The sequence below is a fragment of the Bradyrhizobium sp. 192 genome (assembly GCF_023100965.1).
GTDB lineage: Bacteria > Pseudomonadota > Alphaproteobacteria > Rhizobiales > Xanthobacteraceae > Bradyrhizobium > Bradyrhizobium symbiodeficiens.
In genome coordinates, this window is sequence record NZ_CP064690.1 from 6,941,573 (window position 1) to 7,052,535 (window position 110,963).

Annotated in this window: 113 protein-coding genes, 1 pseudogene and 1 riboswitch (2 of these 115 running past the window's edge); of the genes and pseudogenes, 59 read left to right on the top strand and 55 right to left on the bottom strand. The window is 65.1% G+C overall.

The features are described 5' to 3' along the window. The 4 genes from IVB24_RS32490 to IVB24_RS32505 form a co-directional block, all read right to left on the bottom strand. Positions 1-1,360, bottom strand: partial view of an MATE family efflux transporter gene (locus IVB24_RS32490; RefSeq protein ID WP_247770451.1) — the 5' portion only. Its footprint begins 47 nt before the window's first position; only the first 1,360 of its 1,407 coding nucleotides appear in the window; its start codon is at positions 1,358-1,360; its stop codon lies off the left edge, out of view. Positions 1,361-1,427: 67 nt separating this feature from the next. After that, complete coding sequence (locus IVB24_RS32495) at positions 1,428-3,227, bottom strand: ABC transporter ATP-binding protein (RefSeq protein WP_247770452.1); 1,800 nt, start codon at positions 3,225-3,227, stop codon at positions 1,428-1,430. A gap of 369 nt (positions 3,228-3,596) precedes the next feature. Continuing rightward, entirely contained in the window at positions 3,597-5,180 is a 1,584-nt protein-coding gene (locus IVB24_RS32500; protein WP_247770453.1) for a DHA2 family efflux MFS transporter permease subunit, read from the bottom strand. Between the two features lie 204 nt (positions 5,181-5,384). Continuing rightward, the gene (locus tag IVB24_RS32505) at positions 5,385-6,698 is read right to left on the bottom strand and encodes an HlyD family secretion protein (RefSeq protein WP_247770454.1); all 1,314 of its coding nucleotides are present in this window, start codon (positions 6,696-6,698) and stop codon (positions 5,385-5,387) included. Between the two features lie 197 nt (positions 6,699-6,895). On the opposite strand from IVB24_RS32505, the gene IVB24_RS32510 reads away from it, so the two are divergent. Together IVB24_RS32510 and IVB24_RS32515 are read left to right on the top strand one after the other, a co-directional pair. Next, positions 6,896-7,531, top strand: a complete 636-nt coding sequence (locus IVB24_RS32510) for a TetR/AcrR family transcriptional regulator (protein WP_140480888.1) — start codon at positions 6,896-6,898, stop codon at positions 7,529-7,531. Between the two features lie 53 nt (positions 7,532-7,584). After that, the gene (locus IVB24_RS32515) at positions 7,585-7,926 is read left to right on the top strand and encodes a DUF6665 family protein (RefSeq protein ID WP_094977322.1); all 342 of its coding nucleotides are present in this window, start codon (positions 7,585-7,587) and stop codon (positions 7,924-7,926) included. Between the two features lie 18 nt (positions 7,927-7,944). Here IVB24_RS32515 and IVB24_RS32520 read toward each other — a convergent pair whose 3' ends face one another. The 7 genes from IVB24_RS32520 to IVB24_RS32550 all read right to left on the bottom strand — a co-directional run bounded on the left by IVB24_RS32520 (position 7,945) and on the right by IVB24_RS32550 (position 15,962). Then, the gene (locus tag IVB24_RS32520; protein ID WP_094977321.1) at positions 7,945-8,673 is read right to left on the bottom strand and encodes a Crp/Fnr family transcriptional regulator; all 729 of its coding nucleotides are present in this window, start codon (positions 8,671-8,673) and stop codon (positions 7,945-7,947) included. 72 nt (positions 8,674-8,745) lie between these two features. Further along, on the bottom strand, positions 8,746-10,101 hold the full coding sequence (locus IVB24_RS32525) for an amidase family protein (protein ID WP_247770455.1): 1,356 nt from the start codon (positions 10,099-10,101) through the stop codon (positions 8,746-8,748). Between the two features lie 61 nt (positions 10,102-10,162). Beyond that, positions 10,163-11,170, bottom strand: coding sequence for an ABC transporter substrate-binding protein (locus IVB24_RS32530; protein ID WP_247770456.1), 1,008 nt, complete (start codon positions 11,168-11,170; stop codon positions 10,163-10,165). Between the two features lie 31 nt (positions 11,171-11,201). Further along, the gene (locus IVB24_RS32535; protein ID WP_247770457.1) at positions 11,202-12,041 is read right to left on the bottom strand and encodes an ABC transporter permease subunit; all 840 of its coding nucleotides are present in this window, start codon (positions 12,039-12,041) and stop codon (positions 11,202-11,204) included. Next, the gene (locus tag IVB24_RS32540) at positions 12,038-13,336 is read right to left on the bottom strand and encodes a M20 family metallopeptidase (protein ID WP_247770458.1); all 1,299 of its coding nucleotides are present in this window, start codon (positions 13,334-13,336) and stop codon (positions 12,038-12,040) included. The genes IVB24_RS32535 and IVB24_RS32540 overlap by 4 nt, the downstream gene beginning before the upstream one ends. A gap of 243 nt (positions 13,337-13,579) precedes the next feature. Further along, positions 13,580-14,767, bottom strand: coding sequence for an extensin family protein (locus IVB24_RS32545; protein ID WP_247770459.1), 1,188 nt, complete (start codon positions 14,765-14,767; stop codon positions 13,580-13,582). 325 nt (positions 14,768-15,092) lie between these two features. Then, a complete protein-coding gene (locus tag IVB24_RS32550) occupies positions 15,093-15,962 on the bottom strand; it encodes a DUF2147 domain-containing protein (protein WP_247770460.1) in 870 nt (289 codons plus the stop codon). Positions 15,963-16,162: 200 nt separating this feature from the next. Between IVB24_RS32550 and IVB24_RS32555 the strand changes: the two genes are divergently transcribed. Beyond that, the gene (locus tag IVB24_RS32555; protein ID WP_247770461.1) at positions 16,163-16,939 is read left to right on the top strand and encodes a DUF2147 domain-containing protein; all 777 of its coding nucleotides are present in this window, start codon (positions 16,163-16,165) and stop codon (positions 16,937-16,939) included. Positions 16,940-17,197: 258 nt separating this feature from the next. Further along, positions 17,198-18,664, top strand: coding sequence for a FecR domain-containing protein (locus IVB24_RS32560; RefSeq protein WP_247774222.1), 1,467 nt, complete (start codon positions 17,198-17,200; stop codon positions 18,662-18,664). 210 nt (positions 18,665-18,874) lie between these two features. Here the strand turns inward: IVB24_RS32560 and IVB24_RS32565 are convergent, their stop codons facing one another. Both IVB24_RS32565 and asd read right to left on the bottom strand, forming a co-directional pair. Next, positions 18,875-19,444: an NUDIX hydrolase gene (locus IVB24_RS32565; RefSeq protein ID WP_247770462.1), complete on the bottom strand. Its 570-nt coding sequence runs from the start codon at positions 19,442-19,444 to the stop codon at positions 18,875-18,877. A gap of 67 nt (positions 19,445-19,511) precedes the next feature. After that, positions 19,512-20,375, bottom strand: a complete 864-nt coding sequence (gene asd, locus IVB24_RS32570; RefSeq protein WP_247770463.1) for an archaetidylserine decarboxylase — start codon at positions 20,373-20,375, stop codon at positions 19,512-19,514. Between the two features lie 35 nt (positions 20,376-20,410). On the opposite strand from asd, the gene IVB24_RS32575 reads away from it, so the two are divergent. After that, the gene (locus tag IVB24_RS32575) at positions 20,411-22,075 is read left to right on the top strand and encodes an aminotransferase class III-fold pyridoxal phosphate-dependent enzyme (protein ID WP_247770464.1); all 1,665 of its coding nucleotides are present in this window, start codon (positions 20,411-20,413) and stop codon (positions 22,073-22,075) included. 146 nt (positions 22,076-22,221) lie between these two features. On the opposite strand, the gene IVB24_RS32580 is transcribed toward IVB24_RS32575, so the two are convergent. The 3 genes from IVB24_RS32580 to IVB24_RS32590 form a co-directional block, all read right to left on the bottom strand. Continuing rightward, positions 22,222-22,881, bottom strand: a complete 660-nt coding sequence (locus IVB24_RS32580; protein ID WP_094977309.1) for a hypothetical protein — start codon at positions 22,879-22,881, stop codon at positions 22,222-22,224. A 124-nt stretch (positions 22,882-23,005) separates the two neighbouring features. Next, entirely contained in the window at positions 23,006-23,695 is a 690-nt protein-coding gene (locus IVB24_RS32585; protein ID WP_166468359.1) for a methyltransferase domain-containing protein, read from the bottom strand. A 35-nt stretch (positions 23,696-23,730) separates the two neighbouring features. Then, complete coding sequence (locus tag IVB24_RS32590; protein ID WP_247770465.1) at positions 23,731-24,783, bottom strand: glycosyltransferase family 1 protein; 1,053 nt, start codon at positions 24,781-24,783, stop codon at positions 23,731-23,733. 274 nt (positions 24,784-25,057) lie between these two features. Between IVB24_RS32590 and IVB24_RS32595 the strand changes: the two genes are divergently transcribed. Then, positions 25,058-25,774, top strand: a complete 717-nt coding sequence (locus IVB24_RS32595; protein WP_140480904.1) for a L,D-transpeptidase — start codon at positions 25,058-25,060, stop codon at positions 25,772-25,774. 115 nt (positions 25,775-25,889) lie between these two features. Then, positions 25,890-26,309 (top strand): c-type cytochrome, encoded by a 420-nt coding sequence (locus IVB24_RS32600; RefSeq protein WP_247770466.1) that lies wholly within the window; start codon positions 25,890-25,892, stop codon positions 26,307-26,309. A 214-nt stretch (positions 26,310-26,523) separates the two neighbouring features. On the opposite strand, the gene IVB24_RS32605 is transcribed toward IVB24_RS32600, so the two are convergent. Then, positions 26,524-26,781 carry a hypothetical protein gene (locus IVB24_RS32605; RefSeq protein WP_247770467.1) on the bottom strand — a complete coding sequence of 86 codons (258 nt, stop codon included), beginning with the start codon at positions 26,779-26,781 and terminating at the stop codon, positions 26,524-26,526. Beyond that, positions 26,774-27,568 carry a thioredoxin family protein gene (locus tag IVB24_RS32610; RefSeq protein WP_247770468.1) on the bottom strand — a complete coding sequence of 265 codons (795 nt, stop codon included), beginning with the start codon at positions 27,566-27,568 and terminating at the stop codon, positions 26,774-26,776. The genes IVB24_RS32605 and IVB24_RS32610 overlap by 8 nt, the downstream gene beginning before the upstream one ends. A gap of 90 nt (positions 27,569-27,658) precedes the next feature. Here IVB24_RS32610 and IVB24_RS32615 point away from each other — a divergent pair. The 7 genes and pseudogenes from IVB24_RS32615 to IVB24_RS32645 all read left to right on the top strand — a co-directional run bounded on the left by IVB24_RS32615 (position 27,659) and on the right by IVB24_RS32645 (position 36,107). After that, positions 27,659-28,878 (top strand): annotated as a pseudogene (locus IVB24_RS32615) (helix-turn-helix domain-containing protein). Between the two features lie 29 nt (positions 28,879-28,907). Continuing rightward, positions 28,908-29,546 (top strand): PQQ-binding-like beta-propeller repeat protein, encoded by a 639-nt coding sequence (locus IVB24_RS32620; protein WP_247770469.1) that lies wholly within the window; start codon positions 28,908-28,910, stop codon positions 29,544-29,546. Between the two features lie 139 nt (positions 29,547-29,685). Further along, positions 29,686-31,254: a DUF4403 family protein gene (locus IVB24_RS32625; protein ID WP_247770470.1), complete on the top strand. Its 1,569-nt coding sequence runs from the start codon at positions 29,686-29,688 to the stop codon at positions 31,252-31,254. Positions 31,255-31,585: 331 nt separating this feature from the next. Continuing rightward, positions 31,586-32,695 (top strand): ABC transporter ATP-binding protein, encoded by a 1,110-nt coding sequence (locus IVB24_RS32630; protein ID WP_247770471.1) that lies wholly within the window; start codon positions 31,586-31,588, stop codon positions 32,693-32,695. Positions 32,696-32,738: 43 nt separating this feature from the next. Further along, positions 32,739-33,797 carry an ABC transporter substrate-binding protein gene (locus IVB24_RS32635; protein ID WP_247770472.1) on the top strand — a complete coding sequence of 353 codons (1,059 nt, stop codon included), beginning with the start codon at positions 32,739-32,741 and terminating at the stop codon, positions 33,795-33,797. Positions 33,798-34,020: 223 nt separating this feature from the next. Beyond that, on the top strand, positions 34,021-35,283 hold the full coding sequence (locus tag IVB24_RS32640) for an ABC transporter permease (protein ID WP_247770473.1): 1,263 nt from the start codon (positions 34,021-34,023) through the stop codon (positions 35,281-35,283). Continuing rightward, positions 35,280-36,107, top strand: a complete 828-nt coding sequence (locus IVB24_RS32645) for an ABC transporter permease (protein WP_247770474.1) — start codon at positions 35,280-35,282, stop codon at positions 36,105-36,107. The genes IVB24_RS32640 and IVB24_RS32645 overlap by 4 nt, the downstream gene beginning before the upstream one ends. A gap of 66 nt (positions 36,108-36,173) precedes the next feature. Here IVB24_RS32645 and IVB24_RS32650 read toward each other — a convergent pair whose 3' ends face one another. Both IVB24_RS32650 and IVB24_RS32655 read right to left on the bottom strand, forming a co-directional pair. Further along, positions 36,174-36,698: a PRC-barrel domain-containing protein gene (locus tag IVB24_RS32650; RefSeq protein WP_247770475.1), complete on the bottom strand. Its 525-nt coding sequence runs from the start codon at positions 36,696-36,698 to the stop codon at positions 36,174-36,176. A 217-nt stretch (positions 36,699-36,915) separates the two neighbouring features. Beyond that, the gene (locus tag IVB24_RS32655; protein ID WP_247770476.1) at positions 36,916-37,488 is read right to left on the bottom strand and encodes a hypothetical protein; all 573 of its coding nucleotides are present in this window, start codon (positions 37,486-37,488) and stop codon (positions 36,916-36,918) included. Positions 37,489-37,668: 180 nt separating this feature from the next. Here IVB24_RS32655 and IVB24_RS32660 point away from each other — a divergent pair, with 180 nt between their 5' ends. Both IVB24_RS32660 and IVB24_RS32665 read left to right on the top strand, forming a co-directional pair. Then, positions 37,669-38,439 carry a response regulator gene (locus IVB24_RS32660; RefSeq protein ID WP_094977295.1) on the top strand — a complete coding sequence of 257 codons (771 nt, stop codon included), beginning with the start codon at positions 37,669-37,671 and terminating at the stop codon, positions 38,437-38,439. Positions 38,440-38,453: 14 nt separating this feature from the next. Next, a complete protein-coding gene (locus IVB24_RS32665; protein WP_094977294.1) occupies positions 38,454-39,779 on the top strand; it encodes an ATP-binding protein in 1,326 nt (441 codons plus the stop codon). Position 39,780: 1 nt separating this feature from the next. Here the strand turns inward: IVB24_RS32665 and IVB24_RS32670 are convergent, their stop codons facing one another. Beyond that, positions 39,781-39,981 carry a hypothetical protein gene (locus tag IVB24_RS32670; protein ID WP_140480913.1) on the bottom strand — a complete coding sequence of 67 codons (201 nt, stop codon included), beginning with the start codon at positions 39,979-39,981 and terminating at the stop codon, positions 39,781-39,783. 238 nt (positions 39,982-40,219) lie between these two features. Between IVB24_RS32670 and IVB24_RS32675 the strand changes: the two genes are divergently transcribed. The 9 genes from IVB24_RS32675 to IVB24_RS32715 all read left to right on the top strand — a co-directional run bounded on the left by IVB24_RS32675 (position 40,220) and on the right by IVB24_RS32715 (position 47,378). Continuing rightward, on the top strand, positions 40,220-40,765 hold the full coding sequence (locus IVB24_RS32675) for a lytic transglycosylase domain-containing protein (RefSeq protein ID WP_247770477.1): 546 nt from the start codon (positions 40,220-40,222) through the stop codon (positions 40,763-40,765). A 134-nt stretch (positions 40,766-40,899) separates the two neighbouring features. Further along, a riboswitch (TPP riboswitch) is annotated at positions 40,900-41,028 on the top strand. After that, positions 41,016-42,038 carry an FAD-dependent oxidoreductase gene (locus IVB24_RS32680; protein WP_166475951.1) on the top strand — a complete coding sequence of 341 codons (1,023 nt, stop codon included), beginning with the start codon at positions 41,016-41,018 and terminating at the stop codon, positions 42,036-42,038. It overlaps the preceding riboswitch by 13 nt. Continuing rightward, the gene (gene thiS / locus IVB24_RS32685; RefSeq protein WP_247770478.1) at positions 42,029-42,226 is read left to right on the top strand and encodes a sulfur carrier protein ThiS; all 198 of its coding nucleotides are present in this window, start codon (positions 42,029-42,031) and stop codon (positions 42,224-42,226) included. The genes IVB24_RS32680 and thiS overlap by 10 nt, the downstream gene beginning before the upstream one ends. 171 nt (positions 42,227-42,397) lie before the next feature. After that, complete coding sequence (locus IVB24_RS32690; protein WP_247770479.1) at positions 42,398-43,180, top strand: thiazole synthase; 783 nt, start codon at positions 42,398-42,400, stop codon at positions 43,178-43,180. Continuing rightward, on the top strand, positions 43,167-43,775 hold the full coding sequence (locus IVB24_RS32695) for a thiamine phosphate synthase (RefSeq protein ID WP_247770480.1): 609 nt from the start codon (positions 43,167-43,169) through the stop codon (positions 43,773-43,775). Before IVB24_RS32690 ends, IVB24_RS32695 begins: the two co-directional genes overlap by 14 nt. A gap of 24 nt (positions 43,776-43,799) precedes the next feature. Next, entirely contained in the window at positions 43,800-45,698 is a 1,899-nt protein-coding gene (gene thiC / locus IVB24_RS32700; protein ID WP_247770481.1) for a phosphomethylpyrimidine synthase ThiC, read from the top strand. Between the two features lie 27 nt (positions 45,699-45,725). Then, positions 45,726-46,283 (top strand): hypothetical protein, encoded by a 558-nt coding sequence (locus tag IVB24_RS32705; RefSeq protein ID WP_247770482.1) that lies wholly within the window; start codon positions 45,726-45,728, stop codon positions 46,281-46,283. Between the two features lie 124 nt (positions 46,284-46,407). Further along, positions 46,408-46,599: a hypothetical protein gene (locus IVB24_RS32710; RefSeq protein ID WP_247770483.1), complete on the top strand. Its 192-nt coding sequence runs from the start codon at positions 46,408-46,410 to the stop codon at positions 46,597-46,599. 236 nt (positions 46,600-46,835) lie between these two features. Next, a complete protein-coding gene (locus IVB24_RS32715) occupies positions 46,836-47,378 on the top strand; it encodes a mismatch-specific DNA-glycosylase (protein WP_247770484.1) in 543 nt (180 codons plus the stop codon). A gap of 221 nt (positions 47,379-47,599) precedes the next feature. Here the strand turns inward: IVB24_RS32715 and IVB24_RS32720 are convergent, their stop codons facing one another. Continuing rightward, positions 47,600-48,037: a VOC family protein gene (locus IVB24_RS32720; RefSeq protein WP_247770485.1), complete on the bottom strand. Its 438-nt coding sequence runs from the start codon at positions 48,035-48,037 to the stop codon at positions 47,600-47,602. 175 nt (positions 48,038-48,212) lie between these two features. Here IVB24_RS32720 and IVB24_RS32725 point away from each other — a divergent pair, with 175 nt between their 5' ends. Together IVB24_RS32725 and IVB24_RS32730 are read left to right on the top strand one after the other, a co-directional pair. Beyond that, entirely contained in the window at positions 48,213-48,863 is a 651-nt protein-coding gene (locus IVB24_RS32725; protein WP_247770486.1) for a glutathione S-transferase family protein, read from the top strand. 66 nt (positions 48,864-48,929) lie between these two features. Further along, the gene (locus IVB24_RS32730; RefSeq protein ID WP_247770487.1) at positions 48,930-49,625 is read left to right on the top strand and encodes a glutathione S-transferase family protein; all 696 of its coding nucleotides are present in this window, start codon (positions 48,930-48,932) and stop codon (positions 49,623-49,625) included. Positions 49,626-49,747: 122 nt separating this feature from the next. Here IVB24_RS32730 and IVB24_RS32735 read toward each other — a convergent pair whose 3' ends face one another. Then, complete coding sequence (locus IVB24_RS32735; RefSeq protein WP_094977282.1) at positions 49,748-50,182, bottom strand: hypothetical protein; 435 nt, start codon at positions 50,180-50,182, stop codon at positions 49,748-49,750. A 531-nt stretch (positions 50,183-50,713) separates the two neighbouring features. Between IVB24_RS32735 and IVB24_RS32740 the strand changes: the two genes are divergently transcribed. From IVB24_RS32740 to IVB24_RS32750, 3 genes are all read left to right on the top strand, one after another. Beyond that, positions 50,714-51,097 (top strand): RidA family protein, encoded by a 384-nt coding sequence (locus tag IVB24_RS32740; RefSeq protein ID WP_094977281.1) that lies wholly within the window; start codon positions 50,714-50,716, stop codon positions 51,095-51,097. Between the two features lie 152 nt (positions 51,098-51,249). Next, entirely contained in the window at positions 51,250-51,510 is a 261-nt protein-coding gene (locus IVB24_RS32745; RefSeq protein WP_094977280.1) for a hypothetical protein, read from the top strand. A 237-nt stretch (positions 51,511-51,747) separates the two neighbouring features. Beyond that, positions 51,748-51,999 (top strand): hypothetical protein, encoded by a 252-nt coding sequence (locus tag IVB24_RS32750; RefSeq protein ID WP_166475960.1) that lies wholly within the window; start codon positions 51,748-51,750, stop codon positions 51,997-51,999. A 102-nt stretch (positions 52,000-52,101) separates the two neighbouring features. On the opposite strand, the gene IVB24_RS32755 is transcribed toward IVB24_RS32750, so the two are convergent. Both IVB24_RS32755 and IVB24_RS32760 read right to left on the bottom strand, forming a co-directional pair. Further along, entirely contained in the window at positions 52,102-52,656 is a 555-nt protein-coding gene (locus IVB24_RS32755) for a transposase (protein WP_247770488.1), read from the bottom strand. A 61-nt stretch (positions 52,657-52,717) separates the two neighbouring features. After that, on the bottom strand, positions 52,718-53,215 hold the full coding sequence (locus IVB24_RS32760) for a molecular chaperone DnaJ (protein WP_094977278.1): 498 nt from the start codon (positions 53,213-53,215) through the stop codon (positions 52,718-52,720). Positions 53,216-53,326: 111 nt separating this feature from the next. On the opposite strand from IVB24_RS32760, the gene IVB24_RS32765 reads away from it, so the two are divergent. Both IVB24_RS32765 and IVB24_RS32770 read left to right on the top strand, forming a co-directional pair. Then, a complete protein-coding gene (locus IVB24_RS32765; protein ID WP_094977277.1) occupies positions 53,327-54,094 on the top strand; it encodes an SDR family oxidoreductase in 768 nt (255 codons plus the stop codon). A gap of 184 nt (positions 54,095-54,278) precedes the next feature. Then, entirely contained in the window at positions 54,279-54,527 is a 249-nt protein-coding gene (locus IVB24_RS32770; RefSeq protein ID WP_094977837.1) for a helix-turn-helix domain-containing protein, read from the top strand. Here IVB24_RS32770 and IVB24_RS32775 read toward each other — a convergent pair. Then, positions 54,524-54,766: a hypothetical protein gene (locus IVB24_RS32775; protein ID WP_094977276.1), complete on the bottom strand. Its 243-nt coding sequence runs from the start codon at positions 54,764-54,766 to the stop codon at positions 54,524-54,526. The two genes, IVB24_RS32770 and IVB24_RS32775, sit on opposite strands and share 4 nt — an antisense overlap. A 156-nt stretch (positions 54,767-54,922) precedes the next feature. On the opposite strand from IVB24_RS32775, the gene IVB24_RS32780 reads away from it, so the two are divergent. Then, on the top strand, positions 54,923-55,501 hold the full coding sequence (locus IVB24_RS32780; RefSeq protein ID WP_247770489.1) for a collagen-like protein: 579 nt from the start codon (positions 54,923-54,925) through the stop codon (positions 55,499-55,501). 71 nt (positions 55,502-55,572) lie between these two features. On the opposite strand, the gene IVB24_RS32785 is transcribed toward IVB24_RS32780, so the two are convergent. Together IVB24_RS32785 and IVB24_RS32790 are read right to left on the bottom strand one after the other, a co-directional pair. After that, positions 55,573-55,794: a hypothetical protein gene (locus IVB24_RS32785; protein ID WP_094977274.1), complete on the bottom strand. Its 222-nt coding sequence runs from the start codon at positions 55,792-55,794 to the stop codon at positions 55,573-55,575. A 98-nt stretch (positions 55,795-55,892) separates the two neighbouring features. Beyond that, the gene (locus IVB24_RS32790; protein WP_247770490.1) at positions 55,893-56,159 is read right to left on the bottom strand and encodes a DUF2277 domain-containing protein; all 267 of its coding nucleotides are present in this window, start codon (positions 56,157-56,159) and stop codon (positions 55,893-55,895) included. 129 nt (positions 56,160-56,288) lie between these two features. Here IVB24_RS32790 and IVB24_RS32795 point away from each other — a divergent pair, with 129 nt between their 5' ends. The 4 genes from IVB24_RS32795 (at position 56,289) to IVB24_RS32810 (ending at position 58,980) form a co-directional block, all read left to right on the top strand. Continuing rightward, the gene (locus IVB24_RS32795) at positions 56,289-57,365 is read left to right on the top strand and encodes an alpha/beta fold hydrolase (RefSeq protein WP_247770491.1); all 1,077 of its coding nucleotides are present in this window, start codon (positions 56,289-56,291) and stop codon (positions 57,363-57,365) included. Positions 57,366-57,516: 151 nt separating this feature from the next. Next, entirely contained in the window at positions 57,517-57,870 is a 354-nt protein-coding gene (locus tag IVB24_RS32800) for a hypothetical protein (protein ID WP_247770492.1), read from the top strand. 43 nt (positions 57,871-57,913) lie between these two features. After that, positions 57,914-58,327, top strand: coding sequence for a DoxX family protein (locus IVB24_RS32805; protein WP_247770493.1), 414 nt, complete (start codon positions 57,914-57,916; stop codon positions 58,325-58,327). A 50-nt stretch (positions 58,328-58,377) separates the two neighbouring features. Then, positions 58,378-58,980, top strand: coding sequence for an MSMEG_1061 family FMN-dependent PPOX-type flavoprotein (locus IVB24_RS32810; protein WP_247770494.1), 603 nt, complete (start codon positions 58,378-58,380; stop codon positions 58,978-58,980). Between the two features lie 129 nt (positions 58,981-59,109). Here IVB24_RS32810 and bfr read toward each other — a convergent pair whose 3' ends face one another. The 3 genes from bfr to IVB24_RS32825 all read right to left on the bottom strand — a co-directional run bounded on the left by bfr (position 59,110) and on the right by IVB24_RS32825 (position 60,446). Beyond that, positions 59,110-59,598 carry a bacterioferritin gene (gene bfr, locus IVB24_RS32815; protein WP_027529403.1) on the bottom strand — a complete coding sequence of 163 codons (489 nt, stop codon included), beginning with the start codon at positions 59,596-59,598 and terminating at the stop codon, positions 59,110-59,112. A gap of 132 nt (positions 59,599-59,730) precedes the next feature. Then, on the bottom strand, positions 59,731-60,003 hold the full coding sequence (locus tag IVB24_RS32820) for a (2Fe-2S)-binding protein (protein WP_094893810.1): 273 nt from the start codon (positions 60,001-60,003) through the stop codon (positions 59,731-59,733). 161 nt (positions 60,004-60,164) lie between these two features. Beyond that, on the bottom strand, positions 60,165-60,446 hold the full coding sequence (locus IVB24_RS32825) for a hypothetical protein (RefSeq protein ID WP_247770495.1): 282 nt from the start codon (positions 60,444-60,446) through the stop codon (positions 60,165-60,167). 136 nt (positions 60,447-60,582) lie between these two features. On the opposite strand from IVB24_RS32825, the gene IVB24_RS32830 reads away from it, so the two are divergent. Together IVB24_RS32830 and IVB24_RS32835 are read left to right on the top strand one after the other, a co-directional pair. Further along, positions 60,583-60,906: a hypothetical protein gene (locus tag IVB24_RS32830; protein ID WP_162308707.1), complete on the top strand. Its 324-nt coding sequence runs from the start codon at positions 60,583-60,585 to the stop codon at positions 60,904-60,906. 238 nt (positions 60,907-61,144) lie between these two features. Further along, positions 61,145-61,429, top strand: a complete 285-nt coding sequence (locus tag IVB24_RS32835; RefSeq protein WP_247770496.1) for a hypothetical protein — start codon at positions 61,145-61,147, stop codon at positions 61,427-61,429. An 80-nt stretch (positions 61,430-61,509) separates the two neighbouring features. Here IVB24_RS32835 and IVB24_RS32840 read toward each other — a convergent pair whose 3' ends face one another. Beyond that, positions 61,510-62,736, bottom strand: a complete 1,227-nt coding sequence (locus IVB24_RS32840; protein WP_247770497.1) for a lytic murein transglycosylase — start codon at positions 62,734-62,736, stop codon at positions 61,510-61,512. 7 nt (positions 62,737-62,743) lie between these two features. Beyond that, positions 62,744-64,393: an energy-dependent translational throttle protein EttA gene (gene ettA, locus IVB24_RS32845; RefSeq protein ID WP_247770498.1), complete on the bottom strand. Its 1,650-nt coding sequence runs from the start codon at positions 64,391-64,393 to the stop codon at positions 62,744-62,746. A gap of 232 nt (positions 64,394-64,625) precedes the next feature. Here ettA and IVB24_RS32850 point away from each other — a divergent pair, with 232 nt between their 5' ends. Further along, on the top strand, positions 64,626-64,841 hold the full coding sequence (locus tag IVB24_RS32850) for a hypothetical protein (protein ID WP_094977266.1): 216 nt from the start codon (positions 64,626-64,628) through the stop codon (positions 64,839-64,841). 130 nt (positions 64,842-64,971) lie between these two features. Further along, a complete protein-coding gene (locus tag IVB24_RS32855; RefSeq protein ID WP_247770499.1) occupies positions 64,972-65,934 on the top strand; it encodes a D-2-hydroxyacid dehydrogenase family protein in 963 nt (320 codons plus the stop codon). A 58-nt stretch (positions 65,935-65,992) separates the two neighbouring features. Here the strand turns inward: IVB24_RS32855 and IVB24_RS32860 are convergent, their stop codons facing one another. Continuing rightward, entirely contained in the window at positions 65,993-67,201 is a 1,209-nt protein-coding gene (locus tag IVB24_RS32860; RefSeq protein ID WP_166477180.1) for a L,D-transpeptidase, read from the bottom strand. Between the two features lie 321 nt (positions 67,202-67,522). Between IVB24_RS32860 and IVB24_RS32865 the strand changes: the two genes are divergently transcribed. Beyond that, entirely contained in the window at positions 67,523-68,329 is an 807-nt protein-coding gene (locus tag IVB24_RS32865; RefSeq protein ID WP_247770500.1) for a hypothetical protein, read from the top strand. Positions 68,330-68,562: 233 nt separating this feature from the next. Here the strand turns inward: IVB24_RS32865 and sseA are convergent, their stop codons facing one another. The 3 genes from sseA to IVB24_RS32880 form a co-directional block, all read right to left on the bottom strand. Next, the gene (gene sseA / locus IVB24_RS32870) at positions 68,563-69,420 is read right to left on the bottom strand and encodes a 3-mercaptopyruvate sulfurtransferase (RefSeq protein ID WP_247770501.1); all 858 of its coding nucleotides are present in this window, start codon (positions 69,418-69,420) and stop codon (positions 68,563-68,565) included. A 160-nt stretch (positions 69,421-69,580) separates the two neighbouring features. Further along, positions 69,581-69,994, bottom strand: a complete 414-nt coding sequence (locus IVB24_RS32875) for a rhodanese-like domain-containing protein (protein WP_247770502.1) — start codon at positions 69,992-69,994, stop codon at positions 69,581-69,583. A gap of 152 nt (positions 69,995-70,146) precedes the next feature. Then, positions 70,147-71,322 (bottom strand): VWA domain-containing protein, encoded by a 1,176-nt coding sequence (locus tag IVB24_RS32880; RefSeq protein ID WP_247770503.1) that lies wholly within the window; start codon positions 71,320-71,322, stop codon positions 70,147-70,149. 123 nt (positions 71,323-71,445) lie between these two features. Here IVB24_RS32880 and IVB24_RS32885 point away from each other — a divergent pair, with 123 nt between their 5' ends. Beyond that, positions 71,446-71,691 carry a GlsB/YeaQ/YmgE family stress response membrane protein gene (locus IVB24_RS32885; RefSeq protein WP_018318587.1) on the top strand — a complete coding sequence of 82 codons (246 nt, stop codon included), beginning with the start codon at positions 71,446-71,448 and terminating at the stop codon, positions 71,689-71,691. A 95-nt stretch (positions 71,692-71,786) separates the two neighbouring features. Further along, positions 71,787-72,629 (top strand): MoxR family ATPase, encoded by an 843-nt coding sequence (locus IVB24_RS32890; RefSeq protein ID WP_027529387.1) that lies wholly within the window; start codon positions 71,787-71,789, stop codon positions 72,627-72,629. Between the two features lie 114 nt (positions 72,630-72,743). On the opposite strand, the gene IVB24_RS32895 is transcribed toward IVB24_RS32890, so the two are convergent. From IVB24_RS32895 to IVB24_RS32915, 5 genes are all read right to left on the bottom strand, one after another. Beyond that, a complete protein-coding gene (locus IVB24_RS32895) occupies positions 72,744-73,037 on the bottom strand; it encodes a BrnA antitoxin family protein (RefSeq protein ID WP_094977259.1) in 294 nt (97 codons plus the stop codon). Continuing rightward, the gene (locus IVB24_RS32900) at positions 73,024-73,284 is read right to left on the bottom strand and encodes a BrnT family toxin (protein ID WP_094977258.1); all 261 of its coding nucleotides are present in this window, start codon (positions 73,282-73,284) and stop codon (positions 73,024-73,026) included. Before IVB24_RS32900 ends, IVB24_RS32895 begins: the two co-directional genes overlap by 14 nt. Positions 73,285-73,467: 183 nt before the next feature. Continuing rightward, positions 73,468-75,114, bottom strand: a complete 1,647-nt coding sequence (locus tag IVB24_RS32905; protein ID WP_247770504.1) for a GMC family oxidoreductase N-terminal domain-containing protein — start codon at positions 75,112-75,114, stop codon at positions 73,468-73,470. Positions 75,115-75,131: 17 nt separating this feature from the next. Continuing rightward, positions 75,132-75,725, bottom strand: coding sequence for a GNAT family protein (locus IVB24_RS32910; RefSeq protein ID WP_247770505.1), 594 nt, complete (start codon positions 75,723-75,725; stop codon positions 75,132-75,134). A 159-nt stretch (positions 75,726-75,884) separates the two neighbouring features. After that, on the bottom strand, positions 75,885-76,811 hold the full coding sequence (locus tag IVB24_RS32915) for an SMP-30/gluconolactonase/LRE family protein (RefSeq protein ID WP_247770506.1): 927 nt from the start codon (positions 76,809-76,811) through the stop codon (positions 75,885-75,887). Between the two features lie 249 nt (positions 76,812-77,060). Here IVB24_RS32915 and IVB24_RS32920 point away from each other — a divergent pair, with 249 nt between their 5' ends. After that, positions 77,061-78,164 carry a mandelate racemase/muconate lactonizing enzyme family protein gene (locus IVB24_RS32920; protein WP_247770507.1) on the top strand — a complete coding sequence of 368 codons (1,104 nt, stop codon included), beginning with the start codon at positions 77,061-77,063 and terminating at the stop codon, positions 78,162-78,164. A 9-nt stretch (positions 78,165-78,173) separates the two neighbouring features. Here the strand turns inward: IVB24_RS32920 and IVB24_RS32925 are convergent, their stop codons facing one another. Beyond that, positions 78,174-78,527 (bottom strand): hypothetical protein, encoded by a 354-nt coding sequence (locus IVB24_RS32925; protein ID WP_094977834.1) that lies wholly within the window; start codon positions 78,525-78,527, stop codon positions 78,174-78,176. A gap of 184 nt (positions 78,528-78,711) precedes the next feature. Here IVB24_RS32925 and IVB24_RS32930 point away from each other — a divergent pair, with 184 nt between their 5' ends. After that, entirely contained in the window at positions 78,712-78,936 is a 225-nt protein-coding gene (locus tag IVB24_RS32930; RefSeq protein WP_094894014.1) for a hypothetical protein, read from the top strand. Between the two features lie 280 nt (positions 78,937-79,216). Here the strand turns inward: IVB24_RS32930 and IVB24_RS32935 are convergent, their stop codons facing one another. After that, positions 79,217-79,873: a glutathione S-transferase family protein gene (locus IVB24_RS32935; protein WP_166475972.1), complete on the bottom strand. Its 657-nt coding sequence runs from the start codon at positions 79,871-79,873 to the stop codon at positions 79,217-79,219. A 164-nt stretch (positions 79,874-80,037) separates the two neighbouring features. On the opposite strand from IVB24_RS32935, the gene phaZ reads away from it, so the two are divergent. Beyond that, positions 80,038-81,261 (top strand): polyhydroxyalkanoate depolymerase, encoded by a 1,224-nt coding sequence (phaZ, locus tag IVB24_RS32940; RefSeq protein WP_247770508.1) that lies wholly within the window; start codon positions 80,038-80,040, stop codon positions 81,259-81,261. A 6-nt stretch (positions 81,262-81,267) separates the two neighbouring features. Here phaZ and IVB24_RS32945 read toward each other — a convergent pair whose 3' ends face one another. Genes IVB24_RS32945 through IVB24_RS32970 form a run of 6 tightly spaced genes read right to left on the bottom strand, consistent with a single transcriptional unit; the run spans position 81,268 to position 89,009 of the window. Further along, on the bottom strand, positions 81,268-83,136 hold the full coding sequence (locus IVB24_RS32945; protein ID WP_247770509.1) for an ABC transporter ATP-binding protein: 1,869 nt from the start codon (positions 83,134-83,136) through the stop codon (positions 81,268-81,270). A 9-nt stretch (positions 83,137-83,145) separates the two neighbouring features. Continuing rightward, positions 83,146-84,072 carry a glyoxylate/hydroxypyruvate reductase A gene (locus IVB24_RS32950; RefSeq protein ID WP_247770510.1) on the bottom strand — a complete coding sequence of 309 codons (927 nt, stop codon included), beginning with the start codon at positions 84,070-84,072 and terminating at the stop codon, positions 83,146-83,148. 7 nt (positions 84,073-84,079) lie between these two features. Continuing rightward, entirely contained in the window at positions 84,080-85,408 is a 1,329-nt protein-coding gene (locus IVB24_RS32955; RefSeq protein ID WP_247770511.1) for an FAD-binding oxidoreductase, read from the bottom strand. A gap of 55 nt (positions 85,409-85,463) precedes the next feature. After that, positions 85,464-86,339 (bottom strand): ABC transporter permease, encoded by an 876-nt coding sequence (locus tag IVB24_RS32960; RefSeq protein WP_247770512.1) that lies wholly within the window; start codon positions 86,337-86,339, stop codon positions 85,464-85,466. Positions 86,340-86,342: 3 nt separating this feature from the next. After that, entirely contained in the window at positions 86,343-87,293 is a 951-nt protein-coding gene (locus IVB24_RS32965) for an ABC transporter permease (protein ID WP_247770513.1), read from the bottom strand. Positions 87,294-87,320: 27 nt separating this feature from the next. Continuing rightward, positions 87,321-89,009: a peptide ABC transporter substrate-binding protein gene (locus IVB24_RS32970; protein ID WP_247770514.1), complete on the bottom strand. Its 1,689-nt coding sequence runs from the start codon at positions 89,007-89,009 to the stop codon at positions 87,321-87,323. A gap of 220 nt (positions 89,010-89,229) precedes the next feature. Here IVB24_RS32970 and IVB24_RS32975 point away from each other — a divergent pair, with 220 nt between their 5' ends. Continuing rightward, positions 89,230-89,862, top strand: a complete 633-nt coding sequence (locus tag IVB24_RS32975) for a cupin domain-containing protein (protein WP_166468315.1) — start codon at positions 89,230-89,232, stop codon at positions 89,860-89,862. Positions 89,863-89,991: 129 nt separating this feature from the next. After that, on the top strand, positions 89,992-91,854 hold the full coding sequence (locus IVB24_RS32980; protein WP_247770515.1) for an ATP-binding protein: 1,863 nt from the start codon (positions 89,992-89,994) through the stop codon (positions 91,852-91,854). A gap of 10 nt (positions 91,855-91,864) precedes the next feature. Here IVB24_RS32980 and IVB24_RS32985 read toward each other — a convergent pair whose 3' ends face one another. Beyond that, the gene (locus IVB24_RS32985) at positions 91,865-92,890 is read right to left on the bottom strand and encodes an AraC family transcriptional regulator (protein ID WP_140480950.1); all 1,026 of its coding nucleotides are present in this window, start codon (positions 92,888-92,890) and stop codon (positions 91,865-91,867) included. Between the two features lie 189 nt (positions 92,891-93,079). On the opposite strand from IVB24_RS32985, the gene IVB24_RS32990 reads away from it, so the two are divergent. The 4 genes from IVB24_RS32990 to IVB24_RS33005 all read left to right on the top strand — a co-directional run bounded on the left by IVB24_RS32990 (position 93,080) and on the right by IVB24_RS33005 (position 97,339). Next, complete coding sequence (locus IVB24_RS32990) at positions 93,080-93,529, top strand: cupin domain-containing protein (protein WP_247770516.1); 450 nt, start codon at positions 93,080-93,082, stop codon at positions 93,527-93,529. A gap of 101 nt (positions 93,530-93,630) precedes the next feature. Continuing rightward, positions 93,631-95,121: an NAD(P)/FAD-dependent oxidoreductase gene (locus IVB24_RS32995; RefSeq protein ID WP_247770517.1), complete on the top strand. Its 1,491-nt coding sequence runs from the start codon at positions 93,631-93,633 to the stop codon at positions 95,119-95,121. Between the two features lie 89 nt (positions 95,122-95,210). Then, on the top strand, positions 95,211-96,278 hold the full coding sequence (locus IVB24_RS33000; RefSeq protein WP_247770518.1) for a hypothetical protein: 1,068 nt from the start codon (positions 95,211-95,213) through the stop codon (positions 96,276-96,278). Between the two features lie 65 nt (positions 96,279-96,343). Further along, on the top strand, positions 96,344-97,339 hold the full coding sequence (locus IVB24_RS33005; RefSeq protein ID WP_247770519.1) for an NAD-dependent epimerase/dehydratase family protein: 996 nt from the start codon (positions 96,344-96,346) through the stop codon (positions 97,337-97,339). 30 nt (positions 97,340-97,369) lie between these two features. On the opposite strand, the gene IVB24_RS33010 is transcribed toward IVB24_RS33005, so the two are convergent. After that, a complete protein-coding gene (locus IVB24_RS33010; protein WP_247770520.1) occupies positions 97,370-98,161 on the bottom strand; it encodes a transporter substrate-binding domain-containing protein in 792 nt (263 codons plus the stop codon). Between the two features lie 227 nt (positions 98,162-98,388). Here IVB24_RS33010 and IVB24_RS33015 point away from each other — a divergent pair, with 227 nt between their 5' ends. Both IVB24_RS33015 and IVB24_RS33020 read left to right on the top strand, forming a co-directional pair. After that, positions 98,389-99,582, top strand: a complete 1,194-nt coding sequence (locus IVB24_RS33015) for an efflux RND transporter periplasmic adaptor subunit (protein WP_247770521.1) — start codon at positions 98,389-98,391, stop codon at positions 99,580-99,582. Between the two features lie 12 nt (positions 99,583-99,594). Then, positions 99,595-102,744, top strand: coding sequence for a multidrug efflux RND transporter permease subunit (locus IVB24_RS33020; RefSeq protein WP_247770522.1), 3,150 nt, complete (start codon positions 99,595-99,597; stop codon positions 102,742-102,744). A gap of 94 nt (positions 102,745-102,838) precedes the next feature. Here the strand turns inward: IVB24_RS33020 and IVB24_RS33025 are convergent, their stop codons facing one another. Next, positions 102,839-105,106 (bottom strand): cation:proton antiporter, encoded by a 2,268-nt coding sequence (locus IVB24_RS33025; protein ID WP_247770523.1) that lies wholly within the window; start codon positions 105,104-105,106, stop codon positions 102,839-102,841. 70 nt (positions 105,107-105,176) lie between these two features. On the opposite strand from IVB24_RS33025, the gene IVB24_RS33030 reads away from it, so the two are divergent. After that, complete coding sequence (locus tag IVB24_RS33030) at positions 105,177-105,326, top strand: hypothetical protein (RefSeq protein WP_247770524.1); 150 nt, start codon at positions 105,177-105,179, stop codon at positions 105,324-105,326. Positions 105,327-105,341: 15 nt separating this feature from the next. Beyond that, on the top strand, positions 105,342-106,946 hold the full coding sequence (locus IVB24_RS33035) for an IS1182 family transposase (protein ID WP_247769570.1): 1,605 nt from the start codon (positions 105,342-105,344) through the stop codon (positions 106,944-106,946). 203 nt (positions 106,947-107,149) lie between these two features. Here the strand turns inward: IVB24_RS33035 and IVB24_RS33040 are convergent, their stop codons facing one another. Then, positions 107,150-108,322, bottom strand: a complete 1,173-nt coding sequence (locus IVB24_RS33040; protein WP_247770525.1) for an MFS transporter — start codon at positions 108,320-108,322, stop codon at positions 107,150-107,152. A 53-nt stretch (positions 108,323-108,375) separates the two neighbouring features. On the opposite strand from IVB24_RS33040, the gene IVB24_RS33045 reads away from it, so the two are divergent. Continuing rightward, on the top strand, positions 108,376-109,200 hold the full coding sequence (locus tag IVB24_RS33045; protein WP_247770526.1) for a helix-turn-helix transcriptional regulator: 825 nt from the start codon (positions 108,376-108,378) through the stop codon (positions 109,198-109,200). A gap of 224 nt (positions 109,201-109,424) precedes the next feature. Here IVB24_RS33045 and IVB24_RS33050 read toward each other — a convergent pair whose 3' ends face one another. Beyond that, positions 109,425-110,396, bottom strand: a complete 972-nt coding sequence (locus IVB24_RS33050) for an IS110 family transposase (RefSeq protein ID WP_247768358.1) — start codon at positions 110,394-110,396, stop codon at positions 109,425-109,427. 476 nt (positions 110,397-110,872) lie between these two features. Between IVB24_RS33050 and IVB24_RS33055 the strand changes: the two genes are divergently transcribed. After that, on the top strand, positions 110,873-110,963 hold the beginning of the coding sequence (locus tag IVB24_RS33055; protein ID WP_247770527.1) for a malonyl-CoA decarboxylase. Its footprint extends 1,262 nt past the window's final position; the window shows 91 of its 1,353 coding nt (coding positions 1-91); it begins with the start codon at positions 110,873-110,875; its stop codon lies off the right edge, out of view.

Here is a 110,963-nt window from a genome sequence, read left to right on the forward strand (position 1 = left end):
GCTCTGGGACCGCCTCCTTCGGCGCCGACGTCAGGCGCTTCCCGAACTCGCGGTGCAGCAGCCACAGGCTCAAGCCCGCCTGCAACATCGTCGCCGCGACCGACAGGTACCAAACGTATTCCATGCGAAAGCCCGGCCGCGTCGAGAGCCAGATCGCCGGCAGCGAGTAGGTGAACACGCGCGTCGCCGAGCTCAAGAGCACCGGTCGGGTGTTGCCGAGGGCCTGGAACATGCTCGAGCAGGTGAAGATCAGCCCCTGCGCCACCATGTTGAGCGATATGATCCGCAGGAACAGGTAGGCGATGTCCATCGTCTCGGGGTCATTCGAGAATCCGGCGAGCAGCAGCTCCGGTTTCAACTGCGCAAGGATCATGAAGCCGGTCATCACGATCGTGACGATCAAAGCAGCCTTGACGAAAGTCTCCCGCACGCGCGCAGCGTTGGCTGCGCCGACGTTCTGGCCGGCGATCGGCCCGGCCGCCAGCCCGACCGCAAGCGCCGGCATGTTGATCAGGCCGAGCACGCGCTGCCCGATGCCGAAGCCGGCCTGCGCCGCCGCGCCGAAATCGCGCAGCACATAGTAGACCACTGCCATGAAGATGAACATCATCGCGAACTCGCCGCCGGCGGGCAGGCCGACGTTGAGAATGCGCTTCAAATGGTGCGGCTGCGGACGCCATTGCGCAGGATTGAAAGCGACATAGCGCTCGACCTTGCGGAAATACGCCAGCAGCATCAGAGCGCCGATGGCAACCGCGATCGAACTCGCCAGCCCCGCGCCGGCGACGCCAAGCGCGTAGCCGGTGCCCCAGCCCGAGATCAGCACCGGCGCCAGCGCGATGTTGATGATAACAGCGACGACCCGCACCAACATGGCGGGACGCACGATGCCGGTCGCACGGAGCGCGGACGCAATCACTTGCATGACGAACTCCAGAGCGAGCGCCGGCATGAACCACAGCAGATAAATGGTTCCCGCCTCGATCGTGGCCTGGTCCGCGGCGATCGAACGCATATAAAGGCGCGACAGCACCGCTCCCGCGACCAGGGTCAGCAGGCCGAACAGCACCGACAGCGCGACCGCCTGGTTGAAGATCAGATTGGCGTCCGCCCGATCCTTGCGTCCCACGGCATGTGCGATCAGCGCGACCGTGCCGACGCCGAGCACCTGCATCAGCCCGTTGACGAGAAAGCCGGCGTTGCCGGCCGCAGCGACACCCGCGACGGCGGCATCGCCCAATCCCGACACGAAATACAGATCGACCAGCTGGCAGATCATGATCGAGATCATGCCGGCCATGATCGGCGGCGTCATGACGAGGATGTGTCTCACGATGGAGCCGTTCGTCAGGTCTTTCATCTCATTCCATCCTTGACGCATTCCTTGGCGCCGTGACTGCGGGACTTTCGTCCCGCAGCCGCCCGCCTCACTCCGCCGCTGCGACGTGCCCGAGCTCGACCACCTGGCGCTCGAACAGGCCGCGATAGATGCCTCCCGGCTTGCCCGCGAGCATGGCATGGGTGCCCTGCTCGACGATCTCGCCGCGGTCGAACACCAGGATGCGATCGAGACTGCGCACCGTCGACAGCCGGTGCGCAATCACGATCGAGGTCCGGCCCTTCATCAGCCGCTCCATCGCCTCCTGAATCAGCGCCTCCGATTCCGAATCGAGGCTCGAGGTCGCCTCGTCCAGGATCAGCACCGGCGCGTCCGCCAGGAAGGCGCGCGCCAGCGCCACGCGCTGCCGCTCGCCGCCCGACAGTTTCACGCCGCGCTCGCCGACCAGCGTGTCGTAACCCTTCGGCAGGCGCAGGATGAAGTCGTGCGCGTTGGCAAGCCGCGCCGCGTGCTCGATCGCCTCGAGGCTGGCCCCGGGCCGGCCATAGGCGATGTTCTCGGCCAGCGAACGGTGGAACAGGATCGGGTCCTGCTGCACGATCGCGATCTGGTTGCGCAGCGATTGCTGTGTAGCCAATGCGATGTCCAGCCCGTCGATCAGCACGCGACCGCCGGTGACGTCGTAGAGCCGCTGTACCAGCTTGACGAAGGTGGTCTTGCCGGAGCCGGAGCGGCCGACCAGGCCGACACGTTCACCGGCCCGGATCGTCACCGACAGCCCGTCGTAGAGCGGCGCGCGATGGCCGCCATAGTGGAACGTCACGTCCTCGAACACGATCTCGCCGCCCTCGATCGCTATCGGCTGCGCACCGGCCGCATCGGCGATGCCGATCGGCTCGGCATGGATCGCCACCAGCTCGTCCATGTCGTTGACCGAGCGCTGGAGGTTGTTGATGTGCATGCCGACGTCACGCAAATAGGCGTGGATGATGTAGTAGCTGGTCAGCACATAAGTCACGTCGCCGGGCGAGGCGCGTCCCGACATCCACAACAGCACCGCGCCGCCGATCACGGACGTGCGGAGGCAGAGCAGCAGCGAGAGCTGCGCCATGGCCGTGTAGTTGTAGCGCAGCCAGGTGCGCCGCACCCGCACCCGCCATCGGTTGATGACACGGGCGAGCCGCGAATCCTCGCGCGCCTCCGCGCCGAACGACTTCACCACGGCGTTGCAGGTCAGGGCATCCGCAAGCGTGCCGCCGACCTTGGTGTCCCAGGCATTGGAGATGCGCGCTGCCGGCGCGATGTAGCGCGTCGAGAACACGACGGTCACGGCGACGTAGAAGAACGCGCCGACCGCGATCACCGCGCCGAGCGAGGCCCAGTGCATCCCGATCAGGACCATCGAGCCGATCAAGACCAGCAGCGAGGGCGCGAGCGCCATCAGGATGGTGTCGTTGAGCAGGTCGAGCGCCCACATGCCGCGCGTGATCTTGCGCACGGTCGAGCCCGCGAAGGAGTTTGCCTGCCAATCGGTGGAGAAGCGCTGCACGCGGATGAAAGCCTCCTGTGCGACGTCCGACATGGTCTTGAGTGTGAACGGCACGATCGCCTGCAGGCCGGCCAGCCGCAGCACCACGGACGCGGCGCCCAGCGCCACGATGGCGCCGAAGGCAATCAGGGCGGCATGCCGCGCATCAGGATCGGACGGGCCGCGCGTCAGCGCATCGACCAGCCGACCCGAGAAGACCGGCATGAACAGGTCGGCGATGGTGGCACCCAGCAAGCCGCCGGCCACGATCAGGCCCCGTCCCGGCTGCTTCAGCCAGTGCCGGAACACGAAGGGCAGCACCAGGCGGATCGCCGCGGGCTTTTTTGACAGAGCGGTCATGGCATCATCCGGCCGCTTCTGGCGCGGTCCGGCTCCATCGATGGACGCAGGCCGGCCGCGAGGGCCGGAACAGCGTCACTTGAGACTGAATTTGACTTGGGAAGCGGAGCGATCGGGACTTTGTGCCCAATCGAAGCTGGCGGAAGAGGCCTCTAGGAGGCCGAGCAGATACCGAGCCAGAACATCATCGAGCGCGGGCGGGCGATCTGCGAATGCGACGAAATCATGCAAATCTCTCCCCGGTTCGAATGAATGAGGTGCGCTTTATAGATGCGTCGTTTTCGGTTTGCAACGGGGCCCGCGCGATATCACGGACGAGTGTTGCAATTTGGTTCCTCCTTCGAACGAAGGACGTCAGGCGAAGCGCGGTCAATGCGCGTCGCCGCCGCCGGTCAGCGAGGCCGGCTTGTTCAGCAGCGTCACCAGCAGGGTGAGGCCGAGATAGAACAGCGTCAGCACGAAGAAGGCGTCGCCGAAGCTCATCACCACGGCCTGGCGGTGCACGAGCTGGGAGAGCTGCTTCATCGCCATCAGCGTGGAATCGCCGAGCCCCTGGAACTTCTGCATGAACATGGTCAGCGTTTCGGTCGCGGTCGCATTGCCCCAGGTCACGCGCTCCTGGAGGCGGGTGATGTGCAAATCGGTGCGGTCGTTGAGCACGGTGTTGATGACGGCGAGGCCGACTGCGCCGCCGAGGTTGCGCATCAGGTTGAACAGGCCCGAGGCGTTCTTCACCCTGTCAGGCGCCAGCGTGCCGAGCGCGATGTTGTTGGTCGGCACCATCGCGAACATCATGCCGATGCCGCGCAGGATCTGCGGCACCAGCAGCTCGTAGAAATCGTAGTCGCGGGTGATCCAGGTCATCTGGTAGGAGCCGATCGCGAACACGACGAGGCCGAATGCGATCATGTAGCGCATGTCGAGCTTCGTCATGAGCCGGCCGACCAGCGGCGCGACCAGGAACATGGTGATGCCGGAGACGAACATGGTCTCGCCGATCATCAGCGCGCTGTAGCCGCGCACCTCGGCGAGATAGCGCGGATAGATGTAGGTCAGGCCGTAGAGGCCGATGCCGATGCAGAACTGCAGGAGACAGCCGATCGCGAAATTGCGATCCGAGAAGGTGCGCAGATTCACGATCGGCTCGGCCGCCGTGAAAACGCGCCAGAAGAAGGCGATCGCCGAGATGGCGCAGATCCAGGCGCAGATCGCGACCGAGGTGTCCTGCATCCATTCATATTGCGGCCCCTCTTCGAGCACGTATTCCAGCGTGCCGAGAAAGCCGGCCATGAACAAGAGGCCCCACCAGTCGAAGCGGTCGAGCAGTTCGAAATGCGGCTCGTCGAAATCGACCAGCGCGAGCACGCCGATGGTGATGCCGATGCCGGGCACGACGTTGATGAAGAACAGCCAGTTCCACGACATCAGGTCGGTGATGTAGCCGCCGACCGTCGGCCCGATCGTCGGTGCGAGGGTCGCGACCAGTCCGATGATGGGACCGACGATGTGGAATTTCGATCGCGGGAACACGGTATAGGCCGAGGCGAACACCGTCGGGATCATGCCGGCGCCCAAAAATCCCTGCAATGCACGCCAGAGGATCATCTCCTCGATGGTGGTGGCGAAGCCGCAGAGCAGGCTCGAGGCGGTGAAGCCGGCCGCCGAGATCGCGAACAGCAGCCGCGTGCCGAAGGCGCGCGACAGGAATCCCGACAGCGGGATCGCGATGACCTCGGCGATCAGATAGGCGGTCTGGACCCAGGAGACTTCGCTGGAGCTCGCCGACAGACCCGCCTGGATCTCGCTGAGGGAAGCCGAGACGATCTGGATGTCCAGGATCGACATGAACATCCCGAACACCATGATGATGAACGCGAACAACCGCTTCGGCGCGATGCGCTCCGAAGCGGGGTCCGCCATCATGGCGGGTGAAGCGGTGGTGGCGTTGGCCATTGTGTCAGCTCTGACTGAAGCAAGCCGCGAGGTCGGTGCACCTCTCCCGCTTGCGGGAGAGGTCGGCGCGAAGCGCCGGGTGGGGGCTCTCTCCGCTTGGGGATTGTCCCGTTGCGGAGGCACCCTCTCCCCAGCCCTCTCCCGCAAGCGGGAGAGGGAGCGCACCTGCGTGAGAGGTGGCGGCGCGGCTCATGTCACCAAATCCTACTGCGGATGGATCGCGGTGGGATCGTCGAGGTCGACCTCGCTGTCGGCGTCGGCCGCGCCCTTGTTGGTGTCGACGGTCGCATAGACCGACATGCCGGCACGGAGCAGGTTCTGCTTCGCCACCGACTTCGGCACGCGGATGCGGACCGGCACGCGCTGCACGATCTTGGTGAAATTGCCGGTGGCGTTGTCGGGCGGCAGCAGCGTGAACACCGAGCCCGAGCCCGCCGCGATGCTGTCGACGACACCGGAGAACTTGCGCATGCCGTAGGCGTCGACCTTGATCGTCACCGGCTGGCCGGGACGAATGCGCCTGAGCTGCGTTTCCTTGAAATTCGCGTCGATATACACGTTGTTGAGCGGCACGATGTTGCCGAGGCGCTGCCCGACCGCGACGAAATCGCCGATGCTGACCAGACGGTTCGAGAACGTGCCGTCGACCGGTGCACGCACGGCGGTGAAGCCGAGGTCGCGCTCCGCCTTGGCGAGCGTGGTCTTGAGCTCGGCGAGCTGGGCTTGCGCTTCGGCCTGCTGCGCCTTGGCGACATCGACATTGCTGATTGCAACGTCGTAGGCGGCCTGTGCCGCCTTGACCGCGGCGGCGCCCTGGTCGCGTCCGGCTTCCGAACTCTCGAACACGGCACGCGAGGCAAACCCCTTGTTGCTCAGGGCCTGCTGGCGTTCATAGTCGAGATCTGCGCGCTTGAGTCCCGCCTCGGCCGAGACGAGTTGCGCCTTGGCCTGCGCCACCTGGCTGTCGAGCGCGGCGATCTGGCGGCCGATGCGATCGATGGTGGCCTGCTGGGTCGCGATCCTGGTCGCGGCGGCATCGACCGCGATCTTGTAGTCGCCGTCATCGATGCGGAAGACGATGTCGCCGGCGCGCACGGTGGTGTTGTCGCCGGCCAGGATCGAGGCGATGTGGCCGGCAACGCGCGCACCCAGCATGGTGTTGTTGGCGCGGACATAGGCGTCGTCGGTGGAGATATAGAAGCGTCCGACCAGCGTGTAGTAGCCGGCATAGCTCGCGGCCGCGAGCGCCAGCACCAGGCCGACACCCATCAGCACGAATTTGCGCTTGCCGGATTTGGGAGCGCCGGCGGCCGGTGCGTTGGGCGCAGGTGCGGCCGGCTTGTCGGTCACGGGTTTCTCCGGCGCCTCGGCGGTGCGGCGCTTGGCTTCCTCGGCCAAGTGAGAGCGCAACTGCTCGGCAAGGGGCGCAGCGTCCTCGATCGCAGCACCACCGTCCGCGTGATCCTCCACCGTTTCCTGGCGAAGGACGCGCGCCGCCTGGTCTCTCGATACGGCCATAAAGGCCTCCCCAAAAAAAAGCGCGATCAAGGAGAGCCGGCGTGCGGCCCGTTCCCTCTCGCCAAATCCAAATATCATTGACCGAACGGTTCGGTCAATATACATAATATTCCCGGCCGGACCCTACTGACGAGAATCCTTTATTCGGGTTTCATGGCCGCAGACCCGACTCAAAAACCTTCCGAGACCCTGAACCAATGGTTGTAGCCGGCCGCGATCATCTGCACGTCATCCAGGAGGAGGACGGCTCCAAACGTCGCCAGATCCTGGACGGCGCCCGCAAAGTATTCATGGATCTCGGCTTCGACGGCGCCAGCATGGGCGAGATCGCGCGCGCCGCGCAGGTCTCCAAGGGCACGCTCTACGTCTACTTCGCCGACAAATGCGCGCTGTTCGAAGCCATCCTCGAACAGGAAGCGCTCCAGTACGGCCAAGTCGTGTTCAATTTCGATCCCGCGCGCGATGCCGAAACCACGCTGAAGGAGTTCGGTCTCGCCTACCTTCACCTGGTCTGCCGGCCCGGTGGCGGATCGGCGATCCGCACAGTGATGGCGATCGCCGAACGCATGCCGGATGTCGGCCGCCGCTACTATGCGCGCGTGCTCGACAAAAGCATCAACCGCCTCTCCGCCTATCTCCAGGCCCGCGTCGCTTCCGGCAATCTCGAGATCGACGATTGCGACCTTGCCGCCTCGCAGTTCATGGAATTGTGCAAGGCTTCCCTCTTCCTGCCGTTCGTCTTCCAGGCCGCGCCCGCGCCGTCGGAGGAGCGCATGACCGAGGTGGTCGACAGCGCGACGCGGATGTTCCTGGCAGCGTATCGGGCGAAGTAGCGACAAGCCGGTCATGCGTTGCAGGCCATTCGGACGGCGCTATATTTGGGTTCATGTCCCGTGATCTTCGCCCGCCCGTCGATATCCTTCATTACGAGATCGTTCAGGAACAGGCCTCCGCGCTTGGACGGATGGGTCACACGCTCGAACAGGCGCTGACGCGCTTGCGTGAGTTCGACGCCGCCCATGCGCTCCCGGAGTTGCCCGCCTCGCTGCAGCCGGCCAGGCGCAAGCTGGTGATGGAAGCCGGCCAGGCGCTCTGGATGCTGGTGGTGCAGCGGGAGTCATCCGGCCTGCGCGACAGCCGCCATATCATGCGGACCTACAACGTCCCGGCCGAGGTGCAGCGGTGCATGGGGCTTGTTCCCGCACCGACGAAGCCGACGTCGAAATGACATTTCACGCAGCTTGCGCTAATCCGGCACCTGCTTCCTCAATGCCGCGAGGTCGTTGACGACCATCTTGGTCGGCCCGGTCGCGATGATACCGTCGTCCTGGAGTCGCCCAAGGATCAGACTGATCGACTGCCGCGTCGCGCCGATCATGCGCGCGAGATTGGCTTGCGTGATCCGGCCGAGCGAGATCGGCCCGCTCTCGTCCTGGGCCGCGTTCTCGCATAGCTTCACCAGCAGCAACACCAGCCGTTCGGCCGCCTTCTGCCCAGCAAGCATCTGCGCCAGCATTGAATAGGTCTCGCCCTTGAAGCCGAGGCACTCGATCAGCGCGACCGCAAAGGATGGCGACTGCGCGATCAGGCGGCGGATCGCATCCTGGTCGAGGTGCAGCGCTTCGACACGGCCGAGCGCGCGTGCCGACCAGCTATGACGGTGATCGCCGAGAATGTAGGGTGCACCGACGAAATCGCCGGCCTCCCAGGTTGCCAGCATCAGTTCGCGTCCCTGCGTGCCGGCATGGGTGCTTTCGACGATCCCGCTCAGGATGATGTGGATGCCGTTCGCGGCCTCGGATTCCCGCAGCAGATATTCGCGGTTCTGGTAGATGGCCAACCTGCCGGTCCGCATCACCAGGTCGAGATCGGGCTTTTCCAACGCCTTCAGCACGTAACGTCCGCTCCGGGCCCTCCGCACATCCGTGCAAGGCTCAGCCGGATCGGCCACCTCATGCGCAAGACTGCGCTCCACGATCGGTCTCCCTTCGAGCGACGGGCCGAAGGCTAGGTGGTCTCTGGTCAGATTGCAACGCGGCGCAAACGCTCAAGGCTGGGCTGTCGCTCCCATGAACGCGCAGGCGAGGTCCGCAAGCAGACGCTCCCGCCCGGCCGGCGCGAGGTATGTGACCCCGTAAGGCACGCCGACCCCCGTTACCGCGTTCGGCACCGCGATTGCGGCGAGCCCGAGCGGATTGGCGAAGTTGGTGTAGTAGCCATTGTTGAAATTGGCCGTCAACGGGTCGCGCGCGACGTCGTCGATGCTCAATACGGTGCCGACTGTCGGCACGACCAGCGCATCATGGCCCCGCCAGAAGTCGGACAGCGAGCGCCGAACTTCCTTGACCTTGTAGAGCGCACGGTAGGCGTCAGCCGCCGTGAACTTCCGGCTCCCGACGACGAGATCGCGCACGATCTTGACGCCGGCATCCGGATTGGCGTCGAGGAACGCGCCAACTGAAACATCCCGCTCGGCGAGAAACGGTCCGAAGAACATCAGATCGTTGATCGAGGTGAATGGCGCGAAATCAGCCCGAACAACCGCCATGCCGAGTTGCCGCAACCGGCGAAGCCCGTCGCCGAACAGCCTCTCGGTCTCGGCATTGCCAAAGAACTTGAGCTGATCGACGCGCGGTGTCGCGAGCTTCAGGGGACGCGCCGGTGGCGCCTGCTCGGTCCAGCCGGCAAAATCCGCCGGCGAAAAGCCATCCTCGGGATCGCGGCGTGCCAGCACGCGATAGACGTCGTAGCCGTCTCGTGCACCGCGCGTGTAAAGCGAGATGGTATCGAAGCTTCGGCACGCATAAACCATGCCGCGCTGGCTGAAGGCGCCGGGCGCCGGCTTGAAGCCCGTAACGCCGCAATAGGACGCCGGCACCCTGCCCGATCCACCGGTATCGGTGCCGAAAGCAAATGATGACGTGCCGGTCGCGACCGACACCGCCGCGCCAGAACTGGAGCCGCCCGGGATGTAATCCGGATTGTGCGGGTTGCGCGCAACGCCATAGGGCGAGCGCACGCCGACCAGGCCGGTTGCAAACTGGTCCATATTGGTCTTGCCGACATAGATTGCTCCCGCAGCGATCGCGTCGGCCACGACCGGACTCGTATCCTTCGCGACATAGGCGAATTCCGGACAGGCCGACGTCGTCTGCTCCCCCGCGACGTCGATGCAATCCTTCACCGAGAAGACGAGCCCATAGAGCGGCAACTTATCGATCTCACCGCTGCGCGCGTCGAGCGCACGAGCAGCGGCCATGACGTTCTCGGGACTTGCCGTCGATATCCAGACGCCGCTCTGATCGGCGCCGTTCAGACGCGACAGCACATGCGCGGCGACATCGGACGGCTTGAGCCGGCCGCTGCGATAGGCGGCGCGGAGTTGGCAGGGCGAGATATCCATGTCGGTCACGTGCTTGCAAGGACAGGAGGTGCCGGCGAGAACGAGACCGCCGGCACCGGTTTTAGCGGCCGATCACCTTCTCGATATAGGCCGGCTGGATGAAGGCCTCGAAGTCGGCACGCGGCAACAGCTTCGGCAGACGTTCCTGCTTCACCAGGAAAGCGGCAGTCGAGACCAGCGTGTCGACGAACTTGCCCTTCTTCGCGGACGTGCCGAGATACTCGTCCGTGAGCTGCTTGCTGCAGGGGACCATCCCGGTGCCCTTCATCATGCGCGTCGCGTCCTCAAGCGGAAGGGAAAGCTCCTCCGCGATGATCTCGGCGGTCTTGTCCGGATTCTTGAGCCAGAAATCGATGCCTTCGCATTCGGCCTTGACGAACTTCTCGACGTAGGACGGATATTTCTGCGCGAACGCGTTCATGACGACGCCGATGTCCCAGGTCGGGTAGCCGCGCTTCGCCATCTCGCCCGAGGTGACGAGGATCTTGCCGCCATTCTTCACGGCCTTGTCGAGGTTTGGCTCCCAGAACCAGGCGGCGTCGATGTCGCCGCGAAGCCAGGCCGCCGCAATGTCCGACGGCGCGAGGTCGAGAATCTTCATCGAGGCGGGATCGACGCCTTCGTCTTTCAAAGCCTGGAGCAGCAGATAGTGTGTCGTCGAACCGAAGGGCGCGGCGACGGTCTTGCCCTTGAGGTCCTTGAGCGAGGTGATGTTCTTGTCGGCACGAACCACCATCGATTCGACATAGTCGAGCATGTTGATGACGAGGATGCCCTTGATCGGCAGCGCCCGGGTCGCGCCGATCGCGGTCGGTGGGTTGCCGAGGCCGCCGAAGTCGACGTCACTGCCGGCGATCGCGCGCAGCATGTCGCCGCCACCACCAACCTTCACGTATTTGATGTCGACGCCCGGCATCTCCTTGGCGAGCAGGCCGAGATGCTTGGTGACGAGCTGGGCATTCACCAGATTCAGATAGCCGACGGTCACTTTCGCCGGCCTGTCTTCGGCGCGCGGGGTGGACGTGAACGCGAGCGTGGCAAGTGCGAGCGTGGCAACAAATCTCTTCATCGTATCGATCTCCCTCGATCAGAAATGAATTTCAGGCCCATGGCATCAACAGTTTCGCGATCCCGCGCATGATGAGATCGAGCACGACGCCGGTGAGGCCAAGCACGATCAGGCCCATGATCACGACGTCGGACAGCAGGAACTTTGCAGCATCCCAGATCATCCAGCCGATGCCGGCTGATGCCGCGACGATCTCGGCAGCGACCAGAACGGTGTAGGTGAAACCGAGCGAGATGCGCATGCCGGCCAGGATCAAGGGCCCTGCGGCTGGCAGATAGACGTGGAACAGCAGATGGCGCCGGGTCGCGCCGAGTGACTGTGCGGCACGCACGTAGACGGGATCGACGCTCGTCACGGCCTGGATCGTCGAGATGACGATACCCGGCAAGCCGGCAAGGAACAGCAGCGACAGCTTCGAGCTCTCGCCGATGCCGAGCCACATCACGAGCAATGTATAGAGTCCGAGCGGCGGCAGCGGCCGGTAGAATTCGATCAGCGGATTGAGCAGCGCGCGGGCGTTGCGCGACACGCCCATGAGGACGCCGAGCGGAATGCCGACGAGGCAGGCCAGCGCGAAAGCCGTGAGGATGCGATACAGGCTGGCGCCGAGATGCTGGAGCAGCGTCGCGCCCTGGTAGCCCTTCGTCATCGTCTTGATGAACGCGGCCCAGACCGCCTGCGGCTTCGGCAGGAACAACTCGTTGGCCCAGCTCATCTCCGTGACAATCGCCCAGCAAGCCAACAGCACGGCAATCGTGAGCATCGAGAGCAGGACCGATCGCGAGACCTTCGGGACCCTCAGCCGCAGATTGCCGCGCCGCGTGCGATCTGCCGAGATCGGAATGGCCATGTGGCTTGCCTCGACGCTCATGCACGCACGCCCAGGATCTGCATGATGGTCAGCGCGTAGATCCGCGTCGCCATCACCGACTTGGTGATCGAGATATTCTCGTTGTCGACGGCCCAGCCGTCCTCGCCGGGCCCGAACGTCACTGCGTTGATGCCGGCCTCACGAAAGCGGATCGTGTCGTTGAACGCGTTCTTGCGGTTGACGCCGGGTTCGCGGCCCATCAGGCGCCGATAGACCGCGCGCAGGGAGCGGCAAGGCTCTTCCTCGACCGGCACCGGTTCGGTCGCGTTGACGAACAGCGAGCCGGGCACCTGGCGCACCCCGACCTTGACGTCGTTGACGCCAGCGAATGTCTCCTGCCCTAGACGCTCGATGTCGGAGATCACGCTTCCAAGCGTCATGCCGGGCACGATGCCGACCACCGCGAGCGTGATCGTGCAGGCATCGGGTGAGAACTGCATCTCGCCGGGCAGGCCGCCGCGGATACGCACCACCGAGCAGCAGGGCGGCGTGTGTCCCATGAACTTGCTGGGCACGTGCGTGAAAGCCATCTCCTTCAGCTTCGGCAGGAGCTTCGCCGCCTCCATGATGGCGTTGACGCTGATGTCGGGGCGCCAGATATGCGACTTGATGCCCTCGACCGTGACCTCGACCAGGCAGTGACCTGAATTGGCCACCGAGAGGTTCATGCCCCAATCCTTGCTGACGTCGCCCCAAGCAGTCGGCTCGGCGGTGATCTCGTAGTCGGCAGTGAGGCCGACCTTGTTCAGCATGTAGATCGAGCCCTCGGTGCCGTTGCGCTCCTCGTCGACGGTGTAGCAGCACATCAAAGTGCCCTTGAACCTCACCCCTTCCTCCATCAGCGCCTGCACCGCGAGCAGCGATGCTGCAAGGTTGCCGCGGGTGTCGGAGGTCCCGCGCGCGTAGAGCAGATCGCCGTGGCGCGTGGCCTTGAAAGGATCGAAATCCGTCATGTGCCATTTCTCGGGCTCGGCCACCGGATAGGTGTCGAGGTGATCGTTGAGGATCAGCGACGGCGCGCCCTCCTGCCCCCGGAGCACGCCGAGCACGTTCGGCCGGTGCGGCTGCGCACTGTGCTTGGTGACCTCCATGCCGAGGGCTTCGAGCTTGCCCGCGACCAGCATTGAGATCGCCTCTTCCTCCGCCGGCGGCAGGTCGGGATCGAGCGGATTGCCGGAGCGCGGCTGGCCGGTGCGGATCAGCTCCGATGCCAGTTCAAGCCAACGCTCCTCCGTGATACGCGAGAGCACGCGCTGCTCGAGATCGGAGTACGGCGGGGTGACGGGCATCTGCATGACGGGTTCCGTGGGCTCACAGCGCCGGCAGCGCCGCTTCGTTGCAGCACCTCATTGCAGCGAATGTGCCAACCACGGGAAAAGCCCGGCGGGGCGCGAATAGCGATAACTATTCAATGACTTGACTGAAAATCACGACCGCGCAAATTTTTGCGCGCCAACTACGCTTTGCCGAACACACAGCGCTGCTTGAACAGACCGGTCTCAGCGGGTGGGCGGCCGGTCCAGATCCGGCGAAGGCACCTAATCGTCGGCGTAGTCGTCTTCCTGGTGCTTGCGCGTCGCGCTCTTGCGCGCACCGAGCGAACCGGTGACGGACTGATCGCCCGCATTGGCATAGGGGCGACGCGACTGCGCGCGCGAGGCGACCTCTTCGCCCGAGACGGCGGCGGGCTGGCAGATCAGGCGGCGGCTGGCGCGGCGCATCAGATCGACGTGGATGTGATCGTAGTGATAGACGTTCGATCCCGGCGCGAGCACGGTGGTGAAATGCGCGCAGGCGCCCGACTGCACGTCACGCAAGAATCCCTGCTCCTCCGGCATGCCCCGCCAGCCGTCCTTCACGGTGACGCGGCGGCCGTCGGCGAGTACGAATGCGGCAATGTCGAGCGCGTTGCCGAAGGCGTGCTCGGAGATGTGTGAATGCGGATTGCCGTTCATGCCCCGGCATGAATAGGCGGAGATCTGCTTGATCTCGGCGACGCGGACGCCGAACCAGCGCATCGCAGACGGCTGCACCGTGTCGGCGAGCCAGCGGTCGAGTTCGGACACGATCGGACAGGCGAGTGTCGCGGTCGGCTTGATCGCGACCGGACCGACGGCGGTGACGGGGTTGCCCTGCGCCGGACCGAGGCGCGGCGGCGGCTGCTGCGCAGGCGCCTGCGAGTAGGGCGCCGGCCGTGCCGGATAGCTCGGCGAATTCATGTAGCGCGCAGCGCCCGCGGCATCGGTGCCATCGGACGGCAGATCGATCTCGTCCTCCTGCGCCGCCACGCCGGGCGCGTTCAGCGACATCGGCCCGGACGATGCACCATAGCCGGCGGGCTGGCGCACCGCGGCTTCAGGATAGTTCGACCGTTGCGGAGAGGACGATGCCGGATAATTCGACCGCGGCTGTGTCACCGGCCAGCGCGGTTGGCCGCCGATGCTGCCCGGCGGACGCAGCTCTTCGTCGGCAAAGCCGTAGCTGCTCGAGGCCTCGCCGATGGCGGCGACCTTGAGCGGAAACTCGGCGCCGCACATGCCTGGCCCGGAGATCGGGTCGATGCGAACGAGGTCCGGCCCCTCTTTCACCGCGCCCGATTTCAGGCAAGCGGCTTCGGCCTCGGCCCGCCACGGTTCGCGTTCGGCCTGGAAGAAGCCGCGTCCGCAACCCGCTAGCGAAACAAGGACGATGGAGCCGACGAGATACAAACGAACTCCGCGCGTCATGCACGCACGTTCGGTGAATTTACTTAAAGACTCTTCAACGCGTTGATTTCAGGGTTCTTTAACCATAAGGCCTCGCGCGCGCCCGAACCTGCCGCCACCGAGCGACAGCAGGGCTGACTGTTTCGGACATAGACTCTCTGTTAACCATGAGGCTCGCGCGCAAAGCGGCGCGCGTGGCGGAGAGACCCCAGGAGCAACGTCATGACGTTCGCCGGGAGACTGAGCGTTGCCACCGCGTATCTCGCCATGGCCTTTGTCGGCGCCATCGTGCTCGGCATGATCTAGCGACGACGATCGGCCAAATCCCGCCACGGCCTGCGCGGAGCTACGACCGCGCTCCATTCCATTGGCGCGAGGTCGTGGCCAACTGCTCCTCGACCCGCGTCCAGTCGTTGCCGGAACACCAGAAGCGGCCGATCGCACAGGCTTCCACACGGAGCTTGCCGGAAGACGTCAACATCATCCTGCCGTAATAGGTGCTGCCGCTGGAGCGGCTGTAGATGCTGCCAGTCCAGACGTCGTGCGTCTTCGGCTTCATGTTGACGAGCACACTCTCACCCCGGTCGGAGGCTTCGGTGAGCGCGAAACCGCAAAGCGCAGGGCCACAGCGTTCGATGCGAACGGTGCCCTTGGCACCTGTGCTCTCCCATTCGCCGAGCGGCGAATAAGCCGGCTCCTCGTCGCTGCGCTGTGCGATGGTCGTGCCCTGCTTGATCTCGGGCTTCGGAGCAGCGACAGGCGGCTCCATCCGCGGCGGATCGAGCGTAACAATCTTCGACGTATCGACGCGCTGCAAATCAACCCGCGGCGGATCGGGGCTCAGCGGCTCAATCCTTGACGCCTCGAGTTTCGGCGCCGGCGGAGGCAAAACGGGCTGCGAAGTCGTGGCGGCAAGGACGGGGACAGGTGGCGGAGCGGCGGCAGTCGCTTGCACCGGCCTGACCGGGATGATCGGAGCGACCGGCTGCGGCGCCTGCACGACCGGTGCGGGCGCAGGCGGCGGGGCCGTGCCGACATCTCCCGTCATCCGCAGGCTGCGACCGGACATTGAAACACAGGAACTGGACCTACAATTGCGCGGTGCGTCGACACGGAACCGGTGACCGCCGATCGAGAAGGAGTAGGAGCCGGCCTGGGCTGCGGGCGCGCTCGCCGTCAAGGCGATCGCCATGCCAAGCGAAATCAAAAGCCGCATCGTCGACCCCTCCCCTCTGTGTCGCGACCAGATTACGCGGGATGCAGAGGGGCTGAATGTGCGCTGCCTCACCCAGACCGCGTGCCACCGTTGTGACCCCCATCACAGAACGCCCGGCCGCCCCGGCGTAGGGTCGAACCACGTTTCATCCACCGGCGACACCAGTCCATATCGGGACCACGCCATTTTCGGAGGTTGTCATGAACAAGCTCACCATCGCCGCCACCGCGCTCTTTCTGGCATCGACCGCCGCCGCCAACGCCGGCGGCAACACGATCTCGTTCCAGATCGAAGGCCAGCACATCCGCATCGAGACGCCGCGCAACTGCGCCTCGCTCAACTGCGTGACCATCGTTGCACCGGGCCTGTCGGACCAGCCGATCAAGCTGAACAACATCAACCTGAAAGGCCTGGGCGGCTCCAAGGACGATGACGACACCACGTCAGGCACGACGACTGCGCAGCCCGCGCCGGCTCCGGTTCAGCAGGTGCCAGTGCAGGCGACCGCGCCGGCCGCGCCCACAGGCACGGCTCCCGCCGCTCCGGCCACGACGGTTGCCGCCGCGCCGTCGGTCGGCTTCGACGCCAATACGCAGCCCGCGCCCGTCGCGGCTCCTGCTCCCGCACCCGCGCCGGTCGCAGTTGCTCCGGCGCCCGCTCCGGCCCCTGTGGCCGCTGCGCCTGTGGTGGTTGCCAACACGCCGATCGGTATCTGGGCAACCGAAGAGAACAAGGGCAACGTTCGCGTCGAGCAGTGCGGCGCCAATCTCTGCGGCTACGCCGAGAAGACCAATGTGCGCATCCTGATCAACATGAAGCCCGAGGGCTCGAAGTGGAGCGGCCGCATCCACGATCCCGACTCCGGCCGCAATTACGACTCGACCATCGCGATGAAGGGCCCGAATGCGATGCGCGTGCAGGGCTGCGCCTTCGGCGGCATGTTCTGCGGCGGTCAGACCTGGAAGCGCGTGAGCTGAGGCGCTGAGCGCACAAATATTCGTCATGCCCGGGCTTGTCCCGGGCATCCACGTTCTAAAGATCGTACGTCAAGACGTGGATGGCCGGGTCAAGCCCGGCCATGACGATGTGAAGACAGCTAGTCCCTTGTTAGCATCGCGCACCCATTGATCGTTCGCCGCTCCCGTACGACTAATGTTCATCCGCCATTCAGGTCTCCCCGGCTGAAATCGGCCGATCTCGCCTCGCGTTCTCACCGGGACTTCTTCGTGACATCAATGCTGGCCTGGCGCCGCTTCGTGTTCGCGCTCATGCTGCCGGCTTTGCCGCTGGCAGGCGGCAGCGTGGCTTGCGCATCCGAGACAATTGAGCTCGCGCAGACGCAGCCACAAGCTCAGCCGGCTCCCTCCCCCTCCCCGACGCCCTCGACCTCGCCGACGCCGGCCACGGACGCACAAACCGCCGCCGTCGAGCCGATCGGCAACGTTGCGACCGTCACGGGGATCGCGACCGTGATCCGTGACAAGAATTCCTATCCGCTGCGCGTGCGCGACGACATCTATCTCAACGACGTGGTGCAGACCTCGTCGAACTCCTCGCTCGGCATCACCTTCGACGACGCCACCACGTTCAATCTCTCCGCCAGCTCGAAGATCACCATCGACAATTACGTCTACGAGGACGGCGGCAAGCAGAACTCGGCGATCTTCGACGTCGGCAAGGGCACGGTCGCCTTCGTCGCGGCTGCCGTGGCCAAGACCGGCGACATGAAGATCACGACGCCGACCGCGACGCTCGGCATCCGCGGCACCACCGGCGTCGTCGACGTGCCTGAAGGCGCGGCGGCGAGCAGCGCGCGCAACGTCAACATCAAGCTCTATCCCGATGCCGACGGCCGCGTCGGCCACATCGACGTCGACGACCGCAGCAGCGGCACGCGGCTCGGCGCGCTGACGCAAGGCGCGAGCGGCTTTGCGATCCGGCCCGGCGCGGCCACTGCCGGAATCATGCGCTTCGCCGCCGTGCCGATCACGATTCCCGCGCAGCAGATCGCGCGCGACCGCGGCTTCGTCGGCCAGGTCCACCTGGCGCAGACCACGGGCCGCCAGATCGTCACCGAGCAGCGCGACTTCCGCCGCGCCAATCCGACCGCGCTCAGCCGCATTCCGCGGCCGGCCCAGCCGCCGCAGCAACAGCAATTGCGGCCGGCGACCGCACCCGGCCAGCAGCTGCAGCGGCCGAACGGCGAGCCGGGCCAGAACATCCGTCCGGGTCAGCAGCAGCCGGGCACGCCGGGCCGCCAAGGCGCCCAGCCTCCGCAACGGCAGGGCCAGGGACAACAAGGACAAAGCGGCGCGGTGCAGCCGGGCACACCGCGTGCGGGCGAGAGGCAACAGCCGCGAGGACAACATCAACAAGGCCAGCCGCAGCGCGGCCAGCAGCAAGGCGCCGGACGTCCGGGTGCACCGCGCGAAGGACAGGGCACACCGCCAAACGGCACGCCGCAAACACAGCCGCAGCGTGGTGGGCAGATTCAGCCCGGAGGAGTCGTGCCGCCACAGCCGGGCGGAACTCGTCCGCAGCCGCAGCTGCCGCGCACCGGCATGCAGCCGGGCCAACCGCCCGTGGCTCAACAGCCGGGCGTGCAGCGACCAGGCGGCTTCCAGCAGCGCCCCCCCGCCGCACCACGCCCCGCAGCGCCGCGCAAGCCGGCGCCGCCACCGAAGGAGAAGGAGCGGCGGTGATGGTGCCGCCCCTCGCCGCTGTTCTCTCCTCTGTCATTGCCGAAGCAATCCATAAACTTTTCGCGGAGGAATCCTGGATTGATTCCGCCTTCGACTAAGGCCTCGGCGGACAAGTCGCTGCGCTGGCAATGACGATTTGGAGGGAATTGACGCTCACCTAACCGCATGAGCTCGCGGATGCTCTTCCACCCGAGAGCAGCGCGCTCGAACTCACGCCTCGCCGCGCAGCCAGGCCTTCACCTTCTGCAGCAGACCATGCCGCAGCTCGTCGACGGAGGCGGCTTCGGCCGGCGTCAAAGTCTGCAGCGTTGCGTCGATATCGTCGGCCGCGAGCGTCGACGTCGGCTCGGGCGCGGGGGACGACGCCAGCCCTGCTGCTGCAAGCGCGATCGGGCCGATCTGGGTCAGGAAGGCGCGCTCATATTCGCGCGACAGACGCGCAAGCGCGTCGTCGAGCGTCAGCCAGTCGACCGCCTTGATGTCGTTCATCAGCTTGCGAACCGGACCGCCCTCAGCTTCCATGCGCCAGAAATGCACGACTTTGAAACGCCCGCCCGACTGGTAGACCAGCGTGCCCAGGAATTCATGGATGGCGATGTCATGCCCGGTTTCCTCCAGCACCTCGCGGTGCGCGGCCTGCTTCGGCGTCTCGCCGTCGTCGAGCTTGCCCTTGGGCAAAACCCATTCGTTGCGCTTGCGCTGGCGCACGACCGCGATTAGCGGCGGCGCACCACGCCGCAGCACAATACCACCCGCCGCCATGACCGGCGCCCGCGCCATCACCAAAATCCGTGTCGATCCATCGTCCCCGCCAAGGATATAGGCGGCGGGGACGGCGGATTGAAGGCTATCTTCTCCTCAACAGCCCTTGACCGGCGCGAATGCGCGTGCCCTCGGCGAGGCCGTCGCAGAAGGTGAAATCGCCGGGCGCGAGGATGATGATAGTCGAGCCGTGCTCGAACCAGCCGAGCTCCTCGCCCTTGGTCACGTTGACGTCGCAGGGGAAATTGACCGGTCCGCGGGACTGCGCGTTCAGCACCATGTCGAGGAAGTGCAAGCGGATGCTCGCGACCAGGATCGCGGCGACCGGCACCAGCGTCACGGCTTCGCCGGTCGAAAGATGCGTCCGGATCACTGCGCGCTCGTTCTTGCAGAACAGACGTTCGACCCGCTTCAGCGCGATCGGGTTGACGTTCCAGACATCGCCATGGATTAGCGTGACCCGCTCGATATGCGCCTCAAACGGCGCATGGAAGCGGTGATACATGCTCGAGGTCAGCCGCAGCGTGACGAAGGAGCCGTTGCGGTGCTGGTCGACCAGCGCGGAATCGCCGAGCAGGTCGAGCAGCGAATAGGGCGCGCCCTTGACTTGAAACAGTTCGGTGTCGGCGATCCGGCCATGCGCGCCGACGATGCCGTCCGACGGACTGGCGACAACGGACGGATCCGGATCAAAGGGACGCAGGCCCGGCTTGAGCTCCCGGGTGAAGCAATCGTGCAGGCTCGTGAAATGATCTTTCCGCGCCTCCGACAGATCGAGGTCGGAGAACAGCTTCCACAGCGCGATCGAGCCGTCCCGCACCAGCGGATTCTCGATCTTGGAGAACCAGCCCATGAAGCGGGTCAGGGCCGCGCGGGGGATGCGGTTGGTCAACAGGAAGTTGAGGTCTTCCTGCTGGGTGAAAGAGGCGATGATGGCTTTGACTGTCATGAATCTGTCAGCTCGCAGTATTAGCGCTTGTTGTCATGGAAACGACACTCCCGATTCTCTCGATGTCCGTGGCCGCCGCAGCGTCTGCTGCCGCCGTCTTCCCGAAGATCAAGGCGCGGGTCGAACTGTCCCGCGCCAAGCACCGCTCGCTCGCCGGGCACTCCAAGATGTCGCGGCGGGTGGCAAAGCTGCTGCCGTTCTACGAGTTCGAAGGCGACAAGTATTTCAGCTGCGACGGCGCGCCTGATGACGTGGTGGCGCAGCGCAAGGACGCCTTCTTCCGCCTCGCCAGGCTTTACGCCGAGCGCTACCCCAAGGGCCGCGCGATGACGAAGGACGCGGCGGAGAAGATCTCCGACCTGCACTTCACCGAAACCTACCGCGTACCGTTCCAGTTCTCGCGTCTGGTCCGCGAGCATCTGGGCACCTCGACCTTCGTGGACTTCTCGAGCGGCGTCACCGTCACCGATGTCGACGGCAACACGTCGTACGATCTCACCGGGTCCTACGGCGTCAACATCTTCGGCAACGACTTCTACAAGGAGTGCATCGAGGGCGCGGAGAAGCGCGCGCATGCGCTGGGTCCCGTGCTCGGCCCCTATCATCCCGTCATCCTCGAGAACGTGCAGCGGCTCTGCCGGATCTCCGGCCTCGACGAAGTCTCCTTCCACATGTCCGGCACAGAGGCCGTGATGCAGGCGGCGCGGCTCGCGCGCTACCACACCAAGCGGACCCATCTGGTTCGTTTCGCCGGCGCCTATCACGGCTGGTGGGGCGACGTGCAGCCCGGCGTCGGCAATCCGATTGCCGCGAACGAGACCTACACTCTCGCCGAAATGTCGGAGAAGACGCTGCACGTGCTGCGCACCCGCCGCGACATCGCCTGCGTGCTGGTCAACCCGCTGCAAGGCCTGCATCCGAACGGCAACGCGCCCGGCGATTCCTCGCTGGTTGACTCGTCCCGCGGCGGCAATTTCGATCGCGCGGCCTACACCGAATGGCTCGCGAGGCTGCGCGACGTTTGCACCGAGCGCGGCATCGTCCTGATCTTCGACGAAGTCTTCGTCGGCTTCCGTCTCGCTGCCGGCGGCGCCCAGGAATATTTCGGCGTCAAGGCCGATATGGTGACCTACGGCAAGAGCCTCGCCGGCGGCCTGCCGATCGGCGTCGTCTGCGGCAAAAAGGAATTGATGCGCCGCTTCCGCGACGATCGTCCCGCCGACATCTGCTTTGCCCGCGGCACCTTCAACTCGCACCCCTACGTCATGACGGCGATGGACGAGTTTTTGAGCCGGCTCGCAAGCCCGAATTTCCGCGCTGTCTATGACGGGCTGGAGGAAACCTGGAACGGCCGCGCCGAGAGGCTCAACCAGATGATGACCGACGCCGGCCTGCCGGTGCGGTTCGCAAACTTCTCGTCGATCTGGACGGTGAAATACACCACACCGTCCCGCTACAACTGGATGCTGCAATATTACCTGCGCGCCGAGGGCTTGGCGCTGAGCTGGGTCGGCACGGGACGGCTGATCTTCAGCCTCAACTACACCGACGCCGATTTCAGCGAGGTCGCCGAACGTTTCGTCCGCGCCGCGAAGAAGATGAAGGCCGACGGCTTCTGGTGGCACGACGGCGTGCTCACCAACAAGGACATCAAGCGACAGATCCTGAAAGAGATGCTCGCCAAGCGTTTTGGGCGCTGACGTCAATTCCCTCGACGCCGTCATGGCCGGGCTTGTCCCGGCCATCCATGCGTCTCTGCGCGAAAGGCCCAAGACGTGGATGCCCGGCACGAGGCCGGGCATGACGCAACCATCAGACATCGGAATGTCTTGTGTACGCAGCGCGCTCAGGCGTGCTGCTCTTCGAGCGTGGGTTCGCCGATGAGACCCAGCGTGTGCTCGGGGTTGAGGTGCAGGCCGGGGTCCATCAGCTCGCCGCGCATCAAAGCGAGCGGCGCGCTGCGATAGAGCATCAGATCGTGGAAGGGGTCGGTCAGGATCTTGGTCATCCAGACGAGGCCGGTCTCGACGTCGCGGATGAAGAACAGGTGCACGGTGCGGAACAGCAGACCGCCGCCGCCGACCACGAGCCAGATCTTGGCAACCTGCCGCATGAAGTCGGTCGCGGTCGCCCAGGGGGTGAACAGGCCGAACAGCGTGGGATCGGCGAACAGCACCAGCGGCGAAGCCGCCCAGATCGCCATCAGCACCACCTTGCGCTGAAGGTTGTAGCCGACCTTGATCTCTTCCTTGTGCTCGTGGGTGGCCTGGTTGACGTGGTCGTAGCCGTGCGGCTCGAAGAAGAAATGACCGGCCTGGCGCGAGGTCATCGAGACCAGCCATCCGACCAGCGCGGAAACGACGGGATCGATGAACAGCCAGACATAGGCGAAGAGAAAGCTCAGCGCGCTGATGAAGTGCAGGCTCTGATTGATGCGGCTGTGGTGATAGTAGCGATGGTCGTCCCAGCGCTGGATCCGCAGCTGCTCGAGATAGTTCTTGATCATGCTCTCCCCCAAATGCTTTCGGGTACGGGATTACAGGGATTCGATGTAGGCCGTGTGACATCATCATTTTGTCATGTGACGATGTGCAGCGGCGCGATGACGCACGCGAGGCGCGAGCTTCAGCTCATGCCGCTTTCGCGACGTCGACCTTGCGGAAGCGCACCAGCGAGAAATGGCCGAGCGGCGGAATCAGGCGGCGCTCGGCGAGCTCTATCCCATGGGCGCCGGCCAGCCATTTGGCATAGCGCGACCAGGCGAACTCGGCGGTGCGGAAGCCGAGCGGGCGCACCACCGGCTGCAGCTTCTGCTCGATGAAGCGGCGCATGCCGGCATCCGCGCTGACGCGGGTGAGGATGATCAGCTCGCCGCCCGGACGCAGCACGCGGGCGAATTCGTCGAGCGCGACTTCCGGATTCGGCACGGCGGTGACGACATATTGCGCCATCACGACGTCGAAGGCGTTGTCGGGGAATTCGAGCTTCTCGGCGTCCATCACCGCGAGGCCTTCGACGTTCTTCAGCTTGCCCTCGGCGACGCGCTGGCGCGCCTTGTCCAGCATCGCTTCCGAGATGTCGGTACCGAAGATGCGCAGGTTGGGCGCATAGAGCGGCAGCGAGATGCCGGTGCCGACGCCGACCTCGAGCACGCGGCCGCCGATCTTGTTGGTGGCCGCGATCGCAGCCTGCCGGCCCTTGGCGAACACGCCGCCGAACACGAGATCGTAGACGGGCGCCCAGCGATCGTAAGCCTGCTCGACCGTGCCACGGGTGAGATCGAGCTGCTGGGTGCCGTCAAGGTTCATGATCTTAGCCATCGATGGGGTTCTCGCTGTGGGTCAGACGTTTGGGATCAGCCGCGCACCGGCCGCCGCGCCATCCGAGGCGAGGCGCGCAGGACGCGGCTGGGCTGAAGTGACGTGAGGTTGCCGACGAACTGGCGCGCGCTGTTTTCCCAGGAGCGCTCAAGCGCGAAATTGCGGCAGGTCTCGCGCGACATGGTGAGCGCGCGCAGGCACGCGGACCGCAGATCGTGGTCGATCGCGCCGATCGGATGACCGGCGATCACGTCCTTGGGCCCCGTCACGGGAAACGCCGCGACCGGCGTGCCGCAGGCCAGCGCCTCCAGCTGTACCACGCCGAACGTATCGGTCAGGCTCGGAAACACGAACACGTCGGCGGCGGCGAGATGCGCAGTGAGATCCGCGCCCTTCTTCTCGCCGAGGAACACCACCTGCGGGTATTTCTTCTCGAGCGCGGCCTTTTGCGGGCCATCGCCGACGACGACCTTGGTGCCGGGCAGATCGAGCGAAAGAAACGCTTCGAGATTCTTCTCGACCGCGACCCGGCCCATGGTCATGAAGATCGGTCCGGGCAGATCGAGCTTTGCCGGGCTATCGGGATGAAACAGCTCGGTGTTGACGCCGCGCGTCCAGAAGCCGAGCCGCTTGAAGCCGCGCTCGGAGAGCTCCTGCCGCAGCGAGGGCGTCGCCACCATGGTCATCGCGGCGGCATCGTGGAAGTGCCGCAGCACGGCATAGCCGACGGCGGCGGGGATGCCGGTCCGCACCGCGACATATTCGGGAAAACGCGTCGTATAGGAGGTGGTGAAGGCGAGCCGGTTGCGGCGGCAATAGGCCCGCGCCGCCCAGCCGATCGGGCCTTCGGTCGCGATGTGGAGCGCGTCCGGCGCGGCCTTCTCGATCCGCCGCGCGATCTCCTTTCCGCTCGGCAGCGCGATGCGCAGGCTCGGATAGGTCGGCAGCGGCCAGGACGGAAAGCCGTCCGGCGTCAGGAAGTCGATCTCGACATCGAGGGCCTTGGCGGCATTTGCCAGGGAGGTCAGGGTGCGGACCACACCGTTAACCTGGGGATGCCAGGCGTCAGTCGCGATTAATACCCGCATGGGGAAATCCCGAGAGTTTGATGATTCTCGGTTTCCGACCATCAACGAAGGATATTTCAAGCGTGTGACGTCACAGAAGTGTCGGCCCACCGTTTTGTTCGTTAACGGGAGCCTGCGGCCACGAAACTGTCATGAAACAATCCTTTCAGCGACGAAACCGTTTTCGGTTTTCCGCGCAAATGTCCCGAAACGTTTTGCCGTTAGTGATCCAGGCAACGGAGCACCGCAATGGTGCCGCGGTGGCAGAGACCACCGAGCAAACAGGGGCGATCACATGTTCAATCTGGACACGTTCAGGATTTTTTCGCGCGCCGTTGCTTTTGGCGCAGTTGCGGTCTCCGCAATCGCATTCGCAGGTGCAGCCAAGGCCGCGCCAGTGCAGCTCTTCCCCTTCTTCCAGCCGCTGCCGCCGTTCGCCGCGCCGCAGCCGGTCCAGCCCTATCAGCCCTACCAGGCGCCGACCTATCAGACCGAGCCGTCCGACGATCAGGACGCAGTGGAGATGCCGGCGCGCTTCCGCCGCCAGACCGTCGCCTACGCGACGCGCGAGGCGCCGGGCACCATCATCATCGACACGCCCAACACCTATCTCTATTACGTGCTCGGCAACGGCCAGGCGCTGCGCTACGGCATCGGCGTCGGCCGCGATGGCTTCACCTGGTCGGGCACCCAGTCGGTGACCCGCAAGGCCGAGTGGCCGGCCTGGACGCCGCCGCCGGAAATGATCGCCCGCCAGCCCTATCTGCCGCGCCACATGGCCGGCGGCCCCGGCAATCCGCTCGGCGCCCGCGCCATGTATCTCGGCGGCACCATCTACCGCATCCACGGCACCAACGCCCCCGACACCATCGGCAAGCGCGTTTCCTCGGGCTGCATCCGCCTGACCAATGAGGACGTTTCCGACCTCTATTCCCGCGTCAACGTCGGCACCAAGGTGATCGTGCTGCCGATGACGGAACGGAGAGCCGAGCTCAGAACCGCGACGCGCTGAACCGACAGGACATTGTGACGCAAACGGCCCCGGAACCCACCGGGGCCGTTTCCGTTTGCCCCTCGACATCCCGGCGCGCTCGCGTGTTGCGGCGCGAACTCCGATAGAGGCGCAGATGCAATCACACCTGCAGACGCCACGAAGTTCATGGCTGCGCACGATCGCGGCCGCCGGAGCGGTGACACTGCTTCTCTCCACTCCCTCCTCGCTCGCGCAGCAGCCTGCGGGCGACGAGGCAGCCCACCAGGCCTTCAACAATTCCTGCCGCACCTGCCATTCCGTGAAGGAAGGCGACAACCGCCTTGGCCCCAATCTCAACAAGATCCTGGGACGCAAGGCCGGCTCGCTGCCGGACTACAATTATTCGTCTGCGATGAAGGATGCCGGTTTCGTCTGGGACCAGGACAAGCTCACGCGCTTCATGGTCAAGCCCGACGAGGTGGTGTCGGGCAACAAGATGCAGCCCTATGGCGGCATCTCGGCGGAGGAGGCGACGAAGGTGGTGGCGTATCTGCAGGCGGCGGGCGGCCAATAGGATCGCGGCAGCGCTGCGTGTAAGGCCTGCATGCGAAATCGCAGCGCATCCTTCGAGAAACCCGCCTGCGGCGGGCCCCTCAGGATGAGGGCGGAGCGTGTGGCAGCCGGTCAGTCGGAAGCACTTGCACCAAGTTGCAGCTGCCAGTTAGCCTCATCCTGAGGAGACCGCGAAGCGGTCGTCTCGAAGGATGGGGCGTTCAATCGGACGGCAGCTACTCGGAGATCAGCCTCAGCCACGCTGCTGAATGAAACGCGCTCATCAGCAGATACATCGGCACCATGCCGCCGAGCAGAGAGCCGTGCGCGGCGCCGCAGAGCATGTCTGCCGGGCCCTCGCCGAGCACGGCCGTCAGCAGCGCCATCATCGCAAAGGTCGGCGTGGCGGCCAGACCAAGCCATCGGGCGAGACGGCGCGCGGCCACCACGCCGTCGCGGCCGGCGCCGGCACTTGCGCCGACGGGACTAGTCACGCCCTTCTGCGGCCTCCTCGCGAAAGGCTTTCTCGCCGGCATCGGAGATCTCGACCCATTTCTTGTCGGGCCCAGCACCTTCCGTATAGCTGTCGTGCCAGTTCCACCATTTATAGGTCGGCGTCTGCGGATAGCCCTTCGGCGAATCCTCCCAGACCTCCTGGCGGCCGAGCGGGGTGATATCGAGATAGTTCCAGGTGCCGCCCATCTGCTCGTCGCCGCGGCTCTTGACGAAATAGGTGCGAAAGATGCGCGTCCCGTCGTGGTAGAACACGTTGGTGCCATGCCATTCGTCGACGCCGAAATCGGCATCGAAGCTGTCGGTGACGGTGACCCATGGCATGATCCAGCCCATCCGCTTCTTCAGCCTGATGATGTCGGCCTGGGGCGCCCGCGAGGCGAACACCAGCGTGGTGTCGCGGGCATTCAGATGCGCGACATGGGCGACCTGGTCGGCCACCATGGAGCAGCCGCGGCAGGCGTGATCGGGCCAGCCGAACACGCCGGGCTCGAAGAAGGCACGGTAGACGATCAGCTGCCGCCGGCCCTGGAACAGATCGACGAGGCTGACCTTGCCGCCGGGCCCCTCGAACGCATAGGTTTTGGCAACTTCCATCCACGGCATGCGCCGGCGCTCGGCGGCCAGGGCGTCGCGGGCACGGGTATGCGCCTTTTCCTTCACGAGCAGTTGCTGACGGGCGGCCTCCCAGTCCTGCGGCGACACCACCGGCGGCGTTTGCATGGCGGTCTGTCCGTTCGTCCCTGCGTTGTCTATTGATGTCATCATGGCTCTCCAAACCTCTTGCTCGACGTCCTGCCAACGATTTCTGGCACCAAGCGGTTGCGCGGTGGGAGTAACAAGTGTGGCGGGATTGACATGGAGTCGCTGATCAATGCCGCAGCGCGTGCGCTGGAGGCCGGCGATCCGCTCGGCGCGCTGAACCGCGTTGCGTTGCGCAACGACGCGCCGTCGCTGGCGCTGCGCGGCATCGCGATGGCGCAGCTTGGCGACCTCGCAAAGGCGAAGACGCTTCTGCGAAGCGCCGCACGCGCGTTCGGTCCGCGCGAGGCGGTGGCGCGCGCGAGATGCGTGGTGGCCGAAGCCGAGATTGCGCTGGTCTCGCGCGATCTGGGCCGGCCTGCGAAAATGCTCGCGGCGGCACGGGCGACGCTCGAAAAGCACGGCGATGTCGCCAATGCCACGCATGCAGGCCACATCGAGGCACGCCGCCTCCTTCTCGTGGGACGGCTCGACGAAGCCGAGCGTATCCTCGCCGAGCTCGGCCCCTCCCCGCTGCCGCCTGCCCCGCAGGTCGTCCGCGAGCTCGTGGTCGCCGGCATCGCAATACGGCGGCTCAGAACCAAAGACGCGCGCGCGGCGCTCGCCCGGGCGGCTCGCGCAGCGAGCCTGGCAGGCATCCCTGGGCTCACAGCCGAGGTCGAGAGCACGAACCGCGTGCTCGATACGCCCGCAGCGCGCCTGATCACGCGTGGCAACGAACGTCCGTTGCTGCTGGAGCAGGTCGAAGAGCTCGCGGCCTCGGACGCACTCGTCGTGGACACCTTCCATCATTCGGTGCGCAGGCGGGGCACGATCGTATCGCTCGGGACCCGCCCGGTGCTGTTCGCGCTCGCCCGCATCCTGGCGCAGGCCTGGCCCGCGGACGTCACGCGCGAGGCGCTGATGGCAGGGGCGTTTCGGGCGAGACACGTCGATGAATCGCACCGCGCCCGCCTGCGGGTGGAGATCGGCCGGCTCCGCGCCAAGCTTAAGCCATTCGCCGATGTGGCCGCGACGAAACAGGGTTTTGCGCTGACACCGCGCAAGACGCGGCAGGTCCTGGTGCTGGCGCGGCCCGTCGAGGAGAAACACGCGGCTGTCCTCGCCTTCCTCTCCGACGCGAGCCGTGGTCGAGCTCGGCGCTCGCGCTGGCGCTCGGGACCAGCGCGCGCACGGTGCAGCGGGCGCTCGACGAGCTGGCGCGATCGAACAAGGTGCAGTCGTTCGGACATGGGCGGGCGCGGCGCTGGATGATGCCGCCCGTCCCGGGTTTCCCGACAGGCTTGTTACTCCCGGGACCGCTCCTGAAGACGTAAGGTAGCAGCACATCACAGGGAGCGAGCACATGAAGCGTTCACCCGCCGAGATCGTCAGGGAGTACGGACCTTTTGCCGGCGTCGAAGCCGTGCATGGCGTCACCTATGACGGCACCCATGTCTGGTTCGCATCCGGCGACAAATTGAATGCGGTCGATCCGGAGAGCGGCAAGGTCGCGCGCTCCCTCGATGTCGCAGCCCATGCGGGAACGGCGTTCGACGGCCGGCACCTGTTCCAGATCGCCGAGGATCGCATCCAGAAGATCGACGCCGCCTCAGGCAAGGTGCTCACCAGCATTCCGGCGCCGGGCGGCGGTGGAGATTCCGGATTGGCCTGGGCCGAAGGCTCGCTGTGGGTCGGGCAATATCGCGAGCGCAAGATCCACCAGGTCGATCCGGATACGGGGCAGGTCCTTCGCACCATCGAGAGCAAGCGCTTCGTGACCGGGGTGACCTGGGTCGACGGCGAACTCTGGCACGGCACCTGGGAAGGCGAGGACAGCGATATCAGGCGGATCGACCCTGACACGGGCAAGGTGCTCGAGCAGCTCGACCTGCCTGCCGGAACCATGGTGTCAGGGCTGGAGTCCGACGGCGGCGACCGCTTCTTCTGCGGCGGCGGTGCGAACGGCAATGTGAGGGCGGTCCGCCGCCCCCGGCGCGGCTAGCCCGCGGCGATGGTCTGAATGCGCAGCAACGATCGGTCGCTGCCGTTAACCCATTCGCCCCAATTCCACCCCATCGGTGCGCTCTAGCGCCCTCCTCGCCTGCCCTGTAGAATCCCTGCCGGGGCGGCCTGGGGGATCGATGCGACTGACGTTGAATGTGAAGACCATCATGATCGGCGTCGCGGTGCTCGCGGCGTCGTTCTTCATCAGCCTGAAGGCGATGGACTGGCTGTCGCCGCGCGCGACGAATTCCGCGCCGCCGGTGGCGCAACTGCCGCCGTTGCCGCCGGCGTCGAAGAGCTCGATCGTGATCGCGCCGGTCGCCATCGCGCTGTCGGCGATCCGCGACCAGGCCGAGAAGGCCGCGCCGCGCAATTTCGCGGGGAAGGCCGACAACCCGATCTCGCAGATCCTGGAGAACGCCGACATCGGCTGGACCGCCGTGCGCGGACCGATGGCGGCTGTCGGCGACAAGGACGTGCTGACGATCTCGACGCCGCTCAACGGCAAGCTGAACGTGACGGGCTCGCTGTCGTCGAAAGCCACCGGTGCGCTCGGCGACGCGCTCGGCAGCGTGCTCGGCGGAGACGCGGCGAAACGGATCGGCGCCGTCAACATCAAGAATTTGAACGCCAGCGCCGAGATCAGGGGCAACGTCATCGTCACCTCGCGCCCGAAGCTCGCGGCCAACTGGCATCTCGAGCCCAATCTCGGCGCCCAGGTCAATCTCGGCGACACCAACCTCAACGTCGCCGGCGCCAAGGTCAACGTGCCGGCACAGGTGAAGCCGCTAATCGACAAGAATGTCGGCGAGCAGATCAACATCGTCTCCGAGCGCATCCGCAACGATCCGGGCTTGCGCGAGAACGCGAAGCTGCAATGGGCCAAGGCCTGCCGCTCGATCCCGCTGCAGGGCTCGGGCGCCTCGGCCGCACTGCCGCCGCTCTGGCTGGAGATGAAGCCGGTCCGCGCCATCGCCGCGCAGCCGCGGGTCGATGCCCAGGCCGTGACGCTGCTGATGGGCCTGGAAGCGGAGACGCGCGTGACGTCGACGCAGACCAAGCCGGACTGCCCATTCCCCGACAAGATCTCGATCGTGCCGCCGACCGGCACCGGCGTGAACATCGGCGTGCCCATCGACGTGCCGTTCACCGAGATCAACAAGTTGATCGCCGCGCAGATGGTCGGCCGCACCTATCCCGAGGACGGCTCCGGCCCGGTCGACGTCACCGTCAAGAGTGTCAACGTGGTCCCGTCGGGCGAGCGCCTGCTGATCTCGCTGCTGGTGCGCGCCAAGGAAAAGAAGAGCTGGCTCGGTCTCGGCGCCGAGGCGACCGTGCACATCTGGGGCCGGCCGGTGCTCGACCAGGCGCAGCAGACGCTGCGGCTCACCGACATCCAGCTCGCGGTCGAGTCCGAAGCGGCCTTCGGACTGCTCGGCGCGGCCGCGCGCGCGGTGGTGCCGCAGATGCAGCAGGCACTGCTGCAGAGGGCCACGCTCGACCTGAAGCCGATCGCCGCCAACGCGCGCGAGAAGATCGCCGGCGTCATCGCCGACTTCCAGAAAAGCGAGGACGGCGTCAAGGTCGACGCCAAAATCGACAGCCTGACGCTGGCCGACATCGCCTTCGATTCCAAGACGCTGCGCGTGGTCGCGGAAGCCGGCGGCTCGCTGAATGTGTTTGTGAGCAAGCTATCGGGGATGTAGCGCGCCTTCGCCTTGCTATCGTATCGAGAGCCTTTCCCTGCTGCCATCCTTCGAGACGCCCGCCTTCGGCGGGCCCTCAGGATGAGGACGGAATGTGCGGCACCAGTTTCGACGGGCACGCATGCTCATCAGCCTCATCCTGAGGAGGCGCGTCAGCGCCGTCTCGAAGGGCGAGGCGTGCGCGCAGCTGCCGCCGCTTGTCATATGCGCACCGGAAGCGAATGCCCCTCCCTCGCGCACCGCTGGCATTCTCGCCCGAGGCTGCTAAGCTGCCGCTCGGCAACCTCGAACGAGGGTGCTGACAGCATTGTAGCGGCAAGTCGAGGTCAACATGGAAGCCGGCATGGTCACGCCTGCGCCGGCACTGGTACGCTTTTCCGGCATTCAGAAGACCTATGATGGCGAGCATCTCGTGGTGAAGAACCTCGATCTCGACATCAGGAAGGGCGAGTTCATCACCTTGCTCGGCCCTTCGGGCTCGGGCAAGACGACCACGCTGATGATGCTGGCCGGCTTCGAGGTTCCGACCCAAGGCGAGATTTACCTCGCTGGCCGGCCGATCAAGAATATGCCGCCGCACAAGCGCGACATCGGCATGGTGTTCCAGAACTATGCCCTGTTTCCGCACCTGACGATCGCGGAGAACATCGCCTTCCCGCTATCCGTTCGCAACACGAGCAAGGCGGACGTGCAGGAGCGCGTGGGTTCGGCGTTACGCATGATCAAGATGGAAACCCTGGCGCACCGGCGGCCGGGGCAGCTGTCCGGCGGCCAGCAGCAGCGCGTGGCATTGGCCCGCGCGCTGGTCTTCAATCCGCAGCTCGTGCTGATGGACGAGCCGCTGGGCGCCCTGGACAAGCGCCTGCGCGAACAGATGCAATTGGAGATCAAGCAATTGCACGAGACGATGGGCATCACCGTCGTGTACGTCACCCACGATCAGAGTGAAGCGCTCACGATGTCGGACCGCATCGCCGTGTTCAACGACGGCATCGTGCAGCAGATCGACAAGCCCGACGCGCTGTATGAGCATCCGGTGAACAGCTTCGTCGCCCATTTCATCGGCGAGAACAACGTGCTGGCCGGCACCGTCGAGACGGTGGACAAGGACTATTGCCGCGTCGCGCTGGCTGGCGGCGGCACCGTCACCGCACGGGCGATCAATGTGTCAGGCGCAGGCGCGTCGACGTCCCTGTCGGTACGGCCGGAGCGGATCGCCATCGTCCCGAACGGCAGCTCCAGTGACGGACCGAACCGGCTGCCGGCCAAGGTGCAGAACACCATCTATCTCGGCGACCACGCGCTGGCCGTGCTCGATGTCTCGGGGAATGCCGAATTCATGGTCAAGCTTCAGCCGGGCGCGCATGACAGCCTGACACATGGTGCAGACGTGTTCGTCACCTTTCGCCCCGAGGACTGCCTCGCCCTCGATCCGGTCTGATCCAGCGATCGAACTCAACGCAGATGAAGAAGGAACAAGGACCATGCTGAAGCGCAAGATTGGCCAGATTGCTCTGGGTTTCACCGCGGCCTTCGCCGCCAGCGCGGCGCTGGCCACGGTCGTGCAGGCGCGTGATCTCACGATCGTGTCGTGGGGCGGCGCCTATCAGGATGCCCAGAAGAAGGTCTATTTCGAGCCGTTCAAGAAGGCGGCCGGAATTGCCATGAACGACGAGTCTTGGGACGGCGGCGTCGGCGTGCTGCGCGCCAAGGTGCAAGGCGGCGCCGCCACCTGGGACGTCGTCCAGGTCGAGAGCGACGAACTCGCAGTCGGCTGCGAGGAAGGCCTGTTCGAGAAGCTGGACTACACCAGGATCGGCGGCGAGGCCGCCTACATCCCGCCGTCCGTCAATCCCTGCGGCGTCGGCGCCATCCTCTACGACTTCGTTCTCGGCTACGACAAGGACAAGCTGAAGGAGGGCCCGAAGGGCTGGGCCGACTTCTTCGACACCAAAAAGATTCCGGGCAAGCGCGCCCTGCGTCAGGGCCCGAAGACCACGCTCGAGATCGCACTGATGGCCGATGGCGTCGCGCCGAAGGACGTCTACAAGGTGCTGGCGACCGACGAGGGCATCGAGCGCGCCTTCAAGAAGCTCGACACCATCAAGGGCGACATCGTCTGGTGGAAGGCCGGCGCCCAGCCGCCGCAACTGCTCGCCTCCGGCGAGGTGACGATGACCTCGGTCTACAATGGCCGCATCGACACCGCGAACAAGAACGAGAAGAAGAACTTCGGCATGGTGTGGGATGGCGCGCTGTTCACGCTCGACAGCTGGGTCATCCTCAAGGGCAGCCCGAACAAGGACGCCGCCTACAAATTCCTGGACTTCGTCGGCAAGGCGGAGAACCAGTCGAAACTGTCGGAGAATATCTCTTACGGCACCTCGAACAAGGACGCAGCCGCCAAGCTCGCCCCCGCCGTTCTGAAGGACCTGCCGACAGCGCCTGACAACATCAAGAACGCGGTCGAGATCAACGTTGCCTTCTGGCTCGAGAACATCGACCGCCTGACCGAGCGCTTCAACAAATGGGCCGCGAAATAGCGTGCGGCCAGACGGGCGCTGAGGCAAAGACGTGGCAGATAGCGCGCCCGCGGCGCATCCTTCGAGACGCCCGCCTACGGCGGGCCCTCAGGATGAGGTCTGAGTTTGTGGCAGTGACTCTACGGGCACCGTCGTCGAAGAGCCTCATCCTGAGGAGACCGCGAAGCGGTCGTCTCGAAGGACGAGGCGCTTGCTCTGGCCTCTCGTCAAAGAGGCTCACGTCATGACGACCACGTCCCTGACCGGCGCCGATGCGCCGACCGAAGTGCCGCTCAAGCGCCGATTGAGGCGTGCTGAGCGCGCCCGCCAGGTCAAGGCATTGGCGCTGGTGCTGCCGCTTCTCGTCTTCCTGCTCTTCACCTTCGCAGGCCCCATCGCCGGCATGCTGTGCCGCGCGGTCGATGACCGGGAGGTGCGCCAGGTTCTGCCGCAAACGGTCGCGGCTCTCGCCAGTTGGGACGGCAAGGACCTGCCGAATGAAGACGCCTTCGCTGCGCTCGCAAGCGACGTCCTGGCGGCGCGCGCCGCCGGCACCATCGCGATCGCAGCCAAGCGGCTGAACTACACGCTGAACGGCTTTCGCACGATCCTGACCGGCACGGCACGCAACCTGAAGGCCGCGCCGGAGCGAGGAGTCGCGAAGGAGACGCTGGGCAAGATCAATCCGGCCTGGCGCGAACGTGCGACATGGACGACGATCAAGGACGCTGGCGGTCCCGTGACCGGCTTCTTCCTTCTGTCCGCGCTCGACCTGATGCGGAACGTCGATGGTGCGATCATCGCAGCACCGCCGGACCAGGCCATCTACCGCGAGGTTTTCACCCGCACCTTCGTCATCAGTCTCAGCGTCACTGTCCTCTGCCTGATGCTCGGCTTTCCGGTGGCCTACCTGCTGGCGACGCTGCCGCCTGCCAGATCGAACCTGCTGATGATCTTCGTCCTGCTGCCGTTCTGGACATCGTTGCTGGTCCGCACCTGCGCCTGGATCGTGCTGCTGCAGAGCAAGGGCGTCGTCAATGACAGCCTGCACTGGCTCGGCATCATCGACGAGCCGTTGCGCCTGATCTACAACCGCTTCGGCGTCTGCGTGGCGATGACCCACGTGCTGCTGCCGTTCATGATCCTGCCGCTGTACAGCAGCATGAAGGCGATCTCGCCGGCCTACATGCGCGCCGCCGCCTCGCTTGGCGCGCCACCGGTCACCGCTTTCGTGAGGATCTACCTGCCGCAGACGCTACCCGGCATCGGCGCGGGAAGCCTGCTCGTCTTCATCCTGGCGCTCGGCTATTACATCACACCCGCACTCGTCGGCGGCGCCGCCGATCAGATGATCAGCTATTTCATCGCGCTCTACACCACCGAGACGGCCAATTGGGGACTCGCTTCGGCGCTCGGGGCGGTGTTGCTGCTGGCCACCCTTCTGCTGGCGCTCGTCTACGGCAAGCTGGTGCAGGGCCAGCAGGTCACGGGAGGGATGAAAAATTGAGCGACAATGCCTCCCTCCGAACGCCCAGCCAGCGCATTGCGTGGACCGCAACCATCATTGTCTCCACGCTGGTGTTCATCTTCCTGATCGCGCCAATTTTGGCGATCATGCCGCTGTCCTTCAGCTCGGGCTCGTACCTGACCTATCCGCTGCCCGGCCTGTCGTTGCGCTGGTACGACGACTTCATCAATTCGCCGCGCTGGATGAACGCGCTGAAGAACAGCATGATCATCGGCGTCGCCTCGACGGCGCTGTCCATGGCGCTCGGCACGCTGGCCGCGCTTGGCCTCGCGCAATGGAAGAGCCGGTTCAAACCGCTCGTGCTCGCGTTCGTGCTGTCCCCGGTCGTGGTCCCCGGCGTCATCACCGCGGTCGGCCTGTATTTCTTCTTCGCGCCGATCGGATTGACCGGCAGCTATCTCGGCCTGATCCTGGCCCATACCGCACTGGCGACGCCCTTCGTGGTGATCACGGTCGGCGCGACCCTGCAGAGCTTCGACACCAATCTGGCGCGCGCCGCCGCCTCGCTCGGCGCCTCGCCAATCTACGCGTTCCGCCGCGTGATCCTGCCGCTGATCCTACCCGGCCTCGCCTCGGGTGCGCTGTTTGCCTTCGCGACCAGCTTCGACGAGGTCGTAATCGTGCTGTTCATGGCAGGTCCGGAACAACGCACCCTGCCGCGCGAAATGTTCAGCGGCATCCGCGAGAACATCAGCCCGACCATCACGGCCGCGGCGGTCATTTTGACGACGGTGTCGGTCATCCTCCTCGCGACGCTGGAAGGCTTGCGCCGGCGCAACGAACGGCTCAAGGGTGGCGGATAGAGACGACGCGACAGCGCGCCCGGCGAAAACCGGGCGCGCCTCGTTCAGTTGGTCACGCGAGCCGCATTACTCCGTGTACTTGAACTCCGGCATGTTCTTCAGCTCGTCCTTGGTCGCGTTGAACACGGCGTGGTCCGGATACCATTTCGACGCCTTGGAAGACGTGCTCGTGGTCGTGCTGGTCGTGGCAGCGCCCGTCGTCGTAGTGGTTGACGCCGGCCGGTTCGCCGTACTGGCGGCGGTGTTGGTCGATGCCACGGGCTCGTTGACGAACTTCAGCTTCTCGAATGGGATGGCCACCATGTGCTCGCCCATGCCGAGGAAGCCGCCCACGCCGATCACGGCGAGCTTGACGTTTCCGCTCTTGTCCATCAGCAGATCGCTGATCGCGCCGATCTTCTCGTTGGCGTCGTTATAGACATTCACGCCGTCCATCTTCGAGGTGCGCCACTCGCCTGTGGCCGATGTCGCGACCGTCGGACTGGTCACGGCGGTCGGGGCTTTGTCGGTGGTCGCAGGCGATTGCGCGAACGCAACGGTGGCGAACAGTGCGGTACCGGCAAGGCCGGCAGCGATCGATTTCATCAACATGTTGTCCTCTCCTTCACAAGAAACTCGTGTTGAGAGAACAGCGCTGATCACGCGCAGTTCCTTTCGTGCGGCAATTTCGTGCGCAATGCGGGCACGAGGACCGTCGCAGGGACTGTTCCTGCGTCACTGAGTAACGCACGGTTCCCCGCCTGCGATCATGCGCCCTGGGTGAAGCTCGATCGCGGCGAGGACCCGCGCCGACCCGCGTCGCTCAGGGTCAGCTCTTGTAGTCGATCAGAAGCGCGGAGAAGTCGGAATTGCCGGACGAGCCGCCGCTGGCGCCGTAGGACGAGCTCGACGATTGCGACTGCTGCAGCGCCTGAAGGAACTGTTGGAGAATCTCGGCCGTGGTGGCATCGGTCGACGTGCTGCTGGTCGAGTCCGTGGATGACGCCGAATCCGAAGAGCTGTCGTCCGGCGGCGGACCGGGCGGAGGTCCGCCTGCACCACCGGGGCCGCCCGCCCCGCCCGGACCGCCCGCGAAGGCGGACTGAAACACATTCTTCAGCTCCTCGGCCTGATCCGAGGTCAGCGTCCCGTTCGACACCTGGTTCGAAATGAGATCGTCGATCTTCGCCTGCACGTCGTCCTTGGAGGGGCGCGTGCCGCTTGACTGGTCGCTCGACCGGCTCTGCTGGAGTGCGGTGTCGATGTCGGTCAGTGCCGTCGAGAGCGCCGACTGGTCCGACGACGAGATCGTGCCGGCGGACACTTCCGATTGCAATTCCTGCTGCAGACGCTGCAGCGGCGACTGGTGGTTGCCGGCGGAGGCCGCCGAAATCGAGGTCATGATGGCTCCGTGGATTTTGCGGGGTTTCGTCGCGGACCACGCCACGGTATGGTTAACGGCCTTAACGAGACCTTGCCGCTCCGCGACCCGGCGATTGCCGTTTGTTGCGGAAAGCCAGTCAGAAACAATCCGAAACAAAAATCTTCGCCATTTGGCCCGAATCTTGGACAAACAAAGCGCATGGCCATTCCCAATCCCAACATCCTGGTCGTCGAAGACGATCGCGAAACCCGGACATTGATTGCGAAGTACCTGCGCAACAACGCCTGCAACGTCACCGCCGTGAGCGACGGCCGCGAGATGTCGCGCGCCATGGCCGATCATCGCATCGACCTGATCATCCTCGACGTCATGCTGCCCGGCGAAGACGGTCTCAGCCTGTGCCGCAAGGTGCGTGCCGAGGCGCAGACGCCGATCATCATGCTGACCGCGCGCGGCGAGGACGTCGACCGTATCGTCGGCCTCGAGATGGGTGCGGACGACTATTTGCCGAAGCCGTTCAACCCGCGCGAACTGCTCGCCCGCATCAACGCGGTGCTGCGCCGCCAGGCCGCGGCTCGAGCGGCCAGTTCGATCGAAGGCGCCTCCACGCTCGTGTTCGAAGGCTGGCGCATCGACCTGCGCCTGCGCGAGCTGCGCAATCCCGAAGGCGCCCGCGTCGCGGTGACCAGCGCCGAATTCGATCTGTTGCGCACGTTCTGCGAACGGCCCGGCCGCGTGCTGTCGCGCGACAGCCTGCTCGACCTCACCCAAGGGCGCAACACCGGATCGTTCGAACGGTCCATCGACGTGCTGGTCAGCCGCATCCGCCGCAAGATCGAGCCCAATCCGGCCGATCCCATCCTCATCAAGACGGTCCGCTCTGGCGGCTATCTGTTCACGCCGAGAACGCAGGCTGCGAGCCCTCTGACGGCAGGCACTGAAGTGGTTGCGGCGCCCCTGAGCAGTTGAAGGGGACGCCGACGATGAAGTCGTTCGGGTTCTTTCACCTCAAGGGAATCGGCGGGCAGATCGCCGCGCTGGTGCTGGCTTCGACCGTCGCGCTCCATCTCGTCGTCACCACCGCGTTCCTGATCAGCCGGCCGGACCGCTCCGACACGCCGCCGGACGACGCGCATCAGCTGACCGATGCCGCGCTGCTGCTCGGTTCGGCCGAGGCCGGCGAGCGTCCGCGCCTCGTCGCCGATCTCGCGCGCGCCTTCCCCAAGCTCGGCATCGAAATCCTCGCGCCCGGCTCAGCAAGCGTCGAGGAGAACGACAACCAGCACCTGCACGGGATGCGCCGTCATCTCGGGCGCGACTACAAGGCCGTGCTTCTGACCCCGAGCGGTACCGGATCGCGCGTCGGCGTCGAGTTGCCTGACGGCACCATGATCGCCGGACGCGTCGAGGGCGGGCCGCGGCCATGGTTCTGGGGCGGCCCGTGGCTGATGGCGTTGATGACCGCTTTCATCTGCGTCAGCGTACTCGGGCTGTGGGCGGCGCGCGCGCTGGCGGCGCCGCTATCGTCCTTCGCCAAGGCCGCCGAGAATTTCAGCGTCGACGGCGGAGCGGAGCCGCTGCCGGAGCGCGGCCCCGAGGAGATCCGTTCGGTGGCGCGTGCGCTCAACCGCATGCACGAGCGGATCGCGCGGCTGATGTCGGACCGCACCCGGATGCTGGCCGCGATCAGCCACGATCTGCGCACGCCGATCACGCGGCTGCGCCTGCGCGCCGAGTTCATCGAGGACGAAGGCAACCGCAAGCGCATGCTGATCGATCTCGACCAGATGCGATCGATGCTGGAAAGTGTGCTGTCGCTGCTGCGCAACGACCGCAAGGTCGAGGCGGTGACGCTGGTCGACATCGCCAGCACGCTGCAACTCGTCGCCGACCAGTTCGGCGACATGGGCCATGTCGTGCATTACGACGGGCCGGCGTCCGCGACCGCCGCCGCGCGGCCCGAGGATCTGCATCGCGGCATCACCAATCTCGTCGAGAACGCGGTGCGGTTCGGCGCCGAGGTGACGATCCGCCTCGACATATCGCACACCACGCTCGTCATCGACGTCGAGGACGACGGCCCCGGCATTTCGGACGCGCGCAAGCAGGAGATGCTGGAGCCGTTCGTGCGCGGCGACGATGCGCGCACCATGGACGAGTCCACGGGCTTCGGGCTCGGCCTGTCGATCGCGCGCGCGATCGCGATCGCCCACGGCGGCGAGCTGTCGCTGCACGACCGCAGCCCCCATGGACTGATCGTGCGGATGCAATTGCCGCTCTGGCAGCAGCCGCGGCTGGCGGCGGCCTAATTCACGCCGCGAGCGGCGGGTGCTCGATCGCCGCCTCGTCGAAGATCGCCACGGCCTCGAAGCGATAATTGCAGGCGTGGCAGGTCCAGAGATAGGAGACACGCCCCTCACCCGGCTCGATCCAGTCGGGCCGCGGGATCGGCGTGCCGCATTGGGCACAGGGGTTTTGCCTGGGGGTCTCACTGAGGACTGCTTTTGTCATGGCACCTCTCCCGATTTGCCAACCGCTTCCTACTCGCTTTCGCGGGCCCGCGCGACTAGACAGCCTTGCTGCCGCGAGCGGGCATCCGCCTGAGGGAACCCGTATCCCGGCATTGAGTCGTAACAACGGCTCGGCGCCGCCAAATCGTTAACGGCGGCGTTTGGTCACATCATCGCCGCGTTCGACAGGCCTATCGGCCATCGGGCGCAGGTCACTCATAGGACCTCAGGAATATCTGATGAAATTTTTGCGCATTGCCGCGCTGCTCGCGGCCGGATTGACATTGCCGCAGGCCGCCTTCGCCGGCGAAGCCGACTATGCCGAGATGGTCGCGGCCCATGCCCGCGCCAACGGCGTGCCGGAAGCGCTGGTGCACCGCGTCATCATGCGCGAGAGCCGTTACCAGCCGCACCTCGTCGGCCGCGGCGGCACCATCGGGCTGATGCAGATCAAGCTCGCGACCGCCCGCGGGGTCGGCTACACCGGCGATGCCGCCGGCCTGCGCGATCCCGACACCAATCTCACTTACGCCGTGAAATACCTTGCCGGCGCCTATCGCGCCGCCAATGGCGACCACGCCCGGGCGGTGCGCTATTTCGCCGGCGGCTATTACTACGCCGCCAAGCGCCAGCGGCAAAAGATGGTGCAGCAGGCCAGCAACGAGACGAATTCCCAGGTCTGGCTCGAGCCGAACGGCAATCCGCAGCCGATGTTCGGCACTGTGCCGCACAGGAAGCTGGCCCAGCGCGTCCGCAACGCGCGGGCGCAAGTTCCCGGTCGGTAATCGCCGTCATGGCCGGGCTTGTCCCGGCCATCCACGACCTTTCGCACGATAACAAGAACGTGGATGCCCGGGACAAGCCCGGGCATGGACGACCGTTAACGCGTTGACCACCCCGCCCCGCTGTCCTACATTAGAGCCGTTCCGAGGGGTGCTCCGAGGAGGAGCTGAGATACCGCTAAATGGGCAATAACGCCCAGGACCGCGGTGACCCTTTGAACCTGATCCGGGTCATGCCGGCGAAGGGACAGGGATGTTGCAAACGACCAAGCGACCGGACTCTCCGGTATCCATCATCGGCGCAGGCATTGCGGGAGCCTGGCAGGCCCTGCTGTTCGCGCAGGCCGGCCATGCCGTGACCTTGCACGAGCGCGGTGACGAAGCGATGACGGATGCCACCAGCCATTGGGCCGGCGGCATGCTCGCGCCTTATTGCGAGGCCGAGGTCGCCGAACCCATCATCAGCCGCCTCGGGCTGCGCTCGCTCGATCTCTGGAGGCGCGAGCTGCCCGACACGCCGTTCAACGGCTCGCTGGTCGTGGCACATCCGCGCGAGCGCAACGATTTCGAGCGTTTTGCCCGCATGACCGAGGACCACCGCCGGCTCGATGCCGCAGGCCTCGCCGCGCTCGAGCCGTCGCTGGAGGGCCGCTTTCGCGATGCGCTGTTCTTCCCGGCCGAGGGCCATGTCGAGCCCCGCCGCGTGCTGCCGCAGCTGCACGATCGCATCCGCGCCGCCGGCGGCACCATCAAATTCTCGAGCGACGTCACCGTGAGCGATCTCGCTGGGGATCCCGACGGCATCGTGATCGACTGCCGCGGCCTCGGCGCCCGCGAGGAACAACCCGAACTTCGCGGCGTCAAGGGCGAGATGATCCTGATCGAGACAGCTGAAGTGCAGCTTGCGCGCCCGGTGCGGCTGATGCATCCGCGCTGGCCGCTCTACGTGATCCCGCGCGAAGACAATCTGTTCATGCTGGGCGCGACTTCGATCGAGACCGAGGACACCGGCGTCAGCGTCCGCTCCGCGCTGGAATTGTTGGGCGCGGCCTACACGGTGCATCCGGCGTTCGGCGAGGCCCGCATCGTCGAATTCGGCTCGGGGCTTCGCCCGGCTTTTCCCGACAACCTTCCGCGCATAGGCATTCGCGGCAGCACGATCTCCGTCAACGGCCTCTACCGCCACGGCTTCCTGATCGCGCCGGCGCTCGCCGAGCTGACGCTGCAATACGTCCAGCGCGGTCAGATCGACAACGAGGTGATGCAATGCGCGTGATCGTCAACGGCGAGCAACGCGAGATCAATGCGGCCAGCGTCGACGCGCTGCTCTCGGAGCTCGACTACGAAGGCACTCATTTCGCCATCGCGCTGAACTACGACGTCGTGCCGAAAAGCCGCTGGGCCGAGACGTGCCTGAAGGCCGGCGACGAGATCGAAATCATCACGCCGCGGCAGGGAGGGTGAGGTGATGATCGCACCAAACACACCCCTGTCATCGCCCGGCTTGACCGGGCGATCCAGCACGCCGTGGCCCCTCGGTTCCAGCCGCTCCGCCGCGGCGTACTGGATCCCCGCCTTCGCGGGGATGACAGCTACATCTGGGCTGACAGCGTCAATCAAGGAGACACCTCACCCATGGTGACCTTCTACGGCAAAACCTTCGCCTCCCGCCTGCTGATCGGCAGCGCGCTCTATCCCTCGCCTGCGATCATGCAGTCCGCGATCCGCGCCTCAGGCTCGAACATCGTCACGGTGTCGCTGCGCCGCGAATCCGCCGGCGGCAAGTCGGGCGATGCGTTCTGGAAGCTGATCCGCGAGCTCGACGTCACCGTGCTGCCGAACACCGCGGGATGCCGCAGCGTGCGCGAGGCCGTGACCACCGCAAAGCTGGCGCGCGAATTGTTCGGCACGAACTGGATCAAGCTCGAGGTGATCGCCGACAACGACACGCTGCAGCCCGATGTCGTCGGCCTGGTCGAAGCCGCCGGCATCCTGATCAAGGACGGCTTCGACGTGTTCCCCTATTGCACCGAGGATCTCTCGGTCGCGAACCGTCTGGTTGACGCCGGCTGCAAGGTGGTGATGCCGTGGGCCGCTCCGATCGGCAGCGCGAAAGGCATCACCAATCGCGATGCCTTGAGGTTGCTGCGCGAGCGCCTGCCCGACATCACGCTGGTGGTCGACGCCGGCCTGGGGGCGCCCAGCCACGCAGCCGAGGCGCTCGAGCTCGGCTATGATGCCGTGCTGCTCAACACCGCAATCGCCAAGGCCGCCGATCCCGTCGCGATGGCGAACGCCTTCCGTCTCGGCTGTGATGCCGGCCGCACCGCCTATGAAGCCGGGCTGATGAACGCCCGCGACTTCGCCTCCCCCTCCACCCCTGTCGTTGGGACACCGTTCTGGCATGCCGTATCCTGATCGCTTTTATCCCGTCGTCGACAGCCTCGCCTGGGTCGAACGCCTGACAAAGCTCGGCGTCGGCACCATCCAGCTGCGCGCGAAAGATCTCGACGACGGGCAGGCCCTGCAGATGGTCACCGACGCGCTGGCGATCACGAAAGGCACGCAAGCCAAGCTGGTCGTGAACGACTATTGGCGCGCCGCGATCGTCGCCGAAGCAAAATATCTGCATCTCGGCCAGGAGGACCTTGCCGAGGCCAACCTCGAGGCGATCCGCGAAGCCGGCCTCTCGCTCGGCATCTCCACCCATGATGACGCCGAGCTTGAAACCGCGCTCAAGGCCAAGCCCGACTACGTCGCGCTCGGCCCGATCTTCTTCACCACGCTCAAATCGATGCGCTTCGAGCCGCAGGGCATTCCGAAGATCACGGAATGGAAGAAGCGCATCGGCACCATCCCGCTGGTCGCGATCGGCGGCATCAAGTTCGAGCAGGCCGCGGAGATCTTCGCCGCCGGCGCGGATTCGATCGCGGTGGTCAGCGACGTCACCCAGAATGCCGACCCGGATGCGCGGGTCAAACAATGGCTTGGCGATTCCGCCAAAGCCGCCTGAACCAGAAATACACCGGAGGATCCCATGAACATCCGCTCCAACCCCGACAAAACCGTCCCCGCCGTCACCACCGGCCCGCTGCCCTCCTCGCGAAAGATCTTCGCATCCCCCGACGCCGCGCCCGATCTGCGCGTGCCCTTGCGCGAGATCATCCTGTCCGAAGGCGCCGGCGAGCCGAACCTGCCGGTGTACGACACCTCCGGCCCCTACACCGATCCGTCCGTGACGATCGACGTCAACGCCGGCCTGCCCCGCGGCCGCAAGCAATGGGTGCTGGAGCGCGGCGGCGTCGAGGAATATCAGGGCCGGCAGATCAAGCCGGAGGACAATGGCAGCGTCTCCACCGACAAGGCCGCGCGCGCGTTCAGCGCCTATCACCAGCCGCTGCGCGGCCTCGACGGCCACAAGATCACCCAGCTCGAATTCGCCCGCGCCGGCATCATCACCAAGGAGATGATCTACGTCGCCGCCCGCGAGAACCTCGGCCGCAGGCAGCAGCTCGAGCGCGCGGAAGCAGCGCTCGCCGACGGCGAAAGCTTCGGCGCTTCCGTTCCCGCTTTCATCACCCCTGAGTTCGTCCGCTCGGAGATCGCGCGCGGCCGCGCCATCATCCCCTGCAACATCAACCACTCGGAACTCGAGCCGATGATCATCGGCCGCAACTTCCTGACCAAGATCAACGCCAATATCGGCAACTCGGCGGTGACGTCGTCGGTCGAGGAAGAGGTCGAGAAGATGGTGTGGGCGATCCGCTGGGGCGCCGACACCGTGATGGACCTCTCGACGGGCCGCAACATCCACACCACCCGCGAATGGATCCTGCGCAACTCGCCGGTGCCGATCGGCACCGTGCCGATCTACCAGGCGCTGGAGAAGTGCAACGGCGATCCCGTGCAGCTCACCTGGGAGCTCTACAAGGACACGCTGATCGAGCAGTGCGAGCAGGGCGTCGACTATTTCACCATCCATGCCGGCGTGCGCCTGCAATACATCCACCTCACCGCCAGCCGTGTCACCGGCATCGTCAGCCGCGGCGGCTCGATCATGGCGAAGTGGTGCCTGGCGCATCACAAGGAGAGCTTCCTCTATACGCATTTCGACGAGATCTGCGATCTCATGCGCAAGTACGACGTCTCGTTCTCGCTCGGCGACGGCCTGCGCCCGGGTTCGATCGCGGACGCCAACGACCGCGCGCAGTTCGCGGAGTTGGAGACGCTCGGCGAACTGACCAAGATCGCGTGGGACAAGGGCTGCCAGGTCATGATCGAAGGCCCCGGCCATGTGCCGATGCACAAGATCAAGATCAACATGGACAAGCAGCTCAAGGAGTGCGGCGAAGCCCCGTTCTACACGCTCGGACCCCTGACCACCGACATCGCGCCGGGCTACGACCACATCACCTCCGGCATCGGCGCGGCCATGATCGGCTGGTTCGGCTGCGCCATGCTCTGCTACGTCACGCCGAAGGAGCATCTCGGCCTCCCTGATCGTAACGACGTCAAGGTCGGCGTCATCACCTACAAGATCGCCGCCCACGCGAGCGATCTCGCCAAGGGCCACCCGGCCGCCCAGCTCCGCGACGACGCCCTCTCCCGCGCCCGTTTCGACTTCCGCTGGAGCGACCAGTTCAACCTCGGCCTCGACCCCGAGACCGCCAAGAACTTCCACGACGAAACCCTGCCGAAAGAAGCCCACAAGGTCGCGCACTTCTGCTCGATGTGCGGACCGAAGTTCTGCTCGATGAAGATCACGCAGGATGTGCGGGATTATGCGGCGACGCTGAATGATCCGGCGGCGGTGGGGATGTCGATGAGCGGGACAGCCGAGGACGGGATGAAGCAGATGAGCGCGAAGTTCAAGGAGATGGGGAGCAGCGTGTATCTGGATGCGGAGAAGGTGAAGGAGAGCAATCGGGTGTTGTGAGGGGCGCTCTAACTCGGCGTGCTCAATATGCGGTTTGAAGTCCTACCCGGATTACCGCCATACGCCCCCCCAGCCGTATCATTCACCGAGAACGGCCCTCGCGAGTGGCGCGAGGGCCAAGTTGTTCGCTTTTATCCATCGGATTCGGAGCCGTGGGTCGGTAATTTTCTTGGGGGATTGACCAGATTCAATTCGGTTCTGAATCATCCAAATGGAAGCGATGTAATCGTTATCGCGATGGGGGAAGCCGTTATCGTTGATCCCGAGACTCGCAGCTTGCGCGACCGTATTGGGTCTCAAATCGAGGAGATCTTTGTTCTCGAAGAAGAGAAGTTCGTTGTGTTTCGCAGCATAGTCGATTTCTGCGCGATCGCTGCAGACAATACGAAATGGAACAGTCCGCGAATTTCCTGGGACGGCTTTCGCAATCTCACGAGATGCGGGCTAGAACTATCTGGCGAGGCATGGACTCCGATCGAGGATGCCTGGGTTCCGTTTAAACTCGACCTCTCAAACGGGCAATGCCTCGACGCAATTTACCAAGCCGACACGAGCAGAGCGCGTGAAGTTGTCCCGAAATCTTGAGGAAGCTGCTAGTACGTGGGGTGGGTTAATGGCATGAACATCATTCGCCGCACGCTGGATATCGACGCCGACATCGATGCGCGGCTGCGCGAGATGGCCGACGAGCGCGGGCAGGGTCGCGGCCGTGCTCGCGGAAGCCGTCGCGCTGCTTGATTCCGTGGTCGATATCGCCGGCCCCGACATCGGTGAGAACCGCCGTCGGCTGGATGATTTCAAGAAGACTCGCGCAACCGTTCCGCTCGACGACGTGAAGAACTGGGTCGCGAGCTGGGGTTCAGCGAACGAGCTGCCGCGGCCGGCGGCGCGCAGGATCTGATGATCCTGCATTACTCCGTTGAACGCTCCACATACTCAATCCTCATCCTGAGGAGACCGCGAAGCGGTCGTCTCGAAGGTTGGCCGCGGGCGAGATGCGGGCCTGCATGGTTCGAGACGGCGCTACGCGCCTCCTCACCATGAGGGTCGAAGCCCGCGTAGCCCGGATGAGCGCAGCGACATCCGGGGCCGTTGTCGTCCCGCATATCGCTTCGCTCATGCGGGCTACGGCTGCGAATGACTGACGTGCGATCCCACCGCCTCCCCGACCAACTCCGCCCCCACCTCCGCCTCGTCTTCGTCGGCACCGCCGCCTCGACGCGCTCGGCCGAGCTCGGGCACTATTACGCCCATCCCGGCAACCGCTTCTGGCGCGCGATCCATGAGGCCGGGATCACGCCGCGGCGCTATCAGCCGGGCGAGTTCGCATCGCTGCTCGAACTCGGGATCGGCTTCACTGATTTGTCCAAGTCGGGCGCCGGGATGGATCACCAGATCGCGGCGGAGACGATCGACGTGCCGGCCTTCAGAGCGAAGATGGAGAAGTACCAGCCGCGAACGATTGCGTTCACGAGCAAGAAGGCGGCGAGCTTGTTTTACGGGCGGCCGTCTGCTGCGATTTCGCTGGGGCGACAGCCGCGCGATGAGAGCTTGCCGGAGATCTTCGTGCTGCCATCGCCATCGGGCGCGGCGTCCGGGCATTGGACGCTGGAGCCGTGGCGGGAGCTTGCTGCGTGGATCGCTGCACTCGACGCACAACGCCCACAGACCTCATCCTGAGGAGACCGCAAAGCGGTCGTCTCGAAGGATGGCCGCGGGCGAGATGCGGGCCTGCATGGTTCGAGACGGCGCTTCGCGCCTCCTCACCATGAGGGTCGAGCTTCGTAGGGTGGGCAAAGGCGCGTCAGCGCCGTGCCCACGATTTGTCCGTGAGTCCCGGCAGTGCGTGGGCACGGCGCGCGACGAGCGCGCCTTTGCCCACCCTACGGCACCGTCGGTCCTCACCCTGCATAGGCCTTGTCGAGGTCCGCAATCACGATCTTCCGCATCCCCATCATCGCCTGCATGACGCGGTTGGCCTTGGTCCTATCGTGGTCGCCGAGATAGCGGCCGAGCGCCGATGGCACTACCTGCCAGGACAGGCCGAACTTGTCCTTGAGCCAGCCGCAGCGGGACTCTTCACCGCCGTCCGCAATCAACCGGCTCCAGAAATAGTCGACTTCCGCCTGCGTCTCCACGCTGATGAAGAACGACACGGCCTCGTTGAAGCGGTATTGCGGCCCTCCGTTGAGCGCGTGGAAGCGCTGGCCCTCGAGCTCGAACACCGCCATGAAGTCGCTGACGGTCTCGACCTCAGCGTTGGGGAACACCGATTTGTAGAAGGCGACGGCCGCCGGCACGTTGTTGTCGAACCAGAGAAACGGCGTGATGGACGTCATGAACTCATTCCTTTTGCCTCGGGGCGGGACGCGCGACGTCCGCATCATCGCTCCAAGGACGTGCGGCGGAACGGTGTTCCGACACGGGCGCAGGATTTTTTACGGCGTCCGCTGTCGGAACCCGCGCCGGCCATCCGTCCTTCGAATGCGACACCTGATACCCCGGAGCCCCCCGATGATCCCCACCATCACCGCCTTCGAAAGCTCACCCGATCGCGGGCGCGGCCAGGCCCGCGACATGCGGGTGCGCTGGGCGCTCGAAGAGGTGGGGCAGCCTTACGATGTCCGCCTCGTCTCGTTCGCCGAGATGAAACAACCCGCCCATCTCGCCCTGCATCCATTCGGGCAGATTCCGACCTATGAGGACGGCGACCTCGCCTTGTTCGAGTCCGGCGCGATCGTGCTGCATCTCGCGGAGCGCCATGCCGGGCTGCTGCCTGACGAGGACAATGCCAGGAGCCGCGCGATCGCTTGGATGTTTGCCGCGCTGAGCACGCTGGAGCCGCCGATCGTCGAGCTCGGGATGGCCATGCTGTTCGAGCGCGACAAGAGCTGGTACGCGGAGCGCCTGCCGATGCTCAGGGATCGCGTCCGTATCAGGCTCGGCGAATTGTCCCGCCGCCTCGGCGGTGCCGACTGGCTCGACGGTGCATTCAGCGCCGGCGATCTGATGATGGTGACCGTGCTGCGCCGGCTGCACACATCGGGCCTGCTCGACGAATATCCTGACATCGCCGCCTATGTCGCCCGCGGCGAGGCGCGGCCGGCGTTCCGGCGGGCGTTCGATGCGCAGCTGGCGGTGTTCGCCGCGGCGTCGCGTTCGTAGGGGCACTCCCTCATTGCGTCCGCCACGGCTCCCCTGCATGCTGCCCCCAACGCAGAGGAGCGTCCCATGCTGACCCTCTACTCCTATCCCGAACTGTTCGGCGTCGCCGACAACAACGGCTACGGCCTCAAGGTCTACGCGTTCCTGAAGCTCGCCGGCGTGCCGTTCGTGCACGAGCACGTCTTCGATGCCTCAACCGCGCCGCGCGGGCAGCTGCCTTATATCGTCGACGACGGCGAGATCATCGGCGATAGCGAGACCATCATCGCGCATGCGATCGCGAAATATCGCCTGACCATCGATGCCGATTTATCCGCGGAGCAGCGCCGCACCAATCACTTCGTCACGCGCATGCTCGACGACCTCTATTGGGTGATGTCGTATTCGCGCTGGAAGGACGATCGCTTCTATCCGGCGTTCCGCGACGGCTTCATCGCGCAGCATCCGCAGATCGATGCGAAAGGATTCGAGAAGGCGAAGGCGTACAATTCACAGCGCTATCATTATCAGGGCATCGGCCGCTACACGCCCGATCAAGCCTACGCGCGAGGGCTCGCTGATTTGCAGGTGCTGGCCGAGATCGTACCGGCGACAGGCTTCGTGCACGGCGAGCGGTCCACCAGCGTCGATGCCGGCATCTACGGCTTCATCGCCAACATCTACTACTTTCCGATCCCGACCCCGCTGAAGGCCTTCGTCGACGCGCACGCAAATCTCGTCGCGCATTGCGAGCGGATTCACGCAGCGGTGAGTGGATCGTAGTCCGGGCTTCGTATCTCGTAGGGTGGGCAAAGCGAAGCGCGCCACCAACTGTTTCGTGTCGTACTGGCACCGATGGTGGGCACGGCGCTTGCGCGCCTTTGCCCACCCTACGCGACCTGCGCCTACCGCATCGTGATCGCAAGCCCGCTCAGATCCGCATTCGCCATCAGGCCGGTCTGGTAGCCCGACAGTTCGAGCACGGCGCCCTTCTGGTTGGAGAGCACGATGGCGCGGGCGCCGCGGCCGATCGCGAGGCCGGCTCCGGCGGCGCCATAGACGCCGGCAACGTCGGAGGGACGGTTGATGTTGGAGACGCGGCCGCGCAGCACGGTCTTGGAACCGCCGAACACCAGGCCGTAGTCGAGCCCGCCGGTCGACAGCGCATAGGAACGGCCGCGGAAGTTCAGCGTGCCCGAGCCGCCGGAGCCGCCGATGATCCAGCCCGCCTTGTAGATCGTCAGCACCACGGTGCCGCCGTCGGCCAGCGCCGAGGTCGAGAGGCCGGCCAGGGCGGCGATGGCGACCAGCGCGGCGCGACAAGTGGATGCGAACTTCATGGGTGTCTCCGGGGGCTATTTTTCAAGGGAGGATTCGAATCAGACGCAGCGAATGTACAGGATGGATCGGGGCGGCAACATGATGGGTGAGGCGCGTGGCGGGCAATCGCTCTCCCCGCGAGCCCCTCGCGGTCTGAGCAGGCGCCTCATCCCTCGAGACGACCGCTTGCAGCGGTCTCCTCAGGATGAGGCTAACTGGCACCGATCCCGCGGAAGCTGCCGCCGCATACTCCGCCCTCATCCTGAGGAGCCCGCCAAGCGGGCGTCTCGAAGGATGGCCGCAGAGACCTCGGTTCCCATATATGCGGCCATGCGTTGAGAGACGAACCATGCACCCCGACATGATGCAATCATGCCCCTGTATTGCCCGACGGAGCAACTCGAATTTTTTGCCGTTTCCGAATTCTAAAAACCCAATGATTTCCGCATGATCCCTACTGTGCATGGGGTTGTTTTCGCATTTTTTGGTTTGAGCCTCCCCCGCCTGCCGCTACGCTCATGGACCACGAGAACACTGTTCGAGGTGATCCCATGCCGATCCAGCATTTCGCGCCCCCGCCGCACGTCAAGGCGCCGCCGCTGTCGTTCGCGACGCGCGTCGGCGATCTCCTGTTCGTCTCGGGCATTCCCGGCTTCGACGCCAATGGCGCGCTGCCCGAGAGTTTCGAGGCGCAGTTCGCCAATGTCGTCGTCAACATCAAGCGCGTGCTGGACGAGGCCGGCGCCGGCATCCGCGACCTCGCCAAGGTCAACGTGCTCCTGACCCGCGCCGCCGACGTCGCCGCCATGAATGCGCTCTATGCGGGCGCCTTCGGCCCGCCGCCCTACCCGGCGCGCACCACCTGCGTGGTGCAGGCCCTGCCCGATCCGAAGATGCTGATCGAGATCGAGGCGGTGGCCTCGCTGGCGAAGTGAGCGGCCTTCGCGTGTGGCTTGCCGGGCACGCGGTCCAACCAAATGCCCGGGGAACAGCTGACATGTCCGTGAACGGCAGCTCCCCGGCTTGCAAAGGACCTGCTTTTACCGCACGAATTTCGAGATCCTACTTTCCCTCAAGGAGATATTTCATGCGTCGCGTTCTCGCCCTCTGTGCCGTTGCCGGCATCGCCACTTCCGTCTTTGCCGTGCCCGCGTCGGCGGCCGTCGGCTATTACGTGATCCGCTGGGACAACACCGGCATCTGCCAGGTCTGGAACGAAGACCTGAAGTACAAGCCGTTCCAGTTTGGCGCGTCGACCTACAAGGTCGTCAGCAAGCCGCTCCCGACCTTCCAGGCCGCGTCCGACGTCCAGATCAAGCTGCGCGCCGAGCGTCGCTGCACGCTCTGAGAGCTTTAGCAACGGACCGGATTTCGAGGGCGGGTCGCGCGAGCGGCCCGCCTTCTTCTTTTGCGGGACCGCGCGTTTTCCGGCCGAAATCAGCTATTTCCCGTCCGCGCGCTTTGAACCTGATCTGCACGCGGACCTACTCACATCTTGTCCGGCGCGCATCCCCAAGCGTCCGGCACCAAGCCCTCCCCGTGATTGCCGGGAGGCGCATCACACCATTCATTTGAGGAGCTGATCATGCGTCGTATTTCCGTGCTGTGCGCTGCCGCCGGCCTTGCCGTCACCGCCTTCGTCGCGGCGAGCCCTGCACAGGCCAGCTATCACCTGATCCGTTGGCAGGACACCGGCCTGTGCCAGATCTGGGACGAGAGCATCCCGACCACGCCGTGGCCGGCCGGCTATCATCGCGCCAGCGCCACCGTGCCGACCTTCATCGACGCACTCGCAGTGAAGGATGCCGCGTTGAAGAACGGCCATTGCAAGTGGTGAAATAATCTATCGGCGGACGAAGAGCGGGCAAGGACGCGGGCATGCGTCCTTGCCCGTTCGATTTAGTAGCCCGGATGAGCGAAGCGATATCCGGGATCCAGCCTATCCTTCCAGGCGGCCTTCCTCAGCACGTTCACCGAACCCATCCCTGCTTTCGCCGTTCTCGCCCGCCCAATCCTCCGGCAGCATCCCTTTCCGGACATAGAGGTGAAACGACGAATGCGGCCAATCGCAGACCCGCCGGACGTAACCATGTTTCACCGGGTTGAAGTGCGCGTAATCGATATGACGAGCGAAATCGCCTCCGTCGCGTATCGTGTGCTCCCAGTAGCGTCGTTGCCACAAGGCTAGCTCTCCATTGGAATGGCGGGTTATCTCGACACCGTCGCGAAGCAGCGCACTGCTGAAATGTCCCTTGATCCTGCGCCAACGTCCTGCAAAGTCAGCATCGTGAGGCGGGAGCGTCATAACGGCGTGCAGATGATCCGGGAGGATCACGATCGCATCCAGCTCGAACGGGCGTTCCCTCCGAGCGGTCCGAAAGGCATTGCGCAGGGCGTCGACATTTTCAACGAGCACGCTGGATCGTCGATCGACAAGCGTTACGGTAAAAAAGTAAGTGCCACCGGGAAGAAAGTTTCTGCGGTACAGAACCATTGGCGAGACCTGTCCCGGATGTCGCTTCGCTCATCCGGGCTACAGGATAGCACATCAGGTCTCACGCGTCCTTATGCGCGCCGGGATGGATCAGGAGGTCGCGTGCGGCGGCGAGGTCGATGAAGGCTTGCGCGCTGCCGCCGCGGTCGGGATGCATGCCCTTGGCGGCGCGGCGATAGGCCTGGTTGATGTCCTCGCAGGTGATCTGCACCGAAAGCGGCAGGCCGAGCACCTTGCGGGCGCGATCCTCGCTGGACAGTTGTTTCGGCGTGGCGTTGCGGCGGCCGAAGCGCGGCGCGGTCAGATCATGAACGACTTCGAGCACCACACCGAGACGGCGCTGGGCCGCCAGCGTGACGCCGTGATCGTCATTGTCGACTGCCTGGCGCAGCACCGGAAGCGCCTGCTCGGCGGCCTGGCGCAGCGTGGCATCCGGGCTCATCCGCGCGATCTCGGCCACGAGCCGCCCCGCCTCGGCCCAATCGGCCGAATGCGCCGACCGCAGGCGTTCGAGGGCAGGTTTCCAGGAGTCGAGCCGGGTGTCGAGCCGTTCCATCATGCGCGCAACGTTTAGCAATGAGGATCAGTATGCCAAGGCTGCCGTTTCCGACCCCTTAATTTCGAGTTAGCGTTTCATGAAACTTCGAAACGAAATCGGGAGGAATATGTCATGGCATTGCTCGCAAACCATATCGCCGTCGTCACCGGGGCCGGCTCCGGCATCGGCCGCGCCATCGCCGCCGGCTATGCCCGCGAGGGCGCGCAAATGGTGCTGCTCGACGTCAACGCCGACACCGTCGCGGAGGCCGCCGGGGAAATCCGCAAGGCGGGCGGCAGGGCCGAGAGTTTTGCGCTGGACGTGACCCGGCGCGAGGATTGCTTCGCGCTGGCCAAACAGGTCGCCGACAAGGTCGGGCAGGTCTCGATCCTCGTCAACAATGCCGGCATCACCCGCCGCAACGCCTTCACCGCGGAGACCGAGACGGTGGCGAAGGACTGGAACGACATCATCTCGCTCAACCTCAACGGCGTCTTCAACGTGACGCAGGCCTTCCTCGCACCCTTGCGCGCGAGCAAAGGCCGCATCGTCAATATCGGCTCGATCCAGTCCTTCGTGCATCTGCGCACGCCGAGCTCGGCGGCCTATACGACCTCGAAGCACGGCGTGCTCGGCTTCACCAAGGCGCTCGCGGCCGAGCTCGGCAAGGAAGGCGTGCGCGTCAACGCGATCGGGCCGGGCTTCATCGAGACCAACATCAACGCCAATGTGCGCGCGACAAATCCGGCACTGGTGCAGGCCTTCGTCGACCACACCCCGCTGGCGCGCACCGGCAAGCCCGAGGATATCGTGGGTCCCGCGATCTTCCTCGCTTCTGATCTGTCGGCCTATGTCACGGGAACGATCGTGATGGTGGACGGCGGCTACCGCACGGTGTGAGGGCCATCACTGAGCCGCCGCCAATCGCGGCGGCTTCGCGGCTTTCCCGAGGTCATCTGGTGCGATCGTCCGCGATTAACCTTTCGTTAACCAAACCCGCCCACCGTAGATCTACGGCTTGGGGGTCGTTTGTTCTCGATCCGCTTCCAACGATGGCAGCGGGCGTTGATCGGGGAGTATGTCGATGACCACTGTTCATGTCGCTGCGTCCGAACCGGGCGCACAATTCCTTGCCCCTCACCAGATCGTGCCGCTTCTGATCGGCGCCACCGTCGACGAGGTCGAGCGCGAGCTCGTGCTCCAGACGCTCGCGCGCTGCGACGGCAACCGCACCCGCGCCTCGCGCGTGCTCGGCCTGTCGGTGCGCACGCTGCGCAACAAGATCAGGATCTACGCGGCGTCCGGGATCGACGTGCCCGCCTATCAGGACTAGCGTCCGAGAATGCGCCGCTGAATCAGTCCGCCGGTGATGATCGCAAGCGCGATCATCGCGACGAAGGCGGCGATCATCTCGATGGCGCGGAGGAAGAAAGCCGTCATGACAGCCCATGACGGCTGCGGCTCCTCGGCGAATGCGACCGGCACGACGTCGGGCACCAGCTGGTGAGCGAGGCCAAGCGCTGCTGCAAGGACGACGGCGAACAGCCAGAAGATCTTCCACGCCGCGCGCATCGGTCGCTCCTGACAGGAGTTGTGGCCGTACGATCGATGACACGGCGGCGCATGCCGCCGATTGATGTTGATCAAGCGTGGCGAGCTGTCCGGGCGGAATTGCTGCTGTCGTCAAACGTCGCTAAGTAGCTTGCTTCCGGACAAGGGAGCAGCGGCGTGGCAGACGAACAGAAACGGCAGGGATCTCAGGGGCCGCGCGGACGGCAGGGCGAGCCGGGACGGCCGGGACCGCAGGGGCATCCGGGCCGCCGCGGACCCGATGGCGCGCGCGGCAAGCCGGGGCCGCAGGGCAAGCCGGGGCCGATCGGAAAGGCGGGACCTCAGGGCAAGCCCGGTCCTCAGGGCAAGCCCGGTCCGCAAGGCAAGCAGGGCGAGGTCGGTCCGCGCGGGGCCGCCGGCGCGCAGGGACCTGCCGGAGCACAAGGACCTGCCGGACCGCAGGGGCCGGCGGGACCACAAGGCCCGCGCGGCGAGGCGGGGCCGGCCGGTCAATTGCCCTCGATCGAACAGGTGCTGCCGTGGCTCGAGCAGCTGTTCGACGCCTGGGACGAGCGCCGCCGCCAGCGCGAGCGCGACGCCGCCGAACGCGAGGCACTGGAGGCCGCCGAGCGCGCCGCGCTGGAAGCCGCGGTGCGGGAGACCGACGAGGACATGGTCGACGACGAGAGCGACGACGCCGAAGGCGACGAGCACAGGAAGAAGAAGAAAAAGAAGAAACACGGCCACAAGGATTAGTGGTTTTCCCCCGTGCCCCGGACGCAGCGCAGCGCCGACGCGCGGCAACACGTCCGGGACACGCTGGAGCATCAAGACCTGTTGGTGGAATCGTCCTTGTGCGGCAGCATGCCCATGCGCTCGAACTGCCAGCGCATGGCGCGATACCAGAGATAGCCGACCGCTGCGCCGCACAAGGCCAGGATCACCACGTTCGCGCTCGAGAACGAGCCGCTCCACCACATCATCCACGCGGTCCATAGCAGCGTGAAGACGATGGCGCCTGCTTTCAAGGGAAGAAGGGGGCGGCTCATGGTCCTGCTCCGGGCTGTCAAAAACCCCGGCAGACATCATTGCAGCGCGTGGCGCCTCATTCCGTGAGCCAGATCACGGAACGTGAAGCCGCAGCCCTCTAGCCAAATCGCAACCGCGAGCGCTCCCTGGCCCTTTCCGCCTCGACCTCGCGGTCGCGCGCCGGCGCATGGGTGTGCAGCGAGGTCAGGAGATGTCGCGCGACCTGCGAGACCTCGGCCACTGCGCGCTCGAACGCCGCCTCGTTGGCCTGCGACGGCCTGTTGAAGCCGGACAGCTTTCGCACGAACTGGAGCGCGCTGGCGTGGATCTCGTCCTCCGTCGCCGGCGGCTCGAAGTTGAACAGCGTCTTGATGTTGCGGCACATGCAGGGGCCTCTTCCGGATGTTTCCTTGAAGACGATCGACGGAGCCGAAATCCTACATCCATCCGCGCAGTTCTGCTAAGTTCCGCCGCAACGCGGCCGCCGACCATGAGCCGCACTGGGGAGAGAAACATGAAGGCTTGCTACGCCGCATTGTCAGCTGTCGTCCTGACCTTTTCGACGCCGGTTTTCGCCGCCGATTATCCGGCACCCAGGCAAGGCGACTGGATCGCCAGGGACTTCAAGTTCCACACCGGCGAGACCATGCCGGAGCTGAAGCTGCATTACACCACGGTCGGCGAGCCCTCGGGCCAACCGGTGCTGGTGCTGCATGGCACCGGCGGCTCCGGCACCGGCATGCTGGGGCCGACATTCGGTGGCGAGATGTTCGGTCCGGGACAACCGCTCGATGCCGCCAAATATTACATCATCCTTCCTGATGGCATCGGCCACGGCAAATCGTCGAAGCCCTCTGACGGGATGAAGACGGGTTTCCCGAAATACGATTACGACGACATGGTCGAGGCGCAGTATCGCCTGGTGACGGAAGGCCTCGGCGTCAAGCATCTGCGGCTCGTGATCGGCAATTCGATGGGCGGCATGCACACCTGGCTGTGGGGCGAAAAATATCCGAGCGCGATGGACGCGCTGGTCCCGATGGCCTCGCAGCCGACCGAGATGGCCTCGCGCAACTGGATGATGCGGCGGATCATGCTCGACACCATCCGCAACGATCCCGACTACAATGGCGGCAATTACACCAGCCAGCCGCGCATGATGAAATACGCGGCCACCGCCTATGGCATCGCCAGCATCGGCGGCACGCTGGCCTATCAATCGCAGGCGCCGACCGCGGCCAAGGCCGACAAGATCGTCGATGACCGGCTGGCGACGCCGATCACGGCGGACGCCAACGACTTCGTCTACCAGTGGGAATCCTCGCACGACTACAATGCCGGCGAGAAGCTCGAAGCCATCGAAGCATCGCTGCTGCTGATCAATTCCGCCGACGACGAGCGCAACCCGCCCGAGACCGGCGTCACGGACGCAGCCATGAAGCGGGTCAAGAACGGCCGCCTCTATTTGATCCCGGCGAGTGCCGAGACGCGCGGCCACGGCACCACCGGCAATGCGAAATTCTACAGCGAGCAGGTCCGGCAATTGCTGGAGATCACGCCGCAGCGAACGATCGAATCGGCACGCCGCTGATTTTGCATCGCATCATGTGCGAAGCACCCACGCCGCATATTTTTTGAGCATGCAATGCTCTGATGGCTCGGGCTTAATCGGAGCCAGCGATGCGAGTCGACGCGCGGGTCAATCGCGCGCGATCGGCAAGACACGCGACGAGGAGTATCCCATGCGCAGGCTCGCACTGTGCGTCTGGCTGTCCGCAACGACGGCGCTGACCGGCGCCGCGTTCGCGTTCGACAACGGACAATATGATCACGTCCCGCCCGACATCCGCGCATGGTTCAAGAGCGTGATCGCGCCGAACGGTGTACCCTGCTGCGACGTCTCCGACGGTCATGGCACCGACTACGATGTGCGCGGCGGCGCCTATTGGGTGCCGATCGATGGGCAATGGATGGAGGTTCCCGAACGCGCCATCATCCGCGATCGCGGCAATCCCGTTGGCCAGGCCGTCGTGTGGTACGTCCACCACCGTGGCGCCATCATCATCAGCTGCTTCGTGCCGGCGGACGCAGTCTAGCGCGCACGATGGCGCCTTCGTTCCGCGCGTGCTAGTTTGAGGGATGGCGTCCGAACCCGACCGCAGGCGCGCGGTGATGCGCTTCGCTCTTGCCGCGCTCTACATCGCTGCCGGGTTTGCGCATCTGGCCGTCCCTGACAAGTTTCTCGCGATCGCGCCGACCTGGGTTCCGTTCCCGATAGAGGTCATTCTCGTCACCGGCATTTGTGAGATTGCGGGCTCGATCGCATTGCTGACGACGCCGCTGCGCTGGTGGGCAGGCGTGGCGCTCGCGCTCTATGCGCTTTGCGTTTGGCCGGCCAACATCAAGCACGCACTGGAGGGTATCGACGTTCCGCCCATCCCCAACAGCTGGCTTTACCATGGACCGCGCCTGGTGCTTCAGCCCGTGCTGATCTGGTGGGCACTCTACTGCGCCGACGTGATCGCATGGCCGTGGCGGCGACAAAGGGGATAGCGGGGCGGCCGGAGAATGATAGTCTCGGCACGTCAATCAAGGAGACCTTCGTGACTCAGCTTTGCCCCGAAGACCTCGCCACCATCTATGCCGAACCGAGCCCGCGCGTGATCGCGAAAGCGCGGCCCGCGATCGATGCGCACGCGAAGAAGTTCATCGAAATGTCGCCGTTCTGCGTGCTCGCGACATCGGGCGCGGACGGTAGCGTCGATGCCTCGCCACGCGGCGGCGGCATTGGCTTCGTCCACGTCGCCGGTCCCAACCAGTTGCTGATGCCGGACCGCTCCGGCAACAACCGGATCGACAGCTTTCGCAACGTTGTCGAAGGCTCGGGCTTCGTGCATCTGTTGTTCTTCGTGCCCGGGATTGACGAGACGCTACGTGTCGGCGGACGCGGCACGCTGTCGGCCGATCCGGATCTGCTCGCCGCAATGGTCGAATTCGGCAAGCCGCCGCGCGCGGTGCTCAACGTCGCCGTCAGCGAGGTCTATTTCCACTGCGGCAAGGCGCTGATGCGCTCGAAGTTATGGTCGCCCGAGAAAGTGCAGCGCTCGGTCATGCCCAGCATCGTCACTGTCGTTCACGAGCAGACCGGCCTCGGCGAGCCCGCGAGCCAGGAGGCCGTGGAAGAGATCTACAAAACGCAGTTGTAGGTGGTGCGTGGTCCCGCGCACGAACGTCATGCCCGGGCTTGTCCCGGGCATCCACGTCTTCGTTGTGCGGCAACACGTAGATGGCCGGGTCAAGCCCGGCCATGACGAATGGAGGGAGTGGGCCGGAGCTCAGTGCCCCTCGCCCTCGAGCCCGCCGACGTGCTTCTGGGTGTAGAGCTCAAGGCCGATGCGGCCGATCAGGTCGAGCTGGGTCTCGAGGAAGTCGATGTGGTGCTCCTCGTCGCTCATCAGCTTCTCGAACAGGTCACGCGTGACGTAGTCCTTGACGCCGTGGCAGTAGGTCGCCGCTTCCTGGTACAGCGCACGCGCGCTCATCTCGGCGGCGAGGTCGCACTCGATGATCTCCTTGACGTTCTGGCCGATGCGCAGGGGATCCAGCACCTGCATGTTCGGGAAGCCGTCGAGGAACAGGATGCGCGCGGTGAGCTTGTCGGCGTGCTCCATCTCCTCGATGGACTCCTTGCGCCAGACCTTGGCCATGTCGAGGAGGCCCCAATTGTCGAGGAAGCGGTAGTGCAGCCAGTACTGGTTGATCGCAGTCAGTTCGTGACGCAGTGACTTGTTGAGATAGTCGATGACTTTTGCGTCGCCCTGCATGGTTCACTCCAGCTCTTGCAGTCCAAATCGGCCCTGACCGAATTTAGAACGCTTCTAAGTCAGTTTACGAATGAGGGCAACTGGCTACACGGACGCAGCCGGGGGAAAGCTCAGCCATGGCTGGCGTAAGAATCAGCAGGCCGCGAGGGCGAACTGGGCGGGCTCGGCCGCCTCGTCGTTGGCGGCTACGGTGTGGTTATGCGGGCAGCCCGAGCAACAGGACTGGGCGCAGGGGCCGAGGGCTTCGTCGATGATGGTCTTGATCGTCCGCGCGCAGCGACCGCATTCGGCGCTGCAGCCGAGGCATCCATAGACCTGCTTGGCATGGCGCACGGCGTCGTCGGACTCGGCGACGGCGGCGCGGATGTCGTCATCGCTCAGCACGTTACAGGAACAAACGATCATGGAAGCGGCGGGCCCTTCGGTGATGCGCCATCATCGATATTTAACGGGCCGGCCGGATGCAAAAGGAAAAAGCGGTATTTGAAGCTATTCCAAACTGGCCCGGAAACAGCCTAGAACGGCTCTAAATTTCAGCATTGCGCTGGGTCAAGATTGGAGCGGATCTAATCGCCGCCGCCTCCGGAATCGCCGCCACCACCGCCACTATCGCTGCTGGAACAGCTGCCGCCGTCAGTCGAGCTGCCCGAACTGTCACTGGAAAACCAGCTTCCCAGCGAGAAGCCGTCATTGCTGCCCGATGAGGTGTCGCCGCTGCTGCTGCCATCGCCGCCCGCTCCCGCGCGGGAGCGCCGCTGGCCGCGATTCTGGAGATGGGTGATCAGGCCGTAGCCGATCGCGGACACGACCCCGGCAGCAATCAATGCATTGACCATCGCGTTGCCCATTGTCGTCTCCGCGGCCCGAGCCTGCGGTCCATATCGATTGGTCGCCCGCCACGAAGGTGCCGTTCATTGATCATTCAAACGAAGTATGGAACTCTGCCCCAAAGGTTCCCGCGTGCTCGTACGAAAGGTCCGGCCCATGAAGAAGTTGCTCCTGACGGTCGCCGCCGTCGCCTCCCTGGCCGTTGCTGCCGGAACACCCGCCCATGCCCAGCGTGGCGTCGCGGCGGGCGTGGCGGCCGGCATCATCGGCGGCGCCATTGTCGGCGGCGCGCTGGCCTCTCCGTATTATTACGGACCCGGCCCCGGCTATTACGAGCCCGGCTATTACCCGCCCCGCTACTACGCGCCGGGCCCGGGCTATGTCGCCGACGGCTATTACGGCGGCGGCTGCGTCTGGCAGAAGCAGCGCTTCTGGGACGGCTATGCCTGGCGCGTCCGCCGCGTCAGAGTCTGCGGCTGAGGCGACCTGAACCGGTCCATCGCGACCGCTTCGGCCGACCGGTTCACGGCGGATGCGCCGTTCATCTCCGGGCCTGAAAAAGACCGCTTTTTCTCGTCACAGCTCCGTGTGCGTTTACCGTGGGTTGACCAATTGCGCGCTTCCTAGCTGCACGGCCAATTCCACCAGCGTGTGTGTGAACCTTTGAAACCCGGGCGCCTCTAACAAGAGGAACCCATCTCCCAGGAGAGCCAAGAGCATGAAGAAGACTTTAGTTGCCGCCCTCACGGTCGCGACGGTCGCCGGTTCGCTGGTGTCCGCCACTCCGTCCGCGAAGGCGCATGACGGTATCGGCGCAGGTCTCGCTGCCGGCCTGATCGGCGGCGCCATCGTCGGCGGCGCCATCGCGTCGAGCCGGCCCGCCTATGGCGGCCCCGTTTACGTCGCCGAGCCCGGCCCGCCGCCCCCGCCCTGCTACTGGCAGCGTCAGCGTTATTGGGACGGTTACGGCTGGGTCGTTCGCCCGGTTCGCGTCTGCTACTGATCTGATCGCACCGGCGCTCGTGAGCGCCGCGATCGAAGCCCGGCCGAGCATCTCGGCCGGGCTTTTTCTTTGCTCCCGCGCTATCGCGCCGCCTGGATCGCGCGCAGCACCTCTTCGCTCGGCCAGCAGTCGACCTTGAGGCCCGCCGACTTCTGATAGGCGCCGAGCGCGGCGCGCGTCTGCATGCCGGCCTTGCCGTCGACCTTGTCCTTGTAGAGCCCGGCGCGCGTAAGCTCGCGCTGCATCGTCTCGACGTCCTTCGTGCGCAGCTGTTTCGAGGCCGCCCATGGCGTTGCAAACGGCAGCGGGCTCGTCATGCGGTCGGCCAGGTGCCCGACGAACAGCACATAGAGGTCGGAGAAATTGTATTCCTTGATGACGAAGTAGTTCTTCGTGGTCAGGAATGACGGGCCGTAGATGCCTTCCGGCTGCAGCAGCGAGGCCGGCTGCGCCTGTTCGGCGGCGCTCAGCTTCTGGCCGCGCACCGGCACGAAACCTTCGCGCAGCCACTGTCCGATCGGCTTCGTCACCTCGGGCACGCCGGCGGTGCAATCGACCTTGGCCGGCGCCTGCACCTCGTAGGCCCAGCGCACGCCGCTCTGCCAGCCCTTGTTGACGAGCTGCTGCGCGGCCGACGCCAGCGCATCCGGCACCGAATGCCAGATGTCGATGCGGCCATCACGATCGAAATCGACACCGTGCTTGTAATATTCGGATGGCAGGAACTGCGTGAGCCCTGTGGCACCCGCCCAGGACGAGCGCATGTCCTTGCGCGTCACCACGCCCTCACTGAGGATCTTCAGCGCGAGGATGAACTCGGTGCGGTATTGATCCTTGCGGCGCCCGACATAGGCCTGCGTCGCCAGCACGCGGACCAAATCGTAAGGCAGCGTGTAGCGGCCGTAATCGGTCTCGCGGCCCCAGATCGCGAGCATCACGGTCGCGGGCACGCCGGACTTGTTCTCGATCTCGCCCAGCGCGGCGCGATATTTCTGCAGCAGCCGCTGCCCCTCGCCGGCAAGCCGCGCGATCGAGGCTTCCTTGACGTAGTCGGCGGGCACTTGAACAAACTCGGCCTGCGACGGCGCACCTAGCGCGGGGCGGCCGGGCAGGATCAAATCGGGCAGCTTGAAATCCGGCTCGAGCCCGCGCGTCTGTTCGTCGAACGTCCTGCGCGAGACGCCTTCAGCCTGCGCCTCAGGCCAGAGCGAGGCGATGAACTGCGTGAAGGCGGCATCGGCCGCACGGGCGGACGACCAGCCGCAGGTGACCACGATCACCGCAGCGATGAGCGCCCGCCGCATCATGCCGCCGTCACCGCGTCAGCTTCTTGTACTTCACGCGGTGCGGAATGACGCTGTCCTGGCCGAGCCGGCGCATCTTGTCCTTCTCGTAGTCCTGGAAGTTGCCCTCGAACCATTCGACATGGCTGTCGCCCTCGAAGGCCAGGATGTGGGTCGCGATACGGTCGAGGAACCAGCGGTCATGGCTGATGATGACGGCGCAGCCGGCGAAATCCTCCAGCGCCTCTTCGAGCGCGCGCAGCGTGTCGACGTCGAGGTCGTTGGTCGGTTCGTCGAGCAGCAGAACGTTCGAACCCGACTTCAGCATCTTGGCGAGATGAACGCGGTTGCGTTCACCGCCCGAGAGCGCGCCGACCTTCTTCTGCTGGTCGGCGCCCTTGAAATTGAACGCCGAGCAATAGCCGCGCGAGTTCACTTCCTTCTTGCCGAGCAGGATCAGCTCGTTGCCGCCGGAAATCTCTTCCCACACGTTCTTGTTGCCATCGAGCGCGTCGCGCGACTGGTCGACATAGCCGAGATGGACGGTCTCGCCGACCGTGATGGTGCCTGAATCCGGCTGCTCCTGCTTGGTAATCATCTTGAACAGCGTGGTCTTGCCGGCGCCGTTCGGTCCGATCACGCCGACGATGCCGCCGGGTGGCAGCTTGAAGGTGAGATTGTCGATCAGGAGGCGATCGCCAAAACCTTTGCTGAGACCTTCGAAGTCGACCACGTTGGCGCCGAGCCGCTCGGCGACGGGAATGATGATCTGCGCGGTCTGGGTCTGCTTCTCGCTCGCCTGCTTGAGCAGATCCTCGTAGCGCTGGTAGCGCGCCTTGGACTTGGCCTGGCGTGCCTTCGGCGACGAGGCAACCCATTCCTGCTCGCGCGCGAGCGTCTTCTGGTGCGCGGCGTCCTCGCGGCCCTCCTGCTCCAGCCGCTTCTGCTTCTGCACTAGCCAGGACGAATAGTTGCCTTCGTAGGGAATGCCCTTGCCGCGGTCGAGCTCGAGAATCCAGCTCGTGACGTTGTCGAGGAAGTAGCGATCGTGGGTGACGATCAGGATCGCGCCGGGATAGTTGCGTAAGTGGCCTTCCAGCCACGACACGGATTCCGCATCGAGATGGTTGGTCGGTTCGTCGAGCAGCAACAGCTCTGGCTGGTCGAGCAGCAGCTTGCACAGCGCGACGCGGCGGCGCTCGCCGCCGGAGAGTTTCGTGACGTCGGCATCGTCGGGCGGGCAGCGCAGCGCGTCCATGGCCTGGTCGACCTTGCTGTCGAGATCCCAGAGGCCCTGGGCCTCGATCTCGTCCTGCAGCTTGGTCATCTCGTCGGCGGTTTCCTCGGAATAGTTCATCGCCAGCTCGTTGTAGCGATCGAGGATGGCCTTCTGCTTGGTGACGCCCAGCATGACGTTCTCGCGCGCGTTGAGTGCCGGATCGAGATGCGGCTCCTGCTCGAGATAGCCGACCCGGGCGCCTTGGGCGACCCAGGCCTCGCCGTTATACTCCTTGTCGAGGCCAGCCATGATCTTGAGCAGCGTCGACTTGCCCGAGCCGTTGACGCCGAGCACGCCGATCTTGGCGTCCGGGTAGAACGACAGGTGGATGTTATCGAGCACCTTGCGGGTCGGGTAGCTCTTGGTCAGGCCCTGCATGAAATAGATGAACTGGCGCGCCATGGGTCCCGTGACACCTTCAATTTGAGGAGATTTGCTGCCGCCGATGTAGCGATCCCGCCCCCAAAGGGCAATGTTTTCCGTCCGTTCACCACGGATGAATACGGAACGGACACCATCCGGACCAGATCCGGACAATTGAAACCATCTTTTAATCAATCAGGCCGAATGCTCGGTCTCGCGCGGCAACAGCGCCACCCGCTCAGAACAAGCGGGAGCACAGCGAGACAGCGTCATGGCTCTGATCGACACCCATTCACTCCCTGTTCCGGCCGAAGCCGGCAGCTCCTCTGCGCTCGGCTCGGAGATCAAGGGGTTCTTCAAGCGCTTCTTCGCCACCGCCTTCAATCCCTATCGGCCCGAACTGCACTACATGCGCGGCCCCGGCCCCGCCTGGCGCGCCAAGCACGGCATGAACGCGCCGTTCCGCCTGAAGCCCCGCGACCTCTGAACCATCTCCTGCTATCGGAGTTTTGAAGGCGCGAGCGGCTTGCGCGCCGTCCTGATTGCGCGCAACCATGGCCTGGTTTCGACGATGGCGCCCGCCCAGCGCCGTTCCCTCTTGCCATGGATGACCACCGATGAGCCGGCTGCGCTGTGCAATTCTCGACGACTATTTCAACCTCGCGCTCGACGTCGCTGACTGGCAGAAGCTGTCCGACCGCCTCGACGTCACCGTGTTCAGCCATCCCTTCGCCTCCGAGCAGGCCGCGGCCAGCGCGCTGGCCGATTTCGACATCATCTGCGCGATGCGTGAGCGGACGGCATTCCCGAAGAGCCTGTTCGAGAGCCTGCCGAAGCTGAAGCTGCTGCTCACGTCAGGGATGCGCAACGCCGCGATCGACATGGAAGCCGCGAAGGCGCGCGGCGTCACTGTTGCAGGCACGCAATATTCGCGCGATCCCACGGCGCCGCTCACCATGGGCCTGATCCTGGAGCTGACCCGCGGCATCGGCCGCGAGAACGCGCGCATGCATGCCGGCGAGCCCTGGCAGACCTTCGCCGGCGTCGAGATCGAGGGCATGACGCTCGGCATCGTCGGGCTCGGCAAGCTCGGCAGCAGGATGGCCGGGATCGCCAAGGCGTTCGGCATGAACGTGATCGCCTGGAGCCCGAACCTCACGCCGGAGAAATGCGCAGGCGTCGGCGTCGGATATGCCACCAAGGAGGAGCTGTTCGCCAAGTCCGACATCGTCACCATCCATGTGGTGCTGAGCGAGCGCTCGCGCGGGCTGGTCGGCGCTGCCGATCTGGCGCGGATGAAGCCGACGGCCTTTCTCGTCAACACCGCGCGCGGGCCGATCGTGGACGAGCAGGCGCTGCTGGAAGCGTTGCAGCAGCGCAGGATCGCGGGCGCCGGCATCGATGTGTTCGCAGTCGAGCCGCTGCCGGTCGACCATCCCTTCCGCAAGCTCGACAACCTCGTGCTGACGCCGCATCTCGGCTACGCCACCGAGGACGGACTGCGCATCCATTACGGCCAGATGGTCGAGGCCATCGACGCCTTCACAGGGGGCGGCGAGTTGCCGCGCAAGCTGGCCTGAATCGACGAAGGGCGCGCCGGTGGCACGCCCTTCGCAATCCTGAATTGTCGGTCGAAGCTTAGCGCACGGTGACCGGCGCGGGCAGCGGCGGCACCACGGTCGGCTGCGTGCCCGGGACCGGGCCGGCCTGCGCGGCCATCGGAGCGGGACCGGGAGCTGCGCCCGGCGCCGGCGCAGCGGAGGCGGTCGCCGTTCCCGGCGGCGGACCACCGGGCAGCACCACCACGCGGGTGCCGACCTTGACGCGATCGAACAGGTCCGAGACGTCCTCGTTCAGCATGCCGATGCAGCCGGACGAGACGAACTTGCCGATGGTCGAGGGCTGGTTGGTGCCGTGAATGCGGTAGACGGTCGAGCCGAGATACATCGCGCGGGCGCCGAGCGGATTGCCGGGGCCGCCGGCCATGAAGCGCGGCAGATAGGGCTGGCGCTCGATCATCTCGGTCGGCGGATGCCAGTCCGGCCACTCGGCCTTGCGGGTGATCTTTTGCACGCCGGTCCAGGTGAAGCCGTCGCGGCCGACGCGGACGCCGTAGCGGATCGCACGGCCGCCTCCGAGCACGTAATAGAGATAGGTGTTGGGCGTATCGACCACGAGGGTGCCGGCGGGCTCCTTGGTCTGGAACGAGACCTCCTGGCGGCGCAGGTTCGGCGGCAGCTGTGCCGGCGCAGCGTCGGGCTGCTCCTCGGGCGGCAACGAAGCGACCGTAATCGGCCGGCCATCGGCACCAACCGGCGGCTGCCCGGCCTGGACCGTTCCGGTCGCGGCGGGACCAGCCACGGCCTCCGGCGGACGCAAGCCGTCATCAGCAGGGGCCTGTCCCTGTTGGCCCGGACGATTGGCATAGATCACCGGCGGCGGACCGGCGGGGCGGCCGTAGCGGGGATCGTCGGGCGACATCACGGGACCCTGCGGCGGCGCGGCCGAATAGACCGGCGGAGCGCCAGCCGGACGGCCATAACGCGGGTCATCCGGCGACATCACCGGACCCTGCGACGGCGCGGCCGAGTAGATCGGGGGAGCGCCGACCGGGCGGCCATAGCGCGGATCGTCGGCCGGGCCGGGCGGCGGCAGCGAGGCCTGCGGCATCGCGTCGTCGTCATCTTCCAGCGCATCGAAATTCGGCGCACGATCGCCGGGCCGGTATTCGGCCGGGGCGCCGTAGCTCGGTGCCTGCTGGACCGGATAGCTCTGAGCCTGTGCGAGCGAGGTTCCCGCCGCAGCGACTGTTGCGGCAGCGCATATCGTCAGAAAATGTTTGATCATCATCGCTCTTGCAGTGTCCCCGGGCCCGTCAGGACCGTTACCGGCCAGATGGCCGAAGATAGCGGCACATTCAAGACATATCAGGCTTATTTGCGCGGGACTTGCCGATTTGTGATCCGCAAGACTACCGTTGCCCCGTTGCATCACGGGGCGGAAATCAGCTCATGGCGTCAATTGCCGCAGTCTTCGCCTCCGAATTTAAGGGAACGGCTCGGAATCGTTGCGGTATGTTCGAATCAGCCTGATTCGCCGCCCATTTTAGCTCCCGATTCCCGCGCGGCGAACGCGGCAAGCAGTACCGTCACCGCGTTCAGATGGCTCATGAGCCCTGGCTACTTCGCCGCCGGGGCGGAAATTTGCAATCCTTCGATGCTTCCCGGCTTTCGCTTCCTGTTTGCCGCGATCCTGCTCTCAACCTCCATCCTGGTGTTCGGCCTGGGCGCCGCCGCACTGCTGCGGGCAAGCCACGAGCAGTATGTCAGCAACCCCTCCTGGCGGAACGGCCCGCAGGAGCAGATGTTCGCGCAGGCTCCCGAGCCCGCCCAGCCGGTGTTAGCGGTTTTGCGAGCGGAGCCGGAAGCGGCCGAGCCCGAGCCGTCACTGCGCGACCAGGTGCCGACCATTGGACTGCCCGGAAGCGAGCCCGAGCAGATCGCCGCGCTGACGACCGAGACTCAGTCTCCGGCTGCCACACCTCCGGCCGACGTCACGGTCGCCGAACCGGCCAGCTCCGAGACGGTGACGGAGGCCGCTGCGCCGGCACCCGCCGATACGCTCACCCCAGCCGACACCACGGCGTCGATCCCCGCGCCCGAGCCTGCCGTGACCGCCGGCGAGCCGGCGCCGGCTGACAGTGCGGCGCTGGCCTCCTCCGCACTCGACGTCGCCTCGGCCAAGCTGGCCGCTCTGAACGAGCCGGCGACGACGGCCGTGAAGGATGCGCCGGCGAAGGCCAAGGCTGAGAGCAAGCCCGATAGCAAGGCCGACGACAAGGCGACCAAGAGCAAGGCGAAGGCCAAGAAGCGGCATCGCGTGGTGCGACGTCCGCCCCCTCAGCAGTTGCAGCAGCAGCTCGATCCGTTCGGCCAGCCGCAGACCTTCGCGACGACGACCACGCGCAGGCGGTGACGCGCCTTCTTCACCTCTCCCCGCTTGCGGGAAGCGATGTCGCTTGTGGCCATCCTCCGAGACGCCCGCCGTTGGCGGGCCCTCAGGATGAGGGCCGAGCGCGCGGCACTGGTTTCAACGAGCACCGATGCTGCTTAGCCTCATCCTGAGGAGACCGCGAAGCGGTCGTCTCGAAGGACGAGGCGTGCGCTCAAGGCGTGCAGAGCGCGAGGAAGCGCACCATCATCGTGGGCTCACGCCGCCCCGGTCGCGATGGCTGGGCCGCCCTCCCGGCCCCATTCCGACCAGGAGCCGTCATAGAGCGCGGTGTCGGCGATCCCCAGGCGATACAGTGCGAGCGTCAGCACGCCGGCCGACACGCCCGAGCCGCAGCTCGTCACGATCGGCGCATCGAGCTTGACGCCGGCGCTGGTGAAGGCAGCACGCAGATCCTCGAGCGGCTTCATCTCGCCGGTCGCGGCGTCGAACAGCTGATTGTAGGGCACGTTGCGGGCGCCGGGGATGTGGCCGGAGCGAATGCCCGCCCGCGGCTCGGGTGCGCGGCCCTCGAAGCGGTCGGCGGCGCGGGCATCGATCACCTGCTCGGCACGGCTTTCGACGTTCGCGATCAGCTGTTGCATGCTGCGCACGCGCTTCGGATCGTAGCTCGCCTTGAAGCTCGCGGGTTTCGGCCTCACCTCGCCGGCCTCGACCACTCGCCCTTCGGCGCGCCACTTCTTAAAGCCGCCGTTGAGGATGCGCACGTTGTTATGGCCGAAGGCCAGGAACATCCACCACGCGCGCGGCGCTGCGACCCAGCCGCCGGCATCGTAGAGCACGACGGTGTCGGCGTTGGAGATGCCGAGATTGCCGATGTCACGGCCGAACTGCTCTGCGCTCGGATACATGTGCGGCAGCGGGTTGGAATGGTCCGACACCGCATCGACGTCGAAGAACGCGGCGCCCGGCAGGTGCGCGGCGAGATAGTCGTCCTTCGGCAGCGGCAGCACGCCCGGCAGCTTGAAGCTGGCGTCGAGGACCTTGACGTTGGCGTCGTTGATATGGGCGGCGAGCCATTCGGTGGAGACGAGGGGATCGGTGGCGGTGGTCATGCGAGGTCTTTCCTTGTGGTCATTCCGGGGCGCCCGGAGGGCGAGCCCGGAATTCATCGTGCGGCGGCGTCGGTGGATGAATGGATTCTCAGGTGCTCAATTGCGCACCGTAGCTCGCGCTTCGCGCGCCCCGGAATGACGAGTGGAGAGAGCGAGGCCCTCACCCCTTCTTCTTCGGCTCCCACTTCTCCGTCGGCCCGCCGGCATCGCGCCAGGCGGCGTAGCCGCCGGCGATGTGGGCGACGGGCTTGAGGCCCATGTCCTGCGCGGTCTTGGCGGCGAGCGCAGAGCGCAGGCCACCGGCGCAGTGGAACACGAACTTCTTGTCCTCTTGGAACACCGGCTTGGCATAGGGGCTCTGCGGATCGATCCAGAATTCCAGCATGCCGCGGGTGCAGGCGAACGCGCCGGGGATGCGGCCGTCGCGCTCGATCTCGCGGGGGTCGCGGATGTCGACGATGACGACGTCGCCGTTTCTGGAGATCTCGATGGCGTCCTTGGCGTTGAGCGTCTCGATCTCGGCATTGGCCTCGTCGATCAGCGCCTTGATGCCGCGGGTGATGTTTTGGGGCATTGGGTCTTCCTTTCTCTTTCGTCATTCCGGGGCGATGCGCAGCGCGAGCTAAGGTGCGCAATTGCGCACCTGAGAATCCATTTCTCCACTGACACTGCCGCCCGATGGATTCCGGGTTCTCGCTGCGCGAGCCCCGGAATGACGACGATGAGCTAGTGCGTCAATTCCTTCATCGCACCTTCAAGCCCTTCAATCGTGATCGGATACATCCGGTTCGCGAAGATGCGTTTGATGATGGTGGTGGATTCCGAATAGTCCCAGTGCTTCTGGGCGACCGGGTTCAGCCACACCGCATGCGGATAGGTGCGGATGATGCGGTCGAGCCAGACCGAGCCCGGCTCCTCGTTGACGTGCTCGACCGAACCGCCGGGCACCATGATCTCGTAAGGCGACATCGAGGCGTCGCCGACGAACACGATCTTGTAGTCGTGCGGATATTTGTGCAGCACGTCCCAGGTCGGGGTGCGGTCGGTGAAGCGGCGCTTGTTCTGCTTCCACACGCCTTCATAGAGGCAATTGTGGAAGTAGAAATACTCCATGTGCTTGAACTCGCTCTTCGCCGCCGAGAACAGCTCCTCGACCTGCTCGATATGCATGTCCATGGAGCCGCCGATGTCGAAGAATACGAGCAGCTTCACCGCATTGCGCCGCTCGGGGCGCATGTGGACGTCGAGATAGCCGTGATTGGCGGTCTCGCGGATGGTGGTGTCGAGATCGAGTTCATCGGGGGCACCGGTGCGCGCGAATTTGCGCAGTCGGCGCAGCGCCACCTTGATGTTGCGGATGCCGAGCTCGACATTGCCGTCGAGGTCCTTGAACTCGCGCTTGTCCCACACCTTCACGGCGCGGTTGTTGCGGTTCTTCTCCTGGCCGATGCGGACGCCCTCGGGATTGTAGCCGTGGGCGCCGAACGGCGAGGTGCCGGCGGTGCCGATCCACTTCGAGCCGCCCTGGTGCCGCCCCCTCTGCTCCTCGAGGCGCTTCTTCAGGGTTTCCATGAGCTTGTCCCAGCCCATGGCCTCGATCTGCTTCTTCTCTTCCTCGCTGAGGTATTTCTCGGCGAGCTTCTTCAGCCACTCCTCGGGGATCTCCGCCTTCTCCATGGCGTCGAGCAGGTTTTCCAGCCCCTTGAACACCGTGCCGAAGACGCGGTCGAACTTGTCGAGGTTGCGCTCGTCCTTCACCAGCGAGGTGCGCGACAGATAGTAGAAATTCTCGACCGAATAGTCCGACAGGTCAGTGTCGAGCGCCTCCATCAGCGTGAGGTATTCGCGCAGCGTCACGGGGACCTGCGCATCGCGCAGAGAAGTGAAGAATTGCAGGAACATGGGTGACAGATTGCCCGTCGGGGGACGAACGTCAAGGGGCGGAGACCGCCGCGGAGCGCTGGACCGGGACGCTTTTTGCTCTAGAATTGGGGCTCTCACGGGGTTGTTTTGGGGAATTTTGCAATGGGAATTGTCGCAGCACTCATCATCGGCGCGATCGCAGGCTGGCTTGCGGGCAAGATTGTCCACGGGGCGGGATTTGGACTGATCGGCAACATCGTCGTCGGCATCATCGGCGCGCTGGTCGCAAGCTGGGTGTTGCCCCAGCTGCACATCCAGCTGGCAACGGGCACGGTCGGCGCCATCGTGGACGCCACCATCGGCGCGGTGATTGTGCTCGTCATCCTTTCGCTGATAAAACGGGTCTGAAAGCCTGACCGAACCAGGAACGGCCGCCGCGAGCGGCCGTTCCCTTGTCGCGACCGGGGCCGCACCTCGCGCCGACGATTACCCAAGGACACGCAATGAAATTTACCGGCACCAAGGACTATGTTGCGACCGACGATCTCAAGGTCGCCGTCAATGCCTCGATCGTGCTGGAGCGCCCGCTGCTCATCAAGGGCGAGCCCGGCACCGGCAAGACGGTGCTGGCCGAGGAAGTGGCGAAGGCGTTGAATGCGCCGCTGCTGACCTGGCACATCAAGTCCACCACCAAGGCGCAGCAGGGCCTCTACGAATACGACGCGGTGTCGCGCCTGCGCGACAGCCAGCTCGGCGATGCGCGCGTGTCCGACATCAAGAACTACATCAAGCGCGGCAAGCTGTGGGACGCCTTCGCGGCCGAGCAGCGCCCGGTGCTCCTGATCGACGAGATCGACAAGGCCGACATCGAATTCCCGAACGATCTGCTGCTCGAGCTCGACCGCATGGAATTCCATGTCTACGAGACCGGCGAGACGATCAAGGCGAAGCAGCGCCCGATCATGATGATCACCTCCAACAACGAGAAGGAGCTGCCGGACGCTTTTCTCCGCCGCTGCTTCTTCCACTACATCAAGTTTCCCGACGCCGACACGATGGGCCGCATCGTCGACGTCCACTTCCCCGGCATCAAGAAGCGTCTGGTGGAAGAAGCCTTGCGCATCTTCTTCGAGGTGCGTGAAGTGCCCGGGCTGAAGAAGAAGCCCTCGACCTCGGAGCTTCTGGACTGGCTCAAGCTGCTGCTCAACGAGGACATGAGCGTCGAGCAACTGCGCGAGCGCGACCCGCGCAAACTGATCCCGCCGCTGCACGGCGCGCTGCTCAAGAACGAGCAGGACGTGCATCTATTCGAGCGGCTGGCGTTTTTGAGCCGACGGGAAGTGTGAGGCTTCTACGACCCGCGGATCGTCAGTAACAGACAGTGCGGCAACAGCCCATTTTCTGTTCAGAATTCTGCTTCAAGGCATCTGACAGTCTGCTCTTCTCGTTCTTAACATCCATCACGACGCCTTGCGCTTCACCGCCTTGCGCAAGGTTTCGTCGATCCGCGACTGCCAGCCCGGTCCGGTCGATTTGAAATGCTCGACCACCTCTGGGCTGAGGCGCAGGGAGACGAGCGTCTTTGTCGGCGCCTTGTTCGGACCTCGGCCCTTGCGGATGGCTGCGCTGAGATCAGGGAAGACTTCAGAGAAAGGCCGCGCCTTGGCGAAATCGGCCCTTGTCAGCTCCGGAGTGTCGCTGACCGCACGCAGGTCTCTCTTGGTGTAACCCGACTTCTTTTTAGCGTTCGGCATAGAGTTTCCTTTCGCTGCGGCTTGCCGGTCGCATGCTGATGATGCTGACGCCTTCGCGTCCCAGCCGGGCGAACACGACAACAATGACACCACGGATGCTCACGCCGATCGCAACCCAGCGTTTGCTCTTGTTGTGCGACGGAATGACCAGTGCGTTATCGAAGAACGTCTCGTTGAGATCGGCAAAATCCAGCTCGTGCTTGTCGAGGTTGGCGAGCCGCTTCGGTTCATCCCAGACGATTTTCATTGTCTTTAATGTAGCTACAATTTAGCTGGCCGTCAACTTTCTGTAGCTACAAATAAAGAAGCAGTTGGGTAGGTTTGCGTCAGCGTAACCCGCCTCTTCTGTCTCGGCGTTAACAGAAGTGGTGGGTTACGCCGCGCGGCCTGCGCTTCGCGCAGTCGCGCAGCTAACCCACCCTACGAAAGCTCACGCCACCGCCGCGTCCGGAATCCGCGCCGCTTCCATCGGCTGCTTGCCGCGGATGAGGTCCGACGCGCGATCCGCGATCGTCATGGTGGAGGCGTTGAGGTTCGCCGAGATCATGCGCGGCATCACCGAAGCGTCGATCACGCGCAATCCCTCTAACCCGTGGACGCGGAGCTGGTCGTCGACGACCGCCCAGCTCGAATCCGCCGGGCCCATGCGGCAGGTGCAGCCGGGGTGGAAAGTGGTGGTGCCGCGCTCGGTGGCTGCCGCGAGGAATTCGTCGTCGGTGTTGATGTTCGGGCCCGGGAAATCCTCATAGGCGTAATAGGGCGACAGCGGCGCGGACTTCAGCAGCCTGCGCGCCAGCTTCATGCCGCCAACGATGACGCGGCGATCGAGCTCGGCGTCGAGATAGTTGGTCTGGATGATCGGCGGCGCAAAGGGATCGTTGGAGCGGATGCGGACATAGCCGCGGCTCTCGGGGCGCTGCTGCCAGGACGCGACGGTCATGCCGGGCTCGTCCTCGAGCTGGCCCTGCACGCCTTCCTTGTAGGACGCCGGCGTGAAGGTGAGCTGCAGATCGGAAGAGTCCGCGCTCTCGCCGGAGTGCCAGAAGCAATAGACCATGGTCGGCGACAGCGAGAGCAGGCCGCGGCGCGCGGTCGCCCATTTCAGCGCCTCGATCCACAGCGAGACGCCGCGGCGAAGCTCGTTGATGGTCTTGATGTCCTTGACCCGCGCCACCGTGCGCGGGGCGTAATGGTCCTGCAGGCCCTCACCGACCGGCAGCGCGTGACGCACGTTGATGCCATGGGCGTTCAACAGATCCGGCGAGCCGATGCCGGAGAGCTGCAGCAGCTGCGGCGAATTATAGGTGCCGCCGGACAGGATCACTTCCTTGTTGGCCCGCACTTCCACCGGCGTGCCGCCGCGGCCACCCTTGGTGTAGCGCACGCCGACGGCGCGCTTGCCTTCGAAGATGATCTCGGTGGCATGCGCATGCGTGTGCACATGCACGTTCGGCCGCTTCATCGCGGGCTTGAGGAACGCGGTCGAGCCGGAGACGCGCAGGCCCTTGTCGATGGTGCGCTGGCAGTAGGAGACGCCCTCTTGTATGGCGCCGTTGTAGTCAGGATTGCGGGGAATGCCGAGCGACACCGCGCCTTCCATGAAGGCTTCGCAGAGCGGATCGCGCCAGTCCATGGTGGTGACGGTGAGCTTGCCGTCGCGGCCGCGGAACGTGTCGTCGCCCTCGCCGACGCGCTTCTCCAGCCGCCGGAAGTAGGGCAGCACGTCGGCATAGCCCCAGCCGCGATTGCCCATCTGCGCCCAGGTGTCGAAATCCATCCGCTGGCCGCGGTTGTAGATGTGGCCGTTGATCGAGGAGGAGCCGCCGAGCGTCTTGCCGCGCGGCGCGTAGATGCTGCGCCCGCCGGTCCAGGGACCCGGCTCCTGCTGATAGGCCCAGTTGATGCTCTTCATGTGGAAGGTCTTGATGAACCCCGCCGGCAGATGGATGTAGGGATGCCAGTCGGACGGGCCGGCTTCGAGCACGCAGACGCTGGTGTTCGGATCTTCACTCAGCCGGCTGGTGAGCACGCATCCGGCAGAGCCCGCGCCGATGATCACATAATCAAATCTGTCCATGATGCCTCGGCCGCCGCTCAGCGCGGCTTTTCGTTGAGTTGATAATTCAGATGCGTTCGCACCGTCGGCCATTCGGCCGCGGTGATGCTGTAGACCACGGTGTCGCGCAGCGTGCCGTTCGGCGCGACCTGGTGGCTGCGCAGGATTCCGTCCTGCTTGGCGCCGAGGCGCTCGATGGCATTGCGGCTCTGGTGATTGAAAAAGTGGGTGCGGAATTCCACCGCGATGCAGTTCAGCGTCTCGAAGGCATGGGTGAGCAGCAGCAGCTTGCACTGGGTGTTGAGCGGGCCACGCTGCGCGCTCTTGCCGTACCAGGTCGAGCCGATCTCGACGCGCCGGTTGGCAGCATCGATGTTCATGTAGGTCGTCTGTCCTACGATCTTGCCGCCGGCATCGAACACGGTGAACGGCAGCATCGAGCCCGCGGCCTGCAGGCCCAGGCGGCGGTCGATCTCCTTGGCCACGTTCTCCGGCGTCGGGATCGCGGTGTACCAGATCTTGTAGATCTCGCCGTCCTTCACGGCCTCCACCAGCCCCTCGCGATGCTGCTGCGACAGCGGCTCGATACGGGCGTGCTGTCCACGCAGGGTGATGGGATCAGGCCAGGGCATATCTCACTCCATAATGACTGCCGTCATTCCGGGGCGCGACGAAGTCGCGAGCCCGGAATCAATTCAACCACAGACCCTGCGGCCCGATGGATTCCGGGCCTGCGTGCTGGCGCACGCATCCCGGAATGACGACGGATGTGTCGGCTCGTCCAGATACATTCACTTGTTTAGGAAATTCAACGGCAATCCACCGCGCGGCCAGTCCATGGCGACCAGTTCGCCCTTGCCCGATAGCGTGATATAGGCGGTCTTCAGTTCGGGGCCGCCGAAGGCGATGTTGGTGGTGACGCGGTCGCCGGTCGGGACCTGCTCGACCAGGGTGCCATCGGGCGCGATCACCGAGATGCAGCCGGAGACGAGGGTAGCGACGCAGACATTGCCGTTCGCCTCCACCGCGAGCGAGTCGAACATCTGGTAGCCGCCAAGGCCGCAGATCGGTTTTCCCCGCTCGCCGCGATAGATCACGTCGCGCGGCTTCAGCGTGCCGGGCGCGGAGAGCTCGTAGGCCCACAGCCGGCCCGTCGGCGTCTCCGCAATGTAGACGGTATTCTCATCCGGCGACAGCCCGATACCGTTCGCCGGCAGGATGCCGTACACGACCTCGACGAGCTCGGTCATGCCGGGCTTGAGATAGTACATGCCGCCGACATCCATCTCGCGATGGCGGCGCTTGCCGAGATCGGAGAACCAGAGGCCGCCGAGCTTGTCGAACACGAGATCGTTCGGCCCGCGCAATTCGTGCTCGCCGCATTTGGTCACGACGGTCTCGACCTTGCCGGTCTGCAGATCGACGCGCTGGATCGAGCCGCCGAGATAATCGTCGGGCTGCGGACCCGGCATGATCATGTTGCGGGTCGGGATCCAGGAGAAGCCGCCATTGTTGCAGATGTAGATCTTGCCGTCGGGGCCGAGCGCAGCGCCGTTCGGGCCGCCCGGAATCTTCGCGACGATCTCCTTGCGGCCGTCGGGATAAACGCGCGTCAGGCGCTGGCCGCGGATTTCCACCAGCACCACCGAACCGTCAGGCATCACGACCGGCCCTTCGGGAAATTCGAGGTCGGTGGCGAGAACGCGAACGTTGGACATTATGGGACCCTCCCCGGCTGCTTGTTATGGCTTGCACGGGATGTCCGGCACGGGCCCCACACGCAAGATTTGCCTGCGGTTATGGCAAAGTCGCCTCGGCTTGCCAAGCAAGCGGGATGGTATGCCAGCGTTGCGCGCATTCCTTCGGCGCCGCGATATGACCGCGCTTGAACCGCCACTGGCAACGAGCCGGCGTTCGTGGCTACACTGCGCAGAACCGCTCACCAGAAAGCCCGGAGGAACCGCGACATGGAAATCACCGATGTGCGTGCGCATCATATCCGCATCCCCTATGATGCCGGTGTCGCGAGCTTCCGCCAGGGCGCGTCCGCGATCTCCGCGCTCGACATGGTTCTGGTCGAGGTCACCACCGACGCCGGGCTGACCGGCTGGGGCGATGCCTTCGCCTATGTCTGCCCGCGCACCTCGCGCAGCGCCGTCGATGAGATGATCGCGCCACAGGCCCGCGGGCTGAAGGTGCCCGATGCGGCCGGCATCCCCGCCGTCATGGAGCAGATCCAGCGCAACCTGCATCTGTTCGGCCGCTACGGCATCACCATGTTCGCGATCTCGGGGCTCGACATCGCGCTTTGGGACCTTGCTGCCAAGGTCGAGGGCGTGCCCCTGCATCGCCTGCTCGGCGAGACCAGGCGCACGGCCATTCCCGCCTATGCGAGCCTGCTGCGGATCGGCTCGCCCGAGAACATCGCCAGCGAATGCAAGAAAGCGCTCGCGCTCGGCTATGGCGCGATCAAGCTGCACGAGACCACGGCGCCTGCGGTGTTCGCCGCACGGGAGGCGATCGGGCCGGCCATTCCGCTGATGGTGGACATGAACTGCCCCCTGACGGCCGAGCAGGCGATCGCGTTCGCAACGACGTGCCGCGACGCGCGGCCGATGTTTCTGGAGGAGCCGGTGTGGCCGCCGGAAGATTTCGCCGCGCTCGCCGAGGTGCGCAGCAAAGGCGGGCTCGGGATTGCCGCCGGCGAGAATGCCTGCACGGAATATCAATTCCGCCAGATGATGGCGGCCGGCGCGGTGAGCCACGCCCAGCCGTCGGTGATCAAGGTCGGCGGCATCACGGAGTTTCTGAAGATCGCGGCGCTGGCCGACCGGCTCGGCGTCAAGATCGTTCCGCACTCCCCGTATTTCGGCCCGGGCCTGCTCGCGACGTTGCATCTGCTGGCGACACGCGACGATGGGCTCGTCGAGCTGTTCTATCTGAAACGCGAAGCCTGCCTCTGGGGCGGCCGCGCGGACAGCGACGCCACCGGCCATGTCGCGGTGCCCTCGGGCGTGGGGCTCGGCTACGAGCCCGATCGGGAGGTGATGGAGCGATATCGCGTGACGTGACCGGCGCGCCTATTTTGCGTCCTTCGCCGGCGGCGCGTCCTGCTTCTTCTTCAGATCGTCCGCCTGCTTCGCTTGCGCCGTCTGGAGATCACCGATCGTCTTCTGCAGGCCTGCGAGCGTCACCTTCAACGCGTCGATCTGGCGGTTGGCTGCATCCAGCTTCTGCCGATGGTCGAGCGTGAGCTTGGTGATCGTCTTCTGCAGGAAGTCGACATTGCTCTGCAGGCAGGAGGTGCGCCGCTCCATGGTCTTCTCGACCGTGCAGATCTCGATGCCGGGCACGTCCTGCGCGTGCGTCGGCGCATTCGCCAGCGTTGCGAGCAGCAATGTCGCGAAACGAATGCCGGCGTTTCGAAGCAGCATGAACGGTTCCTCGCCCAATTGATCACGGCAATGTGCGCTGTTTGCGCACAGCCACCCAAGGCTACCACACTCGTACCGCATTCTCGCGTTGAGCTTGCATCGTTCCCTTGGACGGGGAACGATGATCCGCGCGCGGAAGAAGTGGGCGCTCTTTCCGCGGCTTTGTTTAGGGGAGATTTTTGGAATGGCAACGCGCGATAGACGTCTGGCGGAATTCGACGGCGCCGGAGAACCACCGCCGGGCCTCGCAGTCGAAGTGCTGTGCGAGGACCACAGCGGAACGTACCAGCTGCCGTTCGCCTGTCGTTACGTCGAGGGACGATGGCAGAACCACGAGGCCGGTATCGCGGTCGAAGCGACCGTCATCGGCTGGCGCCTGCCGCGCGTGAGGCAGCGCGGGGCGGCCTGACGCCTGCATCTGTTTCAAAATGCAACGGGGCCGCGCTTCGCCTTAACCTTCGGAACGCGGCCCGAACGAATCACGTCCGAATCAGCCGAACGGCCGCGTACGCAGCTGTTCACGGCTAGATGTCGATGCAGCTCTGCGCGCGCGTACAATATCTGTGCAGCGTGCTGGATGGCCCGGGCCGAACACGGGCGCCAAAGCTTAATCGCGACAAGGGCATGGGCGCTGGGGCCGCCGTGGCCGGTCCCCGCCCCCGAAAGAGGCAGGGCCATGCAACGCCTGCCTAATATTCGACCTCGAGCTCCTCGATCTCGGCCGGCTCCTCTCTCGCCGCGGCGATCCATTCCTTCATCTCGGGCATCGCCATGATGGTATCAGCATAGGCCTTCAGCTGCGGCTCGAGCTTGACGTCATAGGTGACGAAACGCGTCACCACCGGCGCGTACATCGCATCCGCCATGGTGCGCCGCTCGCCGAACAGGAACGGGCCGCCCGACATCTCCAGGCAGTCGCGCCAGATCGACCAGACCCGGTCGATGTCGGCCTGCGCGCGCGACCAGATCTTGAAGCCGGGAAAATGACCCTTCAGATTGACGGGCAGCGAGGCGCGCAAGGTGGTGAAGCCGGAGTGGATTTCGCCGCAGATCGAGCGGCAATGGGCGCGCTGCACGCGGTCATCAGGCAGCAGGCCGGCTGACGGCATCGCCTCGTTGAGATATTCGGCGATCGCCAGCGTATCCCAGACCGTGGCGCCGTCGTGGCGCAGGCACGGCACCAGGATCGACGACGACAGCAGGAGGATTTCGGCGCGCGCCGACGCATCGTCCGGCGCGGTGACGATTTCCTCGAAATCGAGCCCGGAGAATTTCGTCAGCAGCCAGCCACGCAGCGACCAGGACGAATAGTTCTTGCTGCTAATGGTCAGTGTCGCCTTCGCCATATCGGCCCTTCCCTGTGCCCTGCACCCCGCCCGGCCCGCGAGTTTGCCCGTGACGTGTACTTTCCGTGAAACAAGCAGCAAGCGACGTGCCAATTTTCGGGGGCGATCTGGCGCGCGTCTGGCGTCGATATTGCATGACGGCAGGGGAAAGTGGGCATTCCAGTATGATGTCGATGTATTATCAGGCCTTTCAGAACCATATGGACCTGACCGCGCCTTGGCGGGCCGGGGCGTCCTCTGCGCTCAAATTCCTCAATCTGGTGCCCGAGGGCGTGCCGGGCCAGGTCGTCAACCGGCTCTCGGCGGCGCTGGAGCTGATCTCGCGCTCCACCCTCACCTATCATCGCCCGGCCTACGGCATCGACAGCGTGATGGTGGGCAATCGCGAAATCGCCGTCACCGAGGAGATCGCCTACGCGACGCCGTTCGGCTCGCTGCTGCATTTCAGGAAAGAGGGCGTGTCGGAGCAGCCGCGCATGCTGCTGGTGGCGCCGATGTCGGGCCATTTCGCCACGCTGCTGCGCGGCACCGTGAAGACGCTGCTGCAGGACCACGACGTCTACATCACAGACTGGCACAATCCGCGCGACATTCCGCGCAGCGAAGGCCGTTTCGGGCTCGACGACTACACCGAGCATCTGATCGATTTCCTCGGGCAGCTCGGCCCGCGCCCGCACATGGTCGCGATCTGCCAGCCCTCGGTTTCGGCGCTCGCGGCCGCCGCGATCATGTGCGAGGACAACCATCCCGCGCGCCCGGCGACGCTGACGCTGATGGCGGGGCCGATCGACACGCGGATCCAACCGACCAAGGTCAACGACTTCGCCAAGAGCAAGCCGATCGAATGGTTCGAGCAGAACCTGATCAACTACGTGCCGATGCAGTGCCTCGGCGCCTTGCGGAAAGTCTATCCCGGCTTCGTGCAGCTTACCGCCTTCGTCTCGATGAATCTCGAGCGTCACATCAAGCAGCACATGGATCTCGCCAACCACATCGCCAAGGGCGAGAAGGACAAGGCCGCGACCATCAAGACGTTCTACGACGAATATTTCGCCGTGATGGACCTTCCGGCCGAGTTCTACATCGAGACCGTACGCGACGTCTTCCAGGAGCATCTCCTGCCGCAAGGCAAACTGATGCATCGCGGACGTCCCGTGAACACCCGGGCCGTCGGCCGCATGGGGCTGATGACGGTCGAAGGCGAGAAGGACGACATCTGCTCGATCGGCCAGACGCTGGCCGCACAGGACCTCTGCACCGGCGTGCGCGCCTATCGCCGCGTCCACCACATGCAGGCCGGCGTCGGCCATTACGGCGTGTTCTCGGGCAAGCGCTGGAATAACGAGATCTATCCGCTGCTGCGGGATTTCGTGCACGTCAATTCGTGATGCGGCTCAGGCCGACCACTCCTCGCCCCAGACCTGGACGACGTGGCCGGGCGACACTTCGCGATATTGCCGCACCGGCGGCTGGTAATCCGGCGCGCGCACCGGGCTTCTGATCTCGTCGTATGCGACCTCGCGCTTCGTGGCGCGACGCGCGGGATCCGGCACCGGCACGGCGGCCATCAGCTTCTTAGTATAAGGGTGCTGCGGATTGCCGAACACGGCCACGCGCGGGCCGGTCTCGACGATCTCGCCGAGATACATCACGGCGACACGGTGGCTCATGCGCTCGACCACCGCGATGTCGTGGGAAATGAAGAGATAGGCGAGACCCATGCTGGCTTGAAGATCGAGCAACAGGTTGACGACTTGCGCCTTGACCGAGACGTCGAGCGCGGAAACCGCCTCGTCCGCGACGATCAGCTTCGGCCCGAGCGCGAGCGCGCGGGCGATGCAGATGCGCTGACGCTGGCCGCCGGAGAATTCATGCGGGAAGCGTGCGGCCATGTCGGCAGTCAGACCGACGCGGACGAGGAGGTCAGCGACCTTGTCCCGTGCCTGCGACGCCGAGGCGAGCCCGTTGGCCAGCAAGGGTGCCGCGATCGCCGTGCCCACCGACATGCGCGGATTGAGGCTTGCGAACGGATCCTGAAAGACGATCTGCATCTGCTTGCGGACGTCGCGCAAGGTGCGACCGGACATCGCCAGCACGTCCTGGCCGTCGATCAGGACGGTCCCGCTGTCAGGCTCCGTCAGCTTGAGAATGGAACGGCCGGTGGTCGACTTGCCGCAACCGGACTCGCCGACCAGCGCCAGCGTCTCGCCGGCGCGCAAGGTAAAGGAGACGTTCTCGGTCGCATGGACGCGGCCCGAGACCTTGCCGAACAGGCCCGAGCGGATCGGAAAGCGCGTGGTGAGGTTTGCGACTTCGAGCAGCGGCCGCTCGGCCGGCGAGACCGTATCGGGCGTCTCCGCCGGTTCGTCCGAGGTGCCCGTCACCTTGTCGACGATGGGAAAGCGCATTGGCCGCGCCCGGCCGTCCATCGAGCCCAAGCGCGGCACGGCGGCGAGCAGCGCGCGCGTGTAGGGATGCGAGGGCGCGGCGAAGATGCGCGAGGTCGCATCCGTCTCCACCGCCTGCCCGCCATACATCACCACGGTCCGATCCGCGATCTCGGCCACCACGCCCATGTCGTGGGTGATGAAGAGGATCGCCATCCCTTCCTCCTGCTGAAGCTCTTTCAGCAGCTCCAGGATCTGGGCCTGGATGGTGACGTCGAGCGCGGTGGTCGGCTCGTCCGCAATCAAAAGTTTCGGCTTGCAGGCCAGCGCCATCGCGATCATCACGCGCTGGCGCATCCCGCCGGAGAAGCGATGCGGATGTTCGTGGAAGCGCGACTTGGCCGCGGGGATACGGACGCGGTCGAGCAGGCGCACCGTCTCGGCCTCCGCCGCCGCGCGCGACAGGCCGCGATGCTGGATCAGCGCTTCCGCGATCTGGAAGCCGACGGTGAGCACAGGATTGAGGCTCGTCATCGGCTCCTGGAAGATCATCGCGACGTCATTGCCGCGAATGTCCGTCATGCTGGCTTCCGGCAGCGCCAGCAGATCGCGGCCGGCGAGCATGACGCGGCCCTCGACGCGGCCGATGTCCTTTGGAATGAGCCGCATGATCGACAGCGCAGTGACGCTCTTGCCGGAACCGGACTCGCCGACGATCGCAACGGTTTCACGGGGAGCGACGTCGAAGGAGACGTTGCGGACAACGGGAATCCATTGCCGTTCGAGCATGAAGAACGTCGTGAGGCCGGAGACCGACAGCACCGGCGCCTGTGCATCGGCAGAGACTTGGTGTGGTTCGTTTGCGCCGATGCTCATACGAGTGTCCTAATAGCCGCGCCTACGATCGACACGCCCCGGCAGCTCCTCGCCGCGGCGATGACGGTCGATGACGTCGAGCACGAAATCGACGGCCGTATCCGGCGTCGTCATGCTGGCATTGTGCGGCGTCAGCAGAATGCGCGGGTGGCTCCAGAACGGATGTCCCTCAGGCAGCGGTTCAGGATCGGCGACATCAAGCACGGCACCTGACAACGCACCGCTGTCGAGCGCCGCGAGGAAATCGGCCTCGACGAGATGCGGGCCGCGGCCGACATTGACGAGGGACGCACCGCGCGGCAGGCGTGCAAACAAATCGGCGTTAAGGATACCGCGCGTCTCGTCGGTCAGCGGCAAGAGGCAAACGAGAATGTCGCTCTGCGCCAGGAAATCCGGCAAGGTGTCAGGGCCCGCGTAACAGGTCACGCCCTCGATTTCGCGCGGCGAGCGGTTCCACCCGAGACGCGGAAACCCGAACGCCTTCAGGCGTTCGAGCACGGCCTGGCCGAGCTGGCCGAGCCCCATCACGCCGACACGCCGCCGTTTCGCCGGCGTGATCCGGATCTCGCGCCAGAGCTGCTGCTTCTGTTGATCGATGAAGTGCAGGAGGTCGCGATGCAGGGCCAGCACGGCCATGGTGACGTACTCCACCATGGTCTCTGCGATGCCGGGCTCCAGCATGCGGACCAGCGGAATGTGCGCCGGAACTTTCGTGGCGTCGAACTGATCGACGCCGGCGCCGACCGAGAAGACCAGCTCGAGATTGGGGAACGTCGTCGCGATGTCGTCCGGCGGCACCCACGCTACGAGGTAGCGCACATCGGCGGCATCGCCGATGTCAGGCCAGAGCCGGAACGGGACGTCGGGCGCGCGCTCCGCGAAGAAGCGCGCCCACTCGGCACCGCGAACCATGTTGGCCTTGTAGAGAACCGTCATGCGGCCCTCAGAACGGGCTGACCGGCGCGAGCCGCCGGCCGTCGATCATGCGCTTGTGGCTGTAGGGCTCGGGATCGACCAGCGGCGTCGCGCCGGTGACGATGTCGGCAGCGAGCTTTCCGGCGGCGGGGCCGATGCCAAAGCCGTGGCCGGAGAAGCCGGTGGCGAGGAAGAAGCCGGGCAGCGCATCGACCGGCGAGATCACCGGGATCGTGTCGGGCGTGCAGTCGATGGTGCCGCCCCAGGCTTCCGCGATCTCGATGTCCTTCAATTCCGGATTCGCCTTGATCAGCGCCGCGAGCGCCGAATTGACCAGCGACATGTCGGGCGCGGGGTCGCGCACGCGCTCGGTCTCGAACGGCGACGGCTTGTCGAAGCTCCAGCTGGTGCCGCGCATGATCTGGTCGAGGAAGGACTTGCCGAGCGACAGCTTCAGCCCGGTCTTGCGATGCAGATAGGTCGGCCAGAAGGTGCGCGCATAACGGAACAGATCGGGCGACAGCTCGACCGTGCCGCGGTTGCGCAGCGCCAGCGTGAATCCGCCGTCGAGGCGGCGGCGGATGCAGTAGAAGTCGGTGCCGAGCGCACCCGAGGTGATCTCCGGGCCCGGCGTGGTCCGGCACGCGGTGGCGTTGACGAGACCGATCGGCAGCTCGATGCCGTGACGCCGGCAGAACAGCGACGACCACGCGCCGCCCGACAGCAGCACGGATTGCGTGCGGATGGTGCCCTTTTCCGTGACGACGGCGCTGACCTTCCCGCCCGTCGTCTCCAGCCCGCGCGCGGCGCAGCCCTGATGGATGGTGACGCCGTGCTTTCGCGCGGCCGTGGCGAGCGCGGGCACGGCCATCGACGGTTCGGCGCGGCCGTCGCTCGACGTGTGCAGGCCGCCGACCCATGTATCGGTATTGCCCGGCATCCGCTCGGCGACCTCGGCCGGCGTCAGCACGGTGGAGTGGACCTGCATCTCGCGCGCGACCGCGGCCCAGCGCTCCCAGCTCGCAAGCTCCTCCTTGCTCTTGGTCAGGAACAGCACGCCGGTGCGGCGGAAGCCGGCATCAACGCCAGCGTCGTTCTGCATGTCCTCCCACAGAAGCAGCGCTTCGCGCGCCAGCGGAATCTCCTCCCGCGCGCGGCCCTGCTGGCGGCACCAGCCCCAATTGCGGCTCGACTGCTCGCCGCCGACATGGCCCTTCTCGACCAATGCGACCGAAAGACCCTTCTTAGCGAGATGATAGGCCGCGGAGACGCCGATCACGCCGCCGCCGATGACGACGACATCCACCTGTGTCGGCAGGCGTTCGTCGCTGTTTATACGGTTGAGCGGCGGGGACATGGGGCACTCCTGGACTTCAGTTCGACCGAGACTTTGCTCGTCATGAGTTTGCAGATCATGGGATGTTCAGGCGCGGGTCGAGCGCGTCACGCAGGCCGTCACCGAGGAAGTTGAAGCTGGTCACGGCCAGCGTGATGGCGAGACCCGGCGCGATCGCGAGCCACGGCGAGCTGGTGAGATAGATCTGCGCGTTGTTGAGCATGTTGCCCCAGCTCGCCGCCGGCGGCTGGATGCCGTAGCCGAGATAGCTGACATAGGATTCCAGCAGAATCGCTTTCGCCACGTTCAGCGTCGCCGCCACCACGATCGGCGCGATTGCATTGGGGACGAGCTCGCGGAACATGATGCGCAGGTTCGACGACCCGAAGGCGAGTGCGGCGACGGCAAATTCGCGCTCGCGCAGCGAACGGACCTGGGCCTCGACGACGCGGGCTACGGCCATCCAGGCCGTCGCTGCGATCAGCACGGTGGTGGTGACGAGGCCGGGCTCGGTGAGCGCTGCCAGCGCCAGCAGCAGGAAGATGGTCGGGAAGCACAGCACGGCATCGACGAATCGCATCAGCACCGCGCCGACCACGCCGCCGTAGAAGCCGGCAAAAGCGCCGACGACGATGCCGACAGCCATCGCCATCACCATGGCGACGATGCCGATCGAAAGCGAGACGCGTCCACCCATCATCAGCCTCGCCAGCACGTCGCGGCCGAGCTCGTCGGTGCCGAGGATGTGCGCGCCGGAGAGCGGCGGCGCGAACCGCCTCATGATGTCGATATACGTGTCGTCGAACGGCAGCAGATACGGACCGAATGCCGAACCGAGGATGAGCACCAGAATGATCACCGCACCGGCGAGCGCGAGCCGATGCCGGCGGAAGCGCCGCCAGGCGGCCTGGCCGGGCGCGAGCTGGACGGTGGAAAAGGTTGCGGTCGCCATCGCCTAGCCCACCCGGATGCGCGGATCGACGACGGCATAGAGGATGTCGGCGAGCAGCGAGCCGATCAGCACCATCGTCGCCGAGAACATCAGGATGCCCATCACCACGGGATAGTCGCGATAGCCGATGGAATCGAGGAACAGCCGCCCCATGCCGGGCCAGGTGAACACGGTCTCGGCCACCAGCGCGCCGCCGAGCAGCGTCGGAAACTGCAGGCCCGCGACCGTGATCATCGGCAGCAGCGCGTTACGCAACGCGTGCACGGTGAGGATACGCCACTCCGGTATGCCCTTGGCGCGCGCCGTGCGGATGTAGTCCTGGTTGATGACCTCGAGCATCGAGGAACGCATGAAGCGGCCCCACATCGCGGTCTCGACCAGCGCCAACACCATCGCCGGTGCGATCAGATGATGCAGCAGGTCGAGGAAGGAGCCGTCGCCGACGGTCTGCCGGTTGCCGGCCGGCAGCCAGCCGAGCTTGACCGAGAACACGTAGATGGTGACGAGACCGAACCAGAAGGTCGGGATCGACAGCGCGATCATGGCGCCGACGGTCGCGAGCGTGTCGAACAGCGAGTATCGCCTCAGCGCGCCGAGGATACCGATCCAGCATCCGAGCAGCACCGCGATGATCGTCGCCGTCGCCATCAGCTCGAGCGTGGCGCCGAGATGCGAGGAGATCACCGACAGCACCGCCTCGCCGTCGCGGTAGGACTTGCCCCAATCGCCCTTCAACATGCGGCCGAACCAGTCGAGATACTGGACCGGCAGCGGCCGATCGAGCCCGAGTTGTTTGGTGACGCGGTCGAGATCCTCCTGCGTCATTTGCGCGGAGGCCGCGAATTGCGACAGCGGGCCGCCGGGCGCCAGATGCAGGATGGCGAAGCCGATCGCGGACACGATCACCAGGAGCATGATCGCCTGTGCCAGGCGGTTGACGACGTATCGGGCCATCTCAGGCTGCCCAGCGAACCCTGTGCATCAGGCCCAGTACCATTCGCGGATGTTCCAGCAGTTGCTGGAGGTGTTGATGTTGGGTCGGAACCCTTGCAGCCCCTCCTTCACGCCCTCGGCGATGAAGCCCTGGAACAGCGGCAGGATCGCAAGGTCGTTGCGGATCAGCTTCTGCAGATCGCCATAGATGGTCTTGCGCTGCGCGATATCGAACTGCCTGGCGCCTTCGGCCAGCAGGCGATCGGCTTCGGGGCTCTTATACTGATAGGTGTTATAGCCGCGGCCGCCCTTGGCGGGAATTGCGCCGGAGCCGAAGCGCGGCGTCACGTCGGGATCGCTGCCTAGCATGAAGTTCACACCCACGATCACTGAGTTGAACTTCGACTGCTGCCAGAAGTCGCCCCAGATCACCGCAGCCGGCATGTTGTTGACGCGCATCGCAGCGCCGATCGCGCGCCAGTCCTGGATCAGGAGCTGTTGGGTCTGCTCGCGCACCGCATTGCCCGAGGTTGTCGAGTTGGTGAATTCGAGCTTGACGCCGCCTTTCTCGCGCACGCCGCCGGAGCCGCGCGTCCACCCCGCCGCATCGAGCAACGTGTTGGCCTTGGCGGGATCGTATTTGTGTTGCGGCAGCCCCTGCTGGAACGACCAGGCCTGCTGCGGCACGAAGCTCTCGGTCTGCGTCGGCAGGCCGTAATTCAGCGCATCGATGATCGCCTGCTTGTTGATGCCGAGATACAGCGCCTCGCGCACCGTGCGGTCGGCGAACGGGCCGAACTCCAGATTGGGCGCGATGTGCTCGACCGAGGACGTCGAGGAGACGAAGATCTTGCGGCCCTTCAGCGTCTTCGCCTCCTGCACGAAGTTCGGCAGGATGCCTTGCAGGCCGGTGTAGTCGACCTGGCCGGTGCGGAACTGGGTGTAGAGGACGGTGAGGTCCGGAATGTATTTGAAGACTACGCGTTCGACGTAAGGGCCCTTGCCGTGATAGCCGGCATGGGCGTTCAACTGGATATGGTCGCCCGGCACGCGCTCGCCCCAGCGGAACGGCCCGGTGCCGACAGGCGCATTGTGGAACGGCGAGGCATTCGGATCGGTCACCTTCTCCAGGATGTGCTTGGGCACGATGAAGGTGAGCGACAGGATCGACATGTAGGGCGAATAAGGCGCTTCCATGCGCCAGTGGATCTCGTCAGGCGCGACGACCTTGATGTCCTTTACGAGGCTATGGCCGACGCGGTTGCGCACGCGGAAATCGGGATTGTTGATCAACTCCAGCGAGAACTTGATGTCCTCGGCCGTGAACGGCGTGCCGTCGTGCCACTTCACGTCGCTGCGCAGCTTGATCTTCCAGGTCAGGCCGTCGGCCGACAGTCCGCCATTCTCGATGGTCGGGACTTCGCGCGCGAGGTCGGGGACGAACTTGCCGTCGGGCTCGATGTACCAGAGCGGCGAAAACACCTGCCACCAGATGCCCTGGTCGACCTCGATGCCGGGCATGAGGGGATGAAAGACGGTCGGCTCCTGCGACAGCGCCGCAATCACCTGCCCGCGCGGCTTGTCCGGCGGATTGGAGGGACGTTCGGTCTGGGCAAAGGAGCTGCCTGAAAGCGTCCATCCTGCCGCGGCGCCAGCGCCGAGCTGAAAGAATTGTCGGCGATTCGGAATGCCGAGATGCAGTGCCCCAACGCCGAACTTGCCGGTGTCGTCTGCCATGACCACTCTCCGTTGTCGCACGTGGCACCGTCTCCCGCGCCCCCGAAAACCCCGGCAAAGGGACAGGAGTGGGCTTTAGTGCTTCTAAATTTTTCAGTCAAAATTTCATCATGACTAAATACAGCTGTCAATCACATTGCTAGTATGCGCCACCTTTTCACTCCGATTGAAACCCGGCCCGATGCGGCCCTGAGCTGAAAATGATGCATGGGAGAGCGACATGGATGGTCGCGGCGATACGAGTAGTCCGAAGGACGCCCCGACGATCGAGCCGGACGATACGGTCGACCAGCGCCTCGGCGAGACCGTGCGGCTGCTGCGTCAGCGCGCGGGCTTCTCGATCCAAGACGTCGCCAACAAGACCGGCCTGTCCACCGGCATGATCAGCCAGCTCGAACGCGCGCGCGCCATGCCGTCGATACGGACGCTGCGCCTGCTCAGCATCGCGCTCGACGTTCCCATCTCGTACTTCTTCGAGACCAGCGATCCCGCCGACGTGCAGCGCTATATCGTGCGCAAGAACAGCCGGCGGCTGCTGCGGCTCACCGCCAGCGGCGTCGTCAAGGAAGCGCTGACGCCGGCGGACAAAGGCCAGCTCGAGCTTTACGAGCTCACGCTCAATCCCGGCGCCTCCTCCGGCACCGACTTCCTGCAGCACACCGGCGAGAAGGCGGGCTACATCCTCTCCGGCAGCCTGCGGCTGTGGCTCGACAACCAGGCCCATGTGCTGGAAGCCGGCGACAGTTTCCGCTTTCCGAGCACCGTGCCGCACATGTTCGACAACCCGACCCAGCAGGTCGCGCGCGCGATCTGGGTGACGACGCTGCGCCAGACCGACTCGCCCGCAGGTTGAAGCGCTGCCGCCCGGCACCGCCGGAAATTGCCCTCGACGACGCCCCATTGAATCTGTAGCTCACGTGAGACCGGAGTCATCTGCCGGGCGGACATGGGGGTCCGTACCGGACGTCGTTGGCGGGAGACCATGAGACCCAGGGGGATTCTGACACTCGCGATGGCTGCACAGGTCGTCGTGACCGCGGCGGCCCTCTTCGCCTCCTATGCCGTGTCCGGACCCGGGTTCAGCATCGCCCAGGTCGCAGCCCTCATCGCAAGCGCCGCCGTTGCCGTCGTGCTCGTGCGGCTCTGCACGCGAGCGATCGAGACGTCAGAGGACAGGCGCGCCGCCACGCAATCGGCCGAGCTGGCGCAGGCCCGCAGCGACAGCGCGCAGATGATGCAAGCCGTCATCAAGACCGCGCTCGATGCCTTCATTCAGATCGACGACAGCGGCGCCGTGCTGGAGTGGAGCTTTCAGGCCGAGGCCCTGACCGGATGGACGCGCCAGGAGGCGCTCGGCTCCGACGTCGTCGACCTCCTCGTCGCCGAGCCGCTGCGCGACGGCTTCAGGCAACGCATGGCGCGGCTGGTTCCGGAATTGTCGGGCGCGCCAGCCGGCATCCGCTTCGAGCTCACCCTGGTCCACAGGAACGGCGACAGGATCCTGGCCGAGGCGTCCAGCACGGTGTTGCGGCTTGGCGGACGCGTCATCGTCAACACCTTCGTCAGGGATATCACCCGGAAGCGCGCGGCCGAGGAGCAGTTGGTGCAGTCCCAGAAGATGGAGGCGGTCGGGCAGCTCACCGGCGGCATCGCGCACGAATTCAACAATATGCTCACCGTGATCACAGGCACGATCGAGATCCTCGCCGACGCCGTCAGGGACAACCCGCCGCTTGCGACCATCACCAAGCTGATCAGCGAAGCCGCCGATCGCGGCGCCGCGCTGACGTCGAGCCTGTTGTCCTTTGCCCGCAAGCAGGCGCTGCAGCCGGCCGAGATCGACGTCAACCAATTGCTCGAAGAGCTCGCCAAGCTGCTGCTGGCGACCTTCGACAAGAAGATCGAGATCGTCACCCGGCTCGACCGCAACGTCTGGCTCGCCTACGCCGACCGCGGTCAGCTGAGCTCGGCACTGCTCAACCTCGCCATCAACGCCCGCGACGCCATGCTGGACGGCGGCAGACTGACCCTGACGACGCGCAACGTCGTGTTCGGCGTGCGCGAGGCCGTCGCGGTCGGCGCCGGCTATGCCGGCGACTATGTCGAGATCGAGATCGCCGATGACGGCAGCGGCATTCCCCAGGCCATCCTGGAGCGGATCTTCGATCCGTTCTTCTCGACGAAGGAGGTCGGCAAGGGCACGGGGCTCGGGCTCAGCATGGTGTTCGGCTTCGTCAAGCAGTCCGGCGGCGGCATCAAGGTCGCCTCCGAAGAAGGACGCGGCACCATCTTCACACTCTATTTGCCGAAGGCGGAGGTGAGCGCGCTGCGCCCGACCGGCTATGACGACCGCAAGATCGTGGGGGGCAAGGAAACCGTGCTCTGCGTCGAGGACGACCGCGACGTCCGCCACTACGTCACGGTCCAGCTCGAAGGCCTCGGCTACAAGGTCATCCCGGCCGCCAATGCGACCGAGGCGCTCGCAATTGCGGCCGAAGGCACGCCGTTCGACCTGCTCTTCACCGACATCGTGATGGCCGGCGGCATGAACGGACGCGAGCTCGCCGAACAGATGGTGGCGGCGCGCCCCTCTTTGCGGGTCCTGTTCACCTCCGGCTACGCCTACGATTCGCTGCACACGCAGGGCCGCGCCACCATGAGCGCACCGCTCTTGAGAAAGCCCTATCGCAAGGCCGAGCTCGCCCGCATGCTGCGCCGCTGCCTCGACACCGCCGTCGATTCCGCCGGCGACGCGATCCCGACGCCCTATTCGGTGCAGGCGGATGTCGAGGCGTTCCTGCGCAGGCAGGCGGCCGAAGACGACGCGACGCGATCGCGGAAATAGCTATCTCGCCTCAGCTCATCCGCCGCCGCAGCGTCGCCGACGGCGTCTCGCCGAATTTTTCGCGATAGGCGCCGGCCATGCGGCCGAGATGGGTAAAGCCGAGGTCGAAGGCGATGTCGGTGATGGAGGCATCGGGCGATCCTTGCGCGAGGCGGCCGTGGAGCTCGGCGAGGCGCATATCGAGCAGCATCTGCGAGATCGACAGGCCGAAGTGACGACGGAAGCCGAGCTGCAGCGCGCGGATGCCGATGCCGGAGGCGCAGGCGAGCTGCGCGAGATCGAGCGGCTCGCCGGCATTGTCGGCGAGATGGTCGCGCGCCGTGCGGAGCGCGCGCGGCAGCCGCTCGGCCTGCCCGGAGAACGTTTGAATAGCATCCGACAGGCCATGGCGCTGGCCGTTGAGCAGGCGATCGAGCAGCAGCTCCCGCCAATCGGCCATCGCGACCGCCGACAGCCGGCCGGAAGGGCCGAGACGCTCGGCGAGCATCATCAGCTCGGCGAGGCTGGTTCGCAGCGCCCGCCCGGCCGGCGCGTCCAAATCGATCATTGGATCGAACTCGACCGTGCCTGACACCCTGCCGGACAGCGCTGCGGCGCGCTGCTCGACCATGCGGCGGTCGAACAGCAGGATCGCCTGCGCGCAGTCACGCCACATCATCCGGGTCGGGATCGTCGGCGACAGCAGCGACGCCGTCCGCCCCGGTACCGCCTCGAGCTCGGTCGTGCCGGCGCGAATATAGGCCGAGCCGGCGAGCGGGACTTGCACCAGGAAGAAGCGCTCGAGGCAGCCGGGGTCGATGCCGACCGATCCGCCATAGGCGACGTAGTTGATGGAAAAGCCGTCGAAGCCGGCGCAATTATGCCGGGCGGAGAAGCCGGAGGCGCGCAGCCGTGCCGGCTTGAGATCGTGCGGGCAGAAGATGCGACCGATCTGGTCGGCCGCCTCGTCGACATCGTCGGTGGTGACGCGGGCGAAATCCGCGAGCCGTTCGGCCGCGGGCGTCCTTGCGCTCATTTCCAGCACGGCTGCGGACATGGTCGACCACGCTTCGCGTCACGGAATTGCTTTAAGCCTATAATAATTCCCCGGACACGGAAAGGGCGGCGTCGGCAAAATCGTCATGCTGCACGGCAGCAGGCGCTTCGCGGATTCGTTTAGCGGATAGACAGGCGCCCCTTTGATGGCCGAAGCTCCAACCTCGCCGGAATCCAATGGGAGCATGCGATGACTGCACTCGAAAAAGGCATTACCGCTAACGGCACGGGCTATGGCGGCAAGAGCTGGAACATCCTGGGCCAGGTCTATTTCCCCAAGGCCGTCACCGACTCCACCTTCGCGTTCGAGACCAACAGCGACCCCGGCCAGTTCGTGCCGGTGCACATCCATCCGACCCAGGACGAGTTCATCCTGGTGCAGGAAGGCACGCTCGACCTCAAGCTCGACGGCAAATGGGTCAAGGCTCACGCCGGCGATCTCGTGCGCCTGCCGCGCGGCATTCCGCACGGCTATTTCAACAAGTCCGACAAGCCGGCCCGCGCGCTGTTCTGGGTCTCGCCGATGCAGAAGCTGGAGGCGCTGTTCGAGCAGCTGAACAATCTGACCGACCCCGCCGAGGTCGTGCGCATTTCGGCGCTGCACGAGGTCGATTTCCTGCCGCCCGAGGCCAACGACTAGCCTCTTCGTCCATCTTCATCGGCTTGCAGCACCGCCGGCCGCACCTTGCGGTCGAACGAGGCCGCTTGCGCGCGAAACACACATCGATTGCGAGCAATCCCATGGTCAGCCCCAAGCATGTCTGCGTGATCGGCGCCGGCGTCTCCGGCCTCGCCGCCGCCAAGGCGTTCTCCAGCCGCGGCCACCACGTCACCATCGTCGAGCGCAGCGGCGATCTCGGCGGCGTCTGGGAGCCGGCGCGCTCCTATCCCGACGTGCAGACCCAGAGCCCGAAGGAGCTCTATCGCTACACCGACCGCGCCATGCCGGAGGCCTATCCGGAATGGCCGACCGGGCCGCAGGTTCATGCCTATCTCGCCGACTACGCCAAGAGCTTCGGTCTCGACCGCATGCTCCGCCTCGGCATCGAGGTCGCCGGCATGGCGCGGCGTGCCGACGGCAAGCCGGGCTGGACGCTGGCGCTGAAGGCCAAGGACGGCACGAGCACGAGCGAGGATTTCGATTTCATCGCAGTCTGCACCGGGCAGTTCAACGAGCCGCGCGAACTGCATTGCCCCGGCGAGGACAGCTTTCTGGCGCAAGGCGGCCAGATCCTGCATTCGTCGAAATACGGCGATCCCGTGCTGGCGAAAGGACGCCGCATCGTCGTGCTCGGCGGCTCGAAATCGGCGACCGACATCGCGGTCAACGCGGTGAAATCGGGCGCGCGCGAGGTGACCATCGTGATGCGCGAGCCAGTCTGGCGCATCCCCTATTTCATCGGTGGCCTCGTGAACTTCAAGCGCATCCTCTACATCCGCGCGCAGGAGGATATGTTTCCGGGCTGGGGCATCGGTGCGATGGCGCGTCTCGCGCACCGCATCGCCGCGCCGCTGGTGTGGGCGAACTGGCGCGGGCTGGAGAGCCTGCTAAAGGCGCAGCTCAAGCTTGGCCGCTGCAAAATGGTGCCGAAGGAGCGGATCGAGGACGGCGTCAATTGCTCGGTGCCGATCGCAACGCCCGGCTTCTATCCGATGGTCGCCGACGGCCGCATCAAGGCTGTGTTCGGAACGTTCGATCACTACGAGGGCGACAGTATCGTGATGAGCGGCGGCGAGCGCGTGGGCGCGGATGTCGCGGTGCTCGCGATCGGCTACAAGCTCGGCGTGCCGTTCCTGCCCGAAGCCTACAAGCAGAAACTGGTCGATGCCGACGGGCAGTACCGGCTCTATCGCCTGATCGCCAACCCCGATCTGCCGGAGCTCGGCTTCGTCGGCTTCAACTCCTCGTTCTGCACCGTGCTCTGCGCCGACCTCGCCGCCAACTGGCTGGTCCGCTATGCCGACGGCCAGCTCGCGAACCAGCCGACGGCGCAGGCGATGCGCGACAACATCGAGATGATGCTGCACTTCAAGCGCGTCGAGCGGCCGGCCGCGGGCGTCTATGGCGGCCTCTGCGTCGCGCCCTATCACTACCGCCATTTCGACGAGCTGATGGCCGACATCGGCGCGAAGAACCAGAAGCGCGGCGGGCTCGCGGGACATTTCCAGCCGCCGGATGCGGACGCCTATGCGAAATTCCTGGCGACGGCGCCGGATTACCGGGCGGCATAAGAATTCCGGCTGAGCGGGATTTGCATCTCGCCAGCCCTTGCCTCTGATGCTTACGATCTCCCTGGCCATCGAATCGACAGGAACCAGCCATGGGATCCAGACGTCTCGCAATCCTTGCGGCTGTTGCCTTCTTCGTCGCGGTGCCAGCCGTCGCACAACAGCGCGCGCTGACACCCCGGCAATCCGAGACGCTCGCCGCCTATGAGCGGGCGCTCGGCGATTTCAAATCCATCCTCGCCGAGCGGCGGCGCCAGATCGAGGCGAAGCAGCCGCTGCCGAACCTGCCGGGACAGGCGGTCTATCTCGCCCGCGTCGCCGTGATCAGCACGTACAAGGATCTCACCGATGCGATCCCGTCGCGGATCGGGCGGCCCAACAAGTTCGAGATTCCGCCGGCCTATTTCGACGCCGACATCGAGCCCCTGATCGACGAATATTCGAAGTTGTTCGACGTCATGGAGGCGCCGCCCGCCAATGCGCAGAATTCGGCGACGCCGTTCAAGGACGTCGTCGATCTCGCCACGGCGATCGCGCGCGCCAAGGGGCTTGCGCCTGACCACGCGGACGCCGCGGGCCGCATCAGCCTCGGGCTGTTCTTTGCCGAGACCAACGGCAAGCAGAACGTCCGCAACGGCCGCTCGAACACCTATATGGGCAGCTTCCAGACCGGCCTATCCGAAGACCGCAACGGCCACAGGAAATGGCAGGCCATCAAGGGCGAGATCGCGGCGATCGATCCGGCCTTGAGCGCGCGCGATGACAAGGAGGAGGCCCGCGCCCGCGGCACCGATCACCGCTTCAACCACTGGACCAACGTGCGCGACGGCCTGATGAACGCGCACGCGGATGTGTTCCGTGAGATTCCCGGAATCGTGAAGACGCTGCCCGACCCGATCGACCAGATGAAGCTGTTCGAGCTGATCCAGATCGTGCCGACCCCGACGCGCGCGGCGCTCAAGTCCGGCGACCTCCTGAACTACAGGGTGTCGAGCCCCACGATCATGAAGCACCTGCGCAACAACAGCATCTTTGCATTCGGGCAGGCCGACCGGGCGAAAACCTCGGCCAGCTACCGCGAGATCCTCGCGGCGATGTGGCTGTTCAACCGCAAGTTCGAGAAAGCGATGGCGAAATACGCGGAGATCAGGGGGCGCTGACGGAGTTGCACCCACAATCCGTAATTGTATGATTGCGCGATCTGGCTCGCAGCACGGACCGTCACATGCGCATCCTCATTCTCGGCGGCAGCCAGTTTCTCGGGCGAGCAGTCGCAGCCCGAGCCTGTGCAGTCGGACACGACGTGACCTGCGCTGCTCGCGGTGTCGCAGGACCCATCGCGGCGGGCGTGCACTTCGTGATGATCGACCGCGACGCAGCCGACGGGCTTGCACTGCTCGCGGGCGAAACGTTCGATGCCGTTGTCGACGTCTCGCGATATCCCGGCCAGGTCCGCCGCGCCGTCGCGGCGCTGAAGCGGCCGGGCGTACATTGGACCTTCGTTTCCACGATCAGCGTATATGCGGACAACCGGATACCGGGACAACGCGCCGATACGGCGCCGCTGCGCGAACCCGTTGCCGCGGAGATCGAACACAGCACCGACGCCATCTATGGCGCCGCCAAGGTCGCCTGCGAACAGGCGGTCGGAAACGATTCCTTCATCTGCCGCGCCGGCCTGATCGCCGGGCCGGAAGACCCGACAGGGCGCTTCGCCTATTGGCCGACACGGCTTGCGCGCGGCGGTGAGGTACTAGCTCCGGGATCGCCTGACGATGCCGTCCAGTTCATCGACGTGCGCGATCTCGCGCAATGGATCGTGCACGCGGCTGAGGTTCGCCTCACCGGCATCTATGACGGGATTGGACCGATACGCAAGCGCGGCGAATTTCTGGCCGAATGCGCGGCCGCGCTCAACGCGTCCTGCACGTTCACCTGGATCGGTCGTGAGTTTCTCGAGGCCCACGACGTGCGGCGCTGGGCAGGTCCGCGGTCATTGCCGATGTGGCTGCCTTTGCCCGACTTCGCTGGTTTCCTGACGCGCGACACCTCACCGGCCCGCGAGGCCGGGCTGACTTCACGACCGCCCGCAGAGACTGCGCGCGATACACTGCATTGGCTGCGCGACAGCGGCGGACCGGTGATCGGGCTCAGCTCCGATGAAGAAAGCGCAGTGCTTTCAACGTGGCACGTGCGCAACGCAGCCGCGACCAGGACCTAGCCGGATCACGAGCAAACCACGCTGACGGACCTACTCCGTCCGGATCGGCGAATCCTTCAAGCCATTGTCGTCATAGGCCTTGCGCAGTGTACCGTTGGTCGTGGCTTCGGTCATGAATGTGGTGACGAACGCCAGCGCCTCCTTGTGGCCGAGCGGCACGGCGACGGCGGTCACCGTCTTCTTGAAGGTCTCGTCCAGCACCTTTGTCCCTGGAATCTTCTGCGCCATCTTGTTGAGCTGATCGCGCGACAATGCGAAGGCGTCGATCTCGCCGCTTTTCAAGAGGTCGAAGATCTCGTCATAGGTCTGATAGCCCGTGACTTTGGCGTTCTTCAGATGCGCGATCGCACCGCGCATGGTGGTCGTGGCATTGACCGCCACGACCTTGACGCCCGCCTGGTCGAGCGTCGCAAAATTGGTGATGTTCGAGCCGGGCCTGACGATGTAGGTGGCGTCCGCGACCTCGTAGATCGGGCCGAACATCATCCTGGTCTCGCGCTCGGGATCTTTGGGCAGCCACGTGACGTCCCAAGTGCCTTTGCCGGCCGCATCGGTGATCTGCCCGGAATTCTGGTGCGCGACATATTCGACGGGGACGCCGAGCTGGGCGGCCATCGCCTTGCCGAGATCGACGGGCACGCCGGCATAGCCGGCTTCCGTCTTGGTCGACCAGAACGCCCCGCCTGCGGGGCTGATCGCGATCGCGACCCGCAGTCTGCCGGTCGGTGCGATCTCGTCCTTCAAGCCGTCTGCTAGCGCCGGCATGGCGACCATCGCTGCGAGACCGAGGCCGGCAAGAGCCGATCGGAGGGACGTGGGCATGTCATGGTCTCCTCACCTTTTCTTCTTGGCTTTTCCCGGCACGCGGCCTTTGAGACAATTGTGGTCGATCGTGCGCCCGGTGAAAAGCGGCCTGTTATGACAAATCTGTTGAAGGCCACGCCGCCCAGTGCCGCGCAAGGCCGGCGACTGCCATGGCTATGGTGTTCCACGGCCGAACATTTGTTGATAGCCTGCCGCACCGACAGACGATACTCGGGGGCTACCGAATGACCTCATCGAATCCCGCATCTCCCGCACGGCGCAATGGAGCGTGGAGACAGGCCGGACGGACACTGGCCGCCGTTGCGGCCATGGTCGCGCTCGCGGGCTGCGAGGACAAGAACACGTTCGTGGCGCCGCCGCCGCCCAAGGTGGACGTGGCAACGCCGGTGCAGCGCGCCGTGACGCGCTACATCGAGGCCACCGGCAACACCGCGCCGGTCAAGAGCGTCGACCTCGTCGCGCGGGTGCAAGGCTTCCTGCAATCGATCGACTATCAGGACGGCAGCTTCGTCAAGCAGGGCACCCAGCTGTTCACGATCGAGCCGGAGACCTATAAGCTGAAGCTGGAGCAGGCGCAGGCGGCCGAGGCCGGCGCGCAGGCCTCGGTCCGGCAGACGGAGGCCGATTACAAACGGCAGGCCGATCTGGTGCAACGCCAGGCGGTCTCGCAGGCCACGCTCGACACGTCGACTTCGAATCGCGACAACGCGCAAGCCAATCTCCAGCAGGCGCAAGCCAACACCAAGCTCGCCGAGGTCAATTACGGCTACACCAAGGTGACGGCGCCGTTCGACGGCATCGTCAGCGCCCACATGGTCTCGATCGGCGAGCTCGTCGGCGTCTCCTCGCCGACCCAGCTCGCCACCATCGTCGCGATGGACCCGATCTATGTGAACTTCACCGTCAACGAGCAGGACGTGCTGCGCATCCGCGCCGAAGCGACCCGTCGTGGGCTAACCCCGGCCAACCTCAAGCAGTTTCCGATCCAGATCGGCCTTCAGACCGAAGCCGGCTATCCGCACGAGGGCCACCTCGACTACGTCGCGCCGACCCTCAATCAATCGACCGGCACGCTGGCGGTGCGCGGCCTCATCCCCAACGACAAGCGGGTGCTGCTGCCCGGCTATTTCGTCCGCGTCCGCGTGCCCTTCGACCAGGAGAAGAGCGCCCTGCTCGTTCCTGATACGGCGCTCGGCAGCGACCAGGGCGGCCGTTATCTGCTGGTAGTCAACGGCGACAACGTCGTCGAGCAGCGCAAGGTGCAGATCGGCCCGGTCGACAACGGGCTGCGCGTCATCGAGGACGGCCTGAAGCCGGAGGACCGCGTCGTCATCGCAGGGCTTCTGCGGGTGATCCCGGGCCAGAAGATCGATCCGCAGGTGACGAAGATCGAGCAGCCGCAAGCCTCGAACAAGTAAGGGGCCGCAACCATGATCTCGAAGTTCTTCATCGAGCGGCCGGTCCTCTCGAACGTCATCGCGCTCTTGATGATCCTGATCGGCGGCGTCGCGCTGTTCAATCTCGCCATCGCGCAATACCCTGACGTGGTGCCGCCGACCGTGCAGGTCACCACCCGCTATCCCGGCGCCAGCGCCAAGACCGTGATCGACACCGTCGCGCTGCCGATCGAGCAGCAGGTCAACGGCGTCGAGGACATGCTCTACATGCAGTCCTACAGCGGCTCCGACGGCACCTATACGCTGACCGTGACCTTCAAGATTGGCACCGACCTCAATTTCGCGCAGGTGCTGGTGCAGAACCGCGTCTCCAGCGCGTTGTCGCAACTGCCGAGCGCCGTGCAGAACCAGGGCGTCACCGTGCAGAAGCGGTCGACATCGATCCTGCTGTTCGTGACGCTGACCTCGCCCGACTCAAAGTTCGACAGCCTCTATTTGAGCAACTACGCCACGATCAACATCCGCGACGAGCTTTCGCGCCTGCCCGGCGTCGGAAACGTCACGGTGTTCGGTGCCGGCCAGTATTCAATGCGGGTCTGGCTCGATCCCAACAAGCTGCAGGTCCGGGGCCTGGTGCCGCAGGACGTCATCAACGCGATCCAGCAGCAGAGCCAGCAGGTCTCCGCCGGCCAGATCGGTGCGCCGCCGACGCCGCCAGGCCAGGCGTTCCAGTACACGCTCAACGTCAACGGACGGCTCGACGACACCAGCCAGTTCGAGAACATCATCGTCAAGACCGGCACCAGCGGCGACGTCACGCGCGTCCGCGACGTCGGCTGGGTTGAGCTCGGCGCGCAGACCTACAGCCAGATCTTCTCGCTCAACAAGCAGCCCGCCGTCGGCATCGGCGTGTTCCAGTCGCCAGGCGCCAACGCGCTCCAGGTCGAGCAGGCCGTCGAGAAAAAGATGGCAGACCTCGCCAAGCGATTCCCCGAAGGCATCAAGTACGACACGCCGTTCGACACCACCAAATTCGTCGAGGCCTCGGTGCACGAGGTCTACATGACGCTGATCGAGGCCGGCCTACTGGTGCTGGTCGTGATTCTTGTCTTCCTGCAGGACTGGCGCGCGATGCTGGTGCCGGCGACCACCGTGCCTGTCACCATCATCGGCGCCTTTGCCGCGATGGCGGCGCTCGGCTTCACCATCAACATGTCGACGCTGTTTGCGATCGTGCTGGCGATCGGCATCGTGGTCGACGACGCCATCGTCGTGGTGGAAGGCGCCGCCCACAACATCGAGCAGGGCATGAACGGCCACGACGCCGCGATCAAGGCGATGGACCAGCTGTTCGCACCGATCGTCGGCATCACCCTGGTGCTGATCTCGGTGTTCCTGCCGGCCTCGTTCCTCGCCGGGCTGACCGGACGCATCTATTCGCAGTTCGCGCTGGTGATCGCGGCGACCGCGCTGCTGTCCGCCATCAACGCGGCGACGCTGAAGCCCACGCAATGCGCGCTGTGGCTGCGGCCGACGGTGCCGCCGGAGCAGCGCAATTTCTTCTATCGCGGATTCAACGCGGTCTATGACAGGGTCGAGCGCGGCTATACAAGGCTGATCACCTTCCTGTGCCGGCACGCCACCATCTCCGTCGCGTTTGCGCTGCTGGTCATCGGAGCCAGCGGCTATGGCCTGTCGCGGGTGCCGACCGGCTTCCTGCCGATCGAGGACCAGGGCTATCTGATCGCCGCGATCCAGCTGCCCGACGGCGCCGCGCTGGAGCGGACCCAGAAGGTGCTCGACCGGGCCAGCGAGATCATCAAGGAGACACCCGGCGTTCAGCAGGTCATCACCATCGCCGGCATCTCCGCACTCGACAACAGCGCCAGTCTTGCCAATGCCGGCGTCGCCTACATCATCCTGAAGGATTGGGATGCACGCAAAGGGCCGGGCGAGGATCTGCGTTCGCTGGTCTATGGCCTCAACGACAAGCTCGCGACCATCATGGAGGCTCGCACCATCGTGCTGCCCCCGCCGCCGATCCAGGGCATCGGCAACGCCGCCGGATTCTCGATGCAGGTCGAGCTGCGCGACGGCAACAGCGATTTCGCCAAGCTGCAGGCGATCACGGGGGCGATGGTCGCGAACGGCCAGAGCCAAAGCGCGCTGCAGCGCGTGCAGTCCTCGTTCCGCTCGTCGGTGCCGCAGTTCAATGTCGAGATCGACCGCGTCAAGACCCAGACGCTGCACGTGACGACGGACCAGGTGTTCTCGGCGCTGTCGACCTATCTCGGCTCGTCCTATGTCAACCAGTTCAACAAGTTCGGCCGCGTATTCCAGGTCTACACCCAGGCCGATCCCGCCTTCCGCGTCACCGAGCGCGACATCGCCAACATGATGGTGCGCAATTCCAACGGCGACATGATCCCGATCGGCACCGTCGCCAAGATCACGCCGGCCACCGGTCCGTCGCTGATCAGCCTCTACAATCTCTATCCGTCCTCGACCGTGATCGGCCTGCCGGCGCAGGGCTATTCGTCCGGCCAGTCGCTGAAGCTGATGGAGGAGATCGCCGACAAGACGCTGCCGCCCGGCACCGGCTATGAATGGACCGCGATGTCCTATCAGGAGAAGGCGGTCTCGAACCAGATCTACTGGGTGTTCGGGCTCGCCATGCTGCTGGTCTATCTGGTGCTCGCCGGCCAGTACGAGAGCTGGTACGCGCCGATCTCGGTGATCCTCGCGGTGCCGCTGTCGCTGCTCGGGCCGATGCTGATCCTCTCCGGGCTCAAGATCGACAACAACCTGTATTGCCAGATCGGCCTGATCCTGCTGATCGCGCTGTCGGCCAAGAACGCCATCCTGATCGTCGAGGTCGGACTCGAACTGCACGGCCGCGACGGCAAGCCGGTGCTGGAGGCCGCGATCGAGGCGGCGCGTGCCCGCTTCCGGCCGATCCTGATGACCTCGTTCGCCTTCATCCTCGGCGTGGTGCCGCTGGTGCTCGCCACCGGCGCCGGCGCCAGCGCCCGCAAGTCGATCGGCATCACCGTGTTCTCGGGCATGCTGGCCTCGACCTGCCTCGCGGTGCTGTTCGTGCCGGCGTTCTTCGTGGTGGTGCAGAGGTTCGAGAACTGGCGGGCGAGCAGGAAGGCGGTGAAGGTGGTGGAGGTGAAGCCTTAGGCGCGATTGGAGGGGGCGAGCCCTCCGCGTGCTCGGTGTAACCTCTCCCGCTTGCGGGAGAGGGGGCGCGCTGCCCGCGCGGGCATAGCACGCCTCAACCCTGCTCCGCTCCCGCCTGCCGCGCTTCGCCGCTCGACACCAACAGCACCGAGACCTTCGACTGCCGCAGCACGGCGTCGGCGACGCCGCCGAAGGAGAGATGATCGCCCTGGATGCGGTCGACGCCCATGACGACGAGATCGACGTCGGTGGTGTCGATCTCGCGCAGGATCGCGGCCTCCGGCGCCCGGTTCACCCGCAGCGTGGTGGTGATGTCGACCTCGTAGCGGGCGGCGAGGTCGCTGGCGTCCTTGAGGATGCCTGCCTCCTGGCTGAGGTTGCGGGACGCGCCGCGCTGCGCGCCCTTGTCGCGCGTGGTCGCGACATAGATCACCCGCAGCGAGCCTGATCCTCCTTGCGCCAGCGCGACCGCGACCTCGGCGCCGCGCTTGGAGATGGCGCTGCCGGAGACCGGAACGAGGATGTTGAGCGCGTCGGGGTTCGGCTGCTTGAGGTGTTTGCCCTTGGCCGCGACGATCGCCAGCGGTCCCTCGAACTTCGCGGCGATGTCGTCGATCTTGCGGTCGAAGCGGTCCTTGCCGGTGATCACCTTGTCGATGCCGACAACGATGAGATCGAAGCCCTTGCGCGCCTCCTCGGTGATGGTCTCGCCGAGCTCCGTGCGCCGCGCACGCGTGACGATATCGACGCTGCCGGTGTCATCCTCTGTTTTGGCGGCCACCGCCTCGGCCGCCTTCTTCAGCACGGCTTCGTGGCTCTCCTCCGCGCCGCGGCCCTTCTCCTGCTCCTTCGCGTTTTTGCCGATATGCAGCACGGTGATAGGAAGGCCGCGCATGCCGGCGATCAGGCCCGCGATGTGAGCGGCAAAGGTGGCGTTGACGCTCTCGTCTACCGCCAGCAACGGGCGTTCGAGATTGGCGACGAAGCCGCGCTTCTCGAATTCCTCCCGCTCCAGCCGCTCCTTCTCCTCCTTGTTCATCGGCAGCCGCGCCAGCGCCGCACGCAGCATCGGCGGCATCGCCATCGTGGTCACGATAGCCATGGTGACGATCATCGTGAACAGGTTCTGGCTGAGCACACCGATGGACAGGCCGATGGTCGCGATGATCACCTCGGTCGAGCCGCGCGCGTTCATGCCGCTGGCGAGCGCCAGCGACTCCCGCCTGGTCAGGCCGCCCAAGGTACCGCCGACAAAGGCGCCGCCGAACTTGCCGACGCTGGCGATCACGACCAGAAGGCCGGTGAGCATCAGCAGATTGGGATCGCGCAGCACCGACAGATCGGCGGCAAGGCCGGCGAGACCGAAGAACACCGGCATGAAGAAGCTGGAGATCAACCCGCGCAAACGCTCGTCGATCTGCCGCGTCAGGATCGGGGACTCCCCGACCAGGATGCCGGCGACGAACGCGCCCAGAACGGTATGCACGCCGATGGCATGCGTGATCATCGCCATCGCGCACATCAGCAGCAGGATTACGGTGATGACGGGCGCCGTGCTGACGAGATTGTCGTTGGCCCAGCGGATGAGCTGGAACACCAGGCGGCGGCCGATCGTGAAACTGACGGCGAGGAAGGCGAGCGTGCCCAGCACCGCTTTCGCCACCGAAGCGATATCCAGCGTGCCGTGCGAGGCGAGGCTGAAGATGACGGCGATGATGACCCAGCCGATGGTGTCGTCGATGACGGCGGTCGCGACGATGATCTGGCCGACATTGCGGCGCATGAAATTCATCTCGCGTACCACCACCGCGACGATCTTCACGGAAGAAATCGACAGCGCGGTGCCCATGAACAGCGAGGCCACCAGTCGCGCTTGCGGATTGGGGAGCAGCGCATCGGGCAGAAACTCACCGAGCGCGAAGCCGCAGGCAAAGGGCACGAGGATGCCGGCGATCGAGATTGCGATCGCGGCCTTGCCGACCTTCTTCACCAGCTTGAGGTCGGTCTCCATGCCCGTGAGCAGCAGCAGAAGGAGGATGCCGACCTGAGCGATGCCGTCGATCATCGCCTTCTGCTCGGGCGTCTTCGGGAAGATCGCGGCTTGCGCCTCCGGCCAGATCCAGCCGAACAGCGACGGCCCCAGGATGATGCCGGCAAGCAGTTCGCCGATCACCGAGGGTTGGCCAATCCGCTGCATGATCTCGCCGAGACCCCGCCCCACAGCAATCAGCAGCACGATCTGCGCCACCAGCAGAAATTCGGACGGGCCGGACGACTTGCCCGTTTCAGCACCGGCCGCGATGGTGGTGAGCATAAGCGCCGCTAGGGCAAGCCCAGCCGGACGGAGCAGGCGCCATGGCATGCAGTGATTTCCCCCTCACCCCGATCTCGGGGACACCGAAACAGAACCCGCGACGGGTGGGACGGGTTCCATGCAGGGCGGCGGCGTGCAACAGCAAAATCGTGAAAACAACCCCATGCACAGTAGGGATGGGGTTGAAAAGGCTCGAGAAAATTTCGGCCTTGCCGAGGCGGTTTGCGTCGTCGAGGCTGGGCAAGAACTCGGCATTTTGGGGAGTTGATGTACGATTCCGTTCATGACGAATCGCACATTCAAGACCGGCGAGAGCCGAGAGCAACCCAGTCTGCTTCCTGCGCGAGTTGAGGACTATGTCGGGGCGGACAACCCGGTCCGGGCGATCGAGAGCTTCGTTGGCGTCCTCGACCTTGCCAAGCTCGGCTTTCGCCATGCTGATCGCAAGGCCGAAGGGGTCGGCCAGCCGCCTTACGATCCGGCCGATCTGCTGAAGCTGTACCTTTACGGCTACATCAACCAAATCAGGTCGTCGCGTCGGTTGGAGCGGGAAGCTGGCCGCAATCTGGAACTGATCTGGCTGCTGAAGGGATTGAAGCCAGGCTATCGGACGATCGCCAACTTCCGCAAGGAGAACTGGGCGGCTCTGAAGGCGGCCAACCGCAGCTTCGTGCTGCTGATGCGCGAGCTTGGTCTTGTCGGCGGCAGCGTTGCTGCGATTGACGGCTCGTTTTTCCATGGCGACGCCAGCAAGGCTAGTATCTTTACGCGCAAGAGGCTTGCCGATCAGATCGCAAAACTTGACCAGGAGATCGAGGCTTACGGCAAGTCCCTCGAGGACAATGATGCCGCGGAAGCCAAGAAGCCCGGCAAGGATGGGCCCGATGGTGGCAGCGCAGGTGGAGGTGACCTTGGCGCGAAGGTCGCGGCGCTGATGGCCAAGCGCTCGCGCGCACAAGCCGATCTTGCTCGGTTGGAAGAGAACGGCGAGACGCAATTGTCCCTGACCGATCCGGATGCCCGGCTTCTGGTCAAGAGCGGCCAAGGGGTCGCAGGCTATAACGTGCAGACCGCCGTCGACGACAAGCACAAGCTCATTGTCGCCAGCGAGGTGGTGAACGACAGCAGCGACGTCGGCCAGCTACATGCGATGGCCATGGCCGCAAAAGAAGCCCTTGAGGTCAAGGCCCTGCAGGTGCTGGCAGATGAGGGCTATTACAGCAGTCGCGAACTGAAGGCCTGTGAGGATGATGGCATCGTGGCCTATGTGCCGGTGCCGGAGGGCAACTCCCGGCTTGAGAAGCAAGGCCGCTTTGTCCTCAAGGACTTCAACTATGATGGCGTATCCGACACCTACCGTTGTCCCGCCGGCCAACTGCTACATCCGATGAAGAGCAGGCAGAAGAACACCAGTGGCCGCATCGAGATCCGCTACGCGGCGCGTGGGGCGATCTGCAGGACCTGTCCCCTCAAGGTCCGTTGCCTCGGCTCGAACGCGGCCTACCGGGCGATCGGTCGCTGGGAGCATGAAGACGTTCTTGAGCGTCATCGCGCACGGATGCAGGGCGCAGGCGAACTGATGCGCCGTCGTTCCGGCATCGTCGAGCATCCCTTCGGCACGCTCAAATGCCGTGCCGGCTATCGTCATTTCCTGGTCCGCGGATTCAACAAGGTTGGCGGCGAGTGGAGCTTGATGGCGCTCTGCTACAATTTCACCCGCGTGCTCAACATCCTCAGCTTCGACGCGTTCTTGGCCGCGCTCGCAAAGACGCTCGCTCCTCGCCGATGCCCCTTCGCAGCCCTCCTGCAGGGCATGAAGGTCGCTCTAGCGACGTTCTGGCGAATATTTCGGCCTCCGCTCGCAACTCCCCGGTGCGCTACCGCCTAGGACGGCCAACGACCAATTCTTGCCCAGCCTCGTCGGGCAAAACAGGGGTAGAGTTTCATGATCGGCGGCGTGCGTGACGTGCCGCTCCGTCTCCGGTCATTCCATGGCGTCGCGCAGCGACGGACCCGCTCCATTTCTCCGCAGTCTCTGCCGCCCGATGGAATCCGGGTTCGCGCTTACGCGCGCCCCGGAATGACGGGACCTCATACCGGCTGCGGCGTACGGATCTCGCGGGGCAGGATGATGGCGGCTGCGATGGCCAGCAGGCAGAGCGCGGCGAAGGCGTGCAGCATCGTGACGAAGCCGCCCTGCTCGTAGAGCCAGGCGACCAGGCTGACCGAGGCGCCCGCCGCGGTGAAGCCGATGAAATAGCGCACCGCATAGGCGCGCGAGCGCCACTCCTCGCTGGTGTATTTGCCGACCATGGCGTCATTGACCGTAACCTGCCCGAACGCGCCCATGACGATGCCGATCGAGACCAGGATCAGCGGCAGATTGTTCAGGCTGGCGGCCAGATACAGGAACGGCGCCAGCATGAAGGACAGCGGCAGCGCCACCGTCTTGAGCGAGTAACGGTCGAGCAAGCGGCCGATCGTGTACTGCGTCATCGCACCGAACACGTAGACACAGGCCGCGATGACCCCCAGCAGCGCCGGGCTCCTGGTCAGATCCGCCAGCCGCTCCGCAAACAGCTTCGGCAGGGCCACGGTGACGGCGTTGAACGTCGTGGAGATCGCGATCACCACGATCAGCAGCGACAGCACCACGCGCCACATGTCCTGCTTTGCCACCCGCGCCTGCGCCGCCGCCTGCTTCGAACCCTTGCGGTCTTCGTGCACGACCAGCATCGCAAAGGCGATGCCGATCAGGATGGTAACGATGCCGGGCACGATGAAGGCGAAACGCCAGCCGAAATACTGGCCGATCACGCCTGTCACCAGCGCCGAGGAGGCCACGCCGAGATTGCCCCAGACACCGTTGATGCCCATCTCGCGGCCGAGCCGGTCGGCATAGGACACGATCATGGCGGTGCCGACGGGATGGTAGATGGAGGCGAAGATGCCGATCGCGAGCAGCGCTGCGCCGAGTTGTGCCGGGGTCTGCACGAAGCCGACCGAGATCATGGACGCTCCGATGCCGACGAAGAAGATCAGCATCATGTGGCGGCGGCTCCAGCGGTCACCGAGCCAGCCGGTGAGCAGCGAGCCCGCCCCGAAAGCCACGAAGCCGGGCGTCGCATAAGGCAAAAGTTCCGAATAGGCCATGCCGAGCGCCGGCCCCATGATGATGACGGCCGCGGCGAAGATCAGCATCGCATAATGGTCGATGAAATGGCCTGCGTTGACGAAACCGATCACCCGGCTGGGGCTGTTCATTTCCCGAATCCTCTCCTGCTCCGAAATGAGTTATATCTCCTCCCCATGACGGGATGCTGCCAATGACTGTCTTGGAAAGGCCAATCTTGGAAACGCCAACCCTGCGGGAGGTCCGGAGCAACCACCGCTCGCCCGCGGGCGTCCACCTGGTTGCGCGCGACTATCCGAGAGGTTTGCGGATCGATCCGCATTTGCACCGCGAGGCGCAGCTGATCTATGCGGCCAGGGGCACCATGCAGGTGACGACGCCCGGCGGCCGCTGGCTGGTGCCGCCGGACCGCGCCGTGTGGGTGCCCGCCGGGCTCGAGCACGCCATCGACCTGCTCGCCGACATCGAGATGCGCACGCTGTATTTCGACCTGTCCTGGCTGAAGCGCGAGCAGCGCTACGACGGCCTGACCCGGGAATTCGTGGTGCGGGTGTCGCCGCTGCTCAACCAGGCGATCCTCGCGCTGTTCGACGCGCGCAACACCGAAGAGCGCACCGAGCTCTTGGTGCGGCTCGTGATGCTGGAATTGCACCAGGCCGAGGATTCCGCGACCTTCGTGCCGCTGCCGCACGAGCCGCGCTGCCGCCGCGCCGCCATGATCGTGCTCGACGATCCCACCGGCCTGCACGACATCGACACGCTGGCGCGCGAGGTCGGCACCTCCGCGCGGACGCTGTCGCGGCTGTTCTCGACCGAGACCCAGCTGAGCTTCAAGAGCTGGTGCCAGCGTGCGCGGATTGCCGCCGCGATCCAGCGCCTGTCGACGGATGCCGGCGTGTCGGTCAAGCAGCTCGCGACCCAACTCGGTTATGCCAGCGTGCCGGCGTTCTCGGCCGCGTTCCGTCAGGTGACGGGGCGGACGCCGACGGAGTTTGCGGGGAAGGGGTAGCCCTCCACGACATTGCGAGCACAGGTCTCGTAGCAACCATTAAGGTTCTCCCGATTTTCCGCAAGCATGACGCCGGGCTTGCAGCCGTCAAGGTGTGGCCTGGCGGCAGCGAGTTTGACGCGGGGCGTTCGCGACGGCCAACCTTGACGGCCGCGGCGCACGGCGTCGTCCAGGCGGAAGGTCGGGACGAAGAAACGGCCGCCTGATCGAACAAAGAAACGCGATCAGGTGGCGGGCAGCTTGGCAGTTTGAGGCGCTTCGGCGATCCACGGAGTTCCGCGGGCGACCACGGCGTTGATCGTGACGAGCAACTTTCTGGCGCAAGCGACCAGCGCGCATTTATGAGATTTTCCGGCGGCGATCAGCCTTGTATAGAGAGCCTTCATCTGCGGGTTCCATCGGGAGGATGCCGGAAGAGCCGCGTTGTAGAGCGCCCAACGCAGCCGCTCACGGCCACCTTTGATGTGACGGGCACCGGATCGTTCGCCGCTATCGTCGTCGTAAGGCGCCAGTCCACTGAGAGCTGAGGCCCGTTCGCGTGTGATGTTGCCGATCTCGGGCATCCTGATCAGGACGGCAGCCGCGGTCGGCAGACCGCAGCCGGCGACGCTGTAGATCAGATCGAGCCGTGCGGCGAGATCAGGATGCTTGCGGATCGCCGCCAGCAGCGCCTTGAACTCGGCTCGTTTGGACTTTGCCAACAGCGCGATCTGCGCCTTCCAAACCCCTTGAATCCGCTTGTCGCGGCAACTCTCGAGCCGGTTCTTCAGCCTTGCGATGTCTTCCGTGATCTGATCGATCATGGTCAGATGCTCGGCAAAGGGCTGCAACCGCGGATCCGGTGCAGGATGGATCGTCTTGACCGCGGCAGTGCACGTCGCGATCAGCGCCGCGTCGATCCTGTCGTTCTTAGCCAGCAGCAGACGGAACGTGGCATAGGCGCGGACCTGCTTCGGCTGAAACAGCACGACGACGAAACGCTTGCGCCGCAGCTCCGCAACGACCGCCTGCTCGTAGCCTCCACTTGCCTCGATCCCGACCCTCTTTACCTTGCGGCACTTCAACCACTCCACCAGCGCCTGGTGACCTCTTGCCGTGTTGTCGACCCGCAACTGCTCAGAGTTGCCATCGATCGCCACGTCGAGCTTGCGTTTGCCGGTATCGATCCCGGCACAGATCGTGTTACGCTTGGCCATCTTCCTCGACCCTCCCTTGTTATGCGAACCTGAAGTTCGTTCAACCATGCGGGTCCCGATGAAGTGCCGACCGCGATCTTGCTACGAAACGCAGCCCTCAAGGCTTCGGTGGGCATCGATCCGATCGATCGGCGGCCCAGCCAGGGTGGCCACCCGGGCTGGGCCATTCCTCACGGAACGGCGCCAATCCTATACCGATGCGCTAATACAAGGGTGGGCAAAGCGGAAGCGTGCCCACGACCTCCTTCGCTACTGTCAGAGATCGTGGGCACGGCGCTTTGCACCTTTGCCCACCCTACGGGAGCTTGCCCCGGGTGAGCACGCCCAACCCCATCAACACCCACGCCCAACATGCCGCCATTCTCGAAACGCACGGCCCGACTAAAGTTGCCGCATTCCTCCGCTGGATTGTGATCGGCTTCCGCCCAAATCCCGTGTAAACTTCCGCAACGCACAAACCCGATCCGAAAGTCCCGATGGCCAACGCCTTCTTCTCCGACCTGCTCGCCACCATCTCCGATCGCGGCCGCACGCTGCTTCGTCGCGGCGATTCCGCCGACACCAAAA

Coding starts and splice junctions, on each gene's coding strand:
- IVB24_RS32495 (WP_247770452.1), bottom strand. CDS start 3,227: ATGACCGCTCTGTCAAAAAAGCCCGCGGCGATCCGCCTGGTGCTGCCC.
- IVB24_RS32500 (WP_247770453.1), bottom strand. CDS start 5,180: ATGGCCAACGCCACCACCGCTTCACCCGCCATGATGGCGGACCCCGCT.
- IVB24_RS32505 (WP_247770454.1), bottom strand. CDS start 6,698: ATGGCCGTATCGAGAGACCAGGCGGCGCGCGTCCTTCGCCAGGAAACG.
- IVB24_RS32510 (WP_140480888.1), top strand. CDS start 6,896: ATGGTTGTAGCCGGCCGCGATCATCTGCACGTCATCCAGGAGGAGGAC.
- IVB24_RS32515 (WP_094977322.1), top strand. CDS start 7,585: ATGTCCCGTGATCTTCGCCCGCCCGTCGATATCCTTCATTACGAGATC.
- IVB24_RS32525 (WP_247770455.1), bottom strand. CDS start 10,101: ATGGATATCTCGCCCTGCCAACTCCGCGCCGCCTATCGCAGCGGCCGG.
- IVB24_RS32530 (WP_247770456.1), bottom strand. CDS start 11,170: ATGAAGAGATTTGTTGCCACGCTCGCACTTGCCACGCTCGCGTTCACG.
- IVB24_RS32535 (WP_247770457.1), bottom strand. CDS start 12,041: ATGAGCGTCGAGGCAAGCCACATGGCCATTCCGATCTCGGCAGATCGC.
- IVB24_RS32540 (WP_247770458.1), bottom strand. CDS start 13,336: ATGCAGATGCCCGTCACCCCGCCGTACTCCGATCTCGAGCAGCGCGTG.
- IVB24_RS32545 (WP_247770459.1), bottom strand. CDS start 14,767: ATGACGCGCGGAGTTCGTTTGTATCTCGTCGGCTCCATCGTCCTTGTT.
- IVB24_RS32550 (WP_247770460.1), bottom strand. CDS start 15,962: ATGCGGCTTTTGATTTCGCTTGGCATGGCGATCGCCTTGACGGCGAGC.
- IVB24_RS32555 (WP_247770461.1), top strand. CDS start 16,163: ATGAACAAGCTCACCATCGCCGCCACCGCGCTCTTTCTGGCATCGACC.
- IVB24_RS32560 (WP_247774222.1), top strand. CDS start 17,198: ATGCTGGCCTGGCGCCGCTTCGTGTTCGCGCTCATGCTGCCGGCTTTG.
- IVB24_RS32565 (WP_247770462.1), bottom strand. CDS start 19,444: ATGGCGCGGGCGCCGGTCATGGCGGCGGGTGGTATTGTGCTGCGGCGT.
- asd (WP_247770463.1), bottom strand. CDS start 20,375: ATGACAGTCAAAGCCATCATCGCCTCTTTCACCCAGCAGGAAGACCTC.
- IVB24_RS32575 (WP_247770464.1), top strand. CDS start 20,411: ATGGAAACGACACTCCCGATTCTCTCGATGTCCGTGGCCGCCGCAGCG.
- IVB24_RS32580 (WP_094977309.1), bottom strand. CDS start 22,881: ATGATCAAGAACTATCTCGAGCAGCTGCGGATCCAGCGCTGGGACGAC.
- IVB24_RS32585 (WP_166468359.1), bottom strand. CDS start 23,695: ATGGCTAAGATCATGAACCTTGACGGCACCCAGCAGCTCGATCTCACC.
- IVB24_RS32590 (WP_247770465.1), bottom strand. CDS start 24,783: ATGCGGGTATTAATCGCGACTGACGCCTGGCATCCCCAGGTTAACGGT.
- IVB24_RS32595 (WP_140480904.1), top strand. CDS start 25,058: ATGTTCAATCTGGACACGTTCAGGATTTTTTCGCGCGCCGTTGCTTTT.
- IVB24_RS32600 (WP_247770466.1), top strand. CDS start 25,890: ATGCAATCACACCTGCAGACGCCACGAAGTTCATGGCTGCGCACGATC.
- IVB24_RS32610 (WP_247770468.1), bottom strand. CDS start 27,568: ATGATGACATCAATAGACAACGCAGGGACGAACGGACAGACCGCCATG.
- IVB24_RS32620 (WP_247770469.1), top strand. CDS start 28,908: ATGAAGCGTTCACCCGCCGAGATCGTCAGGGAGTACGGACCTTTTGCC.
- IVB24_RS32625 (WP_247770470.1), top strand. CDS start 29,686: ATGCGACTGACGTTGAATGTGAAGACCATCATGATCGGCGTCGCGGTG.
- IVB24_RS32630 (WP_247770471.1), top strand. CDS start 31,586: ATGGAAGCCGGCATGGTCACGCCTGCGCCGGCACTGGTACGCTTTTCC.
- IVB24_RS32635 (WP_247770472.1), top strand. CDS start 32,739: ATGCTGAAGCGCAAGATTGGCCAGATTGCTCTGGGTTTCACCGCGGCC.
- IVB24_RS32640 (WP_247770473.1), top strand. CDS start 34,021: ATGACGACCACGTCCCTGACCGGCGCCGATGCGCCGACCGAAGTGCCG.
- IVB24_RS32650 (WP_247770475.1), bottom strand. CDS start 36,698: ATGTTGATGAAATCGATCGCTGCCGGCCTTGCCGGTACCGCACTGTTC.
- IVB24_RS32655 (WP_247770476.1), bottom strand. CDS start 37,488: ATGACCTCGATTTCGGCGGCCTCCGCCGGCAACCACCAGTCGCCGCTG.
- IVB24_RS32660 (WP_094977295.1), top strand. CDS start 37,669: ATGGCCATTCCCAATCCCAACATCCTGGTCGTCGAAGACGATCGCGAA.
- IVB24_RS32665 (WP_094977294.1), top strand. CDS start 38,454: ATGAAGTCGTTCGGGTTCTTTCACCTCAAGGGAATCGGCGGGCAGATC.
- IVB24_RS32670 (WP_140480913.1), bottom strand. CDS start 39,981: ATGACAAAAGCAGTCCTCAGTGAGACCCCCAGGCAAAACCCCTGTGCC.
- IVB24_RS32675 (WP_247770477.1), top strand. CDS start 40,220: ATGAAATTTTTGCGCATTGCCGCGCTGCTCGCGGCCGGATTGACATTG.
- IVB24_RS32680 (WP_166475951.1), top strand. CDS start 41,016: ATGTTGCAAACGACCAAGCGACCGGACTCTCCGGTATCCATCATCGGC.
- thiS (WP_247770478.1), top strand. CDS start 42,029: ATGCGCGTGATCGTCAACGGCGAGCAACGCGAGATCAATGCGGCCAGC.
- IVB24_RS32690 (WP_247770479.1), top strand. CDS start 42,398: ATGGTGACCTTCTACGGCAAAACCTTCGCCTCCCGCCTGCTGATCGGC.
- IVB24_RS32695 (WP_247770480.1), top strand. CDS start 43,167: ATGCCGTATCCTGATCGCTTTTATCCCGTCGTCGACAGCCTCGCCTGG.
- thiC (WP_247770481.1), top strand. CDS start 43,800: ATGAACATCCGCTCCAACCCCGACAAAACCGTCCCCGCCGTCACCACC.
- IVB24_RS32705 (WP_247770482.1), top strand. CDS start 45,726: ATGCGGTTTGAAGTCCTACCCGGATTACCGCCATACGCCCCCCCAGCC.
- IVB24_RS32715 (WP_247770484.1), top strand. CDS start 46,836: ATGACTGACGTGCGATCCCACCGCCTCCCCGACCAACTCCGCCCCCAC.
- IVB24_RS32720 (WP_247770485.1), bottom strand. CDS start 48,037: ATGACGTCCATCACGCCGTTTCTCTGGTTCGACAACAACGTGCCGGCG.
- IVB24_RS32725 (WP_247770486.1), top strand. CDS start 48,213: ATGATCCCCACCATCACCGCCTTCGAAAGCTCACCCGATCGCGGGCGC.
- IVB24_RS32730 (WP_247770487.1), top strand. CDS start 48,930: ATGCTGACCCTCTACTCCTATCCCGAACTGTTCGGCGTCGCCGACAAC.
- IVB24_RS32735 (WP_094977282.1), bottom strand. CDS start 50,182: ATGAAGTTCGCATCCACTTGTCGCGCCGCGCTGGTCGCCATCGCCGCC.
- IVB24_RS32740 (WP_094977281.1), top strand. CDS start 50,714: ATGCCGATCCAGCATTTCGCGCCCCCGCCGCACGTCAAGGCGCCGCCG.
- IVB24_RS32745 (WP_094977280.1), top strand. CDS start 51,250: ATGCGTCGCGTTCTCGCCCTCTGTGCCGTTGCCGGCATCGCCACTTCC.
- IVB24_RS32750 (WP_166475960.1), top strand. CDS start 51,748: ATGCGTCGTATTTCCGTGCTGTGCGCTGCCGCCGGCCTTGCCGTCACC.
- IVB24_RS32755 (WP_247770488.1), bottom strand. CDS start 52,656: ATGGTTCTGTACCGCAGAAACTTTCTTCCCGGTGGCACTTACTTTTTT.
- IVB24_RS32760 (WP_094977278.1), bottom strand. CDS start 53,215: ATGATGGAACGGCTCGACACCCGGCTCGACTCCTGGAAACCTGCCCTC.
- IVB24_RS32765 (WP_094977277.1), top strand. CDS start 53,327: ATGGCATTGCTCGCAAACCATATCGCCGTCGTCACCGGGGCCGGCTCC.
- IVB24_RS32770 (WP_094977837.1), top strand. CDS start 54,279: ATGACCACTGTTCATGTCGCTGCGTCCGAACCGGGCGCACAATTCCTT.
- IVB24_RS32775 (WP_094977276.1), bottom strand. CDS start 54,766: ATGCGCGCGGCGTGGAAGATCTTCTGGCTGTTCGCCGTCGTCCTTGCA.
- IVB24_RS32785 (WP_094977274.1), bottom strand. CDS start 55,794: ATGAGCCGCCCCCTTCTTCCCTTGAAAGCAGGCGCCATCGTCTTCACG.
- IVB24_RS32790 (WP_247770490.1), bottom strand. CDS start 56,159: ATGTGCCGCAACATCAAGACGCTGTTCAACTTCGAGCCGCCGGCGACG.
- IVB24_RS32795 (WP_247770491.1), top strand. CDS start 56,289: ATGAAGGCTTGCTACGCCGCATTGTCAGCTGTCGTCCTGACCTTTTCG.
- IVB24_RS32800 (WP_247770492.1), top strand. CDS start 57,517: ATGCGCAGGCTCGCACTGTGCGTCTGGCTGTCCGCAACGACGGCGCTG.
- IVB24_RS32805 (WP_247770493.1), top strand. CDS start 57,914: ATGGCGTCCGAACCCGACCGCAGGCGCGCGGTGATGCGCTTCGCTCTT.
- bfr (WP_027529403.1), bottom strand. CDS start 59,598: ATGCAGGGCGACGCAAAAGTCATCGACTATCTCAACAAGTCACTGCGT.
- IVB24_RS32820 (WP_094893810.1), bottom strand. CDS start 60,003: ATGATCGTTTGTTCCTGTAACGTGCTGAGCGATGACGACATCCGCGCC.
- IVB24_RS32825 (WP_247770495.1), bottom strand. CDS start 60,446: ATGGGCAACGCGATGGTCAATGCATTGATTGCTGCCGGGGTCGTGTCC.
- IVB24_RS32830 (WP_162308707.1), top strand. CDS start 60,583: ATGAAGAAGTTGCTCCTGACGGTCGCCGCCGTCGCCTCCCTGGCCGTT.
- IVB24_RS32835 (WP_247770496.1), top strand. CDS start 61,145: ATGAAGAAGACTTTAGTTGCCGCCCTCACGGTCGCGACGGTCGCCGGT.
- IVB24_RS32840 (WP_247770497.1), bottom strand. CDS start 62,736: ATGATGCGGCGGGCGCTCATCGCTGCGGTGATCGTGGTCACCTGCGGC.
- ettA (WP_247770498.1), bottom strand. CDS start 64,393: ATGGCGCGCCAGTTCATCTATTTCATGCAGGGCCTGACCAAGAGCTAC.
- IVB24_RS32850 (WP_094977266.1), top strand. CDS start 64,626: ATGGCTCTGATCGACACCCATTCACTCCCTGTTCCGGCCGAAGCCGGC.
- IVB24_RS32855 (WP_247770499.1), top strand. CDS start 64,972: ATGAGCCGGCTGCGCTGTGCAATTCTCGACGACTATTTCAACCTCGCG.
- IVB24_RS32860 (WP_166477180.1), bottom strand. CDS start 67,201: ATGATCAAACATTTTCTGACGATATGCGCTGCCGCAACAGTCGCTGCG.
- IVB24_RS32865 (WP_247770500.1), top strand. CDS start 67,523: ATGAGCCCTGGCTACTTCGCCGCCGGGGCGGAAATTTGCAATCCTTCG.
- sseA (WP_247770501.1), bottom strand. CDS start 69,420: ATGACCACCGCCACCGATCCCCTCGTCTCCACCGAATGGCTCGCCGCC.
- IVB24_RS32875 (WP_247770502.1), bottom strand. CDS start 69,994: ATGCCCCAAAACATCACCCGCGGCATCAAGGCGCTGATCGACGAGGCC.
- IVB24_RS32880 (WP_247770503.1), bottom strand. CDS start 71,322: ATGTTCCTGCAATTCTTCACTTCTCTGCGCGATGCGCAGGTCCCCGTG.
- IVB24_RS32885 (WP_018318587.1), top strand. CDS start 71,446: ATGGGAATTGTCGCAGCACTCATCATCGGCGCGATCGCAGGCTGGCTT.
- IVB24_RS32890 (WP_027529387.1), top strand. CDS start 71,787: ATGAAATTTACCGGCACCAAGGACTATGTTGCGACCGACGATCTCAAG.
- IVB24_RS32895 (WP_094977259.1), bottom strand. CDS start 73,037: ATGCCGAACGCTAAAAAGAAGTCGGGTTACACCAAGAGAGACCTGCGT.
- IVB24_RS32900 (WP_094977258.1), bottom strand. CDS start 73,284: ATGAAAATCGTCTGGGATGAACCGAAGCGGCTCGCCAACCTCGACAAG.
- IVB24_RS32905 (WP_247770504.1), bottom strand. CDS start 75,114: ATGGACAGATTTGATTATGTGATCATCGGCGCGGGCTCTGCCGGATGC.
- IVB24_RS32910 (WP_247770505.1), bottom strand. CDS start 75,725: ATGCCCTGGCCTGATCCCATCACCCTGCGTGGACAGCACGCCCGTATC.
- IVB24_RS32915 (WP_247770506.1), bottom strand. CDS start 76,811: ATGTCCAACGTTCGCGTTCTCGCCACCGACCTCGAATTTCCCGAAGGG.
- IVB24_RS32920 (WP_247770507.1), top strand. CDS start 77,061: ATGGAAATCACCGATGTGCGTGCGCATCATATCCGCATCCCCTATGAT.
- IVB24_RS32925 (WP_094977834.1), bottom strand. CDS start 78,527: ATGCTGCTTCGAAACGCCGGCATTCGTTTCGCGACATTGCTGCTCGCA.
- IVB24_RS32930 (WP_094894014.1), top strand. CDS start 78,712: ATGGCAACGCGCGATAGACGTCTGGCGGAATTCGACGGCGCCGGAGAA.
- IVB24_RS32935 (WP_166475972.1), bottom strand. CDS start 79,873: ATGGCGAAGGCGACACTGACCATTAGCAGCAAGAACTATTCGTCCTGG.
- phaZ (WP_247770508.1), top strand. CDS start 80,038: ATGATGTCGATGTATTATCAGGCCTTTCAGAACCATATGGACCTGACC.
- IVB24_RS32945 (WP_247770509.1), bottom strand. CDS start 83,136: ATGAGCATCGGCGCAAACGAACCACACCAAGTCTCTGCCGATGCACAG.
- IVB24_RS32950 (WP_247770510.1), bottom strand. CDS start 84,072: ATGACGGTTCTCTACAAGGCCAACATGGTTCGCGGTGCCGAGTGGGCG.
- IVB24_RS32955 (WP_247770511.1), bottom strand. CDS start 85,408: ATGTCCCCGCCGCTCAACCGTATAAACAGCGACGAACGCCTGCCGACA.
- IVB24_RS32960 (WP_247770512.1), bottom strand. CDS start 86,339: ATGGCGACCGCAACCTTTTCCACCGTCCAGCTCGCGCCCGGCCAGGCC.
- IVB24_RS32965 (WP_247770513.1), bottom strand. CDS start 87,293: ATGGCCCGATACGTCGTCAACCGCCTGGCACAGGCGATCATGCTCCTG.
- IVB24_RS32970 (WP_247770514.1), bottom strand. CDS start 89,009: ATGGCAGACGACACCGGCAAGTTCGGCGTTGGGGCACTGCATCTCGGC.
- IVB24_RS32975 (WP_166468315.1), top strand. CDS start 89,230: ATGGATGGTCGCGGCGATACGAGTAGTCCGAAGGACGCCCCGACGATC.
- IVB24_RS32980 (WP_247770515.1), top strand. CDS start 89,992: ATGAGACCCAGGGGGATTCTGACACTCGCGATGGCTGCACAGGTCGTC.
- IVB24_RS32985 (WP_140480950.1), bottom strand. CDS start 92,890: ATGTCCGCAGCCGTGCTGGAAATGAGCGCAAGGACGCCCGCGGCCGAA.
- IVB24_RS32990 (WP_247770516.1), top strand. CDS start 93,080: ATGACTGCACTCGAAAAAGGCATTACCGCTAACGGCACGGGCTATGGC.
- IVB24_RS32995 (WP_247770517.1), top strand. CDS start 93,631: ATGGTCAGCCCCAAGCATGTCTGCGTGATCGGCGCCGGCGTCTCCGGC.
- IVB24_RS33000 (WP_247770518.1), top strand. CDS start 95,211: ATGGGATCCAGACGTCTCGCAATCCTTGCGGCTGTTGCCTTCTTCGTC.
- IVB24_RS33005 (WP_247770519.1), top strand. CDS start 96,344: ATGCGCATCCTCATTCTCGGCGGCAGCCAGTTTCTCGGGCGAGCAGTC.
- IVB24_RS33010 (WP_247770520.1), bottom strand. CDS start 98,161: ATGCCCACGTCCCTCCGATCGGCTCTTGCCGGCCTCGGTCTCGCAGCG.
- IVB24_RS33015 (WP_247770521.1), top strand. CDS start 98,389: ATGACCTCATCGAATCCCGCATCTCCCGCACGGCGCAATGGAGCGTGG.
- IVB24_RS33020 (WP_247770522.1), top strand. CDS start 99,595: ATGATCTCGAAGTTCTTCATCGAGCGGCCGGTCCTCTCGAACGTCATC.
- IVB24_RS33025 (WP_247770523.1), bottom strand. CDS start 105,106: ATGCCATGGCGCCTGCTCCGTCCGGCTGGGCTTGCCCTAGCGGCGCTT.
- IVB24_RS33030 (WP_247770524.1), top strand. CDS start 105,177: ATGCAGGGCGGCGGCGTGCAACAGCAAAATCGTGAAAACAACCCCATG.
- IVB24_RS33035 (WP_247769570.1), top strand. CDS start 105,342: ATGACGAATCGCACATTCAAGACCGGCGAGAGCCGAGAGCAACCCAGT.
- IVB24_RS33040 (WP_247770525.1), bottom strand. CDS start 108,322: ATGAACAGCCCCAGCCGGGTGATCGGTTTCGTCAACGCAGGCCATTTC.
- IVB24_RS33045 (WP_247770526.1), top strand. CDS start 108,376: ATGCTGCCAATGACTGTCTTGGAAAGGCCAATCTTGGAAACGCCAACC.
- IVB24_RS33050 (WP_247768358.1), bottom strand. CDS start 110,396: ATGGCCAAGCGTAACACGATCTGTGCCGGGATCGATACCGGCAAACGC.